This is a genomic window from Rhizobium sp. SG570, from assembly GCF_012275345.1.
GTDB lineage: Bacteria > Pseudomonadota > Alphaproteobacteria > Rhizobiales > Rhizobiaceae > Rhizobium > Rhizobium lusitanum.
Window position 1 is genome coordinate 111,592 of the sequence record NZ_JAAZQI010000004.1, and the last position, 115,343, is coordinate 226,934.

Genomic DNA, 115,343 nt, shown 5'->3' on the forward strand with positions numbered 1-115,343 from the left:
ACCTTGTCGGAGAGGCCTGAATGAATATGGCTATGGCCCGCAGTCGTGTCGACCACGGGCCAGAACGTGAACAGGCTTAAGCGGCGGTCATCTGCGCTTCGTGCGAGACGACCAGGTTGCGGATTGAATCATAGACCAAGCTGCCGATATCGGCGCGAGCGAGCGCAAATGCGACGTTCGCTTCGATGAAGCCATGCTTGGATCCACAGTCGAATGTGCGTCCGTTATAGACTTGGGCATGGAAGGATTGCGTCTCGGAGAGGCGCAGCATGCCGTCAGTCAGCTGGATTTCATTGCCGGCCCCGCGTTCCTGACGGGCCAGAATATCGAAGATTTCAGGCTGAAGAATATAACGACCATTAAGGTAAAAGTTTGAAGGCGCTTCCGAAGGATGCGGCTTTTCGACCATCTTGGTCACGGCGAAGCCGTGCCGGACGGCCACTCCCTTGCCGATGATACCGTATTTCGAGGTCTCCTCCGGCGCGCATTCCTCGACAGCGACGATATTGCCGCCGACCTCGTTGTAGAGATCCATCAGGCCGGCCATGCAGCCGCGCATGCCGTAGCAGAGCATATCGGGCAAAAGCAGCGCGAATGGCTCGTTGCCGATCAGGTCGCGAGCACACCAGACGGCGTGACCAAGGCCGAGCGGAGCCTGCTGGCGGGTGAAGCTGACCGAGCCCGGCCGCGGCAAGAGGCGCTCGAGTTCACTCACCTGATGGCTCTTGCCGGCCAGCCGCAGCGAGGAAATCAGTTCCGGCGTGTCGTCGAAATGATCTTCGATCGCCGATTTGTTACGGCTTGTGACGAAGACGATGTGCTCGATGCCGGCTTCGATAGCCTCGTCGACGGCATATTGCACGACCGGACGATCGACGATCGTCAGCATTTCCTTCGGCATTGCCTTGGTGGCAGGCAGGAACCGGGTTCCGTTGCCGGCAACCGGAATGACTGCTTTTCTCACACGATGCTTGGGGTCCATGGCTCTATCATCCTTTGTTAGAGTGAGGGCCTGCGCCCATATTGGGCAGGGGCGAGGAGAGTTGAGAGGTGGGCGCAGACTGGCGGCCGCCGCGCAGGAAGGCGGCCAGACGGCGGAAGCGGACTGCAATCGGCATGCTCAGGTGACGGACCGCACGTGGATTGCGACACGCGATTTTGAGCACACTCGGCAGTTCGCGCTCCTTGATGCTGTCGACCAGCATCAGGAAGGCTAGAATATCCTTCAGGTTGCGCGTCCGCTGCCGTTGGGCGGCAAGAGCGGCGGAGCCGAAAGAATGCTCGGCGAAGAACTTGGTATCTGCGGCCAGCATGGCCTCGACATGTTCTCTCTTCAGAACCCGCGAGATCGATCCGTCTCGAATGTAATAGAGATAGCCGACCGTCGGCTCGACCGCGCAGACACCGCCTCTGGCAAGTGCGGAGGCAAGGAAGATGTAATCCTCGCCGATCCTAAGCGTCTCGTCGAAGCGCAGGCGATGCTTCTCGAGAAAGGCGCGTTCGAAGACCGGCTTCATATAGCCGAAATTATGTTCGGACCGGAAAATCATGTTCGAGGCGATGAACTTCGCCAGCGTCAGCACCGGCAGACGCGCCAGCGCCGCTTCTGGAAACATGGGAATGATCGTGCCGACATCCTCGCGGACGACGTCGAGATTGTCGACAACGATCTGCGCCTCCGCCTTTTCGGCTCGCGCAATCAGGCGCGCCATGCGGTCCGGGCGCAACGCGTCGTCTGAATCGAGCACGGCCACCCAGCGACCACGAGCGGCGTCGAGACCGGCATTGCGGGCCGCGGCCGGACCACCGTTGCGGGCCATGGCAACGAGGCGAACGCGCGGATCGGCATGATTGCCGGCAATCTCGCGTGTGCCGTCGGTCGAGCAATCATCGACGACGATGACCTCCATGCTGACAGCACCTTGGGCCAAGGCGCTGTCGATGGCACGCGCAAGGGTGTCCTCCGCATTATAGGCAGCGATGACGAAGCTGACATCGGGGATGAAATCCGTCATTGCGGTGCTTTCTCCAGGTTTCCGTATTGCTCGATTTCACGAACCCCGAAGAGGCCGCTGACGACGCCGGCGTGCATGATGCCGCGCAGGCCATAGCGGTGCCGCTTGACGGTAGAGGCGGCGAGCAGCGCGGCGGCAACAAAGCAATAGGCGGATTTGGTCGCGGCAAGCGCAATCGCGCGCCAGCGGCCCAGGCCGGTTGCGGCTTCCAGCAGCATGCGCCCATGCGTCTGGCCCATGCGGAACCGGCGCTTGGCAAGCCAGGAAACCGTTGCGCGTCCATTGGGGACGGGTTCGTAGACCAGGGCATCCTCGGCAAAGGCGATCCGGCCGCCCGCGTCGTGCATATGGGCAAAGAATTCGGTGTCCTCGCCGCCGCTGCGGCCGAGCGCGATATTGAACCGGCGACCGGCAAGCGAAGGCGCGCTGCGGCGCAACAGGACGTTGCAGGTATAACCCGTGCGGATCTCATCCGCGACCCAGACCGGCAAGGTCGAATGAAAATCGCCGCGCTGCATCCAGGCAGGAGCGACATTCGCATAGACAGCCTTGACGGGACCGAGAACGGCATCGGCGCCGGTCGTGTCGGCTATGGCGAGCAATTCCGCCAGCCAGTCCTGCGAGGCCGTCTCATCGTCATCGATGAAGGCGACGAAATCGCCGGTCGCATGGTCGAGGCAGGCATTGCGGGCGATGGAAATGTTCGAGGCCGGGCAATGCACATAGGCGATTTCAAAGGAAATGGCTGAACGCATGGCATCGACACGGTCGCGGGCGCTTGGCGTCACATCGTTGTCGGCAACGATGACGCGGACCTGCACGCCGGCAGGAATGGTAAGCACAGCAAGCGATAGCAGCGTCTGATCCAGCTCGGCACGGCGGTAGGTGCAGACGGCAACGTCAATCTTTGTGGTGCGACGGTGGGTTTGCGTCATGCCGCGACCCTGCGATTGCGAAAGCTGAAGACTTCCATCCAAAAGCCCATCGACCAGGCGAAATGCATGACCATGGCCGAGATGGCGGCAAGCGGTCCATAGGGGTTCTTCTCGCCGAGCGCGATCCAGAAGCCGTAGGCGATGCAGGCGACAGCCCAAAGACTGATCGGAATGACCGCGATCCAGTTGATGATCGCCAGGAAAGCACCGATGAAAATCGGCACCACGGCAAGCGGCAGCATTTGGCGCAAGCTCGGCACGCTGCGATGCTTGAGGATATTACGGGCACGGCCGCGCCCATAACCGAGATACTGCCGGAAAAGCGTCGGGACACTGGAGCGCGGATAATAGGTCATGGCGGTCTTGTCGGTGAGCCAGATGCGGAAACCGGCCTTGTGCAGCCTGTAGTCGAGCTCGGCATCCTCATTGTGGCTGAAGGTCTCGTCATAGCCGCCGGTGGCGCGGAAGGCTGCGACGCGCATCAGCGCATGGTGCCCGTGCTCTGCCCAGTGCCCCTTGGCTCCTTCGCGATGTTTCGAACCGCCATTGCCGAGTTTGGAATTCTGCGCCACCGCCGTTGCCTTCTGAAACGCGCTGAAGCCCATGGTGCGCATGGCGACGACGACGGAATCCGCGCTGGTCGCGACGGCTTCCCGCACCAGCGTCTGGCAATAATCGGCCGGATAATCGCCATGGGCATCGATGCGAATGAAGAACTCATAGCCGTCGCCCAAGGTCTCGATGGCGAGATTGATGGCGGCGCTCTGCAGCCGCTTAGGGTTGTCGAGCAGGAGGACGCGCGGATCGTTGGCGGCGATCTCCCTGACGATGTCACGCGTGCGATCCGTGCTGCCGCCATCGGCGACGACGATCCTGGCGTCGAGCTCATCGAGAGCACGGCCGAGCTTGCCGATCAGCGGCTCGATATGCTTCTCCTCGTTGAGGCAAGGAATAACGATCAGGCAACGCATATCCATGGGACTTACGGTCGTCATTGCAATCCACCTCTATTGCGATTCAGTTGCGGGAGGGCCTGTAGTTCGGTGATCTGTTCATTGGCACGCGTCAGGGATGCCAGCCGGAGCACCAGCCCCTGACAGTCGGCGCGATCGATCATCCATTGCTTGCGATCCTGGGCCGCCACGGCGTCGAAAGCGGCGAGATAGCGTTGTTCATCCAAGTCGCCCAGAAGGGTGGCAAGATGGGCGGCGTCGGCTTTGTCGAGCGTGAGCCCGATCTTCCGGCCGGCCAGGAACCTTGCCGTCTCGGTGCCATCCATGGCGATCGGGACGGCGCCGTAGAGACCACCCTCATAAAGGCGGTTGGGCAGGAGCCAGCTGGAGTTCAGACCCTCTTCGAAGAAATCGATGGCCCAGGAGAACTGGACGTCGTGATAGATCGCGGAAAGATCCTCAGGGTTCTTGTAGGCGCCGCCGAAATGCATGAAGGGCGCGTCGCGCACGATGCCGTCGAAATCGTCGAACTCCGAATAGGCCGGCCGGCCGCGCAGCACGATCTCGAAACGCCCTTCCATCCGGCGCGAGAATTGATCCAGCAATGTCAGCGATTTGCGGCAACGAAGCGCACCGAACCAACCGATCTTCCAGGGCTCGCCGCGGGCAGGCACCCGCGCGGCCGGCGCAACATTGCTCGCTGCTGCAACCTCGAGCGCCAATACCTTGTTTTCGAGCAGCATGATTGGTAGATGCAAGCCCGAACGCGGCTTGAAATAGCGCTCGACGAAGGCCGGCGAACTTGTGATGAGCAGCGCTGCTTGCGCGCCGAGACGGCGCTCGGCACCACGGAGCGTACCACCCAGCACATCATCTCGAAGCAAGAGCCGGTGAATATCCAGGGATTCGTAGACAACAGGCATGTCGCCTCCGAAAACGGACTTGGCGCGATTGGCCAGAGCCAGCATTTCAAGGTTGCGGCCGATGATGACATCCGGCCTTGGAACCGAACGCAACGCGTGGCGCAGCTTGAATGCCGATTTGGCGACGGCCGCGATACGTTGCGCAAACTGTGCGTCACGCGTGCGACCGAGCTCGATCGGCTCGATGCCATCGATGGCGGCGAGCGCATTATCGTCGCGCCGGAAGCCCGCGAGCGTCACCAGAGCCCCGCCAGCCTGCAGCATCAGGACCCGCCTGCGCACGGCAGGATCGGCAAGATCGTGGACAAAATAAAGAATATGCAGCATCAAGATTTCCGCTTTCGCGCCCGGTCGAAACCGGGCGCCTGGTATGGTTGGTGTTGCATCATGGCATCTTCACCGGCCGCAGAATGCGCTTGGCGGACGGCATGGTTCAGTCGAGCTTGCAGGTGATCGATTCCGGAAACAGGCATTTTTCTCCTGGCGCGGTGAAGGCAACGCGCTTGACCTGCATGGTTGCCGGCTGGCCGCTATAGGCGAACTTGCCCATCCAGCCGCTCAGCGTGTCCGTGCCCCAAAGGCTGAAGAAGATTTTCTGCGCGTTCGTCGGTATCTTCGAAGGATCGGTCACCTCCTGAACGAGCTTGCCGTTCACATAGTAACGCAGGCGGTCCTTCTCCCAGACGAACGCGTAGTCGTTGAAACCCTGGTCAGCACCACCGACGACCGGGACCAATTTCTCATTGCCACCCTTGGCGGAGATATATTGGTTGACCTGCACCTGCCCGGCATTCTTGCCGAGCACTTCAAAATCGATCTCGTCATGCGGCTTCTTGTCGGTCGGGCCGATATAGGTGAAGAAGGCCGAGTTCAGGCCAGAGCCGGTCGCGGTGCGGTAGCGCGCCTCATAGGTGCCGTAGCCATAGCGCTTGGTCGTCTGGATTTCGCCGCAGGCGTAATTGCGCTCGCCTGTCTTCGACTGGATGAACTGCAATTGCAGCGCTCCGTCCTTGATACCAACCTGCTTTCGCGACCAGGTACAGTTCTGGTGCGGCCCGTTGTTCCAGCCGTCGGAGACATACCAGCGGCTGGTGTCGAGGCGCTCGAAATTATCGACGAAAGAGCCGCCCGTCGGCTGATCGTCCTGTGCGGACGCAGCCTGCGGAATGAAGCAGGCGCCCAGGAGAGCGAGGGAAACGAGGCCCAGTTTTCGTGCGTGGTTTGTCGATGTCATCATAGCATCACCTTTGCTCGCAACGCACCCGCCGGTCTTCGGCGGCACGGTTTCCGGCCATACGGAGTTCGGCCTGCGGCCTTGTCCGGCTGCCGGTCAGCAGATTGTAGAAGGACGGCAGGGCGTGACGCGCCATACCGTTGGTCAGGGGCAGCAGCAGCAAAGCAAGGAGCGCTGCCATGAGGTAGAAAATCGGATAGAGTTCGCTGCCGCCGCGGTTCCACAGGACCCAGAGACAGAACAGCAGCGGGTAATGGGCGCAGAAGATCCAGAAGCTCAATCCGCCGGTTTCTGCCAATCCTCGTCCGATCCGGCTGCGTATCAAGATCGCCGACAGTGCCCAGAAGCCCGGAATGCCGACGAGCACCATCAGATTGCGACTGACCTCGAGCCATAGCGGCAACCCGGGACCTGTCATGTAGGCGGCGGTTGCCAGGAGGGCTGCAAGCGCAATGAAGGCGGGACCGATCAGGCCGGCATAGCGGTCCGTGACCGTGACGTCGACGCGATACAGGCTGAGATAGATGCCGAAGGCGAAGCTGAAGAGAACGGAATTCCGGAGTACGATACCGATCGGCACCGGCAATACCGCGAGCAGCAACAGGAACGCCAGCGTTGCCAGCGGCGCGCGGCGGATGAGGAAAGCCAGCAGCGGCGACAGCAGGATGCAGACGAACAGATCACGCAGGAAATAGAGCGGCAGATTGATCGGCGTGCCGTCGATCGCAAACAGAAGCGTGGAAAGCGTGTGCAGGTTGGCGCCCGACAGATCAGGCAGATAGCCGTCGCCGATGCCGTAGCTCTGCAAGACTAGGACGAACAGAAAGAAAGCGCAGTTCCACAAGGCGAATGGCAGGAGGATCGTCTTCGCCTTGCGCCGGATGGTCTTGCCGTAGTCCAATGACGCTGCTCCATGACGGAACAACAGATAGCCTGAGATAACGCTGAGGCAGGGAACGCCGACACGAAACAGACTCTCGCGCAGAAAAACCCGAACCCAGTCAAACAAACCGTAGGCGTCGCTGAACGGGCTGCTATCCGCATCGAATGGAATATGAACAAATATGATGCCCGAGATGAGCACAATCCGCATGAGGTTTATCCGCGAAGACACGTTGGCAGTCACGTTCACGATGTCTGTCACCCTTTTTTTCGGGCCGCTTCCCCCCTCGCAGCCATTTCAATCAGAGTCGAGCAGAGCCCGCAGACGATAACCTAGGGCGCTCTTGGGAAAGGGAATATGGCACTGCAGCAAAAATGAGGGTCAAGCGACGTTTGACTGGGTCGCTACGCCAAGGTTCCAAACCACGCAAAAGATCGAAACAAACGATTTAGATGCCGGAAAACCTATGGAACCAAGGGTATTAAAGCAAATTTAAATATTTTGGCCGCGACGCGCGACACGCCCTTTGCGCGGACTCGATTTTTTTGCCGGAAGGTGAAGATTTTTTGCATTGCGGTAGGATTTCGAGATGAAGCATGACCAAAATACGACAACGTTTCAATCATGATGGGAAAGTCGTGCAGGCGCACTCCCCTTATAGCTGTAGTTTTACCAAGCTTGCGGCGCCGATACCGCCTGGGAGCTTGACCACAATCATTCTCGGATCGTGCGGCTTTCACCGTCGTTCGACAGGAGACGACTATCAGGCGCTTCACACTATCCGAGGACAATCTTCGATAAAACGCCGTCTTTGACATTGCTCCTCATCGAATTAACGCTACCTGTTGGCAGCATGGCAGCATTCATCACCGAGCAAACTGCCCATGAACGGTGAATGGAGACAGCCGAAAAGCCGATGGTTACGTCCCCGGGGATGAGCCGAAAACTCTTGGATTGAAAACCGTAAAGGCGGGAAAATGGCGTCAATAACGATTGTTATTCCGTTCTATCAGAAGCAGACGGGTGTTCTGCAACGCGCTTTGAGGTCGATATCTCGGCAGACGTTTCAGGATTTCGATATTCTCATCGTCGACGATGAATCACCGCTTGCCGTAGAAGGCGATCTGCAATCGCTGAGCGGTGAAGAGCGGGCGCGCATCAAGGTGATACGCCAGGCAAATGCCGGCCCGGGCGGGGCGCGCAACACCGGTCTCGACAATGTGCCGGTCGAAAGCCGGTTCGTGGCATTTCTGGATTCCGACGATGAATGGGCGCCGGATCACCTGCACAATGCATTCGAGACGCTGACGCGGCACGATGCCGATTGCTACTGGGATTCCATCGACGGAGGCGACGAATTTTCCTACCATTTCGGTATCGCGGAACTCGCCAAATCGGCTAGGAGCGTGCGGCTCTCCGAAAGGCCCTCGGTGATCGAGATCCCCGATATCGCCAGCGTCATGTTACAGGACTGGAGCTTTCTGCACATGTCCTGCATGGTAATCGGGCGCCCCCTCTTTGAGAAAATCCGCTTTGAACCCACGTTGCGGCTGGCGGCTGAAGACGTTCTTTTCTTTTGCGACTGCGTTCTGGCGGCCAAGCGCGTGTTGTTGTGCGAGCAGGCCGGTGCGCTGCGCGGCGAGGGCGTGAACATCTTCCACAGCATCGACAATGATTCACCGCAGTTCTTGCGTCAGCAGTTCAACACGTGGACGGCGCTCAATACGCTTGAGCAGAGATTTTCGCGCCGGCCGCAGGACGTCGCCACCATTCGGCACTACAAGAATCGTGCCCGCCGCCAGGCGCTCTGGAGCCAGGCGCGGCAGGTCAAGCGGCGGCAAATGCCGCAATTCGGACTGCTGGCGAAATGGGCCTTGCGCGACCCTGTCATTTTACAAAGCGCGATGAAGCTTGCCGTGGGCAAGCTCGCGCCCTAGATTTTGCAGCGCAGCATGAGCTGCGCATGCCGCATTGAAAGAGCCATGGCATGCCCCGCTATCGTTTGGATCAGCAAGGAGTCCTGCATGAAGCCGTTCCACTGGGAATCTACCCATGGCAATTTCGGTGACGATCTCAATCTCTGGCTCTGGGATTTTCTACTTCCCGGCCTCCGCGACGTTCATGAAGAAACATTGCTGGTCGGTGTCGGTACCGTTCTCAATACGGAGATATTGCCGACCGACGGCCACAAGCTCGTCATCGGCAGCGGTTTCGGCTACGGTTCGCTTCCCGATACGAGCGACAAGTCAAAATGGGACATCCGCAGTGTGCGCGGCCCGCTGACGGCGCAGAAAGTGGGCCTACCGGTTGAAATGGGCATTGTCGATCCGGCCGTGCTCGTCACCGAGATGCCGGAATTTCAGAACTTGCCGAAATCAGGCAAGCGCACCTTCATACCCCATTGGGAGTCGGCCGCCGCCGGTCTCTGGCCTGATATCTGCAAGACGGTCGGCCTTTCCTATCTCGATCCCCGCGGCGAGGCCAAAGCCGTGATCCGCGAGCTTGCGACATCCGAACTGATCGTCGCGGAGTCCATGCATGGCGCAATCCTTGCCGATGCCTTCCGCGTGCCGTGGATCGCGGTCAGCTCGTCGCGCTCGATCAACAGCTTCAAATGGAACGACTGGGCGCGCTCCCTCGGGGTCACCTATGCGCCGAAGCACATTCCAGTCTCCACCCGGGCCGAGGCGATCGCCAAGGGCGCCCGCTTCTGGGGCGTCGGTTTCGAGCGCGATCAACAGGCGGCAGCCGAGCTTGAAAAGCAGCGGTATGGGGGAACCGTGCTGCTTGCCGACCCTGAACAGACCCCGCTTCGGGTGATGGCCAAGCAGGCGCTTGCCATGCCTTCGGCGCTCGCGCTGTGGCAGGCGAGCAAGGCAAAGCCACAGCTGAGCAAGGATAGCGCGCTCGCCTCCTGCAAGGAGCGCCTGCTGGACGTAATCGAGGGCGTGCGGCGCGACTACCTGTAAATCTGGTGGATCCCTATTCCGGAGCGGCCTGCAAAAGATAACGCAGGCCGTTCGCTCCTGAATGGGCGATCGGCGCACCGCCACCCTTGCGGAAGCGCTCGGTTTTATCGGCGAGGATTCCGCCCGCTATGGCCGGAACGGCGAAGGGATGGCGAAGCGCGTAGGAGGCCGCAGCACCCAGGCCCGATTGCGATTTGATGTCGAGGAAATGCCGCAGTTCGTAGCGGTCGCGAATATGGCGCTCATGGCGGCGGAGCGCGTCCGCGTCGACCGGCGAGAGGCCGCCTTTTGCCAGAATCGCCCGATCGGCCTCGTAGAGCCGCCGTAAATCCTCGGTCCTGTGCCGACCGCTCAGGGAATCACTGCGCACGACTGCGCCATAACCGCAACTATGAATGATCTTGTAGCGCGCCGCACTGGCGAGCGCGCGCGCATAGAGGTCGTAATCCTCGCCCAGGCGCAGCGTTTCATTGTACCGCAAGCCGTGAGCATCCAGAAAGGAGCGGCGCATGAGCGGCTTCAGAAAGCCGATCTCACCGCGGCGGACGCCCCGCTTGGAGATATTGCCCTCGACGAAGGCAACGAGATCGAGAAAGCGTGGCTTCGCATCGAAATGATCGAGCCTGGTATAGGCATCCGAAACCCCATCGGCATTGACGAAAGCGATGTTGTCGGCAACGAAGTCCCAGTCATCCGCGGCAAGCAGCGACTTGAAGCGTCCGGGGAAGAAGAAATCATCCGCATCGAGGATGCTGATCAGCGGGGCACGCGAGACCTCGATGGCATGATTGCGCGCTGCCGCCGGACCGCGATTCTTCTCGAATTCGCAAATCATCAGTCTGCCGCTGCCGTCATCGGCCTTGCTGGCCGCTGCAGCGGTACCGTCAGTCGAACCGTCATCAATGACGACGACTTCGGCCACCTCGGGCTCTCGAAGCGCCGACGCGACGGCCAAGCCAATAGTGTCGCCGGCATTCTTTGCCGCGATGATTACACAGACGCTTTTTCCGGCACTGTCAGTCACATCAGTCTCCATGGTTCTGCCGAAGACTTAGGACATGGCTGCGATCCGACAACCGTTCGGTCGCCAAAAGATATCTGATATCCCGGTGTCAGGGATTGAACGGCTCGGACCGATTGAGGCTGGGTGCCGGCAGGCCGCCGACCTTGGCATCCTCCGCAACCGGCATCGCCACCTTGTCACTGTTCAACAGCGCATCGCGCTCCCTGCGCTCTTTCCAAACAAGATAGAGCACGCCCAGGAAATATCCGATCTGCAGAAGCACGGCGCAAATCGCCGTTTCGATTAGTGTCGTCGAAAGAGAATTCGTCAGGAAGTAGGTCGCGACAGCAAAGACGACCAGCGTGCCCAGCATGCTAATGAAAACGCGCGGCGCATACATAGTGCTACCTCGCCCGCTCAAACATTACAAAAAATGCGATCAAGGTCTTTCCTCCCTTATCAGACCTGAATGCCAAATATATTTTATGATTCATTGAAATTCAACCAAGTGTCAACGATCCGTTACGAATTGACACGATCCTAACCCCGCGCCCGTTAAAACTACACCTCGATTATAATTACAATTGAATTTGTTCTTTTTCTTCGATGCAACCGAGGGAAGATCGGCCAACAATCCGCAATCTTTTGGACACAAATTGGCCGTCTTCATCATGCCGGCGCTCCGACAATTCAATCAACTTTTATTACAAAGTCCCGAGATAGCCCGCATCGGCATGTGCATCGCAATATATTGCTGCAATGCAATATTCCCTACGGAGAATCAAGTTAGCGGACGGTCAGGCAAGAGCGCTTAGAGGCTAGCCATGCGTCTGACAATGAACAAACTAACCCTCGCACCTATAACATTCTGCAAAATAGCGATCGATTGGGCGAGAGAACTACCGATAGGGCAGTTATACGGAGTTTGGCACAGTATAAGCCGCACATAAATAATCACTAAATTAAAGATGCGCATCGTTAGAGCGGTAATTGAATACCTCAATACCATATCGCTACAAAAGTTTGGCGCAAAAAGTCAAAATCCCGGCCTACACTCCCGCTATCTTAGCTCTAGTTACGCGTCCGAGAATTCCCGACCAATCGCCAACATAAATGGAGCTTTCTCTATGAAGTCTGCGACGAGATCGGCCACACCGGCTTTTTTCAGCGCCGCGGAAAGCGACGTCTTTCCGCCAACTGGTGGAGTGCTGAAACGCATTTTCGACGTCTCTGCCGCTCTAACCGCTCTGATCCTCATCAGCCCGCTTTTCCTGATGCTGATGCTACTGGTAAAGCTTTCTGATGGCGGTCCAGCCTTCTATGGCCACCGCCGTATCGGCCACAGCGGCAAAAGCTTCCCCTGCCTCAAGTTTCGGACCATGGTCGTCAACGGCGACAAGGTGCTGCAGGCATATCTGCAGGCCAATCCGAAAGCGATGGAGGAGTGGCGTGCCACCCGCAAGCTGCAGAATGATCCCCGCGTAACCCTTGTCGGTGCGGTGCTGCGCAAGCTCAGCCTCGATGAGCTGCCGCAGCTCATCAACATCATCCGCGGCGAAATGAGTATCGTTGGCCCACGCCCGGTCGTGGAAGACGAACTCGAACTCTACGAGACAGCTGCGATCTACTATCTGCAATCCCGCCCTGGCCTGACAGGCCTCTGGCAGGTCAGCGGCCGCAACGACGTCTCCTATGCCAGCCGTGTCGCCTTCGACACGCATTACGTCAAGAACTGGTCGCTCGGCAGCGACATGATGATCATTGCCAAAACCATTCCTGCAGTCTGCCTTTCTCGTGGCAGCTACTGAAAACGACCGGCAGATACCCGCAGGAGGTTTCCTGCGGCATTCCCGCACTTGGCGGGACTGCGATCCAATAACAGGGAAGATCCTGCATGATTGAATTTCGGCCTTTAAAGAGGCTTGTTCGCGTAAACACATCTTTTCGGCGCGTAGCTTTCGCCGCCGTCTGCCTCTGCGCGGCATCGGCCGCGGCCCACGCCGACAATATTCCCGGATATCACCTGGGCGTCATGGACAAGCTGCATGTCCGCGTTGCCGAATGGCAGACCGCCGAGGGCACCATTCGTGACTGGGCGGTCGTCTCGGGCGATTACACGGTCGGCCCTTCCGGCTCGATCTCCATCCCTTTCATCGGTGACATGCCCGCCATGGGCAAGACGACGGACGAGATCGCCGAAGCTATCGGCATCGGCCTGCAGAAACAGTTCGGCCTGCGCGATCGCCCGTCGGCCTCCGTCGAAATGTCGCAGTTTCGACCGATCTACCTTTCCGGAGAGGTCCAAAATCCGGGTGAGTTTCCCTTTGCGCCCAATCTGACCGTGCTTAAGGCCGTGAGCCTCGGCGGCGGCATGCGCCGTGCAGATGCAGGTCAGCGCTTTGCGCGCGATTTCATCAACGCCAAGGGTGATGCGGTCGTCTATATGGCCGAGCGCGGACGCCTGCTGATGCGCAAGGCACGTCTGCTTGCCGAATTGGCCGGTAAGGACGAGATCGAGGTCCCCTCAGAACTCAAGCAATTGCCGCAAGCATCTGCCCTGCTCGCAAGCGAGAAAGCGCTGATGGATACACGCAGTCAGCGCATGAAGACGCAGCTGCAATCCCTGGAAGATCTGAAGACGCTCTTGCAGAACGAAGTCGAAGCTCTTGCGAAGAAGAACGATACGCAGAGCCGTCAGCTGGAACTGGCGAAGGCCGACCGTGACAAGGTCGAAAGCCTTGCCGAACGGGGGCTGGAACTAGCGTCTCGCCGGATTTCCGCCGAGCAGCGCGCATCCGATCTGGAGGCCACACTTCTGGATACCGAGACGGCGTCGCTGAAGGCCAAGCAGGACATCAACAAGGCCAATCAGGACGAAAACACGCTGCATAACGATTGGCAGAGCTCGCTGGCGAAGGATATGCAGGACACCGACACGGAGCTGGAAACGCTGCAGCTGAAACTTTCCACCAGCCAGTCCCTCATGCAGGAAGCGGTCGCCCAGTCGGCCGATGCCAGCAACCTCGATCCCAGCGGGCAAAGCGTGAGCATCACCTATACGATCATTCGCGACGACAAAGGCCAGACGAAGGAAATTACGGCCCAGGAGAATACCCAGGTGCTGCCCGGTGACCTAATCAAGGTCAGCACCGGTCTTGCAATACGATAGGGAGAGCTGATGCGGATCGCCAAATCGGTCTTCGTCCGTCCGGGAAGCAACGCTACCTACGGCATGGTGGCGACTGCACTGTCTTTGTTCGTCTTTGCCTATTCCCCTCGCTTCGGCCAGCCTTCCATTCTGCTTTACTACACCCTGTGGTTTCCGCTCGTTCTGATGGACTATCGCAACGTGCTGGGCAACTATCGGAAGCAGCTCTGGCTCTTCGCGTTCGGCGTCCTGACCTGCCTGTCGATCTTCTGGTCGGCTGCCCCTCCGGTGACCGCGCGCGCAGCGATACAATATATGACGCACATCATCTGCGCCCTGATCGCCATGCGCACGCTGGATATCCGCACGCTGACCCGCGGCGCGATCGCCGGCACCGGCATCGTGCTCATCTATTCGATTCTATTCGGATATTATGCCTATGATCCCATCGACGGGAACTACAGCTTCGTCGGCGCCTTCGATTCCAAGAACCAGCTCGGCTTCTATGCATCGCTCGGTATCTATTTCGCTTTTGCGGCCGTCTTCATCCTCGGCGAACGCCGAATCTGGATGGTCGGCGCGGGAATTGCCGGACTGCTGTCGGCCTATTGTCTGCTTGCCTCGCAATCAGCGACTTCGGTCCTGACCACGGGATTGGTCGTGATGCTCGGTCTCAGCATGCGCGTCATTCTTTTCCTGTCGCCGAAGCAGCGCAAGACGCTGTTTGCTGCGGTCGCCATTTCCGTTGTCGTCCTTGCAGTTGCCGGCGTCTATCTCGGCGCTGTCGATCTGGTGCTCGGCGCCTTCGGCAAGGATTCGACACTGACGGGCCGTACCTATCTCTGGCAACAGGGTATCGCGGCAGCGCAATTGAACCCCTTCTTCGGGGTCGGCTATCAGGCCTATTGGGTCCAGGGCTTTTCCGAACCGGAGCGCCTGTGGGAAGAATTCTTCATCGCTTCGCGCACGGGCTTCCATTTCCACAACACCTATATCGAAACGACAGTCGAAACCGGGCTGGTCGGCGTCCTCTTGCTTGCCTCGATACTGCTGACGACGGTCATCGGCCATATCAGTCGCTTCTTGAGCGACAACAGGAATGACGAATCCTACGTGCTACTGGGTGTAGCAATACTGCTTCTGATCCGCTCCTTCGTCGAGATCGACATTCTCAACCCGTATCATGTCGGCTCTTTCCTGTTCTACTTCTCGGCAGGAAAGCTATCGATGCGGACGCGCGTGCCGAAGGCCGATCCTCTCGTTTCCTACGACCGGATGGAATTTGCGCCACCGGCGAACTGGGAGCCGCGAACCGGCCGATGAAAACGCTTTACGGAATCCAATATCTTCGCGCCTTTGCCGCCCTCGCCGTGGTGCTGTTCCATGCGGCGGAGCGCAGCGGGAGCCATTTCCGCATCGGCGCGGCTGGCGTCGATATCTTCTTCGTCATCAGCGGCTTCATCATGTGGACAATGAGCGAGCGCAGGCCGGTGACGCCACTGCGCTTCCTGCTCGACCGCCTGCAACGGATCGCGCCATCCTATTGGATCGTCACGGCGATCATGATCGTCGGCGCGATCGTCGGCCTGTTCCCGAACATGAAGCTGACGGCAGGCCACATCGCCGGCTCGCTCCTGTTCATTCCGGTGCGCTCTCCGAGCAACGGCGAGATCTGGCCGGTGCTGGTGCAGGGCTGGACGCTGAACTTCGAGATGTTCTTCTACGTCCTCTTTGCAGCCTGCCTGTTCCTGCCGCGGCGTCTGCGCCTTGGCGGCATGATCGGCATCTTTGCCGCCTTCGTCATTGTCGGCGCCATCTTTGCCCCGCAATCGCCGATGCTTGCCACCTATACAAGGCCGATCATCCTGGAATTCGTGGCTGGCGCCGTCCTCGGACAGCTGTGGCTCAAGGGAAATGTTCCCGGCGCCGGTCTCGGTCTTGCCCTGATCATCGCATCGATCTCGGGCTTTGCCGCAATCGAGATATTCGGCCTCGAGTTCAACGAGATTACCTGCGGCCCGCTCGCCATCGCGCTCGTGCTGGGCATGGTTTCGGTGGAGCGCAGTGGCAGGCTGCCGGAAATTCCACCGCTCACCTATCTCGGGAACAGCTCCTATTCCATCTATCTCTGGCATACCCTGGCGATCTCAGTGATCGCAAAGCTCGTGGCCTCCACACCGATCCCTTCAGATGTCACCGCCTTCATCGGCGCGATAGCGGGTACCCTGCTCGGCATCTTTGCCTATGAGCTTGTCGAAAAGCCGATGCGCAATTTGTTGCGAAACGTCAGCTGGCGAAGAGCGCGCCCTTCGCCAGCGTGAGGGCATGATCCAACCTCACATGCGCCGGCGGCGCAACTGATCGAAATAGACGATGACGATGATCAGCACGCCGGTGATGATGCGCTGCCAGAAAGAGTTCAGGTTCAGGAGATTGGCGCCGTTGTTGATCGTGGCCAGAATGAAGGCGCCGATCAGCGGGCCATAGACGGAGCCGACAGCGCCGAACAGGCTGGTGCCGCCGATGACGGACGATGCGATCGCCTGCAGCTCCCAGCCATCCGCCTGCGTGGCATTGCCGATGGCAATGCGCGAAGCAAGCAGCACGCCGACGAAGGCGGCGCAGGTTCCCGACAAAATATAAGCGAGGTAGATCATCCCGTTGACGTTGACGCCGGAGAGCCGCGCCGCCTCGCGGTTGGAGCCGACGGCGAAAAGATAGCGGCCCCACCGACTCAAATGCAGGAAGACGACGGCCGGGATCGCCACGAAGATGACCATCCAGAACAGACTCGGGATGCCCAGGAAATCGGCGACAGCGAAATTGGTGAAATCGTCATTGACGATGTTGATGGTCGAGCCGTTGGTAATGAGCAGGCCGATACCGCGCAGGGACGTCAGCGTTGCCAGCGTGATGATGAAGGGCGGCAGACCCATGCGCACGATGCCGAAACCATGGAACGCGCCGATCAGCACACCGAACAACAGGGTGATCAAGATGGCAGCCCAGACCGGAAATCCGGCTTGAAGCAGCCAGGCGACGATGACGGTACAGAAGCCGACGATTGCTCCCACGGAGAGATCGATACCCGCGGTGATGATGACGAAGGTCTGGCCCAGCGCAAGAATGGCCGTCATCGATCCCTGGCGCGCCAGGTTGGTGATGTTGAGCGGCGTCCAGAACTTATCGGTCCAGAATCCGAGCACAACCCAGAGAGCCAAGAGGAGCAGGATCAGCGTCAAGCTGAAGAGGATATTCATCTTGCGTCGCGGCGCGACGGCGGGGCCTTCTGTGGTGTTCGCGGCCATTCTTGTTCTCCCTCTTTCGACTTGTTTATCGTTCAGACGCAATCGCCTCGCCGAGGACTTCCTCATGCGTTGCGGCGTGAAAATCATGGCTGGCAACCAGCTGGCCGTGTCGGAAGACATGCAGACGATCGGCGAGCTCATAAACCTCGGGCAGATAGGACGAGATGACGATGATGCCCGCCCCGTCGCGAAGCAGCTTGGCGAAGAGCCGGTAGATCTCCGCCTTGGTGCCGACATCGACGCCGACGGTCGGCTCATCGAAGATGAACAGCTTGGCGCCATGACTCAGCCATTTGCCGATCACGACCTTCTGCTGATTGCCGCCCGACATGGCGGAAACCAGGACCCGCCGGCTCGGCGTCTTGATGCTGAGATCGCGGATCTGCTTGTCGGCGTTTACAGCCTCATTCCTATTGTTGATGATCGGACCGTGGCTCAGCCGTTTGAACACGGGCAGATTGATGTTGAGGCCGATCGGCAGATTGAGGCAGAGCCCCTGATCGCGACGGCTCTCCGGCGCGAGCGCAATGCCGAGCTCCATCGCGTCGCGTTCGTTGCGGATTTCGACCTTGCGTCCCTTCCAATGGATTTCTCCTGCCGTGACCGGCTGGCGGCCATAAAGGCCAAGGGCAAATTCGCTGCGGCCGGCACCGATCAGCCCATAGAGCCCGACGATCTCGCCAGCCCGGACAGACAAGGAAATATCCTCGAAACCGGGGCCGGAGAGGCCGCGCGTCTCCAGGATCGTGTCGCCGATCGGGATCTTTTCCTTGTGGTAGATCTGCTCGATCGAGCGATTGATCATCAGCTTGATCAATTCGTCCTCATTGGTCTCGCTGATCGTGCGCGTGCCGACATGCGTGCCGTCGCGCAGCACGGAAACGCGATCGGCGAGCTCGAAGACCTCTTCCATGCGGTGGCTGATATAGACGATCGTCACGCCTTCGCTCTGCAGACGCCGGATCAGCTTGAACAGTTGTGCCGATTCCTTTCGCGTGAGATAGGCGGTCGGCTCGTCGAAGATCAGGAACTGGGTGCCACGCATCGCGGCCCTTGCGGTCGCGACCAACTGCTGCTGACCAATGGTGAGAGAGCTCAGGAGTTCGGCGGCGGGCAGTCCGAAGCCGAGGTCGTCAAGTACCGTCTGGGCCATAGCGACCATCTGCTTCTTGCGCATCAGGCCAAAACGATTGACCTCGTCGCCGAGAAAGAGATTGGCCGCAACCGTCAGGTGCGGACAAAGGACGACCTCCTGATGCACCGCATTGATGCCGCGGGCAATCGCCTCATTGGGATTGGCAAGGGCGACCGGATGGCCGCACCAGAGTATCTCGCCGGCCGTCCTGGTGATGACGCCGGTCAGAAGCTTGATAAGCGTCGATTTGCCGGCTCCGTTCTCGCCGACAATGGCATGGATCTCGCCCGCCAGGAACGTGACGGTCGCCGGTTTCAGCGCCTCGACATAGCCATAGCGCTTCTGCAACCCCTTGAGCTCGAGAATGGGCGAGCCGGCCGGAATGCGGCTTGCTTCCGTCTTGGTCGTGTCATCGTGCCGATGGCTGATTTCTTCGAGGCTCGTCATGGGGTCTCCTCCCTCTCGCATCGCCGCGCGACCGCCCATAAGGCGGACAGAGCGTGATGCCAAAAGTGTGAGCGGTTTTCGACATCACGCTCTAGTTTTTTGCTTCTAGAGCGGATTCAGATTTTAGGTCGAATAGACCTAAAATCATCCGGCTCTGGACGAAAAGGCTGCGCCCGACGGATCGGGCGCAGCCTCCAAGCCTTACTTGACCTTCGGGTTCAACAGGGCGTCGATCTTCGGATCGCTCATGTTCGCCTTGGTGACCAAGTTGGCGCCGGTGTCGACATTTGCCGCAACCTTTTCCTTCTTGGAGGCGGCGAGCGCCGTCTTGATGCCGTCGTAGCCCATGCGATACGGATCCTGCACCACGAGACCGGCGAGAACGCCCGACTTCAGGAAGCCAACTGTTTTGTCGTCATTGTCGAAGCCGATCACCTTGATCTTGTCGCCGAGCTTGTTTTCGGCGATTGCCTGGCCGACGCCCTGCGCCATGATCAGGTTGGAGGCGAAGACGCCGACCAGCTTCGGATTGGCGGTAATCAGGTCGGTCATCATGTTGAGACCCGTGGTGGCCTGACCGTCCGCATACTTATCGGCGACGACTTTTAGGCCCGGATACTTGCTCTTGACCTGCTCCAGGAAGCCCTGACGACGCTGGTCGAGAGAGCCGACGCCCGGCAGGCTGGTGATGATGGCGATCTCACCCTCTTCCTTGCCGGTCATGCCCTTGATTGCTGCGGCAAGACCATCGGCGGCGATGCGGCCGCCCTGCGTGTTGTCGGTTGTCAGGAACGAGATGAAGGATTTGGAATCGGCAGCAGAGTCGATGCCGACCACCGGCACGGACTTGGCAGCTTGATCCACCGGCTTGCCGAGCGCCTTGAATTCGGTCGGCGAAATGACCACGGCGGCCGGCTTGCCGGCAACCGCGTTTTCGAGAATGCTGATCTGACCGTTGATATCGGATTCCGACTGCGCACCCAGCTCCGGCACCTTGACGCCGAGATCCTTGCCCGCCTGGCGTGCGCCGGCAAGAACGATCTGCCAGTAGAAGGACGTCGTGTCCTTGACGATGATGGGAATGGTCACATCGGCCGCGAAGGACTGCGCCGGCATGGCCATTGCGATGAAGGCAGCGCCGGCAAGACCGGCAAGGCTGCGACGGGTCAGAAGTGACTTGGCAATATTCATCTGCTTCTCCTCTCAACGCGCTCTGTTCTCCTGCACACCCGCCGTTGAACGCTTACGGCTCGGTATCGTGACGCCCTGAGGCATCACACATCGCGCAGCGGCATTGGCCACCGACGCCAAAACAGGCTTTCCTCCTCCTCGAAGCCGCCTATCCCGGCGGCCCGATAGCTCCTATCTCTGCCTACACCCGGACGGCCTCGTCTCCCAACGGGGGCGCAACCAGGGTCAATCCTTCAAATTCCGCATAGAGGCTGTCGGGAAGCCGAGGCTCCACGAGCTGCATATTGCGGATAAGACTTGTCGCTTTCGCCGTGCCGATCAGGACCGAGGCCACGCAAGGATGGCGCAATGGGAACTGCAGCGCCGGCTGGGCAAGCGGCAGGCCATGCTTGCGTGCGATTTCCTCCATCGCACCAACCTTGGCCACTACGTCCGGCGTTGCCGGAAGATAGTCGAAATGCGCGCCGGGCACAGGGCCGGTTGCAAGAATGCCGGAATTGAAGACGCCACCGACAACCAGCGACGTGCCCTTCTTCTCGCAAAGCGGCAGCAGCTCCGCGACCGCGGAACGGTCCAGCAGGGTATAACGGCCGGCAAGAAGAATACAGTCGATATCGGCTGCATGCATGACATCGAGGCAAACCGGCACCTCATTGACGCCGAGACCATAGGCCTTGATCGTGCCGGACGATTTCAGCTCCTCCAGCGCCCTCAACCCGGATCCCAGGAGCTGGCCGAGATAGCGCTCGTTCAGCGCCTTGCCGTGCGTATAGCCGCCAATGTCGTGGACGTAGACCATGTCGATGCGGTTGAGGCCGAGGCGGGCATAGCTGAACTCCACCGACCGCATGATGCCGTCATAGGAATAATCGTAGTCGGCATCGAACGGCAACGGATCGACATAGCCGTAATTCGGCACCTTGTCGCTTGGCACCGGACGCATCAGGCGTCCGACCTTGGTCGAGAGGACATAGCTGTCTTCCGGCTGGTCGCGCAGGAAATCGCCGACGTAACGCTCACCGAGGCCGAAGCCATACCAGGGCGCGACATCGAAATAGCGGATGCCGCTGTCCCAGGCAGCCTGCAAGGTTTCCATCGCCTGGTCGCGGGGGCAAGCGCGATAAAGGCCGCCCAATGCCGCAGCGCCGAAGCTGATTTCGGTGATCTCCAGGCCCGTCCTGCCGATCGTTCTTTTCTTCATCACCTCTCCCTTGTGATGACGCTATTTCAATTTCCATCGCATCCGGCCACTGAAGCCCGAACACTTATGTCCTGCAATATCCATCGATGGTGACAAGGCCGGAACCATAGCTGACCGCTGCCCTTTGGCAGAAGGATCCGAGACCGGTCATTCACTTCTCTCCCTGATCATTGGCGTAACGGGAAGTTTTCAACATTCCATTCGCCAATTGCTTTTGTTTTTTATCTACAATAAACATTTTGGAGTCAACGAGGAAATCGCTGCCGCCCTGGAGGAAGGCGGGCAAGACGGTTCCGGCAATACTCCTGCAATCGACTGCCATTCGATAATGGTTTAGACAGCGCCGCCAACAAAGAGCGGTGACAGTAAGCGAGGGAGGAAATGGCGAGACAAAACACGCTCTTCAAGGAGGCATACAACCGTTATGCGGCCGGTCTAAAGGCCGATACCGCGCTGCCGAGCGAGCCCGAGATCGCCGCCGAACTCGGCGTCAGCCGCAGTACTGCGCGAGCCATCCTGATGCGTCTAAGTGACGCTGGCATCATTCTTTGGAACAAGCGGCAAAAGACCGTGCTCCGTCAGCCGACGCAGGACGATTTCTTTCCGGAGGAAGAAACCAATTCGCTGCACGATATCATCGAGCGCAGCTTCATGCTGCGCATCATGTCCGATGAAGCGCAGCCCGGCATGCAGATCAACGAGCTCGAACTGGCGCGCGAGATCGGGACCGGCACCTCCGTCGTGCGCGAGTTCCTCATCCGCTTCAGCCGCTTCGGCCTGATCGAAAAGCGGCCGAACAGCCATTGGATTCTCAAGGGCTTTACCAGGGAATTCGCGCTGGAACTGGCCGATGTGCGGGAAATGTTCGAAATGCATTCGGCCGCCGAATTCGGTCGCCTGCCACCGGATCATCATGCGTGGAAAGCGCTCAAGGCGATCGAGCGGGAACATCACGACCTGATCGAGGATTTCGATGTTCGCTACCGTGACTTTTCGCGCCTCGACGAGAAGCTTCACCTGCTCATCCATCGCGCTTCGAACAATCGCTTCATCGCCGATTTCTACGATGTCATCGCCATCGTGTTCCACTATCACTATCAATGGAACAAGACGTTCGCCCGCGAACGCAACGCCCGTGCCATCGCCGAGCATCTCGCCTATATCGAAGCGCTGCAATCGCGCGACCCGCAGCGGATCGACGCCGCCTGCCGCAGCCATCTCGCCTCGGCGCGACAGACGCTGCTGCAGTCTATCCCGCAGGCCGCAACTGAGCTCGCCGGGTCGGCCGCCTGAAAGCAGGAAGTCGGCCCGGCCTTCTTTCGCCGGGCGTCCCCGGGATCTCACCGACCGAGGCGATCGCGATCGCCCCTTCCGTTGGTCACAGCGCCGTCAGCGTCAGCTTACGGTTCGCGAAACGTGAAGAAGAGGCCTCGATCGTGATCGCGCCGACTTCACCCGTTGCCTGAAGCCAGAATCCGGTCGTGCCTCCTTGGAAGGCGATCACCTGCGGACCGATCATCCGTGCCGGGCCATCGACCTTGATGGTGACGATATCGTTGAGGAAGGGCAGACGCGAACCCGCCTGGTCGAGCGCGCGGACGATGACACGCACCGTATCCCGTTCCCCAGCGCGCAAGGTATCGGCATCGGCCTCGACCTGAAGCGTCGTCGGAAGTGGATTGGCGACCATCTTCAGCGCCGCCACCTGCTTGCCGCCGATATAGCCGGTGAACTGCACGTCCTCCCATTCCATGCCCCACACACCCAGCTCGTCGGGAGTGAAATTGCGGTGATCGAAAACGACGGGCGGATGCGGCAGATGCGGGAAGGTCTCGCGATCCGGGCCAAGACGCTTGGTAAGCGAACCATAACACAGTTCGACCTCATCGCAATTGGTCAGCACGATGAGCGGCAGGGCGCCGCCGATATTGCGCTCGCCGCGCGCCCAGATCGTCACCGGCTTCATGACGACCTCTTCGGAGGGTTCGCACTGGCTGGCATAGGCGTAAGCGGCGAATTTCGGTTCGCGGAACATGTCCATGACGCCGTGGTAGCAAATGCGGTCGCCCGAGCCGAAATCGCTATGAGTATTGTAATCGAACATGCACCATCCGATGGCGCCGGAGATCGAGGGGTCGCCATAGGCGGCATTCAAGACCTCCAGATGACGGCGCACATGCTCGGCCTGGCGCTGCTCCTGATCGTAGATCTTCGTCGGATACATATGGCCGCCGAATTCAGTGATCAAATAGGGCACATCCTTGGAAAGACCGGTGTTTTCCTGCTGGGGCCTCAGCGGCGTGCGCGGCCGGTTGGCGCCCGGCAGTTCCTCGTTGCCGAGAATGAAATCGTTCATCGTATAGACGTCCTCGAGCATTTCGCTCTCGGTGATGTAGCGAACGCCGCCGGTCTGGCGCGTCGGATCGAGTTCGCGCGCAAGCCGGTTCGTCTCGGCGTAAAAATCATGTGAATCCTGGGATTCGTTGATGCGCACGCCCCAGATGATGATCGAGGGATGGTTCCAGTCACGCTCGATCATGCGCAGCACGTTGCGGATCGATTCCTGCTGCCATTCCTTACCGCCGATATGCTGCCAACCTGGGATCTCCTCGAAAACCAGAAGGCCGATGCGGTCGCAATGCTCGAGGAACCACTTCGACTGCGGGTAATGCGAGGTGCGCACGATATTGCACTTCAGCGTTTGCTTCATGATCTCGGCGTCACGCTCCTGCGCCGACCGGCCCATGGCGTAGCCGACATAGGGGAAAGCCTGATGCCGGTTCAGCCCACGCAATTTCAGTTTCCTGCCGTTCAACAGAAAACCTTCGGCAGTAAAAGTGGCAACGCGGAAGCCGAAGGTTGCGGTGAGGCTATCCGAACCATGATCGGTCGCAAGCTCGACTTCAGCCGTATAAAGCGCGGGATTGTCGAGGTCCCAGAGCGAAATATCCGCCAGACGATCGAACGCAACCGTCACGCTCCCGCCGGAGGTTTCGCCGCGCGCAAAGGCCAGCACTGTGCCGTCAGGGCCGCGCAACGTGACGGTTGCCGTGCCCTTGAAAGCGAGATTTTGCGGATTGGCGAAATCACAACGCACGGTCGCGGACTTGAGATCGGCAAGCACATTGCCGGTCTCGACCTTGATGTTGGCGATCGATACCGGAGCCGCGAGCTTGAGCCAGACGTCGCGATAGATGCCGGCATAGGTCAAATAATCGATCCGGCCGCCGAAGGGCGGGATTTCCGGGTTCTCGCTGCCATCGATCTTGACGGTGAGAAGGTTCTCGCCGTGCTGCAGGCGGCCGGTCAAGCGCGCCTCGAAAGGCGTATAGCCGTCCTTGTGGGCGACGATCTCCTCGCCGTTCAAATAGACGACGGCATCGGCCATGGCGGCGTCGAAGATCAGCGACACCTCCCGCCCGGCAAAATCGTCGCTCCAATTCAATATCTTCTGATAGGTGAAAGCGCGCTGATAGGATTTCTCGTCGAAATAGTTGAACGGCAGTTCGACTGCATTATGCGGCAGCGTCACGATCTGCCCCTCTTGCGGGCGGCCGGCATCTGCGGGCGAGAACCCTTCACGGAACGTCCAGGATTCGTTGAAGGCGACAACAGAACGCATATTCAATCCTATCGATAGAGCCCGTCGCATCCGGGACGAACATATGTTGGCTGGAAAAAGCAGACGCACGGCGACGCTGGCTGGTCACCTCGGGGCGATATGTATACAGGCTCGCAATATCAGCGCAATGCGACCGGTTGGCGGATTTCGATTTCCAGACATTGCCGGCCGCAGCGCTGGTGGCGTTGCCTGCCACCGGTCTAGCGGCCTCGTCCGCTCTTCGTCTCCTCGGTGGGGCTGCGCACCGCGGCATACATGCCTGTCGTGCGGAACTCTGTCGGGTTGATGCCGTAAATGCGGCGAAACACCTTGGAGAAATAGTTTGCGTCGTCGAAGCCCGACATGATCGCCACTTCCTTGACGGGAATGAAGGCGGCCTTCGTCAGGAGCTTCGCCGCCCGCTGCATGCGTTGCTGCAGCACGAATTCTGCCGGCGGCACGCCTTCGCTTTCGGCAAAGACGCGAGAGAAATGGGCTCGGCTGAGGCCGCTCGCCTTCGCGAGCTCGCTGACCGGCAGCGGCTTGTCGAGATTGGCGCTGATATAGTCGATGACAATCTGCATGGCGGAGCGATCGGCGGCAAAGGCGTGCGAGCCGAAGACGTCGTCATAAAGCACCATGGCCGCTTCATAGGCGATGGCCGAGGCCGAGGCCGGTGTCTTGGCACTCCCGATAAGCCGCAGGCTGCAATCGGCAAGATGATCGATCGTAGCCTGCTGCAATCGCAGGATGGGACCGGCTGCTGCAAGGATCAGACGATGGATGCGCAGCGCCTCCTCGCCGTTCATCGATATCCAGAAATATTCCCAGCGCTCGCCCTTTTCCAGCCAGTACCGATGATTGTGCGGCACGAGCACCAGCAGCGTATCGCCGGCGCCAAGGCGATAGTTGCGGTTTTCATAGCGCAGCCGGCCGCTGCCGCTGATAGTATGCTGCAGCACCGTAAATGGCGTCTGGCCGCGTCGGCGCCCGTCCCAATCGTAAAGCTCGTTGTCCCTGATTTCATAGCCGGCGCTGGTCGGCATGGCATGCAGCCGGTGGCGTCCGCGCGGCAGAGAAACCGTCCGCATGACCTGTCCATTATCGATCAATTCCTGCAGCACAAAATTACCCTTGAAAGCATAATTGTTCTCTGGTCGGCCCGATGATTATAGGCATAATCCCGCCAGAAAACAGCACTTACCCGCCGAAGAGGATCGGCGGACGGAGGAAACCCCACGATTTCGACCGTGTCTCGCAACCGTTGTGACCATGGGACGAAAATGCTGTCGTCTTCCCTGCTGCTGCTTGTTCGATCGACCTGAAGGTGAGGATCATGAGTTTCAAAATCGCCATTATCGGTGCCGGCAGCGTCGGCTTCACGAAAAAGCTGTTTACCGACATTCTCTGCGTGCCGGAGTTTCGCGACGTCGAGTTCGCGCTGACCGATCTCAGTGAGCACAATCTGATGATGATCAAGGCGATCCTTGACCGGATCGTCGAGGCCAACAAGCTGCCGACACGCGTCACCGCCACCACGGACCGCCGCGAGGCGCTGGATGGCGCGCGCTATATCATCAGCTGCGTGCGGGTCGGCGGCCTGGAAGCCTATGCCGAAGACATCCGTATTCCGCTGAAGTACGGCATCGACCAGTGCGTCGGCGATACGATCTGTGCCGGCGGCATTCTCTACGGCCAGCGCAACATTCCGGTCATTCTCGATTTCTGCAAGGACATCCGCGAGGTCGCCGAGCCCGGCGCCAAATTCCTGAACTACGCCAACCCCATGGCGATGAATACCTGGGCGGCGATCGAATACGGCAAGGTCGACACGATCGGTCTTTGCCACGGCGTCCAGCATGGCGCCGAGCAGATCGCCGAGGTGCTAGGCGCAAAGGACAAGAGCGAACTCGACTATATCTGCTCGGGCATCAACCATCAGACATGGTTCGTCGACCTGCGGCTCAACGGCCGCAAGATCGGCAAGGACGAATTGATTGCCGCCTTCGAGGCGCATCCGGTCTTTTCGCAGCAGGAGAAATTGCGCATCGACGTGCTGAAGCGGTTCGGCGTCTATTCCACCGAAAGCAACGGGCATCTGTCCGAATACCTGCCCTGGTATCGCAAGCGGCCGGACGAGATCAACAAATGGATCGACATGTCCGACTGGATCCACGGCGAGACCGGTGGTTACCTGCGCCATTCGACCGAGACCCGCAACTGGTTCGAGACGGAATTCCCGCAGATCCTCGAAAGCGCCTCGCAGCTCATCGATCCGGCCAGGCGTTCCAACGAGCATGCGAGCCATATCCTGGAGGCGCTGGAGACCAACCGCGTCTATCGTGGTCATTTCAACGTCAAGAACAATGGCGTCATCACCAATCTGCCTGACGATGCCATCATCGAATCCCCCGGTTTCGTCGATCGCTTCGGCATCAATATGGTGGCGGGCATCACATTGCCGGAAGCCTGCGCGGCGACCTGCATTTCTTCCATCAACGTCCAGCGCATGTCGGTGCATGCCGCGATCAGCGGCGATATCGACCTGCTGAAGCTTGCCGTTCTGCACGACCCGTTGGTCGGTGCCGTCGCCACTCCGGAGGAGGTTTGGCAGATGGTCGATGAGATGGTTGTGGCCGAAGCCCGCTGGCTGCCGCAATATGCGCATGCGGTTGATGGAGCCAGGGATCGGTTGTCGCGCGGCAAGGTCAAGACGCGCGACTGGAAGGGTGCGGCAAGCCGCAACGTCCGTTCGATCGAGGAACTGCGGGCAGAAAAGGCCGCCCTGAAACAGGCGGGCTGAGGCAGGTGGAATTCGGGAAATAAGCCATGCGGCGGGGTTTCAGGGGAGGCCCACCGCCGCAAGACGGCCATTTCCCGCTGTGCTGGAGGAATGCGGCGCCTCAAAGGAAGCGCTCGCGATAATGGGAGAGAGAATAAGATGAGACATTTTCGACCGATCGGCCTTCTTGCCGCGTTGACGATTGCCACATCCGCAATCGCCATCAGCGCCTATGCAGCCGAACCGACAGTGCCACCCGTTCCACCGGTCTTTCCGGCGGAAGGAAAGATCAAATATGTCGAGCGCAGCTCCATCCTGGAGTTCAAGGCGTTGCCGGAATATCACGAACCCGCCTGGGTCACTGACAACTTCGTCAAGACCGGCAAGCTGCCGCCGGTCAAGGATCGCCTGCCGAAGGAGCCGCTTGTCTTCAAGACCGGCAACATGCCCGACGGCATCGGTGTCTACGGCGACACGCTTCGCCATGTGATCGGCGGCCGGCCGGAAGGCTGGAACTATGGCGCCGGCCAGACCCAGGGCTGGGGCGGCATCGATATCGGCCTGTCAGAGTGCCTGACACGCACCGCGCCGCTGTTCCAGGTCGAGGCGAAGGATACCGAGCCGCTGCCGAACCTCGCCAAGGGCTGGGAATGGTCGCCGGACGGCCATAAGCTGACCATGCACCTGATCGAGGGCGCGAAATGGTCCGACGGCGCGCCATTCAACGCCGACGACATCATGTTCTATTGGGAAGATGAAGTCATCGATCCGAACGTCTCGCCGCTCGGCGGCGGCGCTTCGCCGGAAGCTTTCGGCGTCGGCACGACCTTGAAGAAGATTGACGACTATACGATCGAGTGGACCTTCAAGGATGCCTTCCCGAAGCAGTACCTCTACACGATGGCCTATCCTAATTTCTGCCCGGGTCCGTCGCATATCCTGAAGCCGCAGCATCCGAAATATTCGAAAAATACCTACGACCAGTTCAAGAACGCTTTCCCGCCTGAATATATGAACATACCGGTCATGGGCGCCTGGGTGCCGGTCGAATATCGCTCCGACGATATCATCGTCATGCGCCGCAACCCCTACTACTGGAAGGTCGACGAGAAGGGCAATCAGCTGCCTTACCTCAACGAGCTGCACTACAAGCTTTCGACCTGGGCGGATCGCGACGTACAGGCCGTTGCCGGCTCCGGCGATCTGTCGAACCTCGAACAGCCGGAAAATTTCGTCGCCTCGCTGAAGCGGGCCGCGCAGCCCGATTCGCCTTCACGTCTGGCCTTCGGCCCTCGCCTTATAGGCTATAACTTGCAGATGAATTTCTCCGCCAATGGCTGGGGCAACCCGGATGCGCGCAGTCAGTCAGTCCGCGAGCTGAACCGCAACGAGGATTTCCGTAAGGCCGTCACCATGGCGCTCGACCGCAAGGCAATCGGCGAGTCGCTGGTCAAGGGACCGTTCACGGCGATCTATCCGGGCGGCCTGTCCTCGGGCAGCAACTTCTATGACCGCAATTCCACCGTCTATTACCCGTTCGATCTTGCCGGGGCGAAAGCCGAACTGGCAAAGGCCGGGCTCAAGGACACCGATGGCGACGGCATCGTCAACTTCCCGGCCAGCGTCAACGGCGGCAAGGATGTCGAAATCACCCTCCTGGTCAACAACGACTACACCACCGACAAGAGCCTTGCCGAGGGTGTCGTCGCTCAGATGGAAAAGCTCGGACTCCGCGTCATCATCAACGCGCTCGACGGCCCGAAGCGTGACGACGCCAATTATGGTGGTCGCTTCGACTGGATGGTCCGCCGCAACAGCACCGAGCTGGCGTCGGTCGTGCAGAATACCGAGCAGCTTGCCCCGGTCGGCCCGCGCACAAGCTGGAACCATCGCGCGCCCGAAAGCGGCGAGTTGGACCTGATGCCCTTCGAAAAGGACATGGTCGATATCGTCAACAAGTTCACCACTTCGAAGGATAACGACGAGCGCGTGGCTCTGATGAAGCAATTTCAGAAGATCTCCACCGGGCATCTCTACAATATCGGTCTGACCGAATATCCGGGTGCGCTCATCATCAACAAGCGCTTCTCGAATGTTCCCCCCGGCACGCCGATCTTCCTCTTCAACTGGGCCGAGGACTCCATCATTCGCGAGCGCCTCTGGGTAGCTGCGGACAAGCAGGGCAAATACGAACTGTTCCCGCAGGAGCTTCCGGGTGCGCCGGGCAGCGCCGGTCCGATCAAATAGGGGCGACCGGCAACCACGTGCGGCAGCCGGCCATCCACCGGCTGCCAATCGGACATCAAGCATTCCGGCGGCTCGCCCGCCGGCCGAACTGAACACCGCCGGCGTCTGCCGTCCCTGACGGATCGGGGCAGCCGCCAGCATCAAGAGAAGCGAACCGTCCCATGTTACGATTCCTGCTCGTCCGCATAGCCTCTGCCATCCCCGTGCTCTTCATCCTGAGCGTGGTGACTTTCGCCATCATACAGGCGCCGCCGGGTGACTATGCCGATTACATCCGCTCGCAATTGATGAACCAGGGCGGCGCATCTTTCGCACAGGCCGACGCGCAGGCGCAGGTCTACCGCCGCGAACACGGGCTCGACAAGCCACTGGTCGTCCAATACGCCAACTGGATCGGCGGCATCGTCACCAGGGGCGATTTCGGCTACAGCATGTTCTACAACAAGCCTGTTGCGGACGTTGTCGGCGAGCGCCTGCCCAGAACGCTGGCGCTGGCCCTGGTGTGCCACATCCTGGCATCCGTTCTCGGCATCGGTTTCGGCATATGGGCAGCGACGCGGCAATATAGCTGGGTCGACAGCCTGCTCTCAGGCATTTCCTTCCTCGGCATGACGGTGCCGCGCTTCCTGATGGCGCTGATCATCGTCTATATCCTCGTCTTCCAGCTCAACGTCTCGGAAATCGGCAGCTTCTTCTCGCCGCAATATGGCGGCGCACCCTGGTCCTGGGGAAAGTTCGCCGATCTCGTCAAGCATGTCTGGCCTGTCGTGGCGATCGCCACCTTCGGCGGGCTCGCCTACAATATGCGCATCATGCGCGGCAACCTGCTCGACACGCTGAACGCGCAATATGTCGAGACCGCGCGCGCCAAAGGCCTTTCCGGCAGCGCCGTCGTCATGCGCCATGCCGTGCCGAATGCGCTGCACCCTTTGGTCATGTATCAGGGCGTGGTGCTGCCCTACATGCTGACGGGCGAAATCGAGACCGCAATCATCTTCACCTTGCCGACCGTAGGTCCGGCGATCGTCGGCTCGATGGCGGTCGGCGACGTCTATGTCACCGCCACCTTCATGCTGGTGCTTTCGGCAACTCTCATCATCGGCAACATAATCGCCGACATGCTGCTCGCCCTGCTTGATCCGCGCGTGCGCCAACAGGGAGGGATCCACTAATGCTCGCCTTCAGCAACTCCCCGCCCCCGCCTGGCGAAACGATCAAGCACAAGCGCGGCAATGAGAGCTACATGGCGCTGGTCTGGCGCCGCCTGAAGCGCTCCTGGACCGGCATGGGCGGCCTCATCCTCGTCATCCTGCTGCTGTTGATGTCGATCTTCGCCGAATTCATCGCACCGCTCGATCCGAAGGCGACCGATAGCGGCTTCGCGCCGCCGCAGGTCATCAGCTTTCATGACAAGGACGGCAATTTCGTCTTTCAGCCCCGCGTCTACGCTCTGGTCGAGACGAGCGATCTCGACCCGGTGACGTTCCAGCCGATCGTCGGCCCCGACTATGACAATCCGCGCCCGCTCGGCCTTTTCGTCAAGGGCGCGCCCTATTATCTCTTCGGCCTGATCCCCGGCGACCGGCACCTCTTCGGCACGACCGACGGGGGGCCCGTGCATTTCCTCGGCACGGACAAATTCGGCCGGGACATCCTGTCGCGCGCCATCTATGGCTCGCGCATCTCGCTGATGATCGCCTTGACGGTGGTTACCATCGTTACCATCGTCGGCACGACGGTCGGGATGATCTCCGGTTATTTCGGCGGCACGCTGGACGCCTGGATCCAGCGCTTCGTCGAAGTCGTTCTGGCCTTCCCGCAACTGCCGCTCTACCTGGCGCTGACCTCCCTCATCCCGGTGACGGCGCCGACCAATGTCTTCCTCGCCTTCGTCATCGTCGTCATGTCGGCGCTCGGCTGGGCGCAGATGTCGCGCGAGGTCCGCGGCAAGACGCTTGCGCTGGCGAGGATCGAATATGTGCGTGCAGCCATGGCGGTCGGGGCGACCGACCGGCGCATCATCCTCCAGCACATATTCCCCAACGTCATGAGCCACGTCATCGTCGCCGTGACGCTCGCGATCCCAAGCGTGGTGCTGCTCGAATCCTTCCTGGGTTTCCTCGGCTTTGCCGTCAAGCCGCCGCTGATCTCGTGGGGCTTGATGCTGCAGGACACCTCGACCTATTCGGTCATCGGCTCCTACCCCTGGATCCTCTCACCCGTCGCCTTCGTTCTCGTCACCGTCTTCGCCTTCAACGCACTCGGCGATGGCTTGCGCGACGCGATCGATCCCTATTGAGAGGAGAACAGTTATGGCTCTCGCACTCGTCAATACCTTCGCTCCCGACACCCGCCTCGACGCCGCCGACAAGGCTGTGGCTCCCGTCATCGACGCCCGCAATGTCGCCGTCAAATTCAAGGTCGAGGATGGCATCGTCGATGCCGTCAAGGATATCTCCTTCCAGCTCTATCGGGGGGAAACCATCGCCATCGTCGGCGAATCCGGCTCGGGGAAATCGGTGACGGCGCGCACCGTGATGGGGCTTTTGACAAAGCGCGCCGTCGTCTCGGACAAGTCCACCATCCATTACGACGGCAAGAATGTGTTGAAATTTTCGGAGCGTGCCCGCCGGCAGCTGCGGGGCGATCGCATCTCGATGATTTTTCAGGAGCCGATGAGCTCGCTCAACCCGATCTATACGATCGGCGGCCAGATCGTCGAAGCGATCCGTGTCCACCGCAAGATCGGCCGCCGCGAAGCCCAGAAAAAGGCGCTGGACCTGCTCAAGCAGGTCCGGATCCCGGATCCCGAGGCCCGGCTGATGCAATATCCGCATCAGCTGTCGGGTGGCCAGCGTCAGCGCGTTATGATCGCCATGGCGCTTGCCAACGATCCGGACGTGCTGATCGCCGACGAGCCGACGACCGCGCTCGACGTGACCGTGCAGGCGCAGATCCTGAACCTGATCCGCGACCTGCAGAAGCAACTCGGCATGGCGGTGATCCTGATCACGCACGACCTGACGGTCGTGCGCCAATTCTCCGATTATGTCTATGTCATGCAGCATGGCGAGATGCGTGAGCACAACAGGACCGAAGAGCTGTTTTTACATCCGCAACATCCCTACACGCAGCATCTTCTCTCGTCGGAGCCGCACGGACAGGCGAAGCCGCTGCCTCCGGATTGCGGCACGGTACTCGAGGGCAAATCCGTCAAGGTCGCCTTCATGTTGCGCCACGGCACCTTCTTCAAGCCTGACATGCGCGAGTTGGTCGCCGTCGACGGCCTCAACCTCGAACTGCGCCGCCATGAAACGCTTGGCCTGGTCGGCGAATCCGGTTCCGGCAAGACCACCTTCGGCCAGGCGCTGCTGCGCCTCATCGATGCCGATAGCGGCGAGATCTACTTCGACGGACAGGCGATCCACGACCGCTCGCGGGCCGAGATGCGGCCGCTGCGTTCCCGCATGCAGGTCGTCTTTCAGGATCCTTTCTCTTCACTCAATCCGCGCATGACCATCGGCCAGATCATCGGCGAAGGGCTGGTGGTCAACAACATCGGCCAGAGCAAGGCCGAGCGGCTGGAACGCGTGAAGGACGCGCTCGTCAGCTCCGGCATGCCCGCCAATATCCTCTCGCGCTTCCCGCACGAGTTTTCCGGCGGCCAGCGCCAGCGCATCGCCATCGCCCGCGCCATCGCGCTCGAGCCGGAATTCATTCTACTCGACGAGCCGACCTCAGCGCTCGATCTTTCCGTTCAGGCCCAGATCATCGACCTTCTGCGCAAGCTGCAGGACGAGCGGGGCCTGAGCTATCTCTTCATCTCACACGACCTCAAGGTCGTCCGCGCCCTTTGCCACCACGTCATCGTCATGCAGCACGGCAAGATCATGGAAGAAGGGCCGGTCGAAGAGGTTTTGTCCCATCCCAAGACCGCCTACACCGAACGCCTTGTCAGAGCGGCGTTCGAGGTAGCTTCCTAGCATCCAGGAGATTTTTATATGACAGGCACTCCCAAGATCACATTCATCGGCGCCGGCTCGACCGTCTTCATGAAAAATATCATCGGCGACGTCTTACAGCGCCCTGCCCTTGCAGGCGCAAGAATAGCACTGATGGACATCAATCAGCAGCGACTGGAAGAAAGCGCCATCGTGGCCCGCAAACTGGCCTCGACGCTCGGGGCCCCTGCCACGGTCGAGATCTTCACGGACCAACGCAAGGCGCTGGAGGGCGCCCATTTCGTCGTCGTCGCCTTCCAGATCGGCGGCTACGAGCCCTGCACCGTCACCGATTTCGAAGTTCCGAAGAAATACGGCCTGCGCCAGACGATCGCCGATACGCTCGGCGTCGGCGGCATCATGCGCGGCCTGCGCACCGTGCCGCATCTCTGGAAGATCTGCGAGGACATACTCGCCGTCTGCCCGAACGCGATCATGCTGCAATATGTGAACCCGATGGCCATCAATACCTGGGCCATCGCCGAAAAATATCCAACCATCAAGCAGGTCGGGCTCTGCCACTCCGTGCAGGGCACGGCGATGGAACTCGCGCACGATCTCGACATTCCCTATGACGAGATCCGCTATCGCTCGGCCGGCATCAATCACATGGCCTTCTACCTCGCATTCGAGCATCGCCAGCCGGATGGTTCCTATCGTAACCTCTATCCGGATCTCGTCCGTGCCTATCGCGAGGGACGCGCGCCGAAGCCCGGCTGGAACCCGCGCTGCCCGAACAAGGTGCGCTACGAGATGCTGACGCGCCTCGGCTACTTCGTTACCGAAAGCTCGGAGCACTTCGCCGAATACACGCCCTACTTCATCAAGGAAGGCCGTGAGGATCTGATCGAGAAGTTCGGCATCCCGCTCGACGAATATCCGAAGCGCTGCATCGAGCAGGTGGCTCGCTGGAAGAACCAGGCAGAGGAATATCGCACGGCCGACAAGATCGAGGTCAAGCAATCGAAGGAATACGCATCCTCGATCATCAACTCGGTCTGGACCGGCGAACCCTCCGTCATCTACGGCAATGTCCGCAACAATGGCTGCATCACGTCGCTGCCCTACAATTGCGCCGCCGAGGTTCCCTGCCTGGTCGATGCCTCCGGCATCCAGCCCACCTTCATCGGCGACCTGCCGCCGCAGCTGACCGCGCTCATCCGCACCAATATCAACGTGCAGGAACTGACGGTGAAGGCCCTGATGACTGAAAATCGCGAGCACATCTACCACGCCGCGATGATGGATCCGCACACGGCCGCCGAACTCGACCTCGACCAGATTTGGTCGCTGGTCGATGAACTGCTGGCAACCCATGGCGATTGGCTGCCGGAATGGGCACGCGGCAATCGCAAGGTTCAGGCCGCCTAAAGCCACTCTCTCCCGGCTAGCGGCCAAAAGGCCCCGCGGCGCTGCCGCGGGGCCCTACGTCTTTGACCGGGCTGGAGAAAGTGAAAATCCAAAACGCGGCGGATGGCGCATCGATAACCGATGGCAAAGCACAATCGATTGCGTTAAAAACGGTCGCAGTTTGGAGGAGACGAACGACATGGCCAGCTCGGAAACATTCGCCACCGGAACATTCGTCGGACGTATCTGGCGTCCCGATGTCGGTGGCCCTGCCCTCGTTACTGTCCGGGATGGCACCGTTTACGACATCACCTCGAAGGAAGCGCCGACGACGCGTGATCTTCTCGAGCGCGACGATCCGGTCGCTTTCGTCCGCGCGCAGAAGGGTGAAGCCGTTGCCAGTCTCGACGCCCTGCTGGCTGCCAAGGCCGACCTCTCGGCCATCCATCTTCTCGCTCCCATCGACCTACAGGCGATCAAGGCCTGTGGCGTCACCTTCGCTCGCTCGATGCTCGAGCGCGTCATCGAAGAACGCGCGGCCGGCAATCCGGATCTTGCTGAATCCATCCGCGGCAAGGTTACCGCTCTGATCGGCGACAGCCTGCGCAATCTGAAGGCCGGTTCCGCCGAGGCGGCCAAGGTCAAGGCGGCGCTGATCGAGGAAGGTGTCTGGTCGCAATATCTGGAAGTCGGCATCGGCCCGGATGCCGAGGTCTTTTCCAAGTCGCAGGTAATGTCCTCAGTCGGACCAGGTGCCGATGTCGGCCTGCATCCGATCTCCAAGTGGAACAATCCCGAGCCGGAAATCGTGCTCGCCGTCGACAGCCAGGGCCGGGTCAAGGGCGCGACGCTCGGCAACGACGTCAACCTTCGCGATGTCGAGGGTCGGTCCGCCCTGCTGCTCGGCAAGGCCAAGGACAATAATGCCTCCTGCTCGATCGGCCCCTTCATCCGCCTGTTCGACGAGAGCTATGGGCTGGACGACGTGCGCAACGCCGATCTCGACCTCAAGGTTGAAGGCGAGGATGGCTATGTGCTGCATGGCCGTTCGTCGATGAAGGAAATCAGCCGCGATCCCCTCGATCTCGTCTCCCAAACCATCGGCCGCCATCATCAGTATCCGGACGGCTTCGTGCTGTTCATGGGAACGCTTTTTGCACCTGTGGAGGACCGTGACACACCCGGACAAGGCTTCACCCACAAGGCCGGCGACGTCGTCACCATCTCCAACGACAAGCTGGGCGCCCTGCGAAACCGGGTGCTCCTGTCGACGGAATGCCCGCCCTGGACCTTCGGCGCATCGCACCTGATGCGGAACCTGGCGCGGCGGGGATTGATTTAAGCCCATGCAGGCGTCGACGGTTGCGTGAACGTGCCGTTGATCAAACTGACCGGTCATAAAGGGACGATAGCTTCGCCACCAGCCCCCTAGCATCGATGCCGGCGAGATTGCCTCCGGTGAAGAAAGGATCGTCCGTGACTTCCCGTCGTATCCAGTCCGGAAACACCTGCGATTCAAGCTCGGCAACAGATGCCGCTTCGACCTCGCACAAGATCAGGCCTGAAAGCTGCCCTTCGAAGACATCGAGACTGAGCGACTTGGCCGAAGAAAGGATACTGTACCGCCTTTTCCGGATGTTTCTGCCGGGCAGTTCGGACAATACGGCGTGTTCGTCCGCGGTCAGGTAGGTGTTGACGATTGGGACGGAGAGTCTGTCATCCGAAGGATATTTTTTACACAGCTTAAATTGAATACCCCGCCCGTCGCCCAAGGTTATTTTCCGCAGGCGTAATCGACTTCCTATTATGTAAAGATCCTCGATCAACCGAAATGCCACTCCGGATAGTTCCGGGGCTTGGGTGATCAAAAAACGGCGCTCATGTTCAAGCTGAGCATATTTTGGAATTTTGCGCGGCATCTCTTTGCAAAATACACTCAACCGCCAGGCCGAGATAATCCAAACCTCAATGTGTGGACATCGAATGCGGCTGGTTCAGGCGACTGCGAACGGCAGTCAGTTCCGAGGTGGTGTGATTGAGGCGATCGGCGAGAACGCGCATGATTTCGACGGCCATTTCGGGGAAATCGCTGAGCAGCTTCAGAAAATGCTCTTTGCTGATCTTCAGCGCCTCCAGCCTTGAGGTAGCCTTGACCGTTGCCGTGCGGGAGACGTCGCAGAGAATGGCGATTTCACCAACGATGGAGTTGACGTCAACTTCGGCAACCTTGATCTCGCCAGCCGGACTATCGACGAGAATATCAGCAGTTCCGGAAAGAACAACGTAGGCGGCATCGCCCTGATCACCCTGAAGAAACAGGGTTTGGCCAGCATTATAACTGACGCGATCCGACGTAAACGCCAAAAGCTTCAACTTCGCGGGCGCAATGCGCGAAAAAATCGGCACGCGCTTGAGCATTTCAACTTCATCCTTCAGAAGCATGAGCTTCAAAACCCCCAGTGTTCGGCCCCAGACGCCACTGCCGAGATAGAATATTACGATAACAGTTCTTTGAACATACCGTTTTTCTCTAAAAGATCGGTACTGGAGCCGCTTTCGACAAGACTGCCGTGGTTGAAGACCAGCACACGATCGAACAACTCGGCAAAACTCGGGTTAGACAGAACCCAAACGATCGCCGGCGCATATTCGTTCCGATCAAGCTCGCTCAACATGCTCCTTGCAATCTGGTCCTGGACGCGGTGGTCGAGCGCCGGCAGCGGCCGATTGCAAATAATGTAATCCGCCCGCTTCAAAAGCGCGCGACCGAGATTGAGTTTCTGTCGCTGCACGTTCGTCAGTCGCTTGCCGCCGGAGCCGACATCGAAATCGAGGCCGATCGACAAGACGCTGTCATGCATGCCCAGACGCCCGAAAACATCGTACATGATGCGATGAATCCGCTCAGGCGCATTGGCCTGCTGATGCGCGATACGACCGAACAGAACATTATCCATCAAGGTCGCGGAAGCGGTGAAGCGCTCGGCATCGTAGCGCTCGATCACGCTGGCAAGATCCGCCGGAATGTTCTCATAGAACTTGGAACGCGCGCCGACGATCTTTTCCATGAGCATCTGCGTCAGAAGACCGAAGCGGTGACGCGGTTCGATATAGGAGAAACTGAGGCGGATGATCGCCGCGCGCTCGTCGGCCGTAGCGGCCTCATAGCCCTTGCCGTTGAGCTTCTGCAGCAGCGCCTCGTAAGTCGGAATGTCTTCCGCCGTCATGAAGGTCAGCTGCTGGAAGAAGGGGTGATCCGGCGGCAGGTCAGTGAAGAGTTCAACGGCGTTCTCAGCAATCTCAAGGCCCATGTCGTAGAGATCGGAAACAAGCCCGGTCTCGGAGAATACCTTCTGGAAATAGGGATGAGCGGCAAGCTTGCGATTGGTCATCTGCGGCCGCTTCAACGTGCCGAACACCATATTTTCGCCAACTGTCGCCTGCAAGTTATAGGCGTCGAACTGGAAGGGAACGACGAGCTCTTCGAGCTTCTCCTCATGGAGCGCCAGCCGCAATGCTTGTCGCAGTTCGACGATCCGCGATGTCAGCTCCCCGTGCGCCGCCGTATCGACATTCGAACGCAGCGCCATGTCGAAAATGTCCTGAGACATGGCTACCGTATCGAGAACGGGGCGGATGACCGAATAGATATCGTGCGGCCCGGTAGCACCGGCCGCGGCATAGTCGACCCAATCGCTGTTGAGATCCAGCTCCGGGTTGGCAGAACGCCGAGCCTCGATCATCTGCCACTTGACCCTGCTGGCCGTCTCTTCGTCATAAGTTGGCGGGATCAGGGGCGCATGCTTCAGACCGTAGAGCAGATTGCTGCGCAGGGTGCCATGGAAGAAAAAAGTCTCCGAGGACGCATAGGCGATGCGCCGCCCGATCAACGATTCCGGCAATTCCAGTAGGTCCCGGCCATCGATGCTGACGCGGCCGGTATCTGGCCAGACCAGGCGGCCGAACGCCTCGGCAAGATATTCGCCGCCGGCACCGCTCTCGCCGACGATCGCCACCCTCTCACCCGGCTGGATCTCCACCGAGACATGATCGAGCACGCGCGCGCCGCTGTCATCGACAACGGTCAGATTGGTCGCGACCAGGGAATGCGTTATGCGGCCCGCGGGTGCGTGGGAGACGACCTGAATCTTCGGATCGATCAGGTTTTCGACGCTGAACTGCTCGACCACCTGATTGTACTTGACCTGAACGTCCTGGCGCGACTGGTCCCAGTCGATCAGCTCCTTCAGGGGTCCGGGCAGATCCTTGTAGGCGTTGATTACCGCAACCAGCTGGCCGATATCCAACCGGCCCTGCAACGCCAGGAAGCCGCCGATCAGGTAAAACAGGAACGGGGTGACCTGGGCCAGGAAGTTGTTGATGAACTTCACCATAAACTTCCATTGATAGAGATCATAGCGGATCGAGAAGATCAGGCCGAGCCGCTGCGCGATGTCGGCGCGCTCCAGATTGGTGGTGTCGTTAGCGTGGATGGTGCCGATGCCTTCGACGATTTCGCCGACGCGGCCTGAAAGTTCACGCGCCGTCAACTGCCGCTGGCGGCCGAGTTCCAATAACCGCTTGCGCATGCGTGGAATGACGATCGCCTGCACGGCGACGATGGCGGCAGCGATCATGCCCAGCCAGAAATTCTGCATGATGATGAAGATGAGAGCGGTGACCGCCTGGCCGCCCAGAAGTGCTGGCTGCACGAAGGCGTCGCCCGTGAAGCCGCCCATCGGCTCCACCTCGTCCTTGATCATGGTCGCGATTTCGGCAGGCTTTACCCGCTTGAAGTGCAACGGCGGGAATCGCAGCACGCGATCGATGAGTTCGAAGCGGATGCGGCGCAGCATGCGCTCTCCGAGCCGACCCTTGTAGGTATTGATATAAAGCTTGAAGAGACCGTTGAGCACGACAAGTGCCAGGAATATCAGGCTCAACGCTACCAGCATCCACATACGGGTAAGCTGCAGGCCCTGGAACACTTCGATATGCCCGATCAAAGGCAGGTCGAAAGCGATATGCATGAAGGTTTGCGTATCGCCGGGATGTTCGAAGCCCTTGCCCTGAATCGGCCCGTTGACGATCTGCTTTGGCAGATCGAAAGACAGGAAGTAAGGGATCATCGAGGCCGCGACAACCAGCAGTATCCAGATCTGCTCCAGCCGGGTGTTCGACCAAATATAACGCGCTAGGCTTTTTTCCATCGCTTATTGCAGACTTCCAAATTCAACGCTCAGCACCGGCAAGTGCCGGCACCGATGTTGCAGAGATGCGGGATAAGTTTGTTGCGGATGCGTGGCCCCATGGTGAAAAGGGACGCCGCCCGGTCTTTCGTCCACGCCCCCTCCCGATTCATTGATTTTTCAATTTATATCACAACATTGCTGAAATCGAGGGGGACAAACGACAGGGCGCGGTCACGAGCGCAGCACTTCATTTATTACGAGATACCTTGAATGATGGCCGAGGTTTTTGCAGCGCCGTTAAGGTCGATATCGGGGCTGCGCGGCTTGGGCCGCGACAGCGCCGTCTCGATTGCCTCGACGAGCAATTTCGTCGTCAATCCCGCTTCGGGCAGGGCAAGCGCCAGGCCCAGCTTCTCCAGGCGCTCGGCTCGGACCGACTGCTCTGTCTCTCCGCCGGTGGTGAAGGGAACCAGGATGGACCGGCAGCCTGCTACCAGAAGATCGCCGACCGTATTATAGCCGGCCTGCGAGATCGACAGCTCCGCGCCTCTTAGAAGAGAAGTGAAGTCCTTGCGGAAACGGATGAGTTCGACATTACCGGGCGCGTGCCCAGCGAGATCGGCGAAATCCCGCTCCGGCAGGTTGGGCCCTGTCACCAGCAGCCAACGCCGGTCGACTGCCACCCGGCTTGCCGCCTCGAGCGAGGCGCGAATAAGGTCGCGGCCGACGGCACCCCCACCCGCGGAAACGACGATGTCGAATATCTCTGCCGGTTCAGCCGGCAGCATCGGGGCTACGAGGCCCGTATAGGCGATCTTGTCGGCTATGGCTTCGGTTAGCGGAAAGGTCTCCTCCAGCCGAACGAAATGAGGATCGCCGTGGACGAGAACGCCGTCGAAGTGGTCGCGAAGCAGCGCCACCGTCTCCTCGTCGCGCCCGGGCTTTTTCTGCTGCTGCAGAATATCCCGCACCGATGTATAGAGCCTCGGCTTCGGATCGGCCTTGGCGATGGCATCGAGCAGCGGCAGCAGTTCGAAGCGCATCTGCCTGCGACCGAAGGGGAAGGCCTCGATGATGACGACGTCCGGGGCAGCCTGCCTGAAGGCATCGAGCAACAGATCACGCCGCCTCGATAGAAACGTCTCGTCGACGGCGTTGCCGGATTGGTCTGCAAGGCCCGAAAAGCCGGCACTGCTGGCAACGACCGGCGGCAGCGTCACGGATGTCACATCTTGACCGGGAAAGCCGTTGACCGGAACGCCGCCGGTGACGACGGTCACCTGGCAGCCATCCCTAGCCATGGCGCCGGCGATACGGCTGGCCCTCGCCAGATGACCGATGCCAAGCAGATGCTGGACGTAGAAGAACACGCGCGGAGAAGGGGAATGCGCGGCCGTCATGCGGATTTCCGCCATTGGTCTTCCTTTTGCCACTGCTCTTCGAACAGCCCGGTCAATTGCCGAATGCTGGCATGATAGTCGAAATGCTCGCGCACCCGCCTTTCCGCCGCTTCCCCGAGCCTGTGGCGCAGCGCCGGATCGCGGATCGCAAGCTCCAATGTCGCGGCAAGGGCCTGTGGATTCTCCGGTGGAACGACGAGGCCATTCTCGCCGTCTTCCAGCAACTCGGGAACGCCGGAAATATTGGTGGAGAGGCAGACGAGGCGCTGGCTGGATGCCTCGACCAGCACATTCGGCAAGCCGTCCCGATCGCCGTCGGCCGCCACGCGGCATGCCAGCGCGAAGATATCCGCCTGCCGATAATGCGCGAGCACATCCTCCTGCGCCAAGGCGCCCTTCCAGGTGATGCGGTCGGTTATGCCAAGCGTTTCGGCGAGCTCCTTCAGTTTCGCCAGCCCGTCGCCACCGCCAATATGGGTGAAACGCCAGTTGAGATCACCGGGCAACAGCGCCAGCGCCTTCAGCAGCACGTCATAGCCCTTCTTCTCCACAGCCCGACCAACGCTGAGAACAAAGACAGGGTCTGAGACCTCAGAACCATCGCGCGCCGAATGTTCGCCGGCAAAGGGACCGAAGCGATCAAGGTCCAGGCCGTGATAGCTCAGATGGACATTATCGCGCATATCGGTCAGATCCCGCATATGGTCGAAGCCGGTGCGCGTGCAGGTCACCGTCCAGCGGGCCCGGCCGAGCTTTTCCGAAAGCTCCCAGTCCGGCGATGTCCAGATGTCCTTGGCGTGGGCCGAACAGGTCCAGGGAATGCCGGTCATGATGCTGGCATAGGCGGTAACAGAGGCCGGCGTGTGGATGAAATGCGCATGCAGCCACTCGCCGTTGTCGGGCCACTCATGCGCCAGCACCAATGCCTGGCCGAAGCGACGAAAGCGGTTGGGGGTGATATCCCGTTTGAGATCCGCCCAGAACTGCTTCAAGAGCGGCTTGAAGCCGGGCTTGCCGATGCCGGCGAAGAAAGCACGCAGCACCCTGAGCGGTTCGTTGTGCAGATATTCCGGCAGATAGACCACGCGCGCCTTGATCTCGTCGTGGACGGGATGACGCTTCTTGTCCGTCGGCTTTCGCATCGAAATCAGCGTCAGGTCGAAGCCCGCCCTTTCCAGGCCGAGCAGCTCCTGCGCGATGAAGGTCTCCGACAGGCGAGGGTAGCCCTTGAGGACCACCAGTATTTTTTTCCGCATCGACAGGTTCCGATGGTCTATTCGGCAACGATCGATAGCGGCGTATAGCGCTCGCGATCATCAAACCATTCGCCGACGGTGCGCGAAATATGCACCAGCCCTTCCAGGCGCATGATGCTGCTACTCGCCGACGGCGGCGCGCGGGTCGGCAAGCGCTTCAAGGCAGCGGCAAGCTGCTTGGGATCCGCAGACTCCTCCGGCAGCAGCATGTCGACGAGACCGAGCTCGCTTGCCCGCTGAGCGCGGATCAGCTGCTCCTCGCGCGGACGCGTGCGCGGAATGATCAGCGCCGGCTTGTCGAAGGACAGGATCTCGCAATAGGTGTTGTAGCCACCCATGGCGACGACGGCCTTGGCGCCGGCGATCAGCTCTTCCATCTTGTTGTCGAACTCGATTACCTGCAGACAGGCGATCTTACCTGCACGTTCCAGCAGCTGATTGCGCTCCTTGGCAGGCATATAGGGCCCAAGGACGATCAGCGTCCTGTGCGTGAGCGAGCTGTCCTGCTCGAAGGCGCTGATGACATCATCGACCAGATCGGCGCCATCGCCGCCGCCACCGGTCGTCACCAGGATATAGTCCTCATCAGGCACGTGTTCCGACTTCGTCCCCAGCGATGAAACGCTACGCTGCAGAAAGCCAACGAACTCCATCTTCCGGCGCACGCCCGCCGGCACGTCGAGACCGACGAGCGGGTCGTGAAAGTCCGGCGGGCCGTAAACCCACACTCGATCGTAGTACTGATCTATCTTCTGCAGGACGTTGTTCTTCTTCCACTCCGCCTCCAGCAGGTGCGGGGCGTCCATGACGTCGCGCATGCCCAAAACGAGCGTCGTTCCGCGTGCCTTAAGATAGGTCAATGTCTCCTCGACCTCGCCCTTGAGCCCCATCGGCTCCTTGTCGACGATGAAGACATCGGGCTGAAAGGTCTCCGCCGTATGGCGGATGATCGATTGCCGCATCTTCAGCGTCTCCTGCAGAGCGACGTGACTTGCCATCGACGTATACTCGCCGTCCCGCAGCTTGATGACGCTCGGTACCTTGACGAAATCGACGCGCGACCGATAGTCGAAAGCACCGGCGATCGTCGCGCCGGAGATAATCAGCACGTTCAGCCCGCGATAGTCCTCCACAAGGGCATGCGCGATGGTCCGGCATCGTCTGAGATGACCAAGACCGAACGTGTCGTGGCTATACATGAGGATTCGAGCATCTTCTAAGCGCCGCTTCATGGGCAAAACCTCTAGGGGATTAAAGTCATGTACGCGGCTTGTCAGCAAACAACAACCGCGGCCGCTCCTTGAATTGCAATCCTGTCTTGGCCTTGCACCCTGCTATTTGTAGGGATCGGCGGCATCGCGCAAGCCGTCTCCTAAAAAGTTGAACGCCAGAATGACCAAAATTACCGGAACCATGGGGAAAAGAAGCCATGGATAGAAGGCAATCACGCTGACGCTCCGAGCCTCAGTCAAAAGAATCCCCCAGCTGGTGATCGGCGGGCGAAGGCCCAGCCCCAGGAAGCTCAGCGCCGTTTCGCCGAGAATCATGCTTGGAACGGAAATGGTCGCGGTGGCAATCAGATGCGACATGAACCCGGGCACGAGGTGGCGACCGATGATGCGCCGGGTGGGCGCACCCATCAACTGCGCGGCCAGCACATAGTCCTCCTCGCGCAACGATAGAAGCTTGGAGCGCACGGCGCGCGCAAGCCCTGTCCAGTCGAGAATGCCAAGGATGATGGTGATGCCGAAGTAGATGAGGATCGGGCTCCAGCTCACCGGCATGATCGCGGCAAGCGCCATCCAGAGCGGCAGGCTCGGCAGTGATTGAAGGATTTCGATCACCCGCTGCACCAGCAGATCGAACAGACCGCCATGATAACCGGCCAAGCCGCCGATGATGATACCGAGCACGAAGCTGACGGAGATGCCGATCAGCCCGATCGTTAGGGAGATGCGCGCGCCATAGATGATGCGCGACAACACGTCGCGACCCAGCCGGTCGGTCCCAAGCAGATACATCTGTCCACCGACGGCCGGGCAAACCAGATGAAAGTTCGAATCCACCAGCCCCCAGAAGCGGTAGGCATCGCCGCGACAGAAGAAGCGGATCGGCTGCACGTCGGCGGGATTCTCGGTGTAGTTCCGGCGCAGCGTATCGATATCGAGCGCCATCTTGCGACCATAGACGAATGGACCGACGAACTCGCCTTTATTGAAGAGGTGGATCGCCTGCGGTGGCGAATGGATATAATCGACGTTTCGCGTGTGAAGCCCATAGGGCGCGAGGAATTCCGCAATCACGATCATGCCGTAGAACAGCAGCAGGAAAATACCTGATGCAAGTGCAAGCTTGTGCTTCTTGAACTTCCACCACATGAGACGCTTCTGCGAGGCCAGATAATAGCGCGTCTGGCCGGCGGACATGGCTTCGAACTGGTCCGGATCGAAATCCGCCTTCGAGACATAATGTTCGAGGGGCGCCCCGGGGCGCGGCAGGGGTGCGGTCACTTTGTGCTCCTGCCTTGCAAGCGGATGCGCGGATCGAGAAAGCCGAGGGCGATATCGGAGATCAGCACCCCGATAACGTTGAGGAAGGCCAGAAACATCAGGAAGGAGCCGGCAAGATACATGTCCTGGCTCTGCAACGCCCTGATCAGCATCGGACCCGTCGTTTCAAGCGACAGAACAATGGCGGTGATTTCCGCGCCCGAGATGATCGACGGCAGGATCGAACCGATGTCGGCGACAAAGAAGTTCAACGCCATGCGCAGCGGATATTTCACCAGCGCCCTCAAAGGATGCAGACCCTTGGCGCGCGCGGTGATGACATATTGCTTCTGCATCTCGTCAAGCAGGTTGGCGCGAAGACGGCGGATCATACCGGCCGTCCCGGCCGTGCCGACGATGATGACCGGAATCCAGAGATGCGAGAGGATCGAGCGCGCCTTTTCCCAACTCATCGGCTGCGACAGATATTTCTGATCCATCAGATGGCCGATGGACACACCGAACCAGACATTGGCGAAATACATCAGGATCAGCGCCAGCATGAAATTCGGAATGGCGATGCCGAGCAGCCCGAGGAAGGTGAGACCGTAGTCGCCCCAACTGTACTGATGGGTGGCGGAATAGATGCCGATCGGGAAGGCGATCAGCCACGTCAGAAGGATCGTCGTCATCGACACGAGGATGGTCAGCCACAACCGGTCGCCGACCACATCCGATACCGGCAGCTGATATTCGAAGGAATAGCCGAAATTGCCATGCAGCATGCCGGCGACCCAACGGACATATTGCACCGCGACCGGCCGGTCGAGCCCGTATTCGTGGCGGAGATCCTCTATTTCCTGCAGGTTTGCAGTTTCGCCCTGAGCGCGCAGCTCGGCAATCTGGCTTTCGAAGAAATCGCCCGGCGGCAACTGGATGATGGTAAAAACCAGCATCGAGATCACGAGCAATGTCGGGATCATCACCGCGATACGCCAGATAATATACTTAAGCATTGGGTCGATCCTCCTTCATCCAGAAGGTATCCGGCATGTAGACGCCGAGATAACAGGTTGGATCGAAACCATAGAGCGCTTTTTCGGGCACGTTCTGCATGCGCGCCGAATGCACGATCGGCTGGAGCGTGGCATTGATCAGGCCGATGGAGAAAACCTGATCGCTATAGATTGCCAGCATCTGGTGCCAGATCTCGGCGCGCTCGAAGGAGGAGGCTGCCGTTTCCCATTCGCCAAGCAGTTTGACCAATTTTGCTGCTTCCGCCACGTCGGGCGCTGCCCCCTGGGTCTGACGCGACAGATAGTACATGCCCCAGAGCGGCCATTGCATCTGGTCGTCCATGGTCGGTGCGAGTTCGCCGGGATTCATGTCGGCCGTGGGCACGCCATTGTCGAGGCCGTACCAAAGCGACATCAGAATCCGGCCGCCCATCGCGCGGCTGCGAAAGATATCGCGCTGCGACACGCGGGTATAAAGCGCGATGCCGACCTTGCGCCAATGATCGGTGACCAGCTCCAGAACGTCGGAATCCAGCGTGCTTTCGCCGGGCGTTTCCACGGTGATCTCCATTCGCCGGCCGTCCGGCAAAAAGCGCGTGCCATCCTCGTCACGCTTCTCGAGGCCGGCCGCATCCAGCAACGCATTGGCCTGATCCGGATCATGGGAGATCCAGGCCGAGGCATATTCCGGTTTGTAGAGGGGGCTGTCCGGCAGAATAGTGTCGGCGCTTTCTGTCCCGAGGCCATAGAAGACAGCCATGTTGATCTCATGGCGATCGATCGCCAGCGACAGCGCCCGGCGCACTCTCACGTCGCGAAGAACATCCCGCCAGACCGGATCGGCGCTGTTCAGGTTCGGAAACAGCGCAACGCGCGAACCGCGCGCCATTTTCCATAGATTGACCTTGATCGGATAACGCTTCTCCGCATCCTTCAGGAAGGTATAGTCGTTGAAGTCGATCCCGGTCGCCTGCAGATCGCTTTCACCCGCACCGGTCTTGGCGGCAATGATTGCCGACGAGCTGATGTTCAGGATGAAACGGTCGATATAGGGCAACTGCCGGCCGTTTTCATCGACGCGGTGGAAATAGGGATTGCGCTCGAAGACGAACTGCTCGGCCGGCGGCGGCGTCGTGTTTCGCCAAGGGTCCAGCACCGGCAGATTGGGATTCTCGGGCCGATAGGCCCGGCCCATCTTGATATGGAGATCCTGCCATTTCTTCACCCGGTTTTCCTGTATCAGCGAGGAAAGACGAATGCTGTCCTGATATTTCTTGTGGAACTGCTTCAGATAATGGCCGGGGCCGAGAATGACGAGAGGCTGCGGCGCGGCCAGGCTCGGCAGGAAATCCGGATTGGGATCGTCCCAGGAATAGCGTACCGTCAGCTCGTCGAGCACCTCGAAACGCGGCAGGTTGCCGTGCGGGCGCAATTCCAGAGCGCCGCCGCCGGGCGTCAGCTGCTTGTTGAGGATGACATCTTCCCACCAATAGCGGAAATCGTTCGACGTCAGGGGATGGCCGTCAGACCATTTGTGCCCGTCACGCAGCTTGAAGGTGAAGACCGTGTCGTTGACCGCGGAAAAGGACTCGAGAATATCCGGCTGCAGCGACAGGGTGCGGTCATACCCGACAAGACGGGCATAGCCATAGATTGTCATGAAGCGGATATCGTTCTGGCTGCCGATGATGGTGCGCACGGAACCGCCATAGCGGCCCGGCGTACCACCCATGGCGGCGACGCTGACAATGCGCGGAAATTTCGGCAGGCGCTTGGCAAGATGCGGCATCTGGCCGGCCCTCAGCCAATCGGCGAGATAATCCGGCTCGTTGTCGACATCCGCCGCCATAAGAGGCTGCGGCAGTACGGTAGAGGCCAATAGGCCAAGGAAGGTTCGACGAGTTACCACGTGCGCAACTCCTGAACGTCGACGCCGCGGCGAGCGCGAACGAAATGGCCGCCGCCGAGATCCGCATAGGCAAGCTCCCCATCCGTCCCCTCCGAGAATTGCGGCCCCCATTTTTGTCTGGCGGCCGGACCCTCGCTGTTCAGGGCGGAGAAATTGAGCGGCCGGTCGAGATCGGGGAATGGGACGGCCGCAAGCAGCGAGCGGGTGTAGGGATGGACGGGTTCGCGGAGGATGATTTCGCGCGGCGCGATTTCGACGATGCGACCTCGCGCCATGACCGCGATGCGATCGGCCATATAGTCGACCACGGCGAGATTGTGCGAGATGAACAGATAGGTAAGCCCAAGTCCCCGTTGCAAATCCTTGAGAAGATTGAGGATCTGCGCCTGCACCGAAACGTCGAGCGCCGAAACGGGCTCATCCAGGATTAGGAGTTGCGGCCCAAGAGCCAGGGCGCGTGCGATGCCGATACGCTGGCGCTGTCCCCCGGAAAAGCTGTGGGGATAACGGCTCAGATAATGCTTATCGAGCCCGATCGCCTGCATCAACGCCTTGACCTTCTCCTTGCGGTCGGCGCTGTCGCCATGCCCGTGGATCTCCAAGGGTTCGCTCAAAATATTGCGGATCGTCATGCGCGGCGAAAGAGACGAAACCGGATCCTGGAAAACCATCTGTATCTTTGTGCGCAGGTCCATCAGCGCATCGCCCTTGGCGGCGAGCACATCGATCTGGCTGTCGCCACCGTTGAAGCTGACCGATCCGCTGTCTGCTGTGACGGCCCGCATGAGGATCTTGCTCACCGTCGTCTTGCCGCAGCCGCTCTCGCCGACAAGGCCCAGACACTCGCCGCGGCGGATATCGAAACTGACGTCATCGACAGCGCGGAACTTCGTGCCATCCCGCCGGCCGAACAGCCCGCCGGCCTTCGTGCCATAGGTCTTGGTCAGATTGCGCACGCTGAGCAGGATCTCGGGTGCTGCCTTGCCGGCCGTGCTCGAACCGCCGCTGATGAGCTTCTTCTTGCCGGAGAAGGTGCCAAGATTGACGGGGACGTCCCGCAGGGATTTCAGCCGTTCGCCTGGCTTCATGTCGAAATGCGGCACTGCTGCCATCAAAGCCTTCAGATAGCGATGCTGCGGCTGGCGGAAGATCGTCTCGACAGGCCCTGCCTCCATGATCTCGCCGTGATAGATGACGACCACCTCGTCGGCCATGTTGGCAACGACGCCGAGATCATGGGTGATCAAAAGCATCGCCATGTTGAAGGTCTGCTGAAGATTGCGCAGCAGGCCGAGGATCTGCGCCTGGATGGTGACGTCCAACGCCGTCGTCGGCTCGTCGGCAATCAGCAGGGCCGGATTGCAGATCAGCGCCATGGCGATCATCGCACGCTGACGCATGCCGCCCGAGAGCTCGAAAGGATAGCGATCGAAGGTGTGGAAGGGATCTTGGAAGCCGACAAGGCTCAGCATTTCCTCGGTCTTCTCGCGCTGCTCGGCCCAGCTGATTCCTGGGGTGTGGATGCGAAGCGCTTCGCTGATCTGGTTGCCGACGGTGTGCAGCGGCGACAGCGAGGTCATCGGCTCCTGAAAGATAGTGGCCATGCGCGCGCCGCGCAGCTTGCGCATCGCAATGCCATCGCGCGGTAGCTGAAGGAGATCGGTGGTCTGGCGGTCGAGCGGATCGGTAAAGAGAATGCGGCCGGTTGCCTGCGCCGCATTCGGGAGGATTCCCATGATCGACTGACTGATGATCGACTTGCCGGAGCCGGATTCGCCGACCAAGGCCGTGACCTTGCCGGGAAGCACCCTCAGATTGGCATTTTTGACGACACGCAGTTTGTCCCCATAAAGCGAGAACGAGACGTCGAGGTTCTCAATACGCAGCAGATCAGTCTCAGACGCCATACCAAATTGCTTCCCGCTCACATGACCTTTGTGGCCTTATACGGCACACTAACGTAGGCCATAACGGGTGTCTAGCTGGTCAAAGTGCTGGCGAGACTGTTAAAAAACTGTCGTGTTTCCAGTGATGTATCGGCTTGTGCTGAACTAGCCAGCCGCGGAGATCATGGAGCGAGCTTTTCGACTTGAAGACGGCTTTCGAACTTCTTGGCGTCCCTGTGCAGCAGAATGACCTGCTCGGCCTCGGACAAGGCATCGATTGCCGCATCATGGAAGATCTCCGTCGTGCCGTTGGCAATGGTGCTGGCCTTCGGGGAAACGACGGTGAAGCGCTGGCGCACGCCTCTTAGCTTCTCTTCGCCGAGCGTGCCCCATTCGCTGCCGGTGTAGCCGGAGAATGCCTGGCTCGCGACCACTTCGGTCCCATATTTCTTGGTGAGGGACTGCAACCGTTCCACTTCGTTGACGGCGGCACCGAAGGCCGAGAAGGTGAGGCGATCCTTCAGCCCGACATTGCCGAACATGACGTTGCCGACATGCAGGCCGATGCCATAGCGCACTTCGCTCAGGCTGCGAGCCTGACGATCCTTGTTCAGCGCGGCAACGCGGCGCTGGGCCTCGAACACCGCCGACAGCGCCGCCTCGCAGGCGACTTTGGACGGATCCTTATGCCGTCCGCAGGGATAGACGGCGAGAAATCCATCGCCGAGAAAGCTCAGGATTTCGCCGCCGTTGCGGTTGAACGGCGCGGCAATGGCATCGAAGAATTCGTTCAGCGTATCGATATAGGCCTGCCGCCCTTCCTTTTCGGCATAGACGGTCGATTGCCGCATGTCCCCCATGACCAGTGCTGCACGGATCGTCTCGCCGTCGCCGCGGCGGATCTGGCCGTTGAGCACGCGTTTGCCGGCATCGCCACCGAGATAGGTGGTCAGCATGTTGTTGGCGAGTTTGCCGAGAACCGCCATCTTGGCGGCCATGGCAAGATGGTTCTGCATGCGCATCAGCGCGCCGATCATCTCTTCGCTGAAGCCGCCGATGCTGTCTGTCGACCAGGACCCCATCATGCCCTGGACCGAGCCGGCGCCGAAGGTCTGCACGAAGGCCAGGTAGTCCGTCACCTTCTCCTTGCGCAGGTCCTCGAAAACCGGAAACTCCAGAGGACCGTCCGTGTCGATCCGGCGGCGCAGGTGCAGGAGACCGTTGGACAGAAGATAGTAATAGGGGCTCTGCATGAAGCGTTCCGGCTTGTCGTTCACATGCCGGTAGCCCTCGATCGTCAATCCGCCGGCCCGACGCCAGGTGAAGCCAAGCGCGTCATAGAGGGGATGCAACATCGAAAAGGTCAGATGCACGCGCGCGACCGGAAGGCCGGAAGCCGCCATGCGCTCGCAGAAGCCGCGAACGATGCTCTCTAGATTCTCGCCCGTCAGCGCCGCCTGGGTCAACCATTCAGCAACCTTGTCGAGAAGAATATCGGAAACAGTAGAATGAACGGTCATTTTTTCCGCGGCCTATCCTTGCGATTCCCACTGCTCCGCCCCGGCGATATGCCGGACGCCATATGCTGCGGGCTGATCGCCAGCAGCAACACCGGCCCATCGGCTGAGGTCGGATGAAATAATTATGCGACAGACGACGGCGCTCTCCCCCAGAAACTCTGGATAGCGCCGGCGCCATAAAAGATTTGGCTGCACTTTTTCCCTCGCGCCAGACGCATAAAGGTGCAGCAGAAGACAGCCGGCAAAATTACCGACTCTCGTTTTGTTCCCCTTCAGATAGGGCGAAAATGCGGCTCAAACAATGGGCGAGACCGACATGGGCCGATAAAATCACTGTCGCGCCGCCATGCTCGGCATGCAAACGCGGCAGCAGGACCTGCTATCGCCGCGCGCGGCCGAAATCATTCGCCGGCTGCAAGTTCGGATGGTTGCTTGCCTCGCAACGCCATGGCCGCCATTGCATAGCCGCCACTGGCGCCATCGATGAAATGCATATGATCACGCATCAGCGGCGTTGGCACGAAGCAGGTCATCAGAGCACTGTCCTGGCGATGCAGCCCGTAGCGGCAGATGCCTTCGGCCTCCGCTTGACGCAGACGCGCCTCGATGCGCGAGAGCTGCGCCGCATCGACATCGATGGTCATCTTCAGGCCATCGTCAAACTTACGAAAATCGGAGTTCGCGGCGAGATCGCGCCTGTAGACCTTGGCGTCAAAAGTCGCCACACGGAGCCCGAACTTGTCGAGGATGTAAACGGCAACGATCTGCAGGGCCACAGCAAGCTTGCGGCGCCAGCGATCGGCAGGCGCAGCCGAGGCACGCGCCTCGATGTCGGCACCGTCGAAGATCAGCGACGGCGTCGGTCCCTCGACCGGCACGGGATGGGCGTCACGGCTTTGTTCTCTGGAAATGGCGATGATATCTGCGACGAGCTGCTGGAATTTCGCGCTGTTGCCGCTATTGCCGGGGACCGCGATGATCGAAACGATCTCGCCATTATGGGCCTTGATCGGATTCCAACGACAGGACAGGCCGGTGAGGTCCGGTCGCGCCTCCGCTGCTGCCGCCTCGACGATGAAATTTCCCGCCTTCATCTGCCTTTCCGCCCAGCTCGTGCCGCCACCGAAGAACATGGCGTAGGAGACATACTCGCTCGGGTTGAAACGAGCGACCATAACGTCCAGCCCCTCGCCACGAACGGCCGACATGGGTACGAGCGCCGTGCGCAGATCGAGTTGCAACTCTTCCTTGACCCACGCCCGCACCGCTGCAAGCGCCTGCCGCACCCGCGCTTCTCCCGATGGCGGTATGGCGACCAAGGCGCCATCGCCACCGAAAACGAAGGGATAGTCGCCCTTGTCCAACGCGTTGAGCACAGCGGAAATCACGCTGGCGCCGGCCATGTTGACGGATTTGTAGTGACCGGAGGCGATGGCCTTGGTCGAGCTGACGATATCCGCGACCGCCAGCAACCAGCCATCCGGAAGGGGACGGTAATTGGTGCTGTCGGTAACGCCCTCGAAACGAGTGAAACCCGTCAATTTATGAAAGAAATCATCGTTGGATGGTTCGGCCATGACGGTTCCCCCTTTCACGAGCGCCGCGACAATCTATCCCTACAGCAAACACGCCGAAAAGCCAGCCGACGGTCGACGCGGCAATGCTGGCCGTGCTACGTCGACTAGGTAAGAGGCACCAAAAAGCCAAGGATAAGACAGATACGATGAGCCGCCTGGATAGTTTCATTCGCCGCCTGAGTGCGCAACGCGACATCCTCAATGCCGTTGCCGACGAGGTCAGAGCGCTCGATGGTCCAGTGCTGGAACTGGGCCTCGGCAATGGCCGCACCTTCGACCATCTTCGCGAGCTTTTCCCCGATCGCCGCATCATCGCCTTCGACCGGGCGATCAACGCCTACGGCCCGTCCATGCCGACGGCCAGCGACCTCATCCTGGGTGAAATCAAGGATACTGCCACGGATTTCATCGGCTCGGGCGCCTCGCTTGCCCATGCCGATATCGGCACCGGCTACGAAGACAAGGATGCTGTGACGTTGACATGGCTGCCCCAGACCATGGCCGGTGTGCTTGTCTCAGGCGGGCTTGCGGTCAGCGGCCTGCCCCTCGATCACTCCGATCTCGAAGCGCTGCCCCTGCCCGACAGCGTCAAGGAAGGACGCTATTTCATCTATCGGCGCAAATAGCTTCAACGCAAAAAGAGAACATCGAACTGGTCGCCTTCGGTCGGCAGATCGACCACCTTCATGGCTTGCTCGCGGTCTTCGAAGAAGGCCAGGCACTCGCTATAGTGACCGGCCAGGTCCGCAATGAAGGCCTTGGTCTGGTCCTTGCCGTAGAAAGCCGGCGTGAATTCCATATAGAGCGGCACCTTGCGGGCCATCAGTGCCTGCATCGATCGGCAGGCGACGGGCTCGTAGCCTTCGATATCCATCCAGATCAACCCGACATCGGTGGGGTCGGCTTCGGCCTGCGCAAGAATATCGGCGACCGGACGGACGGGAACCAAAATCTTCTCGTCGCTTGCGCTTTGGCGCAAGGCGCTGCTTTTGCCATGGTTCTTGTGGTTCAGATAGAAGTTGAGCTGCCCGCCGCGGTCACCGGCGGCGCAATTGACCGCAGTCACCATCTCCTGAAAGCCGTTGTCGGCGATATTGGCGGACAACAGGCGAAAATTGCGCGGATCGGGCTCGACGGTGACGATGCGGTCGTAGGCACCGCTGAGGGCAAAATAGCAGGTCTGCGTGCCGATATTGCCGCCAAGCTCCAACAGGACCTTTCCCTTGTGCAAAAGGCCGCGCTCGCGCAGCACGCTCAGCAGCCGGTCGACATGATCGCGCTCGAAATGCCCTTTGCGAAAGACCTTGCGGCCAATGTAGTCGGCCGGCGAAAAACTTAAGACATGATCGCCGCAGTCCACCGTCATCGTCTTGACGCGCGGGCCAAGCGCACTGATGAGGATATCGCGGCCAAGGCGCGTGTCGAGGAGGCGCGTGGCGATCGCATCGCGCTTCTTGCGAAAGGCGCGCCGCCAGTATTTTCTCGTGAGGATATTGTGGTCGAACATGGGTGCAATCCCTACACCACGGCTTTCCCGTTGCAAACCGGGGCGTCGAGCAGCGCGACGCTGTCGGCGAGGCGGCTCGAAAAATCAGGCAAAGCGGCTGCTCGCTTCTTTCGAAACGATATAGACCCGCAAAGGCTCGCCGCGGCCGCGAACGGCAATCTCACGGCTTTCGACGCCTGTGATATCGACCTCGGAGAGCTGGGCCACCGGCTCCGAAAAGACCAGCGTGCTGTTGAATTCCTTGGCAACACTTTCGAGGCGGCTGGCGACATTGACCGTATCGCCGATCGCCGTCACGTTCTTCACACTGCCATATCCCATTGAGCCAACCACCGCCGAACCGGCGTGGATGCCGATGGCGATCTCCAGCGGCGCGGCCAACTCATCCGCCAGCTCCGCGCTGAGCTTGTCGATTTCCCGGACGATCGCCGCCGCCGCTTTCAAAGCCTGACGGTTCGCTTCCTTGGGTGTCGTACGCAGGCCGAACAGAGCCATGGCACCGTCACCGATGAACTTGTCCATCCGGCCGCCATTCTCCTCGATGATGCGACCGACGATGGCGAAATAGCGGTTGAGCAGGAAGACGATGTCGAAGGGAAGGCGCGCTTCCGTCAGCGCGGTGAAATGGCGCAGATCGCAGAAGAACACGACGATCTCGCGCTCACGGCCCGGGCTGGCGGTTTGGCTGTAGACCGGCATCGTCGCTTCGGCCATCGGCGTCAGAAGCGGCACGACGCTGACGTTTCCGGTCGGGCGCAACTGGCAGGCGAGACGGATATCCGGAGTGGCGCCGATGCGGTTCAGCGTCTTCTGCTCCAGTGCCTCCGGCGGCGGCAGATTTTCGGCGCCCTCGATGATCTGCACGCGGCAGGTGGAGCATTGGCCCTTACCGCCGCAAACGGAATAATGCGGAATGCCGCCGAGGCGGCTTGCCTCGAGCACGCTGAAACCACGCGGCGCATGCACGACCTCGCCGCCCGCATAGCGGATGGCGACCTGATATTGCCGCTCGCGCAATCTGCGGTGAGCGCGAAAACCGAAGAGACCGACGATCGACAGGCTGAAGGCACCGTAGAATGCGGCGCGGTAAGGCCACAGGGCATCGGCCATCTGGCTGCCCGGTACGGAGCCCTTCTCGCCAAAGCTTCGCATGTCGCTGTAATAGCCGCCAGCATAACCGCGCTCGTCCTCCTCGGCTGCTTCATAGGCTACAGTCTTGCCCATCGCCGCGAAGCCAAGCAGGGCGAGAACCGGAAGAACGATGGCGAAGGACAAGAGGACAGGGCCGACCGCCGTATACCAGGGGCGATAACGCAGCCAGAAATGAACGCCGATACAACCATGAACCCAGACGATGATCAGCAGGAATGACTGGCGCAGGCCATTGGCGGGCGCTGTCAGCCATAGGCTGTGGACTATCGCCTTATACGTATCGTGATAGCCGTAAACATCATGCACGATACGCGTGGCAACGATGTGATCGATCAAAAGGAGCGGCACCAGCAGACCTGTGACGATCTGAAACGCTTCGCCAGCCGGCATGACGAGCGTGCGACGCCGATAAAGAAGCCTCAGCACAAGCAGGATGTGCACCAGCAGCGCACCATAGAGAAGCACGGTTCCGACCGGATTGCGCCAGACGGTCATGAACCAATGCTGTGCACGCTCGGCGGTGCCGAGAGAAATCAACCCGAGGGAGTGATTGGCCAGATGCATGATCACGAAAGTAAAAACGATCAAGCCGGAGCCAAGGCGGAACTTTCGCACGAGACGGTCGGAAATGATTGGCTTTCTTGCCTCGATAGTCATCAAACCCAATGTATATTATCCGTTCACAACAGAAGCGAAAACGGTTATCGCCTATCATCTAGCTGCAGAGCCGCATGCTGTCGAGGATGCGGCTTTTTGAAGCAGGGATTTTATTGTCACGCAACCGGTCGGAATTCGGGCAATCCTCTCACAATTCAGGCTTTTACCATCACTTAATCGTCAACCCCTACCGGCACCATGAAGATCGCATTCTACGCCCCGTTGAAATCACCCGACCACCCGGTGCCCTCGGGCGACAGGTTGATGGCGCGGCAGATCATGACAGTTCTCAGGATGGCGGGACACCAGGTCGATGTCGCCTCCGAACTGCGCAGCTTCACCCCGACCCCGGAAGCGGGATTGCGTGCGGAGATCGCCCGACAGGCCGAGGGCGAGGTGACGCGATTGCTCGGCCGATCACACAGCGAATCGCCGCCCGATCTCTGGTTTACCTATCACCCCTATTACAAGACGCCCGATCTCATCGGCCCGCCGGTCTCCCGGCAACTCGGCATCCCCTACGTCACCGCCGAGGCCTCCTATTCCAGACGCCATGACGACAACGGCTGGGGCGAAAACCAGCGTCTGATCGCCGATGCCGTGCGGTCGGCGGCCGTCAATCTGTGCTTCACCGAGCGGGATCGGATCGGCCTCGTCGACGCAATACCGGATGGCAGCTACGAACGCTTTCTGCCCTTCATCGATGCAACGCCTTTCGGGTCGCCCACGGGCGCCTCTGCCTCTAGCAGGCTGATCACCGTTGCAATGCTGCGGCGGGGGGACAAATTCGACAGCTACGTCATGCTGGCTGAAGCGCTCAAACTCATCCGCGATCATGACTGGACACTGACCGTCATCGGCGACGGGCCGATGCGTGCGGAAGTAACGGCACTGTTTTCCGCCTTCGACGGAGACCGCATAACGTGGCTCGGAGAGCGCTCGACGCCGGAGATCGCGGCGGAGCTTGCGACTGCCGGGATCTACGTCTGGCCCGGCTGCAACGAAGCCTATGGCCTGGCTTATCTCGAAGCGCAGGCGGCCGGGCTGCCCGTGATCGCGCAGGCAACGGCGGGCGTGCCGGAAGTAGTCATGGACGGTATTACCGGGCTGCTGACACCGGCGGGCGACCTGAAGGCCTATGCCGATGCCATCGCACAGCTTCTGAACGACGAGGAGCAGCGGCGGATCATGGCAGAGGCAGCGCATGGATTCGTTCACAGGGAACGCTCTTTGAGCGCAGCGGCAAAGCGGCTTGAAATCATTCTTCGAAAGCATCTGGGAGATACCTATTATGAGCGATAGAGCCGATTGGCAGCCCTTGCGCGACGAGTTGCGGCGTTGGACCGCGGCGGGGCGAAAGGCGAGACTCTGGTTCCGCGACGACGACGCCATCGAACCTACCCCCGCACTTGACCGGCTGCTGTCGCTTTCGGATCGTTTCGACGTGCCGATGGCATTGGCCGTCATCCCGGGGCCGACCGGAGAGCCGCTGGCGGAACGCCTGGCGAGCCAGGGCCGTGTCACCGTCACCGTGCACGGCTGGACGCACCAGAACTATGCGCCGGATGAAACCAAGAAACAGGAGCTCGGCCTGCATCGCCCGCAGGCGATCGTGCTCGACGAACTGCATCGCGGCTTCGACAAGCTGAAGGCGCTCTATCCCTCGCAGTTTCTCCCCATGCTGGTGCCGCCGTGGAACCGTATCGACGACGCGCTGCTGCCGGAGCTTGGCCCCTTCGGCTATCGCGCGGTGTCTGTCTTCGGATTGGCAAAGCAGGCGCCGATCACCCTGGTCAACACCCATATCGACATCATGAATTGGCACGGCGTGCGCGGCGGCCTCCCGCATGCCGGATTGATCGGACGCCTGGTAGAAGAACTGAAGAACCGCTTCGACGGCAATGACGAGCCGATTGGCGTGATGACGCACCATCTGGTGCATGACAACGTCGCCTGGGGTTTCGTCGAGGCGCTGTTCGAGGAAACGGCCGGCCACGCCGCCATCGAGTGGCGGCCGGTCGGCAATTTCTTAAGTTAGCGGCTCCGCCCCGAACGAAGCCGCTGCAACGGCGCCTTAGAGCTGCAGCGATTGTCCGTCGAAAGCGGCGAAGGCGCCGGGAAAGCTCTTCTGCGCGTCGCGCTGCATCTCGTCCAGCTCGCGATCCGCGCGCGCCGGTGCATGATGAAACAGGGCCAGTCGTTTGACACCGGCCTTCTTGGCGAGCTTGACGCCTTCCTGCCAGGTAGAGTGCCCAAAGCCCAGATGCTTCGGCATCTCCGCTTCCGTATAGGTCGTGTCATAGATCGCGAGATCGGCATCGGCCATCAGGGATAGCGCGGCCTCGTCGAGATACCCGTTATGGTGCTCGGTATCGTAGACCATGGCGATGACGCGACCGGACCATTCGATGCGGTAACCGATGCAACCGCCGGGATGGTTCAGCCGGACCGTATGGATGACGATGCCCGGATGAGGCTTCAGCGTATCGCCAGCGGCGAAATCGCGAAAATTCATCGCGGCACGACAGATGTCGGGCTCGACCGGGAACCAGGGCGGCCGCATGAACTGGCCGATCAGCTGCCGCGTCGTCGTCTTGCCGGCCAGATGGCCCGACCAAAGATCGACGCTCACCCTCGGATCATAGATCGCATTGAAGAAGGGCAGGCCGATAATGTGGTCGTAATGCGAATGGGTGAAAAAGAGATCGATGTTGCGGACCCCTTCTTTTGCAAGCGACACCGCCGCTTCGCGTAACCCGGTGCCGGCGTCGAATAGGATATGCCTGCCGTCATGCCGCAACTCGATGCAGGATGTATTCCCGCCGTAACGCTCAAATTCCGGTCCAGATACGGGTATACTCCCCCGCACGCCCCAGAATTTCAGCTCGAAACTATCGTTGTTCATGGAAGTTTTTACACCATTCCCCTTTCCGTCAAAAAAAGCACACTTTTGCTATCGTGCGAAGCCAGCAATTTCCAAAAGTCGTGCGCTGGTAAAAAACTGGATCCCATCGTTCGGTCGATGCAGATCATCTGGCGAACATTCGCCAACGGATCGCACAGACCTAATATAGGTATGTCATGACAAAATAGATAAGACCCCGTTACTTGCATATCGGTGCGGCGTCCTGGCAGGTATCGGTTCGCGATGGAGCGCGAGAGCTCGCAAGGGACTTTCGTCCTCCTTGCCATCCTTACAGCGTGGCAGCCGACCGTGCCGCCTGCTCATAGTAGCCAGACAGCGCCCTGAGATGCGAGGCGATATCGGAAAGGCCATCCTGCGACAGGCCGGAGACTTTGGTGGCCTCCACCAACAGACGCTCGCGGATTTCGGTGTAACGCGCCAAGGCGTCCAGGCCCTTATCGGTTACCCGGATGGTCTTTTCCTTGCCGACCTTGCCGCTCTTGACGAGACCGGCCGCCTCCAGCTTCTTGATGGCGTAGTTGGCGACATGGGTGTCTTCGATATCGAGCACAAGACACAGATCAGCGAGCGTCTTCGGCCTGTCACGGTGCCGCACGGAATGAATGATCAGGATCTCGACCGGCGAAAGGCCAGGGATGCCGGCGGCCGCCATGCAACGCACCAGCCACCGATTGAACGCATGGGAAAACAGGATCGATCCGTATTCGAGCTCGGACAAGGCAGGCGAACTGCCGTCTGCAAGATGCGCCGATGATACGATTAGTTCACGCGGTCTACTCTTTTCCTCAGACGTCACCAGAAAACTCCTTCCGATCCGGATCAAGGCACTACAGACTTGGCAACGCGTCTATTCGTCCCGCTTTCCATAGCCGCCGCCCGTGGGAGTAACGACGGTGAACGCTTCGCCGGCCTCGAGCACCGTATGGGCCGAGCCGATCAGTTCCTCGACCGTACCGTTATTGCGCCTGACATAGTTGCGCCCGGTCTGGCCCGGCTCGCCCCCCTTTATGCCGAAGGGCGCTACGCGGCGATGGCCTGAGAGCACGGCGAATTCCAGCTTTTCGCGGGTGCGGATGGTGCGCTGCGTGCCGTTGCCGGAATTCCACTTGCCTCGCCCACCCGAGTTGGGGCGGATGTGAAAGTCCTCGAGCACCACCGGAAAGCGCGTCTCGAGAATCTCGGGATCGGTAAGACGCGAATTGGTCATATGCGTGTGCACCGCGTCGGCACCATTGAAGCCGGGGCCGGCCGGCGCGCCGGAGCAGATCGTCTCGTAATACTGATAGGCATCGTTGCCAAAGGTGAGGTTGTTCATGGTGCCCTGAGCGGCCGCAAGCGCCTCGACGGCGCCGAACAGGCAGTTGGTGACGGCCTGGCTCACCTCGACATTGCCGGCGACGACGGCAGCCGGATATTTCGGCGTCAGCATCGTGCCTTCGGGAATGACGATCCGGATCGGCCTGAGGCAACCGGCATTCATCGGGATATCGGCTTCGACCAGAACGCGGAAGACATAGAGCACGGCAGCCCGCGTCACCGGCTGCGGGGCGTTGAAATTATCGGCGCGCTGCGCCGAGGTGCCGGTGAAATCCACCGTCGCCTCGCGCTTGTCCTTGTCGATCGAGATCTTGACGACGATCTTGCAGCCCTGATCCATCTCATAGCTGAATTCACCATCCGGAAGGCGGTCGAGAACGCGTCGCACGCTTTCGGCGGCGTTGTCCTGGACATGCCCCATATAGGCATCGACAACCTCTTCGCCGAAGTGGACGATCATCTTCTTGAGCTCGGCGACGCCCTTCTCGTTGGCGGCAACCTGGGCCTTCAGATCGTTGACGTTCTGGGCGAGCGTGCGCACAGGATAGCGCGCGCCCGTGAGAAGCTTCGCCAGCTCCTCCTCGCAGAACCGCCCCCGATCGAGCAGTTTGAAATTGTCGATGTAGACGCCCTCTTCCTCGATATGGGTCGCGAGCGGCGACATCGAACCCGGCGAAATACCGCCGATATCGGCGTGATGGCCGCGGCTGGCGACCCAGAAGCGGATCCGCTTGCCGGCATCGTCGAAGACGGGCGTGCAGACGGTGAGATCAGGCAGATGCGTGCCGCCATTATAGGGCGCATTGATCAGGAAGACGTCGCCCGGATGGATAACGGGGTTTTCACGGATCGCGGTTGCGACCGACGCATCCATGGAGCCCAGATGCACGGGCATATGCGGCGCATTGGCGACGAGATTGCCTTCGGCGTCGAAGACGGCACAGGAGAAATCCAGCCGTTCCTTGATATTGACGGAATAGGCGGTGTTCTGCAGCGTCATGCCCATCTGCTCGGCGATCGACATGAAAAGATTGTTGAAGATCTCCAGCATCACCGGATCGGCCTTGGTGCCGATGGCGCTGCGCTCCGGCAGGGCCTTGATGCGCTTGAGGACGATATGATCTTTGGCAGTCAGCTGCGCCTGCCAGCCATCCTCGATAACGATCGTCTGGTTCGGCTCGATGATGATGGCCGGGCCGGTGACAGTCTGGCCGGGCACGATCGCCTGGCGCAGCACGACTGCGGCATCATGGCTTGCGCCGCCGGAATAGAAGATCGCGCGCCTTGCCGCTTCTGCTTCACCTGTGCCAGTCTCGTTGCGCTGGACCGCGATATCGGCGGCAGCACCGCCGATGGTCTCGATCTCCACTGCCTCGACGACCAACGGCTTGCCCTCGGCAACGAAGCCGAAGCGGCGCTTGTGCAGTGTCTCGAACTCGCGGCGCAGGCGCGCGGGATCATCGATTTCGGGAAATGTCGTTTCGACCGCCAGTATGGTGTCGGTACCGGCGTAACGGATATGGGCGCGCTGGACCGTCTTGATTTCGTTTGCGGGGACACCCTGCGCTTCGAGCTCGGGCACGCATTCCCCACGCAGTTCGCTGCCAAGTGCGGCGATGGCTGCGGGTGCTGCCTCATCAAGGGGAACGCCGAGCGCCTTCTGGCGCGTTGCCCGGATGTCGGCAAGCCCCATGCCATAGGCGGACAGAAGGCCGGACATCGGATGCAGGAGAATGCTCTTCATGCCGAGCGCATCGGCAACCAGGCAGGCATGCTGTCCGCCGGCGCCACCAAAGCAGTTGAGGGCATAACGCGTCACATCATAACCGCGCTGCACTGAGATCTTCTTGATCGCTTCGACCATGTTGGCAACGGCGATGCGAATAAAGCCGTCGGCGACATCTTGCGGGCTGCGGCCATCGCCGATCCGGGCGGCAAGCTCGGCGAACTTGCCGCGCACCGTATCGACATCGAGCGGCTGATCCTGATTGGGGCCGAAGATCGACGGGAAGAACTCCGGCAACAGCTTGCCAGCCATGACATTGGCGTCGGTCACCGCCAGCGGCCCGCCGTTGCGATAGCAGGCAGGCCCCGGAAAGGCGCCTGCCGAATCCGGACCGACGCGGAAGCGGTCGCCATCGAAATGCAGGATCGAACCGCCGCCGGCGGCCACCGTATGGATCAGCATCATCGGCGCACGCACGCGCACGCCGGCCACTTCCGTTTCGAAGGCGCGCTCATACTCGCCGTCGAAATGGGCGACATCCGTCGAGGTGCCACCCATGTCGAAGCCGATGACGTTGGTAAATCCGGCCTGCTCGCCGGTCTTCGCAAGGCCGACGACACCGCCGGCCGGGCCGGACAGAATAGCGTCCTTGCCCTGGAACATATCGGCTGCCGTCAAACCGCCGGATGACATCATGAACATGACGCGCGCGCCGGTGCGCGCGATATCGAGCTCGTCGCAGACCTGGCCGATATAGCGTCCGAGCACCGGCGACAGATAGGCATCGATAACGGCTGTGTCACCCCGGCCGACAAGCTTGATCAGCGGCGACACTTCGTGGCTGACGGAAACCTGGTCGAAGCCGATAGACCGAGCGATCCGAGCAACCGCCGCCTCATGCGCGGGAAATTTGTAGGCATGCATGAAGACGATCGCGAGCGAGCGGTAACCCCTAGCAAGAAGCTCACGCAACGCCGCTTCCGCCGCCTTCTCATCAAGAACCAGTTCGACCGTGCCGTCGGCCAGCACACGCTCCTCGATCTCGACGACCTCTTCGTAAAGCGCTTCCGGCTTGACGATCTCGGTCGCGAAAATCTTCTTGCGCTCCTGATAGCCGATGCGCAGCGCGTCACGAAAACCCTTCGTCGTCACGAGAGCCAGGCGCTCACCCTTGCGCTCGAGAAGCGCGTTGGTGGCAACCGTGGTGCCCATACGCACTTCGCCGATCGTATCGGCGGGGATCGGATCGCCCTTTCCAAGACCGAGATGCAGGCGAATGCCGTGAACGGCGGCGTCGCGATAAGCATCGGGATTTTCCGACAGAACCTTGCGGGCATGGAGAACACCAGATGGGTCGCGCCCGACGACGTCGGTAAAGGTGCCGCCGCGATCGATCCAGAAATCCCAACGACCCGAAATGTTCTCCGACAAATCCGCCTCCAGCAGAACGACGCCTATAACGATAACAATATATCGTTAAATTATCAACGTTTTGTCGTCAACATGAATTGATCAAGCCACGCTCAGCTTCAACACCGTGCGATGTAGTAATCGCTGATAATCTGCGGCAAGAATCTACGTCTGCTCGGACACGGCCATGTCCAGCGTGTCAACTGACACGCAAGAGGTCGTTCAATTGCATTGTAAAGCCGCGCCACCGTTGACGCATGTCCTAAAAGCGGATGCGCTAGTGCAATCCGCCGACGCCAAGGAAGCGCTCGACGGCTTGGTGATCCTTAGCAAGGGCCTCGGGCGTCCCCTTCCAGGCAATCCGCCCACGCTCCAGAATGATGACGTCGCTCGCGAAATCGAGCGCGCTTTGAATGCGCTGCTCCACCAGAAGAATGGTCATGTCGCCTGTTTTGGCGAGCTCGGCGAACGCCGTCATCAGTTCCTCGCAGATGACGGGCGCAAGCCCTTCCAGCGGCTCGTCCAGAAGCAGGACGGAGGGGCGGCCGAGGATCGTGCGGGCAGTCGACAGCATCTGCTGCTCGCCGCCGGACAGCTGACCACCGAGGTTCTTGCGCCGCTCCTTCAGGCGCGGAAACATGTCGTAGGCTTCCTGTATCGCGCTTTTGGGCCGCCCCTTCAGCCCGACGGAGAGGTTTTCCTCGACAGTCAGCGTCGGGAAGACATCACGCGTCTGCGGCACGTAGCCAAGACCCTGATGGGCTCGTTTGGCGCTCGGCAGCCCGGCAATCTCGGCCGAACCCAGTCGGATGTGGCCATCGTAACGGCGCGTCTGGCCGGCAAGCGTTGCCAGCAGCGTGCTCTTGCCCATGCCGTTGCGGCCGAGCACGGCAAGCCTGCCGCCGGCCGGCACGGAAAAGGAAACACCTTCAAGCACCCGTGTCGGTCCATAGCCGGCCGACAGATTTTCCACTTCAAGCGGCGTGGCCGGCATGGGCATAGCTCCCGAGATAGGCTTCGCGCACACGCGCATCCTGCGTCACGTCTTTCGGCGAACCGTCGAAGATGATGGTGCCGGCGGCGAGTACCACCACGCGCTTGGCGAACCGGAAAACCAGATCCATGTCATGCTCGATCATCAGCACGGCGAGATCGGGCGGCAAATCGGCAAGCGCCTGCTCGATGCGGCCGGTATCGCTTTGCGGCACGCCGGCGGCAGGCTCGTCGAGCAGCAACACCTTAGGCTTCAGGGCCATGGCGACAGCGATCTCAAGGAGCCGCTGCTGGCCATAGGCAATCTCGCTGACCTTGCGATGCGCCAGGCCGGCAAGACCGAGCGTGCCGAGCAGTTCTTCCGTCTCGGCCATGACGTCGCGCATGGCAAGGAAGTTGCCGAACATGCGGCCGGAGCAACCCGTCCGCTGCAGGACCGCCATGCCGATATGTTCGGCCGGGGTCATGTCCTGAAACAGCCGGGTCACCTGGAACGAGCGCACCAATCCGCGCCGGACCCGGCCGATGGCATCGATCCGGTTGACGTTGTGACCGGCGATATGGATCTCACCGGCATCCGGCCGTAGATTGCCGGTGACGAGATTGACGAAGCTGGTCTTGCCGGCGCCGTTCGGGCCGATCAGCGCGACGCGATCCCCCGGCGCCATGGACAGGCTGACGTCATTGGTGACAGTCAAGCCGCCGAAAGCCTTCCTCAGATTTTTGACCTCGAAAATCGCGCTCACGACCGCGCCTCCCTACGGCGAGCGACATAGGCGGCGGCCGTGCCGTAAATGCCCTTCGGCGCGAAGAGAACGACGAGGATCAGCAGTGCGCCGACGATCGTCAGCCAATGGAAGGGATTGGCGGCCGAGACATAGTCTTCGAAGAGCATGAAGATCAGCGTGCCGACAAGCGCGCCGAACAGCGACCCGGTGCCGCCGAGCACGAGCATGACGAGCGCCTCGGCCGATTGCGTGAAGGACAGGCTGTCGAGACCAACCACCTGCGTCGAAATCGCGTTCAATGCGCCGCCGACACCGGCAACGGCGCCGGAAATCACATACATCTTGATCAATGCCGCCTTCGGCGAGGCGCCCATGGCGCGAATACGCAAGGGATCCTGCCGGATGCCGCGACAGAGCATGCCGAACGGTGAGCGCACGAGAAAGCGCAGCAGCACGAGCACGATCAGCAGCAATGCGACGCCATAGCTGTAGGCCGTATGCCCATAGAGATCGAATTCGAAACTGCCGAACAGCGGGTCCGGAGAAATGCCTGACAGGCCGTCGCTGCCGCCGGTCCAGCTCGAGGCCTTGTTGGCGAATTCATGGAAGAGGTAGATCAGCGCGATCGACAGCACGAGCTGCGGCAGGCCATGGGCTCGCAGAATGACGATGGAACAGACCAGGCCAGCGACCGCGCCGCCCAGGATGCCGGCAAGCGTCATCAGCAGGGGATCGTTGATGCCGTAATGCGCAGACGCAATGCCGGCGGCATAGGCGCCGGCGCCGAAGAGGGCCGCGTGACCGAGCGTCGCCACACCGCAATAGCCGGTGACCAGATCGAGCGACAGAACCAGAAGCCCAATAGCGATCAGGCGCGTCAGAAGCGCGAGATTGTCCGGAAACAGGATGTAGCCGACGGCGGCCAGCACTACGATAACAGCGACCGCAATCATATCCTGTCCAACAGTACGATGTCTGGTCACGGCGGGGATGGCCTCTTTTTCCAGTGTCAGCGCCATCTTACTTCATCCTTCCGGCAAAGCCGCGCGGGAAGACGCAGACGATAGCAATGACGGCCAGATAGAAGAAGAAGTCGCCATACTCGGGCATAAGGTAGCGGCCGGTCGTATCAATGCAGCCGAGGACGAGACAGGCAAGCAATGCGCCGGAGATGGAGCCAGCACCGCCGACCGAGACGACGACAAGGAAAGTCACCATGTAACGCAGGGCATAATAGGGCTCGACGGGCAGCAATTCGGCGCCTACCACACCGCCAAAGGCGGCAAGCCCGACGGCTATGGCGAAACTGACCGCATAGACGATCTCGGTCCTCACCCCGAGAGCCGCCGCCATCGAGGCATTGTCGACCGAGGCGCGCAGCTTGACGCCGAACGACGTCTTCTCGATCGTGTACCAAAGCGCCAGAGCGACGATGAGGCCGCAGACGATCGCAAAGATACGATGCGTGCCGATGGTGCGGAAACCGAGGTCGACAGAGCCTTGCAGGCTGCCGGGCAAAGGTATGGTCTTCAAGGTCGGGCCGAAGACATAGTTGGCGATGCCGATGATGCAGAAGGTGATGCCGATCGTCATCAGCACTTGCGTCAGTTCCGGCGCACCGTAGATACGCCGGTAAAGCAGTCGCTCGATCGGAATGGAAATAATCACCGTGCCGACCACGGCCAGCAATACGGCAGCGGCATAGCCCAATCCCAGATCGTGCGCCGCATAGGAGGCGATATAGCCGCCGATCATGGCGAAGGCGCCATGGGCCAGATTGACGACGCGCATCAACCCCATGGTGACGGAGAGGCCGATGGAGATCACGAACAGCACCATGCCGTAAGCGAGGGCATCGACTGCTATGCTGAGCACGGTTTGCATCGAAATCACTGGTCCGGTTATTGCGGCGCCGAGCTTTGGGTCTCTATCTGAGCGGAAACCAATTCCGCTCAGATAGAAGCTATCGGTGAGAGCGTCCTACTTCACTGCCGCGAGGCCGGGATCGCCCTGCTTTTCGAAGGTCTGAATCTCCTTGTTGTAGTACTTGCCGTCATCGCCCTTGGTGACCTCGCGCAGATAGATGTTCTGCGTGATGTGACGGCTTTCGGGATCGATGGTGACCGGACCGCGGGGGCTGACCCAGGAAAGACCCTTCACGGCATCGACAGCCTTCTGCGCATCCTGCTTGCCGCCGGTCGCCTCGATCATCTTGTAGATGACATGCATGCCGTCAAAGGCGCCGACGGCCGGGAAGGTCAATTCGGCTGGATTGCCGATCGCCTTGTCGCCAGCCGCGACGAAAGTCTTGTTTTCAGGGGAATCGTGCGAAATCGCATAATGGAACGTCGTCTGCATGCCGAGGGCCGCATCGCCAAGCGCCGGCAGGTCGGATTCCTGCGTTAGGTCACCCGGGGCGAACAGCTTGATGCCGGCCGTCTTCAGGCCGTTTTCATTATAGGCCTTGACGAAGCCGAGCGTCGTCGGGCCGGACGGCAGGAAGGCGAAAACGCCCTGCGCACCGGAATCCTTGATGCGCTGCATGATCGGGCTGAAATCATTCGTCGACAGCGGCATGCGTATGGCCTGCACCACTTCGCCACCTTGCTTCTCGAAACCGGCCTTGAAGGCATTTTCGGCATCGACGCCGGGGCCGTAATCGCTGACGACCGAGATGACCTTCTTGACGCCGGCGTCATAGGCAACCTTGGCGATCGGGGTCGATGTCTGCCAGGTTGTGAAAGAGGTACGAACGACAAGCGGGCTCTTGGTGACAATCGCCGATGTCGCGGCATTGAAGATCACCATCGGCACATTGGCCTGCTTGAGGATCGGCGTGACCGCCATGGCATCCGGCGTAAAATAGAAACCGGCAAGGTACTGCACATGCTCCTTGACGACCAGTTCCTGGGCCAGCGCCTTCGATTGCGCGGGATCGGCCTGCGGCACGTCGCGGTAGATCACCTCCACCTCATCATTGCCGACCTTCTTGCCATTGACAGCCATATAAGCATCGATGCCGGCCTTGAAATTCTTTCCCTGCAGCGCAAACGGCCCCGAAAAGGGTCCGATGACCCCGACCTTGATGGTATCGGCATAGGCAGCGCCGCCAAGGGCAACGGCCGCGATGGCGGCCAAGACAAACCGTTTCATTTTTTCTCCTCCCGGCGGCGCGGATTCCGAGCCGCACCTGATCTTCAAATCTCGATCATCGCCAATTTCTCATAGGAAATAGTGATGTAAAATGAAATAAATATCATAACTCATAATTCATGGGTTATGATTGACGGCCAATACCTCGCTCATGCTGCCGTCCCCAACCGCTTGATCATACCGATCAGCTCCAGCGCGTGGCGTAGCGACGCAGCCGTCGCCACCGCCATTTGGGGCAACAGGAGCCACTCCAACGTCCAGGCGGCCCCGGAACGCTCCTGTTCGTGAACAAGCGACTGATGGATACCGGAGAGTTGGACCGCGTTGAAGCGAGCGCGCGTCACCAGCATCTCCGCCGCAACCGGGTTCTGCTTGTGCGGCATGGCGGAGGAGCCGCCGCCGCCGGCAAGCTCGATCTCATCGCCGGCCTGTGCCAGAAGCGCAACGTCCTGCCCCATCTTGCCGAGACTGCCCGAGATCATCGACAGCAGCCCCGCCAGTTCGGCGATGCGCCCGCGCTGGCTCTGCCATTGCGGCTCATCCGTCAGACCGAGCGCCTGCGCCAGCGAGGCACGGATGTCTTCCGCCCTCGGCCCGAACTTTTCCAGCGTGCCGGCCGCACCGCCGAATTGCAGGGCAAAGCTCTCCTGCGTCAACCGGTCCCGATATTGATCGAGCGGATGGCGCCAGGCACGCAGCCGGTCGGATACAGTAATCGGGATTGCCGCCTGCATGCGAGTACGGCCCATGAGCCTGTTCGAACCGAACTGCTTGTCAAGCTTTTGAAGTCCTGCAGAGACGGCAAAGAGGCGGCCGCTCAAGAGGAAGGCCACCGCCTTCAGGCGCATCATCAGGCTGGTATCGATGACGTCCTGGCTGGTGGCGCCGAAATGGACATGGCTGCCGGCATCCTCGCCGACGGCTTTGCGCAACTGCTTGACGAGATCAGGCACGACAACCCCGTCCGTTGCCGTTGCAGCCTTCAGGCTCGAGAGATCGGGCTCGAAACTGGCGCAGATCTCCTCGATGCGCCGCGCGGATGCCTGCGGGATCAACCCATGCTGCGCCTCCACCCTGGCAAGCGCCGCTTCGAAGTCAAGCATGGCGCGGATGTCGGCCGTGGCCGAAAAATAATCCGAAATCTCCGCGTCACCGAGGAGGCCGGACAGAAAAGGGTGATCGAAGGGAGAAATGCTCATAGCCTACATATCGAGGAAAACCGTTTCCCTGTCTCCCTGCAAATGCACATCGAAGGTATAGACCGAACCCTCCTTGGTGGCGACGAGCGTTGCCAGGCGATCCTTGTGTTCGATGCGGGCAAGCAAGGGATCCTCGGCGTTGGCGCTCGTCTCTTCAGGAAAATACATGCGCGTATGCAGGCCGATATTGATGCCGCGCGCTACGATCCAGAATGTGATGTGCGGCGCCATCTTGCGTCCGTCCTTGAAGGGAACGCGACCTGGCTTGATCGTTTCGAAACGGAAAATCCCATCGTCCGAACTCGTCGGACAACGACCCCAGCCGGTGAAATTCGGATCGGCCGTGCCGCGCAGTTCCGAAGGACTATTGTAAAGTCCGGCGCTGTCGGCCTGCCAGATCTCGATGACCGCATCCCTGACCAGCCCGCCGGCGCCATCGAGGATGCGGCCCGTCACCGTGATGCGCTCGCCATGCGTCTTGTCGTTGACCATGGAGGCACCGAGATCCGCGTCGTAGACGCCGCCTATTTCGCTGTAGTTCGGCGTGAGGCCGATATGGACGTAAGGGCCTGCCGTCTGCGAAGGTGTTTCCTTCAGATAGCCGAGTTCTTGTACCATCAGTTGCCCTCCAGCCGGTTTTCGAACAGGGTCGAGCGACGACCGCGCAACACGATATCGAACTTGTAGGCGCGCGCATCCATCGGGATCGTATTGCCCCAGTCGAGCGGTGCGATCAGCTGCTCGATGGCTTGCTTGTCAGGGATCGTGCCAACGATCGGACATTTCCAGATCATCGGATCGCCCTCGAAATACATCTGCGTGATCAGTCGCTGGGCAAAGCCATGGCCGAAAACGGAGAAATGAATATGAGCCGGGCGCCAGTCGTTGACGCCGTTCGGCCAGGGATAGGCGCCTGGCCGGACCGTGCGGAAGGCATAGTGGCCTTCGTCATCGGTGATCGCGCGGCCGCAGCCGCCGAAGTTCGGATCGATGGCGGCGAGATAGGTTTCCTTCTTGTGGCGATAGCGCCCGCCGGCATTGGCCTGCCAGAATTCGAGCAGCACGCCCGGCACCGGCCGGCCACGCTCGTCGAGCACGCGGCCATGGACGATGATGCGCTCGCCGATCGCGCTTTCGCCGTGCTTGGCAAAATTATGGATCAGGTCGTTGTCCAGCTCGCCTATAATGGAGTGGCCGAAGACCGGTCCGGTGATTTCAGAGATCGTGCCGTCGAGCGAAAGCAATGCGCGCTGCGGCGAACGCAACACGGAAGTCTTATAGCCGGGCGCAAAGGCCGGCGGATGCCAGGCGCGATCCCTGGCAAAGAAGGCGCCCGTTTCGAGCTTGCTGTTGGTTCTGTCGGACATGTCTGCCTCGCTTCAAGCCGCCCTTTCGGCGTCCATCTGTTCAAAAACCTGCTTGGCGATCTTGATCGCATGGTTGGCCGCCGGCACGCCGGCATAGATTGCCACATGCAAAAGCGCCTCGCGGATATCGTCGCGCGTCGCACCGGTATTGCTGGTGGCGCGCACATGCATCGCGACCTCTTCGTCCTGGCCGAGCGCCGCCAGCAAGGCGATTGTCACGATGGAGCGTTCGCGCCGGCTGAGCGTCGGGCGCGACCAAACGTGGCCCCAGGCCGCTTCGGTGATCAACTCCTGAAAAGGCCGGTCGAACTCCGTCACTCCCTGCTGGGCACGATCGACATGGCCGTCGCCGAGCACCGCTCGTCTCGTCGCCATGCCCTGCAGATAGCGCTCGGATGGCGTGGTGGGGTCATTCATGGGGCTTGTTCTCCACGCAAAACGACGTCGATGAAGGCACGAATGACTTCGGTCAACGCCTCGGGTTGTTCGACGCAGGGGATATGGCCGGCGTCCTTGATGACTTCATAGCGCGCATTTGGAATGAGCTTGGCCGTCGAAAGTACCAGCTCGGGCGGCGTGGAACCATCCTGATCGCCGACGATGCAGATGGTCGGAACCGCTATCCTTTTTGCCGCCTCGGTCAGATCGGCGTCGCGAAGGGCGGCGCATGTTGCGGTGTAGCCCGCCACCGGCTGACGGATCAGCATGTTGCAATAGCCGCCGAAGGCAGTATTTTCCGGGCGGCGGAAAGCCGGCGTGAACCAGCGCTCCATGATCGCATCGACGATCGATTCGATGCCCGCGGCCTCGACCTGCGCGATGCGGGCGTTCCAGCTGTCGGCCGTACCGATCTTGGGGGCCGTGTCGCACAGGATCAAGGCCCGCACGAGATCCGGCCGCCGCTGATAGAGCGACTGGGCGATCAGCCCGCCGACGGAAAGACCGCAAATGACGGCATCCTTGATCGAGAGGAAATCGAGCAGGCCGGCAAGATCGGTGGCATGATCCTCGATCGAATAGGGCATCTGGCCGAGATCGGACAGGCCGTGGCCGCGCTTGTCGTAGAGTACGATGGCGAAATCGCCGGCCAGGCGCACGATCACGTCGCGCCAGATCCGGAAGTCGGTGCCAAGCGAATTGGCAAAGACAAGAACCGGCTTGTCGGGCGATCCGCCGATGATCTGATAGTGGATCGTGACGTCATTGATGCGGGCAAACTGCACTGGAAAATCTCCTCGAGCGCGAGATTGGAACTATAATCCGGTTAGGTAAAATGATATTTCTTTGCTCTACGATAACTCCCAGGTTATGAATGAGCATGCTCGACGCCCGCATCAAATTCCGCCATCTGCAGACCTTTGTCGAGGTTGCGCGCCAGAAAAGCGTAATCAAGGCGGCGGGGCTCCTCCATATAAGCCAACCGGCGGTGACAAAAACGATCCGCGAGCTGGAGGAGGCGCTTGGCGTCTCCGTCTTCGAGCGCGACGGGCGCGGCATTCGCATCACCCGCTACGGTGAAGTGTTTCTCCGCCACGCCGGCGCAGCACTGTCGGCCCTTAGACAGGGGCTGGATTCCGTATCGCAGGAGCGCTCCGGCGAGGCGCCGCCGATCCGCATCGGCGCGCTGCCGACGGTGTCGACGCGGATCATGCCAAGGGCGATGGAATTGTTTCTCCGCGAGGAGACCTGGAGCCGCATCAAGATCGTCACCGGCGAGAACGCCGTATTGCTGGAGCAGTTGCGCATCGGCGATCTCGACCTCGTGGTCGGTCGGCTGGCAAGCCCGGACAATATGGCCGGTTTCTCCTTCGAGCATCTCTACTCCGAGCAAGTGGTCTTTGCCGTCAGGGCTGGTCACCCGCTGCTTTCGGCAAAGCAATCGGTGTTTTCCGATCTCAGCCGCTATACGATCCTGATGCCCACGCGAGGCTCGATCATCCGCCCCTTCGTCGAGAGCTTCCTCATCGCCAATGGCGCCGGCCGCCTGCCCAACCAGATCGAGACCGTGTCCGACTCCTTCGGCCGCGCCTTCGTTCGGGCCAGCGACGCCATCTGGATCATTTCGGCCGGCGTCGTCGCGGGTGATGTCGATGACGGTCTGCTGGCGCTGCTGCCGATCGATACCAGCGAGACGAAAGGGCCGGTCGGATTGACTGTACGCACCGACGCCGTCTCCACCCTGCCACTGTCTATCCTCATGCAGACGATCCGCGAGGCGGCGAACGAGGTCGCCAAGAAGCTCTAGAATCGGCTCAGAACGGAAGACCGACATAATTCTCCGCAAGCGCGGTCGAAGCAGCGCGGGAATGGGTGAGATAATCGAGTTCGGCCTCCTGGATCTTCTGGTCGAAGTCGCTGGTATCGGGAAAACGATGCAGCATCGTCGTCATCCACCAGGAAAAGCGCACGGCTTTCCAGACCCGGGCAAGCGCGCGCGCGGAATAGGCCTCCAGTCCGGCGTCCGAGTGAACCTGATAATGCTCGGCAAGTCCCGAGAACAGATAATGCACGTCACTCGCCGCCAGATTGAGCCCTTTGGCACCGGTCGGCGGAACGATATGGGCGGCATCGCCGACGAGGAAGAGCCGGCCGAAGCGCATGGGTTCGGCCACGAAGGAACGCAGAGGCGCGATCGATTTCTCGAAGGACGCCGCCGTGACCAGGGCTTCGGCATGATGAGCCGGCAAACGGCGGCGCAATTCGTCCCAGAAGCGGTCGTCGCTCCAGTCCTCGACCTTCTCGTCGAGTGGACACTGGATGTAATAGCGGCTGCGCGTCATGGAACGCATCGAGCATAGGGCAAAGCCGCGCGGATGATTGGCATAGATCAATTCGTGATTGACCGGCGCCACTTCCGCCAGCACGCCGAGCCAGCCGAAGGGATAGACCTTCTCGAAACTGCGGATCGATTTTTCCGGAACCGACTTGCGGCTGACACCGTGAAAGCCGTCGCAGCCAGCAATGAAATCGCAATCGATGCGATGGGAAATGCCGTCCTTGTCATAAGTCAGATAAGGCGTATCGCCATCAAAACCGTGTGGCTGAACATTGGCCGCATTGTAGATGGTCTGAGCGCCGCTTTGCTCGCGATGGGCCATCAGATCTCGGGTCATCTCCGTCTGGCCGTAGATGAGAACGCGCCTGCCGCCTGTGAGCCCATGAAGGTCGATGCGATGATCGCGACCGTTGAAGGCGAGCGAGAAGCCGTCATGCGGCAGGCCCTCTGCATGCAGGCGCGAGCTGGATTTCGCCTTGTCCATCAGCGAAACGGTGCCTTCCTCCAGCACGCCGGCGCGGACGCGGCCGAGGATATAGTCCTTGCCGACGCGGTCGAGAATGACATTGTCGATCCCGGCTTCCGTCAACAGCTGGCCGAGCAGCAGACCGGACGGCCCTGACCCGATAATGGCGACTTGGGTGCGCATCGTTTCCTCCCATGCACGGTCTTTTGCCTAAGTCTGTCCGGCTGGCGGCAGGCTCGCAATGGACATTTCGGTCAAGAAATTGCACAAACCGAACATGGTGGAGGAGAAGAACCATGACGAGGGCCGTGCCGACCTATGAGCTCTACGGCGAAAATACCGGCCAAAAGCCGGATTTCTGGCTGCATTGTGAGACGATTCCCTCGCGCAGCAGCCTCCATCACTGGGAGATTCGCCCGCATCGGCACGAGAGCTTCTTTCAGATCTTGTACATAGACGCCGGCTCGGGCGACGCGATCTTCGATGGAATTGCCCATCCCATCACGCCGCCCGCCATCATCACCGTGCCGCCACGCCTCAATCACGGCTTCCGGTTCTCCAAAGACATAGACGGCTTCGTCATCACCGTGCTGATCTCGCACCTGAAAGCCGCCCCCGGCGACCGCAGCCGGCTGGGGTCGTGGCTCGCCGACCCGCATCTGACCTTGCTCGGTACCGACGATGAGGATGCCGCCTATGTTGCGCGCACCTTGCGGCGGCTCGGCGAGGAATTTGCCAGCCATCGCAACGGCCGCAACGATCTGCTCGAAGCCTATCTCACCTCGGCAGTCCTGCTGACGGCGCGCATCGCCCAAAAGACGGATGAGGGGTCCAGTCTCGGCGACGAGAGCGAGCGGCGGACGGAAATGCTGCAGGGCCTTATCCAGCGCCATTTCCGCTCGCACAAGCCGGCCGCCTTCTATGCCGAAAGCCTCGGCATCTCGCCAGCCCATCTCAGCCGCATCGTGCGCAGCAAGACCGGCCACGGCGCCCACGAGCTGATCACGCGCAAGCTGCTGGACGAAGCCAAGCGCGAGCTGGTCTTCACCTTCGCGACCGTCCAGGAAATCAGCTATCGCCTCGGCTTCGCCGACCCCGCTTATTTCTCGAGATTCTTCGTAAAACAGACCGGCGAGACACCGCGCGCCTGGCGCATTGCCGAGCGGGCGAAGCTTGGGATGTGAGCAAGATAATCGCCTATGCCGATGGGCGGAAAATAATGGCCAGCCATCCGCCCTCGAAGGACGAGGATGGCCCGGAGGAGCGTGAAGGTTACGGAAGCACCAGCCTCAACGCCTTCTGCGTTTCTTTCAGCAATGGCAGAAAGCGCTCCACCATGTCGGCGGCGGCGACATAGGCGGCCGGGGCGCCGATATTGATGGCCGCCACGGTCTGGCCGCGATCGTTTTCGACCGGGACGGCGATGGAGCAAAGGCCTATTTCCAGCTCCTGGTCGATGACGGCATAGCCCTGCGCCCTCACCCGGCGAAACTCGGCCATCAAGTCTTCCGGATCGGTCTTGGTGTTCGGCGTGTTCGCCCTGAGATCGGTCCTCGCGAGGACGGAGCGCGCTTCGCTTTCCGGCAGGGCGGCGAGCAGGACGCGGCCCATCGAGGCGCAGAAGGCCGGAAGGCGGCTGCCGGGCGTCAGGTTGATCGACATCACCCGGCGCTGTGAGGCGCGTGCGATATAAACGACTTCGGTGCCGTCGAGCACCGAGGCCGAGGCATTCTGGCTTGCCCGCTCGGAGAGCTGATCGAGATGAGGCTGGATAATGATCGGCAGGGGCGTCGCCGCCAGATAGGCGTGACCGAGCCGCAGGACCTTCGGCGTCAGGGTGAAGAATTTTCCGTCGTAAACGGCATAACCGAGCTCGGAGAGCGTCAGCAGCGAGCGGCGCACGGTGGCGCGGTCGAGCCCGGTCAGTTTCGATGCTTCGGCGATCGTCAGACGCTGCCGCGTCTCCCCGAAGGCTTCGATGACTTTCAAGCCCTTAGCAAAGCCGCTGACGAAATCCGTCTCTCGCATCATCCACTCCAAATTTTCGACGATTTTGTGCGATATATGAACAAATGTCAAATAACGCACAAATTTATTGACGATGTCAGGCCAAAGGCGCTTATTGACGCCAAATGGACAGCATTTGTTGAGGAGGCCCTATGGCGAAGATCCTATCGCTTTCGCAGGCGGTGGCAGAGAATGTGCACGATGGCGATACGGTCGCCATGGAGGGGTTCACCCATCTCATTCCCTATGCCGCCGGCCACGAAGTCATCCGACAGGGCAAGAAAGACCTCTATCTGGTTCGTATGACGCCGGATATCCTCTATGATCAGCTGATCGGCGTCGGCGCGGCGCGCGGCATGAAATTTTCATGGGGCGGCAATCCCGGCGTCGGCTCGCTGCACCGTTTCCGCGATGCCGTCGAGAACCAGTGGCCGCGACCGCTTGAGATCGAGGAGCATTCGCATGCCGCCATGGCCAACGCTTATGAGGCGGGCGCGGCAAACCTGCCTTTTGCGATGCTGCGCGGCTATATCGGCGCCGACCTGCCGAAGGTCAATCCGAACATCAGAAACGTGACCTGTCCCTTCACCGGCGAAGTGCTGGCTGCCGTCCCGGCTATCCGGCCGGATGTCGCCATCATCCACGCGCTGCGTGCAGACCGTAAGGGCAATGTGCTGCTCGAAGGGATCGTCGGCGTGCAGAAAGAGGCGGTGCTTGCCGCCAAGCGCTCCATCGTGACAGTCGAGGAAATCGTCGATGAGCTGAACCCGCCGTCGCCGAACTCGGTCGTGCTGCCGACATGGGCGTTGACCGCGGTCGCTCTCGTGCCCGGTGGGGCATTCCCCTCCTATGCGCAGGGCTATTATGCCCGTTCCAACGCCTTCTACATCGCCTGGGACGAAATCGCCCGCGATCGCGACAGCTTCCTGGCCTGGATCGACGAGCATGTGATGAAGGCGGGTCCGGAGGATTTCGCCAAATATGCCGGCAAGAAGCCGGTCAAGTCGGCGTGAGGAGGTCAAGATGAGCGATTTTACGCCAACCGAAATGATGACCATTGCCGCCGCCCGCGCACTGACCAACGACGATGTCTGCTTCGTCGGCATCGGCGCGCCATCGGCTGCCTGCAACGTCGCGCGGCTGACGCATGCGCCTGACATCACGCTCATCTATGAGAGCGGCACCGTCGGCACCAAGCCGGATGTGCTGCCCTTGTCGATCGGCGATGGCGAGCTCTGCGACACCGCACTCTTCACCGTCGCGGTGCCGGAGATGTTCCGCTACTGGCTGCAGGGCGGGCACATCACGACGGGCTTCCTCGGCGGCGCGCAGATCGATAAATTCGCCAATCTGAACACCACCGTCGTCGGCCCTTATGACCACCCCAAAGTCCGTCTTCCGGGCGGAGGCGGCGCACCGGAAATAGCCAGCAATTGCGGCCAGATCTTCATCACCATGGCGCTCTCCAAGCGCGGCTTCGTCGAAAAGCTGCCCTTCATCACCTCGATGGGCCATGGCGAAGGTGGCAATCACCGCGAACGCTTGGGCATGAAGACGAAAGGCCCGACTCGGGTTATTACCGATCTCTGCATTCTCGAGCCTGATCCGGTGACCAAGGAGTTGACTGTCGTGTCGATCCACAAGGGCGTTGCCCGTGAGCAGATCATTGAGAATTGCGGCTGGGCGATCAAGTTTGCCGATGAGGTGATCGAGACGCCGCCACCGACCGACACCGAACTTTCCGTCCTGCGCGACATCAACGCCCGCACCAAGAAAGCCCATGAGGCAGCCTGATGACCGAAGCCTTTATCTGTGACTATATCCGCACGCCGATCGGCCGCTTTGGCGGATCGCTTTCCTCCGTCCGCGCCGATGATCTGGGCGCCGTGCCGCTGAAGGCGTTGATCGAGCGCAATGGCTCGATCGATTGGGAAGCCGTCGACGACGTGATCTTCGGCTGCGCCAACCAGGCCGGCGAAGACAATCGCAACGTTGCCCGCATGTCGCTTCTGCTTGCCGGCCTTCCCATTTCTGTTTCCGGCACGACGATCAACCGCCTTTGCGGCTCCGGCATGGACGCCGTCATCGCAGCAGCCCGCGCCATCCGCTCCGGCGAGGCCGATCTGATGATCGCCGGCGGCGTCGAGAGCATGTCGCGCGCGCCCTTCGTCATCCCCAAGGCCGAAAGCGCCTTTTCGCGCAATGCCGAGATCTATGACACCACCATCGGCTGGCGCTTCATCAATCCGCTGATGAAGAAGCAGTACGGCGTCGATTCCATGCCGGAAACCGGCGAGAACGTCGCCGAGGACTACAAGGTCAGCCGCGAAGACCAGGACGCCTTTGCCGTCCGCTCGCAGGCAAAAGCTGCAGCAGCCCAGGAAAACGGCCGCCTTGCCAAGGAGATCACGCCGGTAACGATCCCGCAGCGCAAGGGCGATGCGATCGTCGTCGGCAAGGATGAGCATCCGCGCGCCACGACGATCGAGGCGCTTGCCAAGCTTGGGACGCCCTTCAAGAAGGAAGGCGGCACCGTGACGGCCGGCAATGCCTCCGGCGTCAATGATGGCGCCGCCGCCCTCATCATCGCTTCGGAAGCAGCCGTGAAGAAATACGGTCTGACACCGATCGCCCGTATTCTCGGCGGAGCCGCCGCAGGCGTCCCCCCGCGCATCATGGGCATCGGCCCAATTCCTGCCTCCCGCAAGCTGATGGCGCGCCTCGGCATGCGCCAGGAGCAGTTCGACGTCATCGAGCTCAACGAGGCCTTCGCCTCGCAAGGGCTTGCTGTCCTGCGCGAACTCGGCGTCGCCGATGACGACGCCCGCGTCAATCGCAACGGCGGCGCCATAGCGCTCGGCCATCCGCTCGGCATGTCAGGCGCCCGCATCACCGGCACCGCCGCCCTCGAACTGAAGGAAACCGGCGGCCGCTATTCGCTGTCGACCATGTGCATCGGCGTCGGCCAGGGGATTGCGATCGCGCTCGAACGCGTCTGATTTTCCCGTTGTCCAAGGTCCGCCGCCCCACGGTCGGCGGATCGAAGCTTATGCCCACGGTTGCGTGCGTCGATTGCTTCGTGGCACGCGGCGATTATCAACCTTGCCGGGAACGGCAAGCACTCTGGCGCGTTTTTCCTGCTGCTCAGCGGGATCAATCCATGCAGTCACGCCAGAAATTTCCAAAGCTACCCCTCTCGATCGCCTTCGTCATTCTCACCACCGCCATCCTGTCGCTATCGACTGCGCAGGTCGCGTTCGCAGCCGAGGGCCAGAAGGCGGCCCATCCTTCCGAAGGGCTGTTTCTGGTTCAGATCATCGTCCTGGTGGTTTCAGGCCGCCTGCTCGGCGAATTGATGGTTCGGATCGGCCAGCCGTCGATCATGGGTCAGATCATCGCGGGCATCATCCTGGGTCCCTCCCTATTCGGTCTGGCGTTCCCGCATCTGCAGGCGAGCCTTTTTCCTTCGGACGGCGCGCAGAAGAGCATGACGGATGCAATCGGCCAGCTCGGCATCCTCTTTCTCCTGCTGCTTGCGGGCATGGAGACCGACCTAAGTCTGGCCAGGCGCCTGCGCAAATCCGCAGCCGGTGTCTCCTTGACGGGGATCGTGATCCCCTTTGCGGCGGGCTTTGCGCTGGGCGAGCTCATTCCGGACGCCTTGCTTCCCGATCCCCAGAAAAGGCTCGTGACATCCCTGTTCCTCGGAACGGCACTTTCGATCTCCTCCGTCAAGATCGTCGCCACGGTCGTTCGCGAGATGGGCTTCATGCGTCGCAATGTCGGCCAGCTCATCGTCGCCTCCGCCATCATCGACGATACCGTGGGCTGGGTCATTATCGCGGTGACGTTCGGTCTGGCAGTGAAGGGAACCGTCGATCTCGCGACGCTCGCAACCAGCGTCATCGGCACGCTGGCTTTCATGGCCGTCAGCTTCACGGTCGGCAGGCGGGTCGTATTCGAGATCATCCGCTGGACCAACGACCATTTTCGTAGCGACCTGCCGGTGCTCAGCGCCATCATCGCGATCATGGGCGCGATGGCGATCATCACCAACCTCATCGGCGTTCACACGGTCCTCGGCGCCTTTGTCGCCGGTATTCTGATCGGCGAATCGCCGATCCTCACGCGCCAGATCGATGTTCAGCTGCGCGCGCTGACGACGGCGCTCTTCATGCCTGTTTTCTTCGGGCTGACGGGCTTGCAGACCGATCTGACCGTGCTCGCCGATCCCTCTATCCTGCTGCTGACGGCCGCCGTCGTTGTCATCGCCAGTATCGGCAAATTCGGAGGCGCTTTCGCCGCCGCGAAAATCGGAGGCTATTCGGCGGCGGAAGCCCTGGCACTCGGTTGCGGCATGAATGCGCGCGGGTCGACGGAAGTGATCGTCGCGACCATAGGCCTATCCGTAGGCGTTCTCGACGAAAAGCTCTTCTCCGTCATCGTCGCCATGGCCGTCATCACCACCATGGCCATGCCGCCGACGCTGCGCTGGGCGCTTAAACGCCTGCCGTTGCGCGAGGAAGAGCGCGACCGATTGCAGCGAGAGCAGTTCGAGAGCGAAAGTTTCCTGGCTAATTTCGAACGCATTCTTCTCACGATCGACGGTTCGCAAAGCAGCCGTCTGGCGACGTGGCTCGCCGCCTTCTTCGCGGTGACGCGCAAGATGCCGGTCACCGTTCTCGACGTGCGGGAAGCAGACGACGACAGGAGCGAAAGGGATGCGACGGCCGCCGTATCGAAAACCTCGCAGGCCAAGTCCTCTGCCGATGATCTGCGGAAATGCGCAACCGATCTCATTTCGACGGCACCGACGGACAAGGACACGGCGTCCGAAAGCGATATCCATGTCACGGTTCGAGAGAAGGATGGCGAACTCGACACAGTGCTTGGCGATATCTCAAGCACAGGCCATGATCTCCTATTCACCGGCATCGAGCCGTCCATGGGGGAGGATGGCCGATTTAGCGCTTCCCTGCAGGTCATGACATCGGCGTTCGCGGGAACCTCCGCCATCGTGACGGCGCGCGGCTTGCTTTCGGAACGACCTCAGGATCTGCGAATCCTGCTCCCGGTCAGCGGCACGGAACGCTCCGTCAGGGCGGCCGAATTCGGGCTCGCGATCGCGAAGGCGGCGAATGCTCATTGCGCGCTGCTGCTGATCGTGGAACCAAGGCAAGCCCGAGCCATCCCGCGCATCAGTGATCATCCCGACGACCATTGGGATATCTTGAAGAAGGTCGGCTCTATTGCGGACCACTATGGCGTCAAAGTCGAGAAGGTCGTCCAGGAGGGACCGTCGCCGGAGCTGTCGATCCTGCGCCACGCCCGCAGCGGACAATATAACTTGATCGTGCTCGGGGTGAGCAAACGGGCAAGCGGCAGCCTTTCCTACGGAAGCGTTGCCGATACGCTGCTGCAAACGGCGGACCGGTCATGCATCTTCATCGAAACCGACGTGGCCCCCTCGCAGGCAATCCGTGAATAGGCAAGTGCGCAGAATGCGGGGATAGATCAAGGGAATCAATGAAGGGCATCAATGCTATTCATTTCTCCCGCGCGGTGCCGTAAGCCATATTGGGTGACAGCACAATTCTATCGAGATCGATGATGTCCGAACTTGCCGTCTTGCGTGAATATGAAGAGGCCGATACGCGGGAGGGATGGAAGGTGGTCGCCGCCGCCCATGTGCTGACGGCCGTGACCTTCGGAGCGGCCTATTCCTTCTCCGCTACCTTCCCAGGGCTTGCTGCCGAATTCAGCGCGTCCCGCGGCGAGACTGCCTTGGTCTTTTCCATATCCGCTTTCCTGTTCTATTCGCTGGGCGCGATTGCCGGGCCGCTTGCCGACAGACGGTCACCGCGTAGCCTGGTTGTGCTGGGGTTGGCGGCGATGATCCTCGGCTATATCGGGGCCAGTCGCGCTGGCTCCCTTCTGTCGCTTTACATCTGGTATGGCTTTGGCGTCGGGTTTGGGATCGGCCTGTCCTATGTTCCGGCCCTCGGGGTTGTGCAGTCCTGGTTTATCCGCAAACGAAGTCAGGCGTCTGGTATCGCCACGGCCGGTCTGGGGCTTGGTACGCTGATCCTGCCCTTTGCCGTCGGCCAGGCCCTTCCATCGATCGGCTGGCGGGGATGTTTCGTCGCGCTCGCATGTGTCTTTGCCGGTCTCGGCCTGCCGGCTGCAATGTTTATCCGCAAAAGGCGTGACAATACGAGCCGGCGCTCGGTCCGTGACGGCCATGCAGATGCCCTCACACTATGGCGCGACAGCAGATTTTGTCTTTTCTACATCGTGCTTATTCTGTCCTCCTTCTGCACCTTCATCCCTTACGTCCATATCGTCGCGGCCGCCCAGGACATGGGTCTTTCGATTCAGGACGGAACCGCCCTTGTCGGCCTTATCGGCGTCGGCAATGTCATCGGACGCTTTTTTCTGGCCGGCCTCGGGGATCGCCTCGGTCGCCGACGGTTGCTGGCATCGCTGACATTTGCAGTCGCCGGGTCGTTTGCCCTATGGGCATCGGCAACGGGCATGATCCAGCTGGCATTGTTCGCATTAACGTTCGGCATGAGCTATGGCGGCTGCGTCGGCCTGTATCCGGCCGTCGCAGCCGATCTGTTCGGCACGCGTCGTATCGGCGCGGTCCTCGGATATCTCTATACGGCGGTGGGCATAGCAGCCTTGATCGGCCCCACTGCCGCGGGCTTCATTTTCGATCGTACCGGCAGTTACTTCGGCCCTATCGTCGCAAGCGGCGTCGCCGCCTTCATCGCGGGATTCATAGCCCTTCGCCTTGAACGCAAGAGCGCAATTGCCCTATAGCTGGGCGGCGATAGCAGCCTTGTCTATGATCGACCAAACCTGACGGATCCGTCCGTCCAGGAACTCGTAGAAGACGTTTTCGGTAAACTGCACTTTCCTTCCGTTCACCGGCAGGTCAAACAGCATCTCCGTCGGCGTGCAATCGAAATGCAAACGGCTGGCGACCCAGGGCGGTTCGCAAATCAGCAGGCGGATGTCGAAATGAAGATCGGGAATGGCACGAAAATCTCGCTTGAGCATCTCGCGATAACCTGACAACCCGATGCGGCTGCCGTTGTAGTCAACGTCCTCATGGACGAAGTGACCCAAATTCGACCAATCCTGTTCGTTCAGGCAATCAATATAGCCTCGGTAAATGTCAGATAGGTCTGCGCTCGTCATGATCCTTGCCTCCGCTGGCGCTGCGGCGCGGCATCGATACTTACGCGGATAGCTGCCGACGACGACGGCCTGCGATCATGGCCATCGAATGCTTCAGCAGCGGTGCCGGCCGCCCGATATGGTATCCTTGAACGGCATCGATACCAAAGGATTTGACGAGGTCGAGCTGTTCATCGTCCTCGACACCTTCGATAAGGATCTTATGTCCGCGATTTCGCACCAAGTCGACGATATCCTCAAGAAGAACCCTGGCACTGGTGCTGTTTACGGCATCGTGGAGGAACGATTTGTCGATCTTGACGGTTTCGAATTCCATCAGGCGAAGCCAGGATAGCCCGGCAAATCCCGTCCCGAAATCGTCCAGCCAGAATTTGATGCCGAGCTTCTTGAGATCGTGGATGCCGCTGAGAACGTCGGGACGTATCTCCAAATCGACGCCTTCGGTAATCTCGAACGCAACCCTGTGTCCCGAAACGCCCGTCTCGGCAAGAATGGCGGCAACCTGCGCCGCAAAGGTTGGGGCCCTCAGCTGGATCGGAGAAACATTGATGCTCACGGTCTCGACGACATCACGCGACAGCAACTCCCGGCATGCCGTCCTGATCGCCCAATATCCCAAATCGATGATGGCTCCCGTGCGCTCCGCTATGGGAATGAAGACGCTGGGCGGAGAACTCGAGCCATCGAGCAATTGCATGCGCATCAAGGCCTCGTAAGCGCCTATCTCGCCGGTCTCAAGATACTGGATGGGTTGATAGACGAGGGAGACGAGGTTTTGCGGAAGGGCGATCTTCAGTATGGCCGCGATATTTTCGCTGGCATCGCCACCCGGAAGCTCGTTCGGATCAAACAGCCGGGCACAGTTCCGCCCGCTTGCCTTTGCAGAGTAAAGTGCCCGATCGGCTTCGTTGATGACGTTTTCAAGCTTTGCGCTGGCGATTTCTCTCGTGACAGTCGCCCCCACGCTCACCGTTACATGCGGAAAACCGTCGAGCCGCTGGGCATGGACTATGTCGAGGGCTTCGATCCCCCGACAAATGGCTTCCGCCAAGCCCAATGCATCAGCACCATGCTCCACATCGAGGATAACGATAAATTCTTCACCCCCATATCGCCCGACGGTCGCGCCCAAGGGGGCAACAATGTCCGCCAATGCATTGGCAACGGTGACCAGGCAATGATCGCCCTCCTGGTGACCATAATAATCATTGTACTTCTTGAAGAAATCGACGTCGACGAGCAGAACGGCAAATCCAGCCCTCTCCTCGCGCCAGCGGTCCCAAAATTGCTTCAGCCGGATATCGGCGGCCCTTCGGTTTTCCATGCCGGTGAGGGAATCAGTAATGGACAGGCGCAGAAGGGCTTCACCGCGCTCGGTGGCCTGGCGCTGCTGCAATTCGGCCTCCCTCGCATTGAGGAAGACGTTGAAGCGCTCCTTGTTCAACTTCCAATTCACATAGGATGTGAAAACGAAGCAGCAAAGGTAAAAGGTGGTGAAAGCCAGGCAGTAAGCGGGGCTGTAGTGAAAGACGATCAGCGACAACAGAAAGCTGACAAAGATCAGACCCGACGACGCTATCGCAAGGCCGAATTCGAGACTGAAGAACAGATTGACGCCCATCATGAAAATCGCGCCATACGCGGCATAATAGGAGAACGCTTCGGCGTGGAAGGTGCCTAGCGCAGGCACGAGCCACACGATGCAGCCGAAAACCACGGCGGCGGCACAGGTCGCCTCCAGCTCTCCCGCTCGACGTTGAAGCGAAAACTGGATTTCCAGAACCAGGAGCGAGACGCCGCCGATGAAGAATCGGGCCGGAATGGTCACGTGCGAGACGTCGGGAATAAAGATCAGATCCGTGACCACGAAAAGAAGATAAACGGGCACGGCAAGCCACAGGCCGCTGCGCGCCAATGCGCGACGCGCCTCGTTGCTGTAATCCTTGTAGAGCGCGCGAAGTCCGGTGGGGGGACTCGACCGGCGGGCGTCTCCCTGCTCAAAATCGCCTCCTCCCCACAATCGACGCATGCTCATCATCACCCGAGTTAGCCAAGACCTCATGTCTACCGCTTGACCTTTGCGTCTCGCGACGGAACGAATCGGCCGCCACGACTGGCAGCCAATCTAGTCCGTTTGGTAGCGACAGCGTTGACCCAGCGAAATTAACAAAACCATAGCGCTCAAATTTTATGTGCGATATGGTTTGCATAGTCTTCACGGAATCATTTAAAATTGAAACAATTTCAAACTGCTCTCGACGGCTATAGCCTTGTTACCACGCAGTCCATCTCGGAACACACGAGATCATCGGTTAACAATCTTACAACCGAACAACTCAAAGAGGGCGAAGCCGAACTCGCCCTTATTCTGTCCCTGACACAGCAGGCATTCGAGGCCAATTCTCCCGTTCAAGGCATCATGAAAACCTTGACGGAGCGGCTGCAGGCACTGAGGAACAAGTCGACGCCTGTAGTCTGGGAACGCCTTGCGTCCCTTGCGCAGACACACCCCGTCACGTCATTTTTGCTCCAGGATCCCCTGACGCGATGGTCCTTCGAGAAGCCGCGAGGTTACAGCGGCGACGCCTATCTGCTGGATTTCATCTACGAGCACCCGACCGTTGCCGCACAGGTGAAGGAAGCATCGGCGCTCGGCGCCGAAGTTTACGATTTCACCCGGAGAGCGGCATCCGCGGTGGCCGTGCGCGAGAGACGTGACATTCTTGCGGCTCATGTCGATGAGCTGGCTGCCGCAAACAGCGATGCGGAAGTCCTGGCAATCGCCGCCGGGCACCTTCGCGAGGCAGAGCTTTCCCATGCCCTGCGGAGCGAGAGGCTCAAGCGCTGGGTCGCGCTCGATCAGGATCCCATCAGCGTCGGGACCGTCAGCTCGAACTACCACGGAAGCCGTGTCGAGGCGATCAACGGCTCCGTTCGCACGATCCTCGGCCGGGCGCAGAAGCTCGGAACATTCGACTTCATCTACGCGGCCGGGCTCTACGACTATCTGGCGGAAAACGTTGCCGTGAAGCTGACGGAACGCTGCTTGCAGATGCTGAAACCCGGCGGCAAGTTTCTTCTCGCGAACTTCGCAAAAGACATCGGCGTTGAAGGTTATATGGAAACCTTCATGAACTGGCCGCTGATATGGCGAACCGAAAGAGACATCTTGGCGATCATCGACAAGCTCAAGCACCCGCTTGCCGATAGTTCCGTCACGCGCGGCGAAAACGGCGGCGTCATCTACGCGGTTCTGACCGTGTAGAACGCCCGATTCTTTGAATGACAACCCCAGGCTTGCGCGCCGAAGGTTCCAAGTCATTCAGTCAATGTGTGGGCTAGGCCGCTTTGTGGATTAGTCGACACAGGCGAGATGCCAGGAATAGCAGGGGATGGGCCAGGAAAATTGCGGCTGGTGTCGCAAGTATCGCTGTTTCCCGATCGAACCCGTATTCGCGCAGCAGGTAACCCGACAGCAAGAACGGCCCATTCCAAAAAGCGGCGCCCATAAAGGTCGCGATGATGAAGCCGGTTGATGGCATGGCGAGAACCCCGGCGGGAAATGCCGCATAGACCCTGACAGCGGGGAGAGTCTGACTGGCAAGGGTCAGCCAGAATCGGTGACGACGATACCGATCCTTAAGCTGCCAGTATCGTTCGCTCCGGACGCGTAGAAGGCTCCCCGCGCGCAGAGCAAGAGCGTCGCCGCGATCGGGCCCGAACCATCGTCCCAGCCCGTACCAGAACAATGAACCCGCGGTTGATCCGGCTGCGGTGGCGGCGATCGCCCACGGCAAAATGGGCAAGGCAGGCACGCCGTATATTCCGAGCATGATGAACATGCCGCCGGACGGTATGATAGGCACGAGCTTTTCCATCGTTGAACATAGCGCGAGACCAAGCAGCCCCCACCCGGCCAGAGCGGGCATGAAATTGAAGAGTTGGGATGGGTCATTCATCTTAGAGCCGCCGATAGTCTTGGCGGCCTGCGCCTGATGATTTTATAGACCCTGGCGGGCGGAAAGTTGCGCAAGACCTGGCCATGCAGCGTTGCCTTGAAACCGAACCGGTCGAGCAACCGGTACGAAACAGGACAGCGAACCCCGTAGGTAAACTGATACAGAGCGCCGCCTTCGCGTAATCGGGACAAGACGCCAGTCAGAATTGCGACGACCGCTTTTGGCGACATGTTCAAGAGCGGCAGTCCGCTGATTGCGCATCCGAACGACACGTCCTCGGGCAAGTTGTACGCGTCGAGCCTTGCCGCATTCGCGCAGAGAACGTGAGCTTCGGGGAACCGCACTCGAAGCATGCCGGCAAAGTCGGAGGCGAACTCCACCAGCGTCAGGTCCTTCTGATGTACGCCGCGAGCGAGCAGGGCCTCCGTAAAGACGCCGGTCCCGGGTCCGAGTTCGAGAACGGGGCCATCGGAGGGATCCACCTCATTCGTGATGAGATCCGCCAGCATCGCGCCCGACGGTAGCATGGCGCCGACCATCCGCGGGTTGGATAACAGCGTTCGTAGGAACAGCGATGTATTGGACATGAGATTCCGTCTGCGTGACCGAGAGATTCGGCCTTTCCGAACACCGTCTAGGCGCATCCGATTGCAAGAACATTGCACCGAGAACCTGGCACCCTGCCCTATTCGGCCAAGGGGAAACTCAGCCTGAAGACTGCGCCGCCTCTGGGACCTTCCATGACGTAGACCTCTCCCCCGTGCAGCAGGGCGATTTCCTGAACGAGATTGAGACCGAGGCCAAACCCCTTGCCGCGACTCTCCAGGCGATGAAACGGCTCGAAGATGCGGCACCGTTCATCCGCCGGAACACCCCGGCCTTCGTCGGTCACGGTGATGCCGGTCGCGCGGCCGACATGCACCGTTATGCCGCCGCGCCGGCCCCCGTGGTGGATCGCATTCTGCACAAGGTTAGTGACGGCGCGTTCGAGCGCCACGCGATCGCCGAATATTTCGACCGCATCTTCGTCTGCCTGGAAGCAAGGTTCGTAATTGGCGGCAATGGCAAGCGGCGCCAGTTCGGAGACGACGTGCCGCGCGACATCCACGAGGTTGATCGAAGTCGGCTCGAACCGATAATTGAGACGCTGTAGATCGAGAAACTGTTCGGCAAGCGTCGCAAGCCGGACCGTATCCTCGAAGAGGCGCTCCTTCAGCGGGCTTGGCGGCAGACCGTCCAACCGCGCCTGCAGGATTGCAAGGGGAGTGCGCCACTCATGGGCAAGATGGGCAAAGAGGCGCTTCTGCCGTTCATAGCCTTCGTCCAGCCGGGCAAGCGCATCGTTGACGGCGCCGACGAGCGGTAAAATCTCTCTTGGAACATCTTCGTCCGGCAGGCGCGTCCCCTGACGATTGATATCGATTTCCTCCGCACGTGCCACGGCACTGTCGAGCGAGGAGAATGCCCGACGAACCACGAGCGGCGCCGCGACGAGAGTGGCGATCGCGGTGACGACGAGCAGCGGCAGGAGAGCGCTGAAAAACACGATGCTGGCCGCTGCAATAACGCGGGACGTCGACACGCTGCCATCGACGCCTGTCAGGATTTGCACCTCGCCGACCGGAGAGTGCACCCATTGGAGCCGGGCGGCGGGCACGAGGTTTCCTCCAAGATTGCTGCCGAAGCGCGCCTGGCCGATGCCATCAAGCGCACCGCCGATGCTCGCATAGGCCTGCGGTACGACACCGGCGGCGATCGTCGCACCGCTGCGATCCCTTACGACGAACCAGAGACCCGGCAGTTCGGCGCGTCGCGCGGCCAGCGCCGATGTCTGGCTGAGCGTTAAAGCGCCGTTCTCTCCTCGTGCAATGGACTGTGCGATTGCGTCGATTGTCTCGTCTTCCGGCTGGAGCGAGACAAAGCTTCCGGTCACCCAGAGCGCGGCAACGATGAGGATCGCAAGCACGGTCAAAAAGACCGCCTGAAGCGAGGAAAGGCGCCAAACCAGCTGCCATCGCAATGAAGGCTGACGGAGGCTCATGACGTCTGCTTCATGAGATAGCCGATGCCTCGAACGGGATGGATCTCAAGGCCGGCGCCAACGGCGGCGAGCTTTCGACGCAGACGGGAAATATGCGCATCGAGCGTGTTGGACTGGATATCATCGATGAAACCATAAACGGCCTCTTCGAGCATATGCCGCGGAACCGTGCGGCCGATGCGGCGTGCCAGCGCCTCGAACACAAGCAGTTCCCGGCGCGGCAATTCGAGCCGGCGGCCATCGACCTGCGCTTCATGGCATCCGAAATCGTAGGACATCCGGCCGAGGCTCACCACGTCGGCCCGGATGTCACCGGGTCGGCGCATAATCGCACGCAAGCGTGCCAGGAGTTCTTCAATCGCGAAAGGCTTGACGAGATAATCGTCAGCGCCAATATCGAGGCCGTCGATGCGGTCGTCGAGCTGGCCGCGTGCCGTCAGTACGATCACGGGTGCACTGATACCGCTCGCACGAAGTTTGGGAATGAGCGAAAGGCCGTCTCCATCCGGGAGCTGACGGTCGAGCAGGACGACATCGTAAAGAATGTTTCTTGCTGCCTCCTCCGCATCGCCCAGCGTCGACATATGATCGACAACGGCATCGCGGGCTCCCAACGCAGCACACAGCGCCGACGCCATTTCAGGCTCGTCCTCAAGCAACAGAATCCGCAATGCTCCACCCCTGCGCAGAAATCAATGCAATTGCATAGGCGCATTGCAGGAACATTGCGACCGGTACTTGGCGGACACAAACGGGTGCGATGCAAAGCTGGTCCATATGGGGAAGTGCAGATAGCTCTCCCCCGCATGGTTCTCGGTAAGCCGCGATGCACGGTCTCATTCAATGACCTTCTCGGCATGGCCTCGCCTGCGGTTCAGGTCTAACCGAAGCGGCGCAGATGCAGCGGCAGGAAATTGGGATGGCCCAGACTATCCTCTCGCTCGGGAAGGCCTATGTCGCGAAGCTGGGAATTCGAAAGCTCCGCAACCTGCATGCGTGTTTGCCTCTGCCTCCAGGCGACAAGCAACAAGGCACGCGCGGTTCTCCATGCGCCGAATTTCTGATACAGTTCGTTGACCGTCGCCGTTAAGTTATCGGCAACTAATAATTGTGATTGCGTCATTGTCTTTTCCTGGCGCGATCGTACGGCCAGGTCCTCTTGAAGCTCGACCAGCTTGAGGAGCAGGCGCGCGGAAAACGCGCCGAACCATTCCGTCAGCAAGTCACATCGGTTTAACGGGAAAACGCCTAAGGGGCGGCAGATAAAGCTTTTTACGGCTTTAAATAAGTGATCGTCGTGCCATTGGTGCTGCACACACCGAGGCCATCGAGATCAATCCGCCAGAGACGTAAGTAAACATTCGCATATGATGCATTTGACGCCTCCTCTGTTTGATTTGCGGATAAGTGTAGCATACGCAAGATGTTCAAATCGGCAACCCCACAATTTCGAATTGCAGGCATCCGGCTCTGTCTGTTGCATCGATGCAACAGACAGAGCGCTAATTATTTAGTCGGCTAATTAATGTAACTGGAGATCATGAAGCGATGGCAGTCTTCAGATCAGGAATCTTCGATCTCCAGGTTCCGCTAGAACGAATTGACGATACCGCCGCCGGTGCGCATCTGCTGAACCATGATATGAGCATGGTAATGCATCGCGCACTTGATCGCATAGATCTGCAGGATCACCGGAGAGCGGCGATGCCACAGCAGCTTGAGAAGCCGCCGCCGGTAAGTGGCGCGCAGGTCCGCCTCCTTCACCCGCCGCATCAATCTGATGAAGATGCCGATTGCCTCCAGCGCCCATGTTGCGTTGAGAGCAAGCAGGCGCAGCGGATGACGACGCAGATGACGTAAGCGGGTACTTTCCGGCTCGATGCGGGCATCGATGTAGAGCGCATCCAGGCGGTCGAAATAGGCGCCCGGCTCATGCAGGTCGCTCAAGACGGACAGATATCCATCCCGCAGCGTTTCGCGGGAGAGATTGAGGGGAATGACATTCGTGCCGAAGGCAGGCGGATCGTCGTGATCGAGCCGCCCCTCCTTGGCAAGGCGCGCGTAGAGCGGCGTCTTCGGAATAGCGGCGAGCATGCCGATCATGGCGTTGACGATGCGCGCATCTTTGATGAAGACGCGCTGCGCATCGAAAATCGTCGCATCGTCACTGTCGAAGCCGAGGATCATGCCGCACCAGACTTCCATGCCTGTCTGCTGGACGGCGTGGATCTTGTCCAGCATCGTTCCGCCCTTGCGCAGGTTCTGCAGCTTCTTGGTTTCGCGCAATGCCTCCTCGTTCGGCGTCTCGACGCCGATGAAGACCACCCGGATATTGGCGTCGACCATCAGCTGCATCAGCTCGGCGTCATCGGCCAGATCGATCGACGCTTCGGTCAGAAACGTCATCGGATAGTGATGTCGCTCTTGCCAGGCGACGACATCACGTAAAACCTCCTTGATCGCCTTCTTGTTGCCGATCAGATTGTCGTCGACGATAAAGGCCGTATCCATGCCGGACGCCAGCAAAGCCTCCATTTCGGCGATGACCTGGGCGCTGGTCTTGATACGTGGCTTACGCCCGAAAACGACGATGATGTCGCAGAAATCGCAGGTAAAGGGACAGCCGCGCGAGAACTGGATGCTGCCGACGGCATATTCATCCATTTTCAGCAAATCGAAGCGCGGCACCGGCACCGTGCTCATATCCGTCTTGTCGGTCTGTTCGTAGCGTCGCGCATGAGAGCCTTGCTGCCATTCGAGCAGGAATCTCGGCCAGGTCTCCTCCGCCTCGCCGATGAAGGAGACATCGACGAGATTGCCGAAATAGTCCTCCTTGACCGTAACCCAAGGCCCGCCGACGACGGTGAAGCAATTGCGTCGTTTAAGCTCGGTGAGGATCTCCGTCATGCGGAAACGCTGGACGATCATCCCTGTCAGCGCGACGATATCAGCCCTCTCGCACAGGCCGTAGTCGATCGGTTCGATATTCTCGTCCACCAAGGTGATGGTATGCTCCGCAGGCGTCAGTGCTGCCAAGAGAGGCAGGCAGGCCACCGGAAGGTTAGCCTTCACATCAAACAGCGGCAGAGCGTGTTCCATGCCCCAATAAGAGGTTTCGAAACGCGGATTGATGATGACGATATGAGCCATTGAATGGTCCGCTCCACGATTTTGAAGATCCGGTTCGGTATGCACTAGGGCCGTATGTCATTCGCAGCTGCCTTCGGTTGCCTTGGGCGTGGAAAGCAGGTTCTTTCGGCATTAAGACGGTAATATTAGCAGTCCTATATGAGCTCAGGATTAATTTCTCAGCGACATGCCAACGGCGACGGGCCGCGATTTTTGGCTGCCATTGGTCCGAGGATCGGCATATTTTAAGGGATTTCGTCACTGCGCGCTCCTCGCCTGAACCCTCCAAATCCCACTCCGCTCGCCAATTGAAAGAATTCCAGCACGGCGATGTCGAAATCACCAATGCTCGACCGTCTTTATTCCAAAGGTGACGCGAGGGATAAATGTGAGATCCTTGACGTCGCGGGTCGAGCTGAAGGAGTTGCGAGAGATGAATTCCTCCTATCGTTGGGTGATCGTCGGCGCCGGTGCACTGATGAGCTGCGTCGCACTCGGCGCGATGTTTTCCTTGGCGATCTTTCAGGTGCCGATCGCCGCCGACACAGGCTGGTCGCATGCCGGTATCGCCGCTGCGATGACGCTGAATTTCCTTGTCATGGGGTTGGGTGCCTTTGCCTGGGGTGCCGCAAGCGATCGCTTCGGGGTGCGGATCGTCGTCCTCGTCGGGGCGCTGCTGCTCGGGCTTGCGCTCGTATTGGCAAGCAGAGCCGGCTCGCTTCTTCAGTTCCAGCTGACCTACGGCATTCTGGTCGGTCTTGCCGCCAGCGCCTTTTTCGCCCCCATGATGGCAGCAACGACCGCGTGGTTCGAGGAGGGCAGAGGCCTCGCCGTATCGCTGGTGTCTGCCGGCATGGGCGTCGCGCCGATGACCGTATCGCCCTTCGCCCGCTATCTCATTTCGGGCTATGACTGGCGCTTTGCCATGATGGTGATCGGCATCATGGCATGGGCGCTGCTGATACCGGCCGCGCTGCTGGTGCAAAGCGCACCTGTCCCTGCAGACGCCGGCGCCGCCTCCGAGGAAGGACCGACGGAGGAAAAAAGCCTGCCGCTCGGCCGGATCTTCCGCTCGCCGCAGTTCATCGTCCTTGGGGCAACCTTCTTTGCCTGTTGCGCGGCTCACTCCGGCCCGATCTTCCACATGGTCAGCTATGCGACGATCTGCGGCGTGACGCCGATGGCCGCCGTCAGCATCTACAGCGTCGAAGGGCTGGCGGGTCTCGGTGGCCGCCTCCTTTACGGCACGCTCGCCGACCGGCTGGGCGTCAAGCCGGTTCTGGTCGCCGGCCTTCTGGTGCAGGCGGCAGCACTCGCCACCTACCTTCTGGTCAGCGAACTCGGCCAGTTCTATGCGCTGGCGGTGATCTTCGGCAGCGCCTATGGCGGCGTCATGCCGCTTTATGCGGTGCTGGCGCGGGAATATTTCGGGCAGCGTGTCATTGGAACGGTCTTCGGCGCCGCCTCGATGTTATCGAGCATCGGCATGGCCGCGGGGCCGCTGATCGGCGGCTGGATATTCGATACGTTCGCCAACTATTCCTGGCTCTTCATCGGCTCGTCCATGGTGGGACTGGGCGCGGCGGCCATTGCCCTTGCCTTCCCGCCCATGCAACGCCTGCGGATGCAAACGGCATGATATAGGCCGACATTCACGCTGTGCGGAAATCACCAATAATGCACGCGGGAACGGCGCGCCGGGCCAGCGCCTTCCTGCGCGCCGCCGAGCCTAGCAGGCCCCTTGGTCCGCCTCTCCGCATTTCGAGAGAATCTCGTCGACAACGACGTCGAGCGGCGCTGTGGCGTCGATTACGACACCGCACGCCGGAATATCCTCTTTCGTTGCATGCAATCGCGCAATCAGCTCCCGTTCGCCCGGTTTTCCGCCAAACTCGTCTTCTGGTCTTTGGACAAGCCGCCGATTCAAGGTGTCGAGATCGACCTCGAGGACGAAGACCCCATCAAACAAATCGATAAAGCGGGTGAAATTTCTAGAGCCGCCGCAGAAAAAGGAGATCGCGTTGCGTTGATCAGCGATCATGGATTTGACCTTGCCTACATCCCAAATATGGTGCTCGTGCCCCCATCTGGCACTGTCCGTCACGGTGTCGTGGGCAAGCCCATCCAGGGGTTCACCAGTCTCGGGATCGCCTAGATAGGATAACTCCCGGTCACCGTGGATGACGTGGTAGCCGCGCCGTTGCAGTTCTTCAGCCACCGTGGTTTTGCCGGTGCCGGAAACGCCTTCAATCAAATAGTTTTTGATGCCCATTACCTGCCGCCGTTCCGGCAACCGGTGATCAGCCATGCGCGCGAATCGAACTGAATTCCGTGGGGCGTCTGGTGCGCCTCGAGCATATCGAGCAGCCGCGCCCGTATTTCGGCCGTCTCGACGGGACGATTGAGAGCCTTCTCGACATTTTCAAATGTCTGAACAGTCGCCAATGCGGTTTCAGGATTCGGACCGTAGAACACAGGCTCGTTGATTTCACGAAACTCGATGGCGGTGAACCCGGCCGTTTCGAGCAGCCCCGACGTCACGGAGGGTTCGCTCAGCGAAAAGGCTTTGCTGGCCGCAACCGGACGAGTTGAATTCGGGTTAAGCGCCTCATGTATAGCCGTGGCCCACTCATTGCGGTCTCCGCCCTGCCAGACCATGAAGACGAAACGCCCGCCCGGTCGTACGGCGTTGGCGATGTTGGCGAAAGCCGCCGCCGGATCGGCGAAGAACATGACGCCAAATCGACTGATGCAAAGGTCGAATTCCCCTTCTGCGAAGAAATGGTTCTGTGCATCCGCCACTTCGAACGTAGCATTGGGTAACCCCTCCTCGGCGCTGCGCCGGCGGGCAATCTCCAGCATCGTGACGGACAGGTCGATTCCGTGTGCTCGTCCTGTCTCAGCAGCGCGGGCGGCGTCACGTGTGGTTTGTCCGGCGCCGCAACCGATATCGAGCACACTATCAGACCCCCCAACCGCGGCAGCGACCCGAAAATGCGCGTTGTGGCGAGCAAGCTCGGCATCATAGAAATCTGCGAAATTCAACGCTGCTTCTTCAGCCATCCCTATCCCTCCAAACCGAAATTCATGATGGCCGCCGGTGGAGGCCGTTCGGTGGTGAGATCCAGATGACAGTTTGCGCCTTTGCGGAATAGCGTGACGGACGGCCCTTGCCGTGTATGTCCTCCACCAATACGAAGCTGCCTGCCCGAACATGGCGCACCTCTCCGTCGCTCGTCTCGTATTCAACCGAACCATCCGGCCTGACTGTAAGCACCGGATCTGGAACCGTGTGCCAAGCAACCTCGCCCATGCCCGCTGGGATGCGGGTGAGACGGACGCGGGATGCCTGACGACTGGCCGAAACCTCGAACGGCACGGCAACGCGGTGCACCGACCTCGTCGTCGTCGGCAATTCGACTTCGTCGAAATGCGACGCGCCATCCGGGGTGGCATAGATGCGCAGGCACTTCATTGCAGCTGACTCCTTTTGGTTCGCCATGCTGAAACGATCCGCTATTGGCGGATATTGTTGAATAAGCCCAAAATCGGGGCTCGCCGAAAGCCCGACATTTTGCAATTTGAGCGAATGTTGCCGTTCGATGCTATCCCGACCCTGCACACCTTGCCCGCCATCTCAACGATCAGCCGGGAAAATGCCTCGGGTATAAAAGCATAGCTGAGGTATTCATGGCAAAGTTGCAAGAGGAGCTTTGACCCCCTACCCTAAACGGCGGCGTGATGCACTTGGGTTAGCTTCTCCAAATTCGGCCTCGTATGTCCGACAGCAAATCGCCACAAAGAACGATCTGGTTGGCAGGGAGCCCTATGACCGAAACCTTTGACACCGGACTCCGACGCACCGTCCTTATCGTTGCTCTTCTTAACCTCGGATATTTCGGGGTAGAGTTCGCCGTCGCACTCAAAATTGGGTCGGTGTCATTGTTTGCTGATAGCGTCGATTTTCTCGAAGACGCTTCGGTCAATCTGCTGATTGTTCTTGCAATGGGCTGGTCCCTCAAAGCTCGGGCTAAGGTCGGCATGGCGCTTGCCGGTATCCTTCTTATTCCAGCCCTCGCGATGGTGTGGGCGCTGTGGAACAAGTTCAATACGCCGGTGCCGCCTGAGCCGTTCGCCTTGTCGATGACAGGCGGCGGGGCGCTGCTCGTCAATCTGTCATGCGCCTTCATGCTGGCACGATTTCGCAGCCATAGTGGAAGCCTCACGCGAGCAGCTTTTCTATCCGCCCGCAATGACGCTTTCGCCAATGTCGCAATCATCCTTACAGGCCTTGTCACAGCCTATACATTGTCGGTGTGGCCTGACGTCGTTGTCGGGATCGGCATTGCAATCATGAACGCTGATGCCGCCCGTGAAGTCTGGGAAGCTGCGCGGGAAGAACAGAAAGCCGCCGACCTGGTCCCATAATGGGGCGTATGCGTAAAACGTGCAGATGACCGCTCCAGGCGCGATCCCGGCAATCTCATAGTCGCTGAGCGGGTTGACGGCATTTGCTACACAATTCCGCGCGTTTCCTGATGCCTTACGCACAGTTTTCCATAAGCGACTGTGGTTGCAGGCATTGCAATTTTCAATTTTTAGCCAACACTCGCAAATGCATCAGGTGCGTGCTCTCCCGGGGGAGGAAATCCGGAGAGCACCCACTGGCGCGACTTTCCGCCGCGAGCCGGCTGGAAGGTCCTGCGGAATGTCATCGTGGGGGACATGAGACGGGTCTTTTGACTGTGTCCCTGGTGCAATTGGGAGGATTGAGTAATGGCAACCACATCCGTGGCTGAGACGACTGGTCGAGGAGGCATGACCAGGGAAGAGAAGAAGGTCATCTTTGCCTCTTCGCTCGGCACAGTGTTCGAATGGTACGACTTCTATCTCTATGGATCCTTGGCCGCCTTCATCGGCGCAGCCTTCTTCAGTGACTATCCGGAGGCAACCCGCAACATCTTTGCCTTGCTCGCTTTCGCCGCAGGGTTCCTCGTCAGGCCGTTCGGTGCCTTGGTCTTCGGGCGGATCGGCGATCTCGTCGGCCGCAAATACACCTTCCTGGTCACCATTCTCATCATGGGCCTCTCGACCTTCCTGGTCGGTATCCTGCCCGGCTCGGCCAGCTGGGGCGTCGCTGCCCCGGTCATTCTGATTGCGCTGCGCATGCTGCAGGGCCTGGCGCTCGGCGGCGAATATGGTGGTGCGGCGACCTATGTCGCCGAACATGCACCCAATGACCGGCGCGGCTTTTACACATCATGGATCCAGACCACGGCAACGCTCGGGCTCTTCCTGTCGCTCATCGTGATCCTGGTGGTGCAGAATTGGCTCGGCAAGGATGCGTTTGCTGCCTGGGGCTGGCGCATTCCCTTCATCCTGTCCTTCATCCTTCTCGGTATTTCCGTCTGGATCCGGCTATCCCTCAGTGAATCGCCAGCCTTCAAGAAGATGAAAGAAGAGGGCAAGGGCTCCAAGGCGCCGCTGTCGGAAGCCTTCGGACAATGGAAGAACGCCCGGATTGCCTTGCTTGCCCTGTTCGGCCTCACCGCCGGTCAGGCTGTCGTATGGTATGCGGGCCAGTTCTATTCGCTGTTCTTCCTGCAGAACGTGCTGAAGGTCGACGGTCAGTCGGTCAACATCATGATCGCCATAGCGCTTCTGATCGGCAGCGGCTTCTTCGTGTTCTTCGGCTGGCTGTCCGACAAGATCGGCCGCAAGCCGATCATCATGGCAGGTCTTGCCCTGGCAATCCTCACCTATTTCCCGCTGTTCAAGGCATTGACCCACGCGGCAAACCCGGCGCTCGCCCAGGCTGAACAAACCATCCGCGCCGTCGTGACGGCCGCCCCCGGCGATTGCACCTTCCAGTTCAATCCGGTCGGCACGGCAAAGTTCAACAATTCGTGCGATATCGCCACGTCTTTCCTGTCGAAATCATCGGTTCCCTATACGGTTGCCGATGGGCCGGCCGGGCAACCCGCAACCATCAAGATCGGTGACGCGACCGTGACATCTTATGATGCCACCGCAGCCGGGGCCGGTGCGACGGCCAAGAGCGCCTCATTCGCACACGATATGAACCTTGCCTTGCAGAAGGCCGGTTTCCCGCTGGCACGCGATCCCGCCAAGGTGCCGGATGCCAAGCTCGATGGCTTCATTGCCGCAAACCCCGAACTCGGGCTCAATGCGGCAACGGTTCGGGCTGGCGACAAGACCGTCACGCCCGTTGCCGATCTCGTCAAGGCGAAGCTTCTGACGGCGGACCAGGCCGCCGGCGCAACCGAGATGCCGGTCTACACCGTACCCAATGGCGGTGCCTTCAAGATGGTCGCCGATCCCTCGGCGATCAACTGGCCTCTGACCATCGCCATTCTGACCGTTCTCGTCATCTACGTGACCATGGTCTACGGCCCGATCGCCGCAATCCTGGTGGAGATGTTCCCGACCCGCATCCGCTATACCGGCATGTCATTGCCCTATCATATAGGCAACGGCTGGTTCGGCGGCCTGCTTCCGGCAACGGTCTTTGCGATGAGCGCGGCCAAGGGCGATATCTACTATGGGCTGTGGTATCCGATCGCGATCGCCGCGATGACCTTGGTCATCGGCGTTATCTTTATCCGCGAAAGCAAGGGCGTCGATCTCAACGCCATCAAGTAGCAGCACGGAGAGCAATAAAAGAAGGCCCGACCTCCACCCCAAGTCGGGCCTTCCTCGCCGGTTCAATTTCGGTATGAAGCGAGTCTGCGAACGGCGCCCTCGCACGCTGGAAAGGATCACAATCCGGCAGCCACTTCCTGGACGAAATCCAGAAAGGCCCTGACCTTCGCCGGCGGAAGATGGCGGGAGGGGTGATAGGCATAGAGCGGAAAGAGCTCTTCCGACCATTCAGACAGGATCGGCACGAGTTCGCCCCGTGACAGGAAGGGCGCCAGGCCGATCGCCAGACTTTGAAAAATGCCGTTGCCCGCCAGGCATGCGGAAATGGCAACCGAAGGGTCGTCCAACACCAGGCGACTGCGCAACCTGATCTCAACCAACTCGCCTCCTCGCTGGAATTCCCAAGGGAAGGGAACGCCGGTTTGCGGATCGCGAAAGAGAAGCGCCTCGTGATGGGCAAGATCGTGCGGCGAGCGCGGTTCGCCCTGCCTTTCGAGATAGGCCGGCGAAGCAACCGTCACGACGCGGGTTTCCAGCAGCTTGCGCACGATCAGAGACGATGCGTCCGGCGGCCCGAAGCGCACCGCCACATCGACACTCGCCATCATCTCCTCGCGGTAGTTGCTGGTCGAGAAATCCACCGACAGCAGGGGATAGCGGCTCAGGAACCGATGCAGCTCGCAGGCAAGCGCCATGCGCGCAAACCATGGATCCACCGAAACGCGTAACCGGCCGCCTACGACCGCAGCCGCGTCTGCCGCCTCGGCGGCGGCCTCGTCCAGCCCCGTCAGCAGCGGCATGACCCGTTCGTGAAAGCGTCGTCCCTCTTCGGTAAGGCTGACCTCGCGGGGATTGCGATCGAAGAGGCGCACGCCGACCCGCGCCTCCAGGCGCGCTACCGCCCGGCTCACGCCCGATGGCGTCAGGCCGAGGATCTCGGCGGCGCGCGCAAAGTTTCCCGCTTCGGTAACCGCCGCGAGGACGCCGACGCCGGTCAGAAGCCGCGTATCGAAAGCCATTCGATGCCATTCCTTTCATCGCGTATTGCTCCCATAGTTGCAGGGCGCTTACAGTGACTGAATATCATCATAGCACTGATCTTAATGCGCACGAATCACGTCGTGCCCTAGCTTACAACCGATGTCCTGGTGACGACATCAGGACATAAAACATTGCGTAGCGGCCAAGATGGAGCGATCGTGAGGAGCGGTTTGCGGCAATTATGTCCGTCACAACGCTCTCACAGCTCCATGCTAAGCCTGCACAATTTCGAAGAATGCCCCACCGTTTGAACAAGGGAATTTCCTGCCATGACACCTCCTCGCCGCGTCACGGCTCTTGCCGCCTCATTCCTTCCCCTTCTTTTCGCTCCGGCCTTTGCCGACTCGGATGTGCTGTGGAAGATCGTTCATGACAGATGCGCGGTGCAAACCGCTCCGTGCCTCTCGGTAAACACCGCCGAACACTATGCGATGCTGAAGGACCTGAATGGTATCGCGCAGTTTCTTCTGATCCCCACCGACAAGATCACCGGCATCGAAAGCCCCGATCTCCTCAATCCGGCGACGCACAACTTCTTTGCCGATGCCTGGGCCGAACAAGGTGATGTCGATTCCAGATTGCCGCATGCGATCCCTCGCGACGGTCTGAGCTTGGCCGTCAACGCGCAGCAGGCCCGCTCGCAGAACCAGCTTCACATCCACATCGACTGCCTCAGCACGGATGCCCGCGCTGTCCTGAAGGCCGATGCCGATCGCGTCGGGACCGATTGGGCGCCGCTGCCGGATGCTATTGCCGGTCATCAGTTCACCGCGATCCGCGTCAAGGGCGAAACACTGGGCGACTTCAATCCATTCCTGGCGCTTGCCAAGACCCTGAAGGACCCGGCAAAGGACATGGGCGGTCACAATCTCGTCGTTGTCGGCGCCAACTTCGCCGAAGGCCCCGGCTTCATCGTTCTGACTGACGTCGCTAAACCCGGCATGGGCGGCGAGGATGTGCAGGATCACAGCTGCGCCATCGAGCATTGATGACGATAGCGGATGACCTCTGCGCGGCAACGCTAAAGATTTGAAACATGGGCCGTTTCCTTGCATGATCCGTTGCCTGCCGGTGGCAGGATGCGAAACCCACAGCCTGGAAACGAGCCCATGCCGAAGCCTACCGCCGATCAGATCGATGCCGTTCTTGCCCATGTCGACCGCACCATCGATCAAAGCCTGGGTCGGCTCTTCGACCTTATCCGCATTCCCAGCATCTCCACCGATCCTGCCTATGGCGATCATTGCCGCCGGGCCGCGGAATGGCTTTCCGCAGACCTGACGGCCATGGGCTTCGATGCGTCCGTCCGGGATACCACCGGCCACCCCATGGTGGTCGCTCACGACAAGGCGGCATCCGGGGCGCATGTGCTCTTTTACGGCCACTACGATGTGCAGCCCGTCGATCCCCTGGCGCTCTGGAACACCGATCCCTTCGAACCGGTATTGCAGCCGCTCGAAAACGGCGACACCGCCATCGTTGCGCGCGGCGCATCGGATGACAAGGGACAGCTGCTGACCTTCGTGGAAGCCTGTCGCGCCTGGAAAGCCGTGACAGGCGCCCTGCCCATCCAGGTCAGCATGCTGTTCGAGGGCGAGGAAGAGGCAGGCAGCCCGAGCCTGGCTCCATTTCTCGACAAGACGGCAGCCGAGCTTGCCGCGGATACGGTTCTCGTCTGCGATACCGACATGTGGGACCATGACACCCCGGCCGTCACAACCATGCTGCGCGGCCTGGTCAGCCAGGAAGTCGAGGTGACCTGCGCCGATCGCGATCTGCATTCCGGCATGTTCGGCAATGCCGCGCGCAATGCATTGCAAGTCCTTGCGGATGTCGTTTCCAGTCTGCGCACGCCGGATGGCGGCGTGGCCATCGCCGGCTTTTATGACGGTACGCGGGAATTGCCGGATGCGGTTCGCAAGCAGTGGCAGGCGCTACCCTTCGATGAAGAAGGCTTCCTTCGCGATATCGGCCTCAGCATCCCCGCAGGCGAGAAGAACCGCTCGATCCTCGAGCAGATCTGGGCGCGTCCGAGCTGCGAGATCAACGGCATGAGTGGAGGTTATACAAGCGCTGGTTTCAAAACGGTCATCCCGGCAAAGGCGAGCGCCAAGATCTCCTTTCGCCTGGTCGAGGGCCAGGATCCGATCGCCATCCGTGACGCATTCCAGGCGCATGTGCGTGCTCGTATTCCGGCCGACTGCTCGGTCAGCTTCAAGGACCATGGCTTGGCACCCGCAACGACGATGCCGCTCGACAGCCCGTTTCTGCGCAAGACACTGGAAGCTTTGACTACGGAATGGCAGCGCGAGGCAGCGCTGGCGGGAACTGGCGGATCGATCCCGATCATCGGCGAATTCAAGCGGCGGCTTGGCTGCGATGCGCTATTGGTCGGCTTTGCCCGCTTCGACAACCGCGTCCACAGCCCGAACGAGAAATACGATCTCTCGAGCTTTCACAAGGGGATCCGATCCTGGGTGCGCATCCTGGCGGCCTTCGGCGATATATGATGCGAAGCCGCTATCGTCGTGTTGCTCAGCCAATGATTTATGAATCTGGCTTCTAACTTCTATCGCGATTCACATACTAATCTTTTTGATGAGACAGCTTAAATATTGTAGTCTGGGGTTGTGAGCCTGAGCTATGCGTCATCCGGTTGTTGAGCATTCAGATCATCAAACGACGCACGGCGTTGAAGGTTCGCAATCGAAAGCCGCAGGAGGCATTTCATGAATCTTCAGATCAATAGTCAGTCGTACCAAGTCACCTCGGACGGAGATACGCCGCTCCTTTGGATCATCCGCGATGAACTGGGCCTGACAGGCACGAAATACGGCTGCGGGCTGGCGCAATGCGGCGCCTGTTCCGTCCTTGTGGATGGAGAAGTGGTGCGCTCATGCGTGACGCCACTGGACAGCGTCGTTGGTCGCCAGATCACCACGATCGAGGCCATCGAAAACGATCCCGTCGGCAAACGGGTGGTCACCGCCTGGGTCAAGCACCAGGTTCCACAATGCGGCTACTGTCAATCGGGTCAGGTCGTCGCCGCGACGTCGCTCCTCAAGGAGACACCCAATCCCTCTGACGAAGAGATCGCCGCGGCGATGATCAATCTCTGTCGATGCGGGACGTACAACGCGATCAAGGCGGCCGTCAAAGACCTCTCCTCGAAAGAAGGAGAAACGCTATGACCGAGTCCAACCGCAATCTTGTTCCCGAAGATGAATTCCCGACCGGATCTCCGGTCAACATCTCGCGGCGGCGCTTTCTCCTTGCCTCCGCCGGGGCTGCAACGGGCGCATTTGTCCTCGGCTTCGGCGTTCCGATCGGCACCGCACGAGCGCAGCAGGCCGCCGGCCCCATGCCTCCGGGCACGCGCGTCCCTGCGTTTCTGGAAATCCGCCCCGACAACACGGTCCGCTTCATGAGCCCATTCGCCGAAGGCGGCCAGGGCGTCTTCACGGCGATGGCCCAGATCGTCGGCGAAGAGCTCGATGTCGATCCGAAAATGTTCGTGGTCGAGAACGCACCGACGGGTAACGACTATCTGGTCGTGCACGGCAAGATGCGTATCACCGGCGGCAGCATGTCCGTGCGCACGAGCTATGAGACCATGCGCAAGCTCGGTGCGCTCGCACGCAACATGATCCTGCAGGCCGCCGCCAAGCGCCTGGATGCGCCGATCGGCGAACTGACGACAGAGCCGGGCTGGGTGATCCACGCCGCGTCCGGACGCTCCCTCGCCTATGGCGAGGTCGCAACAGAGGCACTGGATCTTCCCGTGCCGGACCCCGCGAGCGTAGTGCTCAGGGACCCGAGCCAGTTCCGCTGGATCGGCAAGCCGGTCGAGCGGCTTGATGTCTATGACAAATCGACGGGCAAGGCGGTCTACGCGATGGACTGCAAGGTCGACGGCATGCTGCATGCCGCCGTCCAGCACGCCCCGCGCCTAGGCCTGATCGTCGGCCGTATCCGCAACGAAGACCAGCTTCGCGCGATGCCGGGCGTCCACTCCGTTCATAACCTGCAAGGCGCTGTTGGCGTCGTTGCCGAGCGGTGGTGGAATGCCAAGCGCGCCGCCGAAGCGGCTCAGGTCGATTGGAAAGAGCCCGGCCCGGATGCCGATCCCGCGTTTCGCCAGATGCCGGCGGATTTCTCTACCGCAGCCTTCAGCGATCGGCTGGCAAACGAGCCGGGCACCGGCAAGGACGCGGAGAATGTCGGCGATACCCCCGGGACTCTCTCGAGCGCTAAGACCGTCGTTTCGGCCACCTACAAGAGCCAGTATGTGCATCACGCACAACTGGAGCCGCCCTCGACCTTGGCACGCTTCAACCCGGACGGCACTCTGGAAGTCTGGATGCCCAACCAGGCGCCGGAGCAATTCCAGGCCGACATTGCCAAGCTGACCGGGCTCGATGCATCGAAAATCACGGTCCATAGCCCGCTTCTCGGCGGCTTCTTCGGGCGCCATTTTCTCTATCCATCCGCCAACCCCTATCCCCAGGCCATCCAACTTGCCAAGACGGTCGGGCGCCCGGTCAAGCTCATCTGGAGCCGCGAGGAGGAATTTCTGCGCGACCCGCTGCGCCCGATGGCCGCGGTGCGTTTCCGGGGCGCGCTCGACGCCAGCGGCATGCCCGTCGCGCTCGAAGCCATCAGCGCTTGCGAAGGGCCGACGGAAGGCGTTTTCGGCCATAAGGAGGACTCGCTGGATCCGACAGCCCTGGAGGGCCTGACCGGCAAGTCCTATGCCATCCCCAACTACCGCATCGCCCAGATCTACGTGAAAAATCCGACGATGCTCGCCTATTGGCGTTCGGTCGGCAATTCCATGAATGACTTCTTCTATGAGACATTTCTGGACGAACTGGCCGACAAGGGCGGGCAGGATCCATACGAACTGCGCCTAAAGCTGCTGCAGAAGAATGAGCGGCTGAGCAATCTGCTGAAGGCTGTCGGCGATCTCTCCGGCGGCTGGAAGCGGGGACCGTTCACCGCGGAAGATGGCTCGCGCCGAGCGCGCGGCCTCGCAATGGCGTCTCCTTTCGGCAGCCATACGGCGGCGATAGCTGAAGTCTCCATCCGCAACGGGCAGGTCGTCGTTCACGACGTCTGGGAGGCAATCGACCCCGGCAGCATCGTCAATCCGGCAATCATCGAAGCACAGATCAACTCGGCAACCGCTCTCGGATTATCGCAGGTGCTGATGGAGGAAGCCGTTTACAAGAACGGCGAGCCCGTGGCGCGCAACTATGATCTCTATCCGATCCTGCCGCCCGATCGCATGGCCCGCGTGCATGTTCGCATCATCGAAAGCGGGGCCGAGATGGGCGGCATCGGCGAGCCGGGTCTTCCCGCCATTCCTCCGGCGGTCGCCAATGCGGTTTCGACGCTGACCGGCAAGCGGATCCGCAGCATGCCGCTCTCCAACTACACGTTCGAAAGCTAGAGCGCAGCTCTCGCTGCGCAGCGCACGTTTCCGGCTCCCGGTCCATTTATCGGACGGGGAGCCGGAAATCAGCAAGCTGATCCGGTCTGTTCGGCAAAGCAGTCAATCGCGACTGGCTCCCGAATAGCCGAATAGCCGAATACGAAACCCTCTAGCAAAGACGTGAGGCGCCCTTGCGGAAATTTCTTCTGGTTCTTCTTTTGATCGTCGTGCTTGTCGCTGGCGGCCTCACCTGGTTCGTCACCCGCAAACCGGCCTCCCCCTTCGACAATATCGCCGAGGCGCAGGCTCCATCGGAGCAGCTGCTTCAACAGGGCGAATATGTCGCGCGTCTGGGTGACTGCGTTGCCTGTCACAGCACGCCGAAAAGCGCCCCCTTTGCCGGAGGCCTCGAGATGGGGACGCCGCTAGGCTCCATCTTCACCACGAATATAACGCCGGACAAGGAAACCGGCATCGGCAACTATACGCTCGCCGATTTCGACCGCGCCGTTCGCCAGGGCGTGGCGCGCGATGGACAGCGTCTCTATCCGGCGATGCCCTACCCGTCTTACGTGAAGATGAGCGACGACGATATTCGAGCGCTCTATGCCTACTTCATGAACCGGGTCGAGCCGGTTCATCAGGCAAGCAGGCTTTCGGACATAAAATGGCCGCTGAACATGCGTTGGCCGTTGGCTCTGTGGAACGCGGTTTTCACAGAGGGCGGAACCTATCAACCCAAGACCGCCGGCGATAACAGCTGGAACCGGGGTGCCTATCTCGTCCAAGGGCCGGGGCATTGTGGAAGCTGTCATACGCCGCGTGCAATAACCATGGCGGAAAAGGCGCTCGATGAAAGCAGCCCGCTCTACCTTTCCGGCGCTCTTCTCGACGGCTGGTATGCCCCGAGCCTGCGGGGCGATCCCAATACCGGTCTCGGCCGGTGGACCGAGGAGGACATCTACGCATTTCTCAAGAACGGCAGGAACGAGCACGGCGTCGTCTTCGGCTCGATGGCGGATGCTTTCAACAATTCGACGCAGTTCATGACCGACGACGACCTGAGGGCGATCAGCCATTATCTAAAATCATTGCCTGGGGATCCTGCCCGCGACGGGACGCCCTGGCAATATGTCAAGGCCGCCGCGGATAGCGCTTCCCTTCCTGCCCATCAGGACAACCCCGGCGCCCAGACATTCGTGGCGAAATGCAGCTTCTGTCATGGTGTCGACGGCCGCGGAAAGGCGCCGTGGATTCCACCTCTGGCCGGATCGACCTCGTCGCTTGCGAAGGAAAACGCGTCCCAGATCAATGTCACCCTGAACGGCTCCGGCCGCGTCGTGGCGAATGGCATTCCGGACGCCTATCGCATGCCTCCGTTCAGACAGCAGCTTTCGGATCAACAGATCGCCGATGTCCTGACTTTCGTGCGCTCCTCCTGGGGAAATCAAGGGGGACCGGTTGTGGCCAACGACGTGAAAGCCCTGCGCACGCACACCGATCCGGCAAGCAGCAGTCCCATCGTGCTCCAAATGCGATAGATCTGCCGCCGAGCCCTCAAACAAGGTTGGGCGAAAAGGTCCGATGAACTTTCCGCCTCATATTGCTGCTCCGCAAGCTTGGCAGGCCGCGCTCGCCTCATTCGTCTGCTCACCCTGGAGGACGCCTTCACATGGCCCCTCCTGCGGCAATAAGATGATTGCCCTGAGGCCGGGATTGTTTGGCTGAAGGAGGATCTCGCCACCATGATGCCGGGCAACGGCCCGGGCAATCGACAGGCCGAGCCCGACGCCGCCAATGCCTCTCCAATTCTATGGCATGCGTTTCTCCGCGCCAAGCAGATCAGGAGGTCAGGTCATCCGCGCTCAACACTAAAGCATATCGTCCAGGCTCCAATGGTTGTTCCATCGTGCGTCGATTTCGTCATTGACGTTCTGGTACCTGATATCGGTGGACAGGCGCAACCGCTGACTCCTGTCCTGATTGATCGTCGACGCGTGGATCATAAAGGGCGAGTGGAGCATAATGTCTCCCGCCTGGTAGTCCGCGGCCAACCAACGCGTATTGAAACGCTCCGCCATGTCGGGCAAGTCCTTTGAAACCCATCCGCCTTCCGTCATGTTTCGATTGTAGGCGCTTATGCGTTCCTCAGGGCTCAGATCCCCGTTCTGCTCGCTGAATTCACGTTCCATCCTGAGGCCGATCGCGTGCGATCCTTCGAGATAGACCAGGCCGCCCATTTCGACCGGAATATCGCCAAGGGGAATCCATGTAGTCACAACCCGGCTCGTGCCGCCGCGGAGATAGACGAGATCGTAATGCGCCGGCGTCACGGTTGTCGTGCCGGGCCGGACATAGCGCATGATCTTGCGCTTGTGCAAATAGGAGATGCCCGACAGAAATTCGTCCATGAAACGCGCCATGCGTGGCTGCGCGCAGAAGCCTTCATATGCAACCGACCGGACCAGAGACATGAGATATCGGTCCACTGCCCTGTTGTCCGTCACAGCCGCGGCTGCGATCCCTTCTCGCGGATCCGTTCCCTGCTCGATCAGTCCAACGCTGGCCAGATGGCCGAAAACCCAGCCGCGGAATTCGATGACGTCGTTGCGCGGCAAAAAGCCCTTCAGCCATACGTAGCCGTTCTCCTCGTAAAGACGGCGGATGGCCCCGACACCGATCGCCGGATCGGTCGGCGTCAGATATCCGAACCGATCCGGTGCCGTCGACAGGATCTTTCCGTTAGCAGTAAGGGCGGGCCTCTCCTCGCTGGATTGCGTCGCCTGTGCGGAAACCGACATTTCACTCGTCCGAAGCTTGCGTTGATAGTGTCCAGAATGTAGCGGATAAGGACACTCTCCTACATAGAGGAAAGCCATACTGGACTTTTCGCTCAGATGAGAACAGCCGAAGCAGTCTATCGATCCCCTCTCGCAGCAGCCGGCGGCCTTGCAGTCACCGGTAGTGGAAAACAGCAGGTGAGGCACGCGGTCAGGGACCGGAAGCTGCCAAGTTATGCGGTGGTTCTGGTGGAGCAAGGCCAGGGCTTTCTCGAGACCGTTGCCTGTGGCCGGCAGAGCGTGGAGGGGCCGGCGCTTTTCTGGCTTTTTCCGGGCCGACAGCATTCATATGGGCCGGATGCTTCAGGCTGGAGCGAACGGTGGGCGCTTTTCGAAGGTTCACTCGTGCGCGACTTCGTGCGACTGCGGCTCATTAGCGAACAATCCCCAATCGTGGCCCTGCGCAATCTCGACCGGGTGCAGCGCCTCTTCACCAGTCTCCACGCCGATCTGCTCGACGATACGAACCTCGCCAGAGCCTCTGCCGCCGCAATTCTTCACCAGATCGTCGTGTCGGCGGCCCGGCAGGCAAGCCATGCGACACCGTCACGCCGTGACGGATCTGATATCGCCGCGATCGTCGAAGCGCTTCGCAAAAGAGCCATGCAACCACTCGACATGGCCGCATTCGCCGCCGAACATGGAATGTCGGCTGCCACGCTGCGCCGAAAGGTCACGACAGAAATCGGACTGTCGCCAAAGGGCTTCCAGCTTCGGGTGCGCATGGATCACGCCAAGGAGTTGCTGGCAACCACCGACGACAAGATCGAGATCATTGCCGCTGGGGTCGGGATCGGCGACGCCTTTTACTTTTCGCGGCTGTTTCATGAAAGGGAAGGCTGCACGCCGCGCGAATTCCGAGCACGCTACAAGAGGACTTGAAGCGTCAATCAAAATTATTGGCGAGGACCGCTGGTTAGAATGCGAGCTTCGCTAGTTCGCGTACATATGATAAGCCTATCTTAGAAGATAATCTTTACAGTTTGCCTTCATATATGGTATGAAGTGCGTATGAGTGATCAATCGGATAAACCTCACATGGCGGATGCCGCCGCCCTCGCACAAGATCTCCGCGGCATCATGAGCAAGCTCAAACGCCGGCTGCGTGAACAGGCTAATGTCGGAGACCTGACGCCGACGCAGATATCTGTGCTTCTGCGCCTCGATAAGGACGGTCCGGCGACGACATCAAACCTCGCGCGCGCCGAAGTCATGCGGCCGCAGTCGATGGGGGCGGTCGTCAGTGCGCTGGAGGCGGCCGGGCTTGTCGATGGCGTGCCGGACCCGGCGGATGGGCGGCAAACCATCCTGTCGCTCACCGACACCTGCCTTCGATTGATTCAGGAGGGCCGTGCCGCGCGGCAGGATTGGCTGCATCGCAAGATCGAAGCGCGACTTTCCCTGGAGGAGCAAGAGCAACTCCGGACATCCCTCGAGCTGCTGCGGCGGCTGGTCGACGATTGACAATCGACATCAACGGTTCCTCCCCCGAAATCTGCGAACAATCCGAAAAAGGAAATCCCATGGCGCTGACCGCGCTTGACGCAAAGACCGCACTTATCGTTGTCGATCTCCAGAAGGGCATCATCGGCTCACGCTTCATCCACGCCATCGGCCCGGTCGTGGATAGGACGGTCGAGTTGATCGGTGCATTCCGCAAGCATCGGCTTCCCATCGTGCTCGTCAATGTTGCCGGCGTGGCGCCCGGCCGCACGGAACAGCAACGACAACATGCAAGCGTCCTTTCCGAGGACTTCACCGATTTCATTCCGCAGATCGATCGACAGCCCGATGACATCGTCGTGACAAAGCGAACTTGGGGTGCTTTTGCCAGTACCGATCTGGATAGGCAGTTGAAGTCGCGGGGCGTCACACAGGTCGTCATCACCGGCGTCGCGACCGGCACGGGCGTCGAGTCGACAGCTCGACAGGCCTACGAACAGGGCTTCAATGTGACGCTTGCCATCGATGCAATGACGGACGCGCGCACCGAGGCGCACGAATACAGCATCAACCAGATCTTCCCGCGGCTCGGCGAGACCGGGACTGCCCACGACGTCATGCAACTGCTTGCAAGCCGGGGCGAATAATATGTCGATCTCTCATCTCATATCCTATTTTTTCGGCGGCGCTTTCCTGATGAACGCTGTGCCGCATGTCGTCAGCGGCGTCATGGGCAAGCCGTTCCAAACCCCCTTCGCCAGGCCGCGGGGTGAAGGACACTCGTCCTCGACGACGAACGTGGTCTGGGGCTTCTTCAATCTCTTCATTGCTTATCTGCTCCTCGTACATATCGGCGGTTTCGCACTCGATGATGTGGGAGATGCCGCCGTTGCCAGCGTGGGCGCCTTCCTGCTCGCAGTGATGATGGCGTGGCATTTCGGTCGCTTCAACGGCGGCAATACGCCCAGCCGTCCATGAAGAAGAGCCCGCTCGCCGCCACCTTCCGGTCGATGCGGCATTTCAACTATCGCGTCTGGGCAGCGGGCTCGCTGGTCTCCAATATCGGCACCTGGGTTCAGCGCACGGCCCAGGACTGGCTGGTCTTTGCAGAGCTCACCCATCATGATGCCTCGGCCGTCGGCACCGTCATGGCGCTGCAATTCGCGCCGCAGCTGCTGCTGTTGCCCTGGACGGGATATGCGGCGGACCGTTTCAACCAGCGCAAACTCCTCATCGCCACCCAGGCCACGATGGGCGGCCTCTCCCTGGCGCTCGGCGCCCTAACCGTCCTCGGCATCGTGCAGCTGTGGCACGTCTACATCTTCGCCTTCCTATTCGGCAGCGCGGCTGCCCTCGATGCTCCCGTTCGCCAGACCTTCGTCGCCGAACTCGTCGGCGACGAGAACCTGTCAAATGCGGTTGCGCTCAATTCGACCTCCTTCAACGTCGCGCGCATGGTCGGTCCAGCTGTCTCCGGCGTTGTCATCGCAGCGATCGGTACGGGCTGGGCCTTCCTGACCAACGGCGTGTCCTTCGTGGCGGTGCTCGTCTCGCTCGCCTTCCTGCGCGTCGACCAATTGCGCTCGAATGCCAGGGTGATCCGCGCCAGGGGAAATTTCGTCGAAGGGCTCCGCTACGTCCGGAGCCGGGCGGACCTCAGGGCGATGTTGCTCATGCTGTTTCTGATCGGAACCTTCGGCCTGAATTTCCCGATCTTCATATCCGCGATGGCGGTCGGCATCTTCCACGCCGACGCTGCGGGATACGGCCTCCTGTCATCGATGATGGCGATTGGAACGATTACCGGCGCCCTCCTGAACGCCGGCCGTGAAAAGGTACGCTTCCAGGGCCTTCCTGTCGGCGCCGGTGTTTTCGGGATCGGCTGCACGCTGGCGGCGTTTGCTCCCGGCTATTGGCCATTTGCCGCCGCTCTCATCGTCACCGGCATTGCGGCGCTCACCTTCACCAATACCACGAACAGCCTCATGCAGCTTTCAACAGCGCCGGCCATGCGCGGAAGAGTAATGGCGCTGCGCGTCAGCATTGCACTCGGGGGTACGCCGATCGGCGCCCCGATCGTCGGCTGGGTGGCCGATCATTACGGCCCTCGCTGGGCGCTCGGCATCGGTGCCGCTTCAGGCTTTGCCGCCGCTATCGTCGGACTTTACGCCATGATGCGACAAGCCCGACGTGAGCGAACGGATGACGACATGCAGCCAACGCCAGATCGGCCAGGTTTATGACAGTGGCAATGAAGGATCGCCATCACGCTGACACGAGCTTGGTTATGCGTCTCTCGATCACGGCTGCGCCAAGTGCCGCCAACAACGCGAGCGACGCGGATGCCAGCATTGTTCCGAGAAGCACATAGGTCGCGCCCGAGCGATCGAGCAACAAGCCGGCAGCAGAAGCTATGAGCGCTCCACCGGCAATCCTCATCGCGGTGGCTAGCCCCATGGCCGTGCCGGAAAGATCGGCACGTATGGACAGTACGCTGGCGTTGGCCGCGGGCATCGTCAGGCCGTTGCCTTTCTGGTCGTCCGTATCAGGCAATGACGGTCCTCCCGCGAAACACGATCTTCCAATCGGCGCCTGCCCAGAAACGCAGCCTTGCCTCCACAGCCGATCTTACGGATTTGTAGGTTGCCGTTCAGGCCGCTGACACCTTGTTCAGCCAGGCTCTGGGAGCGCTGCCGAAGCATGAAAATTCTCGTCGTGGAAGACGATCAAAAGACCGCCGAATATATTTCGCGCGGCCTGGGAGAGGCGGATTCTGTATGGTGTATTTCACCGAAACCCGCTCGCCGACGTTGAAGGTCTCAACCTCAATGTTTTCGGGCGGTTTGATGGTCGTGCCCGTGGACAGCGTGATCTGCGCGCTGTTCTGACGAACAGCAGATCAACACCAATTGGGAAGATAGATCACGAGGAGGTCGTGAGCCCGGGCGAGCACATCATCTCATGCGGCCTCGTGGCCGCAACGACCCGCGTCCAGTCGTCTCTTGCCGATCGTCTTCAGGCGGCATTCGCCTGCTCCACACGATTTCTCCCGCCGGCCTTTGCACGATAGAGCGCCTTGTCGGCAGCCTCCAGCACATGTTTGAAGTCAGTGGCGGGTTCATCCGAACACGCAACGCCGATGCTTACGGTAACATTGATGGCATTGTTATCGAACGTCAGAACCGTCGCTTCGATATCCTTGCGGATCTTTTCGGCAACGATGGCAGCAGCCCTTGTGTCTGTATTTGGTAAGAGGACGACGATCTCCTCGCCGCCGTAGCGGGCAGCGATATCGGTCTTGCGCACGGTCTGCCGTATTATGTCCGCCACCCGCGCAAGGACCGTATCGCCAAAGGAGTGCCCGTAGCTGTCGTTGATCTTCTTGAAGTGATCGATATCGAGCATGATGATCGAAAAAGGGATACGTCGGGTTCCCGCTTCCTTGCTGCAGCGATCGCCTTCACGCTGCAGCACGCGGCGATTTGGCAGCCTTGTCAGCGGATCGACGCTGGCTTCGTTCTCGAGCACGCGTTGAATGCCGATACGATACCACTCCCGCTCAAGCAGATCCGACAGCAGGAGGACGCCGAGGAAATTGGTCGCCATCGCCGGAAGCGTCGCCGAAACGAGGAGCTGATGCGCGAGCGGCGAAGGCAGGAAAGCGAGAACAATAAGCGATGCGCCGGTCGCCAGGCCAAACAAGGCAGATCGTTTCCAGCCAGTCCCGATCCATTGGCGCGGCAGCAGCGTCAAGACATATCCGGTGGTCGCAACGGCCATGATACCCACCACGCCGCCGACAGCCCCGATACCGCCGGCTGCGAAACGAAACAAGGCCATCATGATCACCGCCACCACAGTTCCGACCGGACCGCCATAGATCGGCGTAAGGACGAGCAGAACCGAGCGGCCGTCCTGAAAGACGCCAGGCATCCAACGAATGGGATCGCTCATCGACAGGATGCCGCCCACGCCGAACAGCAACCCGACAGCGACGGATTTCAAAACGCCGCGTTCGACCGTCCGGATGACCCAGGAAAAGGCGTAGACGATGACAGCCACTTGGCCCAGGACACGCACGAAAGAGGCAAAATGCGACTCGATTTCCACAATATTGATTTCCAGCCAAAACCGACCTGTTTGCTATCTATGTTTCCCGTCTGGCGCGGTGGTCAAGCTTCGCGTTCACTTCCTTATGACATTAGCTTCAGCAGTGGATTCGCATGGGCCACGGAATGCACGGCGACCGCGGCTGTGTTTCAGAACGAATTGCAACTTCAAGGACATACCCCTCCTCGACGGCAATCAGCCGGGAGGTGTTTCCTCCGCGTCGAAACGCACGGACCAGGCATTCGCCTCGCCTGCAGCAGCCTGCCCCGATATGGAGGCTTCCACGCAAGCGTCCGCTCAATCCACAGGCATGAGTTCATCTTTCATCGACCCGGGAAGTAATACCTCCTCCTCGCCTTCGATCAGCCTGAGGCTGCGCCGCAAGCTCTGCGGCGGTTGGCCAAAGAAGCGAAGGAATGCGCGACGCATGCGGTCGCGATCGGCAAAACCAGTATCGCGCGCCACGACATCCATGGAGTGACGGCCTTCTTCGAGCATGATCTTGGCCGCCTCCAGCCTCAG

Annotated in this window: 98 protein-coding genes and 1 pseudogene (1 of these 99 running past the window's edge); 38 read left to right on the forward strand and 61 right to left on the reverse strand. The window is 60.2% G+C overall.

Going from position 1 to position 115,343, the window contains the following annotated elements; genetic code table 11:
- Positions 1 to 76 precede the first annotated feature (76 nt).
- The 7 genes from FHT28_RS10450 to FHT28_RS10480 form a co-directional block, all read right to left on the reverse strand.
- Entirely contained in the window at positions 77 to 982 is a 906-nt protein-coding gene (locus FHT28_RS10450) for a UTP--glucose-1-phosphate uridylyltransferase (RefSeq protein ID WP_037192739.1), read from the reverse strand.
- A 7-nt stretch (positions 983 to 989) separates the two neighbouring features.
- Positions 990 to 2,015, reverse strand: a complete 1,026-nt coding sequence (locus FHT28_RS10455; RefSeq protein WP_168596198.1) for a glycosyltransferase family 2 protein — start codon at positions 2,013 to 2,015, stop codon at positions 990 to 992.
- Positions 2,012 to 2,950, reverse strand: a complete 939-nt coding sequence (locus FHT28_RS10460) for a glycosyltransferase family 2 protein (RefSeq protein WP_168596199.1) — start codon at positions 2,948 to 2,950, stop codon at positions 2,012 to 2,014. The genes FHT28_RS10455 and FHT28_RS10460 overlap by 4 nt, the downstream gene beginning before the upstream one ends.
- On the reverse strand, positions 2,947 to 3,945 hold the full coding sequence (locus FHT28_RS10465) for a glycosyltransferase family 2 protein (protein WP_168596200.1): 999 nt from the start codon (positions 3,943 to 3,945) through the stop codon (positions 2,947 to 2,949). The genes FHT28_RS10460 and FHT28_RS10465 overlap by 4 nt, the downstream gene beginning before the upstream one ends.
- Positions 3,942 to 5,153, reverse strand: coding sequence for a glycosyl transferase family 1 (locus tag FHT28_RS10470; protein WP_168596201.1), 1,212 nt, complete (start codon positions 5,151 to 5,153; stop codon positions 3,942 to 3,944). Before FHT28_RS10470 ends, FHT28_RS10465 begins: the two co-directional genes overlap by 4 nt.
- A 106-nt stretch (positions 5,154 to 5,259) precedes the next feature.
- Positions 5,260 to 6,063 (reverse strand): glycoside hydrolase family 16 protein, encoded by an 804-nt coding sequence (locus FHT28_RS10475; RefSeq protein ID WP_113108848.1) that lies wholly within the window; start codon positions 6,061 to 6,063, stop codon positions 5,260 to 5,262.
- A gap of 4 nt (positions 6,064 to 6,067) precedes the next feature.
- On the reverse strand, positions 6,068 to 7,153 hold the full coding sequence (locus FHT28_RS10480; RefSeq protein ID WP_202032808.1) for an acyltransferase: 1,086 nt from the start codon (positions 7,151 to 7,153) through the stop codon (positions 6,068 to 6,070).
- A 767-nt stretch (positions 7,154 to 7,920) separates the two neighbouring features.
- On the opposite strand from FHT28_RS10480, the gene FHT28_RS10485 reads away from it, so the two are divergent.
- Both FHT28_RS10485 and FHT28_RS10490 read left to right on the forward strand, forming a co-directional pair.
- Positions 7,921 to 8,880, forward strand: coding sequence for a glycosyltransferase family 2 protein (locus FHT28_RS10485; RefSeq protein WP_168596202.1), 960 nt, complete (start codon positions 7,921 to 7,923; stop codon positions 8,878 to 8,880).
- Positions 8,881 to 8,967: 87 nt separating this feature from the next.
- Positions 8,968 to 9,912, forward strand: coding sequence for a polysaccharide pyruvyl transferase family protein (locus tag FHT28_RS10490; RefSeq protein ID WP_037192753.1), 945 nt, complete (start codon positions 8,968 to 8,970; stop codon positions 9,910 to 9,912).
- A gap of 13 nt (positions 9,913 to 9,925) precedes the next feature.
- Here FHT28_RS10490 and FHT28_RS10495 read toward each other — a convergent pair whose 3' ends face one another.
- Positions 9,926 to 10,936, reverse strand: a complete 1,011-nt coding sequence (locus FHT28_RS10495; RefSeq protein ID WP_037193280.1) for a glycosyltransferase family 2 protein — start codon at positions 10,934 to 10,936, stop codon at positions 9,926 to 9,928.
- Between the two features lie 88 nt (positions 10,937 to 11,024).
- On the reverse strand, positions 11,025 to 11,315 hold the full coding sequence (locus FHT28_RS10500; protein WP_037192755.1) for an exopolysaccharide production repressor protein: 291 nt from the start codon (positions 11,313 to 11,315) through the stop codon (positions 11,025 to 11,027).
- 727 nt (positions 11,316 to 12,042) lie between these two features.
- Between FHT28_RS10500 and FHT28_RS10505 the strand changes: the two genes are divergently transcribed.
- The 4 genes from FHT28_RS10505 to FHT28_RS10520 all read left to right on the forward strand — a co-directional run bounded on the left by FHT28_RS10505 (position 12,043) and on the right by FHT28_RS10520 (position 16,384).
- A complete protein-coding gene (locus FHT28_RS10505; RefSeq protein ID WP_037192757.1) occupies positions 12,043 to 12,723 on the forward strand; it encodes a sugar transferase in 681 nt (226 codons plus the stop codon).
- An 86-nt stretch (positions 12,724 to 12,809) separates the two neighbouring features.
- Positions 12,810 to 14,084, forward strand: coding sequence for a polysaccharide biosynthesis/export family protein (locus FHT28_RS10510; protein WP_168596203.1), 1,275 nt, complete (start codon positions 12,810 to 12,812; stop codon positions 14,082 to 14,084).
- 9 nt (positions 14,085 to 14,093) lie between these two features.
- Entirely contained in the window at positions 14,094 to 15,386 is a 1,293-nt protein-coding gene (locus FHT28_RS10515) for an O-antigen ligase (RefSeq protein ID WP_037192761.1), read from the forward strand.
- Positions 15,383 to 16,384 carry an acyltransferase gene (locus FHT28_RS10520; protein WP_037192763.1) on the forward strand — a complete coding sequence of 334 codons (1,002 nt, stop codon included), beginning with the start codon at positions 15,383 to 15,385 and terminating at the stop codon, positions 16,382 to 16,384. The genes FHT28_RS10515 and FHT28_RS10520 overlap by 4 nt, the downstream gene beginning before the upstream one ends.
- A 15-nt stretch (positions 16,385 to 16,399) precedes the next feature.
- On the opposite strand, the gene FHT28_RS10525 is transcribed toward FHT28_RS10520, so the two are convergent.
- From FHT28_RS10525 to FHT28_RS10540, 4 genes are all read right to left on the reverse strand, one after another.
- On the reverse strand, positions 16,400 to 17,371 hold the full coding sequence (locus tag FHT28_RS10525) for an ABC transporter permease (protein WP_037192765.1): 972 nt from the start codon (positions 17,369 to 17,371) through the stop codon (positions 16,400 to 16,402).
- Positions 17,372 to 17,396: 25 nt separating this feature from the next.
- Positions 17,397 to 18,953, reverse strand: coding sequence for a sugar ABC transporter ATP-binding protein (locus tag FHT28_RS10530; protein WP_037192767.1), 1,557 nt, complete (start codon positions 18,951 to 18,953; stop codon positions 17,397 to 17,399).
- A 201-nt stretch (positions 18,954 to 19,154) separates the two neighbouring features.
- On the reverse strand, positions 19,155 to 20,144 hold the full coding sequence (locus FHT28_RS10535; RefSeq protein ID WP_037192770.1) for an ABC transporter substrate-binding protein: 990 nt from the start codon (positions 20,142 to 20,144) through the stop codon (positions 19,155 to 19,157).
- A 181-nt stretch (positions 20,145 to 20,325) separates the two neighbouring features.
- Positions 20,326 to 21,345 carry an aldo/keto reductase gene (locus tag FHT28_RS10540; RefSeq protein WP_168596204.1) on the reverse strand — a complete coding sequence of 340 codons (1,020 nt, stop codon included), beginning with the start codon at positions 21,343 to 21,345 and terminating at the stop codon, positions 20,326 to 20,328.
- A 381-nt stretch (positions 21,346 to 21,726) separates the two neighbouring features.
- Between FHT28_RS10540 and FHT28_RS10545 the strand changes: the two genes are divergently transcribed.
- Positions 21,727 to 22,638, forward strand: a complete 912-nt coding sequence (locus FHT28_RS10545; protein ID WP_037192774.1) for a GntR family transcriptional regulator — start codon at positions 21,727 to 21,729, stop codon at positions 22,636 to 22,638.
- Positions 22,639 to 22,723: 85 nt separating this feature from the next.
- On the opposite strand, the gene FHT28_RS10550 is transcribed toward FHT28_RS10545, so the two are convergent.
- Both FHT28_RS10550 and FHT28_RS10555 read right to left on the reverse strand, forming a co-directional pair.
- On the reverse strand, positions 22,724 to 24,967 hold the full coding sequence (locus tag FHT28_RS10550; protein ID WP_168596205.1) for a glycoside hydrolase family 2 protein: 2,244 nt from the start codon (positions 24,965 to 24,967) through the stop codon (positions 22,724 to 22,726).
- 200 nt (positions 24,968 to 25,167) lie between these two features.
- Entirely contained in the window at positions 25,168 to 26,037 is an 870-nt protein-coding gene (locus tag FHT28_RS10555; protein ID WP_202032806.1) for an AraC family transcriptional regulator, read from the reverse strand.
- A gap of 245 nt (positions 26,038 to 26,282) precedes the next feature.
- Here FHT28_RS10555 and FHT28_RS10560 point away from each other — a divergent pair, with 245 nt between their 5' ends.
- From FHT28_RS10560 to FHT28_RS10590, 7 genes are all read left to right on the forward strand, one after another.
- Complete coding sequence (locus FHT28_RS10560) at positions 26,283 to 27,749, forward strand: alpha-glucosidase/alpha-galactosidase (protein ID WP_037192780.1); 1,467 nt, start codon at positions 26,283 to 26,285, stop codon at positions 27,747 to 27,749.
- Positions 27,750 to 27,887: 138 nt separating this feature from the next.
- Positions 27,888 to 29,975 carry an ABC transporter substrate-binding protein gene (locus FHT28_RS10565; RefSeq protein WP_168596206.1) on the forward strand — a complete coding sequence of 696 codons (2,088 nt, stop codon included), beginning with the start codon at positions 27,888 to 27,890 and terminating at the stop codon, positions 29,973 to 29,975.
- A gap of 161 nt (positions 29,976 to 30,136) precedes the next feature.
- A complete protein-coding gene (locus tag FHT28_RS10570; protein WP_168596207.1) occupies positions 30,137 to 31,147 on the forward strand; it encodes an ABC transporter permease in 1,011 nt (336 codons plus the stop codon).
- The gene (locus FHT28_RS10575) at positions 31,147 to 32,274 is read left to right on the forward strand and encodes an ABC transporter permease (RefSeq protein WP_037192787.1); all 1,128 of its coding nucleotides are present in this window, start codon (positions 31,147 to 31,149) and stop codon (positions 32,272 to 32,274) included. Before FHT28_RS10570 ends, FHT28_RS10575 begins: the two co-directional genes overlap by 1 nt.
- A gap of 13 nt (positions 32,275 to 32,287) precedes the next feature.
- Positions 32,288 to 33,958 (forward strand): ABC transporter ATP-binding protein, encoded by a 1,671-nt coding sequence (locus FHT28_RS10580; protein ID WP_168596208.1) that lies wholly within the window; start codon positions 32,288 to 32,290, stop codon positions 33,956 to 33,958.
- Positions 33,959 to 33,976: 18 nt separating this feature from the next.
- Entirely contained in the window at positions 33,977 to 35,347 is a 1,371-nt protein-coding gene (locus FHT28_RS10585; protein WP_037192794.1) for an alpha-glucosidase/alpha-galactosidase, read from the forward strand.
- 178 nt (positions 35,348 to 35,525) lie between these two features.
- Entirely contained in the window at positions 35,526 to 36,668 is a 1,143-nt protein-coding gene (locus tag FHT28_RS10590; RefSeq protein ID WP_047554937.1) for a fumarylacetoacetate hydrolase family protein, read from the forward strand.
- A 40-nt stretch (positions 36,669 to 36,708) separates the two neighbouring features.
- On the opposite strand, the gene FHT28_RS10595 is transcribed toward FHT28_RS10590, so the two are convergent.
- The 12 genes from FHT28_RS10595 to FHT28_RS10650 all read right to left on the reverse strand — a co-directional run bounded on the left by FHT28_RS10595 (position 36,709) and on the right by FHT28_RS10650 (position 53,571).
- A complete protein-coding gene (locus tag FHT28_RS10595) occupies positions 36,709 to 37,245 on the reverse strand; it encodes a hypothetical protein (RefSeq protein WP_168596209.1) in 537 nt (178 codons plus the stop codon).
- Positions 37,246 to 37,291: 46 nt separating this feature from the next.
- On the reverse strand, positions 37,292 to 37,768 hold the full coding sequence (locus FHT28_RS10600; protein ID WP_034507134.1) for a Crp/Fnr family transcriptional regulator: 477 nt from the start codon (positions 37,766 to 37,768) through the stop codon (positions 37,292 to 37,294).
- A 53-nt stretch (positions 37,769 to 37,821) separates the two neighbouring features.
- Positions 37,822 to 40,536 carry an ABC transporter ATP-binding protein gene (locus tag FHT28_RS10605; RefSeq protein WP_047554448.1) on the reverse strand — a complete coding sequence of 905 codons (2,715 nt, stop codon included), beginning with the start codon at positions 40,534 to 40,536 and terminating at the stop codon, positions 37,822 to 37,824.
- A 236-nt stretch (positions 40,537 to 40,772) separates the two neighbouring features.
- The gene (locus FHT28_RS10610; RefSeq protein ID WP_246704840.1) at positions 40,773 to 41,933 is read right to left on the reverse strand and encodes a glycosyltransferase; all 1,161 of its coding nucleotides are present in this window, start codon (positions 41,931 to 41,933) and stop codon (positions 40,773 to 40,775) included.
- Positions 41,915 to 43,180, reverse strand: a complete 1,266-nt coding sequence (locus tag FHT28_RS10615; RefSeq protein WP_197072733.1) for a glycosyltransferase family 4 protein — start codon at positions 43,178 to 43,180, stop codon at positions 41,915 to 41,917. The genes FHT28_RS10610 and FHT28_RS10615 overlap by 19 nt, the downstream gene beginning before the upstream one ends.
- Before the next feature lie 11 nt (positions 43,181 to 43,191).
- On the reverse strand, positions 43,192 to 44,406 hold the full coding sequence (locus FHT28_RS10620) for a glycosyltransferase family protein (protein ID WP_037192805.1): 1,215 nt from the start codon (positions 44,404 to 44,406) through the stop codon (positions 43,192 to 43,194).
- 102 nt (positions 44,407 to 44,508) lie between these two features.
- Complete coding sequence (locus FHT28_RS10625; RefSeq protein ID WP_047554442.1) at positions 44,509 to 45,684, reverse strand: ABC transporter permease; 1,176 nt, start codon at positions 45,682 to 45,684, stop codon at positions 44,509 to 44,511.
- Entirely contained in the window at positions 45,681 to 46,679 is a 999-nt protein-coding gene (locus FHT28_RS10630; protein WP_168596210.1) for an ABC transporter permease, read from the reverse strand. Before FHT28_RS10630 ends, FHT28_RS10625 begins: the two co-directional genes overlap by 4 nt.
- Positions 46,672 to 48,588: an ABC transporter substrate-binding protein gene (locus tag FHT28_RS10635; RefSeq protein ID WP_168596211.1), complete on the reverse strand. Its 1,917-nt coding sequence runs from the start codon at positions 48,586 to 48,588 to the stop codon at positions 46,672 to 46,674. Before FHT28_RS10635 ends, FHT28_RS10630 begins: the two co-directional genes overlap by 8 nt.
- Positions 48,582 to 50,495 (reverse strand): ABC transporter ATP-binding protein, encoded by a 1,914-nt coding sequence (locus FHT28_RS10640; protein WP_047554438.1) that lies wholly within the window; start codon positions 50,493 to 50,495, stop codon positions 48,582 to 48,584. Before FHT28_RS10640 ends, FHT28_RS10635 begins: the two co-directional genes overlap by 7 nt.
- A gap of 161 nt (positions 50,496 to 50,656) precedes the next feature.
- Positions 50,657 to 51,994, reverse strand: coding sequence for an adenylate/guanylate cyclase domain-containing protein (locus FHT28_RS10645; RefSeq protein WP_168596212.1), 1,338 nt, complete (start codon positions 51,992 to 51,994; stop codon positions 50,657 to 50,659).
- 401 nt (positions 51,995 to 52,395) lie between these two features.
- Positions 52,396 to 53,571 carry a DUF3095 domain-containing protein gene (locus tag FHT28_RS10650; RefSeq protein WP_168596213.1) on the reverse strand — a complete coding sequence of 392 codons (1,176 nt, stop codon included), beginning with the start codon at positions 53,569 to 53,571 and terminating at the stop codon, positions 52,396 to 52,398.
- A gap of 146 nt (positions 53,572 to 53,717) precedes the next feature.
- Here FHT28_RS10650 and FHT28_RS10655 point away from each other — a divergent pair, with 146 nt between their 5' ends.
- Positions 53,718 to 54,197: a class I SAM-dependent methyltransferase gene (locus FHT28_RS10655; protein ID WP_168596214.1), complete on the forward strand. Its 480-nt coding sequence runs from the start codon at positions 53,718 to 53,720 to the stop codon at positions 54,195 to 54,197.
- 2 nt (positions 54,198 to 54,199) lie between these two features.
- On the opposite strand, the gene FHT28_RS10660 is transcribed toward FHT28_RS10655, so the two are convergent.
- Positions 54,200 to 55,078: an FkbM family methyltransferase gene (locus FHT28_RS10660; protein WP_168596215.1), complete on the reverse strand. Its 879-nt coding sequence runs from the start codon at positions 55,076 to 55,078 to the stop codon at positions 54,200 to 54,202.
- An 84-nt stretch (positions 55,079 to 55,162) separates the two neighbouring features.
- Positions 55,163 to 56,887, reverse strand: a complete 1,725-nt coding sequence (locus FHT28_RS10665) for an adenylate/guanylate cyclase domain-containing protein (protein WP_168596368.1) — start codon at positions 56,885 to 56,887, stop codon at positions 55,163 to 55,165.
- Between the two features lie 198 nt (positions 56,888 to 57,085).
- Between FHT28_RS10665 and FHT28_RS10670 the strand changes: the two genes are divergently transcribed.
- A complete protein-coding gene (locus FHT28_RS10670) occupies positions 57,086 to 58,189 on the forward strand; it encodes a glycosyltransferase family 4 protein (protein ID WP_168596216.1) in 1,104 nt (367 codons plus the stop codon).
- Positions 58,179 to 58,925, forward strand: coding sequence for a polysaccharide deacetylase family protein (locus FHT28_RS10675; RefSeq protein ID WP_047554426.1), 747 nt, complete (start codon positions 58,179 to 58,181; stop codon positions 58,923 to 58,925). Before FHT28_RS10670 ends, FHT28_RS10675 begins: the two co-directional genes overlap by 11 nt.
- A gap of 36 nt (positions 58,926 to 58,961) precedes the next feature.
- On the opposite strand, the gene FHT28_RS10680 is transcribed toward FHT28_RS10675, so the two are convergent.
- The 13 genes from FHT28_RS10680 to pcaD all read right to left on the reverse strand — a co-directional run bounded on the left by FHT28_RS10680 (position 58,962) and on the right by pcaD (position 72,929).
- Positions 58,962 to 59,792 carry an MBL fold metallo-hydrolase gene (locus tag FHT28_RS10680; protein WP_037192838.1) on the reverse strand — a complete coding sequence of 277 codons (831 nt, stop codon included), beginning with the start codon at positions 59,790 to 59,792 and terminating at the stop codon, positions 58,962 to 58,964.
- A gap of 289 nt (positions 59,793 to 60,081) precedes the next feature.
- The gene (locus FHT28_RS10685) at positions 60,082 to 60,609 is read right to left on the reverse strand and encodes a winged helix DNA-binding protein (RefSeq protein WP_037192840.1); all 528 of its coding nucleotides are present in this window, start codon (positions 60,607 to 60,609) and stop codon (positions 60,082 to 60,084) included.
- Positions 60,610 to 60,660: 51 nt separating this feature from the next.
- Positions 60,661 to 64,287: a hydantoinase B/oxoprolinase family protein gene (locus FHT28_RS10690; RefSeq protein WP_052211890.1), complete on the reverse strand. Its 3,627-nt coding sequence runs from the start codon at positions 64,285 to 64,287 to the stop codon at positions 60,661 to 60,663.
- 256 nt (positions 64,288 to 64,543) lie between these two features.
- Positions 64,544 to 65,260 (reverse strand): ABC transporter ATP-binding protein, encoded by a 717-nt coding sequence (locus FHT28_RS10695; RefSeq protein WP_047558819.1) that lies wholly within the window; start codon positions 65,258 to 65,260, stop codon positions 64,544 to 64,546.
- Positions 65,241 to 66,005 carry an ABC transporter ATP-binding protein gene (locus FHT28_RS10700; RefSeq protein ID WP_168596217.1) on the reverse strand — a complete coding sequence of 255 codons (765 nt, stop codon included), beginning with the start codon at positions 66,003 to 66,005 and terminating at the stop codon, positions 65,241 to 65,243. The genes FHT28_RS10695 and FHT28_RS10700 overlap by 20 nt, the downstream gene beginning before the upstream one ends.
- Complete coding sequence (locus FHT28_RS10705) at positions 66,002 to 67,006, reverse strand: branched-chain amino acid ABC transporter permease (protein ID WP_168596218.1); 1,005 nt, start codon at positions 67,004 to 67,006, stop codon at positions 66,002 to 66,004. The genes FHT28_RS10700 and FHT28_RS10705 overlap by 4 nt, the downstream gene beginning before the upstream one ends.
- A gap of 1 nt (position 67,007) precedes the next feature.
- On the reverse strand, positions 67,008 to 67,871 hold the full coding sequence (locus FHT28_RS10710; protein ID WP_047638358.1) for a branched-chain amino acid ABC transporter permease: 864 nt from the start codon (positions 67,869 to 67,871) through the stop codon (positions 67,008 to 67,010).
- Between the two features lie 96 nt (positions 67,872 to 67,967).
- Entirely contained in the window at positions 67,968 to 69,140 is a 1,173-nt protein-coding gene (locus tag FHT28_RS10715; RefSeq protein ID WP_168596219.1) for an ABC transporter substrate-binding protein, read from the reverse strand.
- A 149-nt stretch (positions 69,141 to 69,289) separates the two neighbouring features.
- Complete coding sequence (locus FHT28_RS10720) at positions 69,290 to 70,339, reverse strand: 3-carboxy-cis,cis-muconate cycloisomerase (RefSeq protein ID WP_168596220.1); 1,050 nt, start codon at positions 70,337 to 70,339, stop codon at positions 69,290 to 69,292.
- Between the two features lie 3 nt (positions 70,340 to 70,342).
- Complete coding sequence (gene pcaG / locus FHT28_RS10725; RefSeq protein WP_168596221.1) at positions 70,343 to 70,957, reverse strand: protocatechuate 3,4-dioxygenase subunit alpha; 615 nt, start codon at positions 70,955 to 70,957, stop codon at positions 70,343 to 70,345.
- Positions 70,957 to 71,706 (reverse strand): protocatechuate 3,4-dioxygenase subunit beta, encoded by a 750-nt coding sequence (gene pcaH, locus FHT28_RS10730; RefSeq protein ID WP_168596222.1) that lies wholly within the window; start codon positions 71,704 to 71,706, stop codon positions 70,957 to 70,959. Before pcaH ends, pcaG begins: the two co-directional genes overlap by 1 nt.
- Positions 71,707 to 71,718: 12 nt before the next feature.
- Positions 71,719 to 72,123: a 4-carboxymuconolactone decarboxylase gene (gene pcaC / locus FHT28_RS10735; RefSeq protein ID WP_168596223.1), complete on the reverse strand. Its 405-nt coding sequence runs from the start codon at positions 72,121 to 72,123 to the stop codon at positions 71,719 to 71,721.
- Positions 72,120 to 72,929 carry a 3-oxoadipate enol-lactonase gene (gene pcaD, locus FHT28_RS10740; protein WP_168596224.1) on the reverse strand — a complete coding sequence of 270 codons (810 nt, stop codon included), beginning with the start codon at positions 72,927 to 72,929 and terminating at the stop codon, positions 72,120 to 72,122. Before pcaD ends, pcaC begins: the two co-directional genes overlap by 4 nt.
- Positions 72,930 to 73,024: 95 nt before the next feature.
- Here pcaD and pcaQ point away from each other — a divergent pair, with 95 nt between their 5' ends.
- The gene (gene pcaQ, locus FHT28_RS10745; RefSeq protein WP_168596369.1) at positions 73,025 to 73,951 is read left to right on the forward strand and encodes a pca operon transcription factor PcaQ; all 927 of its coding nucleotides are present in this window, start codon (positions 73,025 to 73,027) and stop codon (positions 73,949 to 73,951) included.
- Between the two features lie 7 nt (positions 73,952 to 73,958).
- On the opposite strand, the gene pobA is transcribed toward pcaQ, so the two are convergent.
- A complete protein-coding gene (gene pobA / locus FHT28_RS10750; RefSeq protein ID WP_168596225.1) occupies positions 73,959 to 75,131 on the reverse strand; it encodes a 4-hydroxybenzoate 3-monooxygenase in 1,173 nt (390 codons plus the stop codon).
- 113 nt (positions 75,132 to 75,244) lie between these two features.
- Between pobA and FHT28_RS10755 the strand changes: the two genes are divergently transcribed.
- Positions 75,245 to 76,132 (forward strand): helix-turn-helix domain-containing protein, encoded by an 888-nt coding sequence (locus tag FHT28_RS10755; RefSeq protein WP_168596226.1) that lies wholly within the window; start codon positions 75,245 to 75,247, stop codon positions 76,130 to 76,132.
- Between the two features lie 88 nt (positions 76,133 to 76,220).
- Here the strand turns inward: FHT28_RS10755 and FHT28_RS10760 are convergent, their stop codons facing one another.
- Complete coding sequence (locus tag FHT28_RS10760; RefSeq protein ID WP_037193288.1) at positions 76,221 to 76,976, reverse strand: IclR family transcriptional regulator; 756 nt, start codon at positions 76,974 to 76,976, stop codon at positions 76,221 to 76,223.
- Between the two features lie 131 nt (positions 76,977 to 77,107).
- On the opposite strand from FHT28_RS10760, the gene FHT28_RS10765 reads away from it, so the two are divergent.
- The 5 genes from FHT28_RS10765 to FHT28_RS10785 all read left to right on the forward strand — a co-directional run bounded on the left by FHT28_RS10765 (position 77,108) and on the right by FHT28_RS10785 (position 83,780).
- Complete coding sequence (locus FHT28_RS10765) at positions 77,108 to 77,968, forward strand: CoA transferase subunit A (RefSeq protein ID WP_047558795.1); 861 nt, start codon at positions 77,108 to 77,110, stop codon at positions 77,966 to 77,968.
- Between the two features lie 10 nt (positions 77,969 to 77,978).
- Complete coding sequence (locus FHT28_RS10770) at positions 77,979 to 78,749, forward strand: CoA-transferase subunit beta (RefSeq protein ID WP_047558896.1); 771 nt, start codon at positions 77,979 to 77,981, stop codon at positions 78,747 to 78,749.
- A complete protein-coding gene (gene pcaF, locus FHT28_RS10775; RefSeq protein WP_047638354.1) occupies positions 78,749 to 79,954 on the forward strand; it encodes a 3-oxoadipyl-CoA thiolase in 1,206 nt (401 codons plus the stop codon). Before FHT28_RS10770 ends, pcaF begins: the two co-directional genes overlap by 1 nt.
- Before the next feature lie 161 nt (positions 79,955 to 80,115).
- A complete protein-coding gene (locus FHT28_RS10780) occupies positions 80,116 to 82,443 on the forward strand; it encodes a cation:proton antiporter (RefSeq protein ID WP_168596227.1) in 2,328 nt (775 codons plus the stop codon).
- Positions 82,444 to 82,565: 122 nt separating this feature from the next.
- Positions 82,566 to 83,780, forward strand: coding sequence for an MFS transporter (locus FHT28_RS10785; RefSeq protein WP_168596228.1), 1,215 nt, complete (start codon positions 82,566 to 82,568; stop codon positions 83,778 to 83,780).
- Here the strand turns inward: FHT28_RS10785 and FHT28_RS10790 are convergent.
- Both FHT28_RS10790 and FHT28_RS10795 read right to left on the reverse strand, forming a co-directional pair.
- Entirely contained in the window at positions 83,775 to 84,161 is a 387-nt protein-coding gene (locus FHT28_RS10790; protein WP_037192875.1) for an ester cyclase, read from the reverse strand. The two genes, FHT28_RS10785 and FHT28_RS10790, sit on opposite strands and share 6 nt — an antisense overlap.
- 40 nt (positions 84,162 to 84,201) lie before the next feature.
- A complete protein-coding gene (locus FHT28_RS10795; RefSeq protein ID WP_245297465.1) occupies positions 84,202 to 86,190 on the reverse strand; it encodes a bifunctional diguanylate cyclase/phosphodiesterase in 1,989 nt (662 codons plus the stop codon).
- Between the two features lie 204 nt (positions 86,191 to 86,394).
- Here FHT28_RS10795 and FHT28_RS10800 point away from each other — a divergent pair, with 204 nt between their 5' ends.
- On the forward strand, positions 86,395 to 87,426 hold the full coding sequence (locus tag FHT28_RS10800) for a class I SAM-dependent methyltransferase (RefSeq protein WP_113108835.1): 1,032 nt from the start codon (positions 86,395 to 86,397) through the stop codon (positions 87,424 to 87,426).
- 73 nt (positions 87,427 to 87,499) lie between these two features.
- Here FHT28_RS10800 and FHT28_RS10805 read toward each other — a convergent pair whose 3' ends face one another.
- The 6 genes from FHT28_RS10805 to FHT28_RS10830 form a co-directional block, all read right to left on the reverse strand.
- On the reverse strand, positions 87,500 to 88,039 hold the full coding sequence (locus FHT28_RS10805) for a VTT domain-containing protein (RefSeq protein WP_246704841.1): 540 nt from the start codon (positions 88,037 to 88,039) through the stop codon (positions 87,500 to 87,502).
- Between the two features lie 77 nt (positions 88,040 to 88,116).
- On the reverse strand, positions 88,117 to 88,707 hold the full coding sequence (locus FHT28_RS10810; protein WP_168596230.1) for a methyltransferase domain-containing protein: 591 nt from the start codon (positions 88,705 to 88,707) through the stop codon (positions 88,117 to 88,119).
- A gap of 98 nt (positions 88,708 to 88,805) precedes the next feature.
- A complete protein-coding gene (locus FHT28_RS10815) occupies positions 88,806 to 90,161 on the reverse strand; it encodes a HAMP domain-containing sensor histidine kinase (RefSeq protein WP_168596231.1) in 1,356 nt (451 codons plus the stop codon).
- Positions 90,158 to 90,832, reverse strand: coding sequence for a response regulator transcription factor (locus tag FHT28_RS10820; RefSeq protein WP_037192883.1), 675 nt, complete (start codon positions 90,830 to 90,832; stop codon positions 90,158 to 90,160). Before FHT28_RS10820 ends, FHT28_RS10815 begins: the two co-directional genes overlap by 4 nt.
- A 209-nt stretch (positions 90,833 to 91,041) precedes the next feature.
- Positions 91,042 to 91,284 (reverse strand): DUF1127 domain-containing protein, encoded by a 243-nt coding sequence (locus FHT28_RS10825; RefSeq protein ID WP_037193322.1) that lies wholly within the window; start codon positions 91,282 to 91,284, stop codon positions 91,042 to 91,044.
- A gap of 467 nt (positions 91,285 to 91,751) precedes the next feature.
- Positions 91,752 to 93,311 carry a B12-binding domain-containing radical SAM protein gene (locus tag FHT28_RS10830; protein WP_047558781.1) on the reverse strand — a complete coding sequence of 520 codons (1,560 nt, stop codon included), beginning with the start codon at positions 93,309 to 93,311 and terminating at the stop codon, positions 91,752 to 91,754.
- Positions 93,312 to 93,723: 412 nt separating this feature from the next.
- Here FHT28_RS10830 and FHT28_RS10835 point away from each other — a divergent pair, with 412 nt between their 5' ends.
- Positions 93,724 to 94,929, forward strand: coding sequence for an MFS transporter (locus FHT28_RS10835; protein WP_168596232.1), 1,206 nt, complete (start codon positions 93,724 to 93,726; stop codon positions 94,927 to 94,929).
- 90 nt (positions 94,930 to 95,019) lie between these two features.
- Here the strand turns inward: FHT28_RS10835 and FHT28_RS10840 are convergent, their stop codons facing one another.
- From FHT28_RS10840 to FHT28_RS10850, 3 genes are read right to left on the reverse strand one after another with little or no spacing between them, the layout of a single operon-like run.
- On the reverse strand, positions 95,020 to 95,562 hold the full coding sequence (locus FHT28_RS10840; RefSeq protein ID WP_168596233.1) for an AAA family ATPase: 543 nt from the start codon (positions 95,560 to 95,562) through the stop codon (positions 95,020 to 95,022).
- Entirely contained in the window at positions 95,562 to 96,353 is a 792-nt protein-coding gene (locus tag FHT28_RS10845) for a class I SAM-dependent methyltransferase (RefSeq protein ID WP_168596234.1), read from the reverse strand. Before FHT28_RS10845 ends, FHT28_RS10840 begins: the two co-directional genes overlap by 1 nt.
- Before the next feature lie 22 nt (positions 96,354 to 96,375).
- Positions 96,376 to 96,765 carry a hypothetical protein gene (locus FHT28_RS10850; RefSeq protein ID WP_168596235.1) on the reverse strand — a complete coding sequence of 130 codons (390 nt, stop codon included), beginning with the start codon at positions 96,763 to 96,765 and terminating at the stop codon, positions 96,376 to 96,378.
- Between the two features lie 353 nt (positions 96,766 to 97,118).
- Here FHT28_RS10850 and FHT28_RS10855 point away from each other — a divergent pair, with 353 nt between their 5' ends.
- Positions 97,119 to 97,718 carry a cation diffusion facilitator family transporter gene (locus FHT28_RS10855; RefSeq protein WP_168596236.1) on the forward strand — a complete coding sequence of 200 codons (600 nt, stop codon included), beginning with the start codon at positions 97,119 to 97,121 and terminating at the stop codon, positions 97,716 to 97,718.
- Positions 97,719 to 98,066: 348 nt separating this feature from the next.
- Positions 98,067 to 99,953 carry an MFS transporter gene (locus FHT28_RS10860; protein ID WP_047558773.1) on the forward strand — a complete coding sequence of 629 codons (1,887 nt, stop codon included), beginning with the start codon at positions 98,067 to 98,069 and terminating at the stop codon, positions 99,951 to 99,953.
- A gap of 116 nt (positions 99,954 to 100,069) precedes the next feature.
- On the opposite strand, the gene FHT28_RS10865 is transcribed toward FHT28_RS10860, so the two are convergent.
- The gene (locus FHT28_RS10865) at positions 100,070 to 100,972 is read right to left on the reverse strand and encodes a LysR family transcriptional regulator (protein ID WP_168596237.1); all 903 of its coding nucleotides are present in this window, start codon (positions 100,970 to 100,972) and stop codon (positions 100,070 to 100,072) included.
- A 291-nt stretch (positions 100,973 to 101,263) separates the two neighbouring features.
- On the opposite strand from FHT28_RS10865, the gene FHT28_RS10870 reads away from it, so the two are divergent.
- From FHT28_RS10870 to FHT28_RS10890, 5 genes are all read left to right on the forward strand, one after another.
- Positions 101,264 to 101,983, forward strand: a complete 720-nt coding sequence (locus FHT28_RS10870; RefSeq protein ID WP_037192901.1) for a CDP-diacylglycerol diphosphatase — start codon at positions 101,264 to 101,266, stop codon at positions 101,981 to 101,983.
- Positions 101,984 to 102,103: 120 nt separating this feature from the next.
- The gene (locus FHT28_RS10875) at positions 102,104 to 103,504 is read left to right on the forward strand and encodes a M20/M25/M40 family metallo-hydrolase (protein WP_168596238.1); all 1,401 of its coding nucleotides are present in this window, start codon (positions 102,104 to 102,106) and stop codon (positions 103,502 to 103,504) included.
- 219 nt (positions 103,505 to 103,723) lie between these two features.
- Complete coding sequence (locus FHT28_RS10880; RefSeq protein ID WP_168596239.1) at positions 103,724 to 104,185, forward strand: (2Fe-2S)-binding protein; 462 nt, start codon at positions 103,724 to 103,726, stop codon at positions 104,183 to 104,185.
- Complete coding sequence (locus FHT28_RS10885; protein WP_168596240.1) at positions 104,182 to 106,446, forward strand: xanthine dehydrogenase family protein molybdopterin-binding subunit; 2,265 nt, start codon at positions 104,182 to 104,184, stop codon at positions 106,444 to 106,446. Before FHT28_RS10880 ends, FHT28_RS10885 begins: the two co-directional genes overlap by 4 nt.
- A gap of 173 nt (positions 106,447 to 106,619) precedes the next feature.
- On the forward strand, positions 106,620 to 107,969 hold the full coding sequence (locus FHT28_RS10890; RefSeq protein WP_168596241.1) for a cytochrome c: 1,350 nt from the start codon (positions 106,620 to 106,622) through the stop codon (positions 107,967 to 107,969).
- 57 nt (positions 107,970 to 108,026) lie between these two features.
- Here FHT28_RS10890 and FHT28_RS36145 read toward each other — a convergent pair.
- Positions 108,027 to 108,221 (reverse strand): annotated as a pseudogene (locus FHT28_RS36145) (hypothetical protein); the annotation flags it as partial.
- A gap of 78 nt (positions 108,222 to 108,299) precedes the next feature.
- Positions 108,300 to 109,229: a phytanoyl-CoA dioxygenase family protein gene (locus FHT28_RS10895; RefSeq protein WP_168596242.1), complete on the reverse strand. Its 930-nt coding sequence runs from the start codon at positions 109,227 to 109,229 to the stop codon at positions 108,300 to 108,302.
- Positions 109,230 to 109,325: 96 nt separating this feature from the next.
- Here FHT28_RS10895 and FHT28_RS10900 point away from each other — a divergent pair, with 96 nt between their 5' ends.
- The 5 genes from FHT28_RS10900 (at position 109,326) to FHT28_RS10920 (ending at position 112,954) form a co-directional block, all read left to right on the forward strand.
- Complete coding sequence (locus FHT28_RS10900; protein WP_168596243.1) at positions 109,326 to 110,150, forward strand: AraC family transcriptional regulator; 825 nt, start codon at positions 109,326 to 109,328, stop codon at positions 110,148 to 110,150.
- A gap of 156 nt (positions 110,151 to 110,306) precedes the next feature.
- Positions 110,307 to 110,732, forward strand: coding sequence for a MarR family transcriptional regulator (locus FHT28_RS10905; RefSeq protein ID WP_246704842.1), 426 nt, complete (start codon positions 110,307 to 110,309; stop codon positions 110,730 to 110,732).
- 59 nt (positions 110,733 to 110,791) lie between these two features.
- Positions 110,792 to 111,358: an isochorismatase family protein gene (locus FHT28_RS10910; RefSeq protein WP_168596245.1), complete on the forward strand. Its 567-nt coding sequence runs from the start codon at positions 110,792 to 110,794 to the stop codon at positions 111,356 to 111,358.
- Between the two features lies 1 nt (position 111,359).
- Positions 111,360 to 111,689, forward strand: a complete 330-nt coding sequence (locus tag FHT28_RS10915) for a hypothetical protein (RefSeq protein ID WP_037192921.1) — start codon at positions 111,360 to 111,362, stop codon at positions 111,687 to 111,689.
- Positions 111,686 to 112,954 carry an MFS transporter gene (locus FHT28_RS10920; RefSeq protein ID WP_168596246.1) on the forward strand — a complete coding sequence of 423 codons (1,269 nt, stop codon included), beginning with the start codon at positions 111,686 to 111,688 and terminating at the stop codon, positions 112,952 to 112,954. The genes FHT28_RS10915 and FHT28_RS10920 overlap by 4 nt, the downstream gene beginning before the upstream one ends.
- A 22-nt stretch (positions 112,955 to 112,976) precedes the next feature.
- Here FHT28_RS10920 and FHT28_RS10925 read toward each other — a convergent pair whose 3' ends face one another.
- The 3 genes from FHT28_RS10925 to FHT28_RS10940 all read right to left on the reverse strand — a co-directional run.
- Positions 112,977 to 113,264, reverse strand: coding sequence for a hypothetical protein (locus FHT28_RS10925; protein ID WP_168596247.1), 288 nt, complete (start codon positions 113,262 to 113,264; stop codon positions 112,977 to 112,979).
- 462 nt (positions 113,265 to 113,726) lie between these two features.
- Complete coding sequence (locus tag FHT28_RS10935; RefSeq protein WP_168596248.1) at positions 113,727 to 114,821, reverse strand: diguanylate cyclase; 1,095 nt, start codon at positions 114,819 to 114,821, stop codon at positions 113,727 to 113,729.
- Positions 114,822 to 115,118: 297 nt separating this feature from the next.
- Positions 115,119 to 115,343 carry the end of a GlxA family transcriptional regulator gene (locus FHT28_RS10940; protein ID WP_047558744.1) on the reverse strand. Its footprint extends 768 nt past the window's final position, so only the last 225 of its 993 coding nucleotides appear in the window; its start codon lies beyond the right edge, outside the window; it ends in the stop codon at positions 115,119 to 115,121.

Excerpts from the sequence above, each read along its gene's own strand:
- FHT28_RS10585 (WP_037192794.1), top strand. The coding sequence starts at position 33,977 with ATGACAGGCACTCCCAAGATCACATTCATCGGCGCCGGCTCGACCGTC.
- FHT28_RS10715 (WP_168596219.1), bottom strand. The coding sequence starts at position 69,140 with ATGAAACGGTTTGTCTTGGCCGCCATCGCGGCCGTTGCCCTTGGCGGC.
- FHT28_RS10805 (WP_246704841.1), bottom strand. The coding sequence starts at position 88,039 with ATGGAAAAGCTCGTGCCTATCATACCGTCCGGCGGCATGTTCATCATG.
- FHT28_RS10605 (WP_047554448.1), bottom strand. The coding sequence starts at position 40,536 with ATGGAAAAAAGCCTAGCGCGTTATATTTGGTCGAACACCCGGCTGGAG.
- FHT28_RS10915 (WP_037192921.1), top strand. The coding sequence starts at position 111,360 with ATGTCGATCTCTCATCTCATATCCTATTTTTTCGGCGGCGCTTTCCTG.
- FHT28_RS10810 (WP_168596230.1), bottom strand. The coding sequence starts at position 88,707 with ATGTCCAATACATCGCTGTTCCTACGAACGCTGTTATCCAACCCGCGG.
- FHT28_RS10485 (WP_168596202.1), top strand. The coding sequence starts at position 7,921 with ATGGCGTCAATAACGATTGTTATTCCGTTCTATCAGAAGCAGACGGGT.
- FHT28_RS10870 (WP_037192901.1), top strand. The coding sequence starts at position 101,264 with ATGACACCTCCTCGCCGCGTCACGGCTCTTGCCGCCTCATTCCTTCCC.
- FHT28_RS10595 (WP_168596209.1), bottom strand. The coding sequence starts at position 37,245 with ATGCCGCGCAAAATTCCAAAATATGCTCAGCTTGAACATGAGCGCCGT.
- FHT28_RS10650 (WP_168596213.1), bottom strand. The coding sequence starts at position 53,571 with ATGGCCGAACCATCCAACGATGATTTCTTTCATAAATTGACGGGTTTC.
- FHT28_RS10505 (WP_037192757.1), top strand. The coding sequence starts at position 12,043 with ATGAAGTCTGCGACGAGATCGGCCACACCGGCTTTTTTCAGCGCCGCG.
- FHT28_RS10470 (WP_168596201.1), bottom strand. The coding sequence starts at position 5,153 with ATGCTGCATATTCTTTATTTTGTCCACGATCTTGCCGATCCTGCCGTG.
- FHT28_RS10645 (WP_168596212.1), bottom strand. The coding sequence starts at position 51,994 with ATGACCGTTCATTCTACTGTTTCCGATATTCTTCTCGACAAGGTTGCT.
- FHT28_RS10570 (WP_168596207.1), top strand. The coding sequence starts at position 30,137 with ATGTTACGATTCCTGCTCGTCCGCATAGCCTCTGCCATCCCCGTGCTC.
- FHT28_RS10620 (WP_037192805.1), bottom strand. The coding sequence starts at position 44,406 with ATGAAGCGGCGCTTAGAAGATGCTCGAATCCTCATGTATAGCCACGAC.
- FHT28_RS10695 (WP_047558819.1), bottom strand. The coding sequence starts at position 65,260 with ATGCCGGCCACGCCGCTTGAAGTGGAAAATCTGTCGGCCGGCTATGGA.
- FHT28_RS10510 (WP_168596203.1), top strand. The coding sequence starts at position 12,810 with ATGATTGAATTTCGGCCTTTAAAGAGGCTTGTTCGCGTAAACACATCT.
- FHT28_RS10885 (WP_168596240.1), top strand. The coding sequence starts at position 104,182 with ATGACCGAGTCCAACCGCAATCTTGTTCCCGAAGATGAATTCCCGACC.
- FHT28_RS10780 (WP_168596227.1), top strand. The coding sequence starts at position 80,116 with ATGCAGTCACGCCAGAAATTTCCAAAGCTACCCCTCTCGATCGCCTTC.
- FHT28_RS10830 (WP_047558781.1), bottom strand. The coding sequence starts at position 93,311 with ATGGCTCATATCGTCATCATCAATCCGCGTTTCGAAACCTCTTATTGG.
- pcaG (WP_168596221.1), bottom strand. The coding sequence starts at position 70,957 with ATGGTACAAGAACTCGGCTATCTGAAGGAAACACCTTCGCAGACGGCA.
- FHT28_RS10825 (WP_037193322.1), bottom strand. The coding sequence starts at position 91,284 with ATGACGCAATCACAATTATTAGTTGCCGATAACTTAACGGCGACGGTC.
- FHT28_RS10540 (WP_168596204.1), bottom strand. The coding sequence starts at position 21,345 with ATGAAGAAAAGAACGATCGGCAGGACGGGCCTGGAGATCACCGAAATC.
- FHT28_RS10905 (WP_246704842.1), top strand. The coding sequence starts at position 110,307 with ATGGCGGATGCCGCCGCCCTCGCACAAGATCTCCGCGGCATCATGAGC.
- FHT28_RS10560 (WP_037192780.1), top strand. The coding sequence starts at position 26,283 with ATGAGTTTCAAAATCGCCATTATCGGTGCCGGCAGCGTCGGCTTCACG.
- FHT28_RS10535 (WP_037192770.1), bottom strand. The coding sequence starts at position 20,144 with ATGAATATTGCCAAGTCACTTCTGACCCGTCGCAGCCTTGCCGGTCTT.
- FHT28_RS10900 (WP_168596243.1), top strand. The coding sequence starts at position 109,326 with ATGAGAACAGCCGAAGCAGTCTATCGATCCCCTCTCGCAGCAGCCGGC.
- FHT28_RS10795 (WP_245297465.1), bottom strand. The coding sequence starts at position 86,190 with ATGCGTCGATTGTGGGGAGGAGGCGATTTTGAGCAGGGAGACGCCCGC.
- FHT28_RS10910 (WP_168596245.1), top strand. The coding sequence starts at position 110,792 with ATGGCGCTGACCGCGCTTGACGCAAAGACCGCACTTATCGTTGTCGAT.
- FHT28_RS10880 (WP_168596239.1), top strand. The coding sequence starts at position 103,724 with ATGAATCTTCAGATCAATAGTCAGTCGTACCAAGTCACCTCGGACGGA.
- FHT28_RS10500 (WP_037192755.1), bottom strand. The coding sequence starts at position 11,315 with ATGTATGCGCCGCGCGTTTTCATTAGCATGCTGGGCACGCTGGTCGTC.
- FHT28_RS10640 (WP_047554438.1), bottom strand. The coding sequence starts at position 50,495 with ATGGCGTCTGAGACTGATCTGCTGCGTATTGAGAACCTCGACGTCTCG.
- FHT28_RS10545 (WP_037192774.1), top strand. The coding sequence starts at position 21,727 with ATGGCGAGACAAAACACGCTCTTCAAGGAGGCATACAACCGTTATGCG.
- pcaQ (WP_168596369.1), top strand. The coding sequence starts at position 73,025 with ATGCTCGACGCCCGCATCAAATTCCGCCATCTGCAGACCTTTGTCGAG.
- FHT28_RS10920 (WP_168596246.1), top strand. The coding sequence starts at position 111,686 with ATGAAGAAGAGCCCGCTCGCCGCCACCTTCCGGTCGATGCGGCATTTC.
- FHT28_RS10515 (WP_037192761.1), top strand. The coding sequence starts at position 14,094 with ATGCGGATCGCCAAATCGGTCTTCGTCCGTCCGGGAAGCAACGCTACC.
- FHT28_RS10670 (WP_168596216.1), top strand. The coding sequence starts at position 57,086 with ATGAAGATCGCATTCTACGCCCCGTTGAAATCACCCGACCACCCGGTG.
- FHT28_RS10895 (WP_168596242.1), bottom strand. The coding sequence starts at position 109,229 with ATGTCGGTTTCCGCACAGGCGACGCAATCCAGCGAGGAGAGGCCCGCC.
- FHT28_RS10660 (WP_168596215.1), bottom strand. The coding sequence starts at position 55,078 with ATGTTCGACCACAATATCCTCACGAGAAAATACTGGCGGCGCGCCTTT.
- FHT28_RS10665 (WP_168596368.1), bottom strand. The coding sequence starts at position 56,887 with ATGACTATCGAGGCAAGAAAGCCAATCATTTCCGACCGTCTCGTGCGA.
- FHT28_RS10675 (WP_047554426.1), top strand. The coding sequence starts at position 58,179 with ATGAGCGATAGAGCCGATTGGCAGCCCTTGCGCGACGAGTTGCGGCGT.
- FHT28_RS10680 (WP_037192838.1), bottom strand. The coding sequence starts at position 59,792 with ATGAACAACGATAGTTTCGAGCTGAAATTCTGGGGCGTGCGGGGGAGT.
- FHT28_RS10840 (WP_168596233.1), bottom strand. The coding sequence starts at position 95,562 with ATGGGCATCAAAAACTATTTGATTGAAGGCGTTTCCGGCACCGGCAAA.
- FHT28_RS10480 (WP_202032808.1), bottom strand. The coding sequence starts at position 7,153 with ATGCGGATTGTGCTCATCTCGGGCATCATATTTGTTCATATTCCATTC.
- FHT28_RS10755 (WP_168596226.1), top strand. The coding sequence starts at position 75,245 with ATGACGAGGGCCGTGCCGACCTATGAGCTCTACGGCGAAAATACCGGC.
- FHT28_RS10565 (WP_168596206.1), top strand. The coding sequence starts at position 27,888 with ATGAGACATTTTCGACCGATCGGCCTTCTTGCCGCGTTGACGATTGCC.
- FHT28_RS10555 (WP_202032806.1), bottom strand. The coding sequence starts at position 26,037 with ATGCGGACGGTTTCTCTGCCGCGCGGACGCCACCGGCTGCATGCCATG.
- FHT28_RS10550 (WP_168596205.1), bottom strand. The coding sequence starts at position 24,967 with ATGCGTTCTGTTGTCGCCTTCAACGAATCCTGGACGTTCCGTGAAGGG.
- FHT28_RS10875 (WP_168596238.1), top strand. The coding sequence starts at position 102,104 with ATGCCGAAGCCTACCGCCGATCAGATCGATGCCGTTCTTGCCCATGTC.
- FHT28_RS10850 (WP_168596235.1), bottom strand. The coding sequence starts at position 96,765 with ATGAAGTGCCTGCGCATCTATGCCACCCCGGATGGCGCGTCGCATTTC.
- FHT28_RS10530 (WP_037192767.1), bottom strand. The coding sequence starts at position 18,953 with ATGACGAGCCTCGAAGAAATCAGCCATCGGCACGATGACACGACCAAG.
- FHT28_RS10860 (WP_047558773.1), top strand. The coding sequence starts at position 98,067 with ATGGCAACCACATCCGTGGCTGAGACGACTGGTCGAGGAGGCATGACC.
- FHT28_RS10845 (WP_168596234.1), bottom strand. The coding sequence starts at position 96,353 with ATGGCTGAAGAAGCAGCGTTGAATTTCGCAGATTTCTATGATGCCGAG.
- FHT28_RS10475 (WP_113108848.1), bottom strand. The coding sequence starts at position 6,063 with ATGATGACATCGACAAACCACGCACGAAAACTGGGCCTCGTTTCCCTC.
- FHT28_RS10785 (WP_168596228.1), top strand. The coding sequence starts at position 82,566 with ATGTCCGAACTTGCCGTCTTGCGTGAATATGAAGAGGCCGATACGCGG.
- FHT28_RS10575 (WP_037192787.1), top strand. The coding sequence starts at position 31,147 with ATGCTCGCCTTCAGCAACTCCCCGCCCCCGCCTGGCGAAACGATCAAG.
- FHT28_RS10720 (WP_168596220.1), bottom strand. The coding sequence starts at position 70,339 with ATGAGCATTTCTCCCTTCGATCACCCTTTTCTGTCCGGCCTCCTCGGT.
- FHT28_RS10855 (WP_168596236.1), top strand. The coding sequence starts at position 97,119 with ATGACCGAAACCTTTGACACCGGACTCCGACGCACCGTCCTTATCGTT.
- FHT28_RS10455 (WP_168596198.1), bottom strand. The coding sequence starts at position 2,015 with ATGACGGATTTCATCCCCGATGTCAGCTTCGTCATCGCTGCCTATAAT.
- FHT28_RS10835 (WP_168596232.1), top strand. The coding sequence starts at position 93,724 with ATGAATTCCTCCTATCGTTGGGTGATCGTCGGCGCCGGTGCACTGATG.
- FHT28_RS10655 (WP_168596214.1), top strand. The coding sequence starts at position 53,718 with ATGAGCCGCCTGGATAGTTTCATTCGCCGCCTGAGTGCGCAACGCGAC.
- FHT28_RS10450 (WP_037192739.1), bottom strand. The coding sequence starts at position 982 with ATGGACCCCAAGCATCGTGTGAGAAAAGCAGTCATTCCGGTTGCCGGC.
- FHT28_RS10760 (WP_037193288.1), bottom strand. The coding sequence starts at position 76,976 with ATGCGAGAGACGGATTTCGTCAGCGGCTTTGCTAAGGGCTTGAAAGTC.
- FHT28_RS10600 (WP_034507134.1), bottom strand. The coding sequence starts at position 37,768 with ATGCTTCTGAAGGATGAAGTTGAAATGCTCAAGCGCGTGCCGATTTTT.
- pcaF (WP_047638354.1), top strand. The coding sequence starts at position 78,749 with ATGACCGAAGCCTTTATCTGTGACTATATCCGCACGCCGATCGGCCGC.
- pobA (WP_168596225.1), bottom strand. The coding sequence starts at position 75,131 with ATGCGCACCCAAGTCGCCATTATCGGGTCAGGGCCGTCCGGTCTGCTG.
- FHT28_RS10460 (WP_168596199.1), bottom strand. The coding sequence starts at position 2,950 with ATGACGCAAACCCACCGTCGCACCACAAAGATTGACGTTGCCGTCTGC.
- FHT28_RS10705 (WP_168596218.1), bottom strand. The coding sequence starts at position 67,006 with ATGGCGCTGACACTGGAAAAAGAGGCCATCCCCGCCGTGACCAGACAT.
- FHT28_RS10790 (WP_037192875.1), bottom strand. The coding sequence starts at position 84,161 with ATGACGAGCGCAGACCTATCTGACATTTACCGAGGCTATATTGATTGC.
- FHT28_RS10610 (WP_246704840.1), bottom strand. The coding sequence starts at position 41,933 with ATGGCGGAAATCCGCATGACGGCCGCGCATTCCCCTTCTCCGCGCGTG.
- FHT28_RS10465 (WP_168596200.1), bottom strand. The coding sequence starts at position 3,945 with ATGACGACCGTAAGTCCCATGGATATGCGTTGCCTGATCGTTATTCCT.
- FHT28_RS10630 (WP_168596210.1), bottom strand. The coding sequence starts at position 46,679 with ATGCTTAAGTATATTATCTGGCGTATCGCGGTGATGATCCCGACATTG.
- pcaC (WP_168596223.1), bottom strand. The coding sequence starts at position 72,123 with ATGAATGACCCCACCACGCCATCCGAGCGCTATCTGCAGGGCATGGCG.
- FHT28_RS10765 (WP_047558795.1), top strand. The coding sequence starts at position 77,108 with ATGGCGAAGATCCTATCGCTTTCGCAGGCGGTGGCAGAGAATGTGCAC.
- FHT28_RS10590 (WP_047554937.1), top strand. The coding sequence starts at position 35,526 with ATGGCCAGCTCGGAAACATTCGCCACCGGAACATTCGTCGGACGTATC.
- FHT28_RS10525 (WP_037192765.1), bottom strand. The coding sequence starts at position 17,371 with ATGGCCGCGAACACCACAGAAGGCCCCGCCGTCGCGCCGCGACGCAAG.
- FHT28_RS10815 (WP_168596231.1), bottom strand. The coding sequence starts at position 90,161 with ATGAGCCTCCGTCAGCCTTCATTGCGATGGCAGCTGGTTTGGCGCCTT.
- FHT28_RS10520 (WP_037192763.1), top strand. The coding sequence starts at position 15,383 with ATGAAAACGCTTTACGGAATCCAATATCTTCGCGCCTTTGCCGCCCTC.
- FHT28_RS10865 (WP_168596237.1), bottom strand. The coding sequence starts at position 100,972 with ATGGCTTTCGATACGCGGCTTCTGACCGGCGTCGGCGTCCTCGCGGCG.
- FHT28_RS10490 (WP_037192753.1), top strand. The coding sequence starts at position 8,968 with ATGAAGCCGTTCCACTGGGAATCTACCCATGGCAATTTCGGTGACGAT.
- pcaH (WP_168596222.1), bottom strand. The coding sequence starts at position 71,706 with ATGTCCGACAGAACCAACAGCAAGCTCGAAACGGGCGCCTTCTTTGCC.
- FHT28_RS10710 (WP_047638358.1), bottom strand. The coding sequence starts at position 67,871 with ATGCAAACCGTGCTCAGCATAGCAGTCGATGCCCTCGCTTACGGCATG.
- FHT28_RS10580 (WP_168596208.1), top strand. The coding sequence starts at position 32,288 with ATGGCTCTCGCACTCGTCAATACCTTCGCTCCCGACACCCGCCTCGAC.
- FHT28_RS10770 (WP_047558896.1), top strand. The coding sequence starts at position 77,979 with ATGAGCGATTTTACGCCAACCGAAATGATGACCATTGCCGCCGCCCGC.